The organism is Clostridium aceticum, from assembly GCF_001042715.1.
GTDB classification, from domain to species: Bacteria; Bacillota; Clostridia; order Peptostreptococcales; family Natronincolaceae; genus Andreesenella; species Andreesenella acetica.
Genome location: NZ_CP009687.1, coordinates 692,057 through 807,399, shown reverse-complemented (window position 1 = coordinate 807,399; position 115,343 = coordinate 692,057). Strand labels below are relative to the sequence as shown.

The 115,343-nt window shown below is 35.4% G+C and carries 98 protein-coding genes, 1 riboswitch and 2 other annotated features (2 of these 101 running past the window's edge); of the genes, 23 read left to right on the top strand and 75 right to left on the bottom strand.

Going from position 1 to position 115,343, the window contains the following annotated elements; genetic code table 11:
• The 10 genes from CACET_RS03605 to nuoE all read right to left on the bottom strand — a co-directional run.
• On the bottom strand, nt 1–1,441 hold the 5' portion of the coding sequence (locus CACET_RS03605; protein ID WP_341411749.1) for a glycine betaine uptake BCCT transporter. 44 nt of this gene lie to the left of the window's left edge; only the first 1,441 of its 1,485 coding nucleotides appear in the window; its start codon is at nt 1,439–1,441; the stop codon falls past the left edge of the window.
• Between the two features lie 48 nt (nt 1,442–1,489).
• Nucleotides 1,490–2,809, bottom strand: a complete 1,320-nt coding sequence (gene grdH / locus CACET_RS03595; protein WP_082058274.1) for a betaine reductase selenoprotein B — start codon at nt 2,807–2,809, stop codon at nt 1,490–1,492.
• A 13-nt stretch (nt 2,810–2,822) separates the two neighbouring features.
• Nucleotides 2,823–4,148 carry a glycine/sarcosine/betaine reductase component B subunit gene (locus CACET_RS03590; protein WP_044825736.1) on the bottom strand — a complete coding sequence of 442 codons (1,326 nt, stop codon included), beginning with the start codon at nt 4,146–4,148 and terminating at the stop codon, nt 2,823–2,825.
• Nucleotides 4,149–4,492: 344 nt separating this feature from the next.
• On the bottom strand, nt 4,493–5,680 hold the full coding sequence (gene grdD, locus CACET_RS03585; RefSeq protein ID WP_048407525.1) for a glycine/sarcosine/betaine reductase complex component C subunit alpha: 1,188 nt from the start codon (nt 5,678–5,680) through the stop codon (nt 4,493–4,495).
• A 12-nt stretch (nt 5,681–5,692) separates the two neighbouring features.
• Nucleotides 5,693–7,231 carry a glycine/sarcosine/betaine reductase complex component C subunit beta gene (grdC, locus tag CACET_RS03580; protein ID WP_048407524.1) on the bottom strand — a complete coding sequence of 513 codons (1,539 nt, stop codon included), beginning with the start codon at nt 7,229–7,231 and terminating at the stop codon, nt 5,693–5,695.
• 86 nt (nt 7,232–7,317) lie between these two features.
• The gene (gene grdA, locus CACET_RS03575; RefSeq protein WP_082058063.1) at nt 7,318–7,791 is read right to left on the bottom strand and encodes a glycine/sarcosine/betaine reductase complex selenoprotein A; all 474 of its coding nucleotides are present in this window, start codon (nt 7,789–7,791) and stop codon (nt 7,318–7,320) included.
• 166 nt (nt 7,792–7,957) lie between these two features.
• Entirely contained in the window at nt 7,958–8,272 is a 315-nt protein-coding gene (gene trxA, locus CACET_RS03570) for a thioredoxin TrxA (protein ID WP_044822936.1), read from the bottom strand.
• Nucleotides 8,273–8,611: 339 nt separating this feature from the next.
• Nucleotides 8,612–12,196 carry an NAD(P)-binding protein gene (locus CACET_RS03565; RefSeq protein ID WP_044822937.1) on the bottom strand — a complete coding sequence of 1,195 codons (3,585 nt, stop codon included), beginning with the start codon at nt 12,194–12,196 and terminating at the stop codon, nt 8,612–8,614.
• 20 nt (nt 12,197–12,216) lie between these two features.
• Nucleotides 12,217–13,965 (bottom strand): NADH-quinone oxidoreductase subunit NuoF, encoded by a 1,749-nt coding sequence (locus tag CACET_RS03560; protein ID WP_044822938.1) that lies wholly within the window; start codon nt 13,963–13,965, stop codon nt 12,217–12,219.
• Nucleotides 13,966–13,968: 3 nt separating this feature from the next.
• A complete protein-coding gene (nuoE, locus tag CACET_RS03555; protein ID WP_044822939.1) occupies nt 13,969–14,496 on the bottom strand; it encodes an NADH-quinone oxidoreductase subunit NuoE in 528 nt (175 codons plus the stop codon).
• 826 nt (nt 14,497–15,322) lie between these two features.
• Between nuoE and typA the strand changes: the two genes are divergently transcribed.
• A complete protein-coding gene (typA, locus tag CACET_RS03550) occupies nt 15,323–17,143 on the top strand; it encodes a translational GTPase TypA (protein ID WP_044822940.1) in 1,821 nt (606 codons plus the stop codon).
• 46 nt (nt 17,144–17,189) lie between these two features.
• On the opposite strand, the gene asnA is transcribed toward typA, so the two are convergent.
• The 5 genes from asnA to CACET_RS03525 form a co-directional block, all read right to left on the bottom strand.
• The gene (gene asnA / locus CACET_RS03545) at nt 17,190–18,212 is read right to left on the bottom strand and encodes an aspartate--ammonia ligase (protein ID WP_044822941.1); all 1,023 of its coding nucleotides are present in this window, start codon (nt 18,210–18,212) and stop codon (nt 17,190–17,192) included.
• A gap of 53 nt (nt 18,213–18,265) precedes the next feature.
• Nucleotides 18,266–18,521, bottom strand: a binding site (T-box leader).
• Between the two features lie 90 nt (nt 18,522–18,611).
• Entirely contained in the window at nt 18,612–19,583 is a 972-nt protein-coding gene (locus tag CACET_RS03540; protein ID WP_044823257.1) for a threonine ammonia-lyase, read from the bottom strand.
• A 140-nt stretch (nt 19,584–19,723) separates the two neighbouring features.
• Nucleotides 19,724–20,857: a pyridoxal-phosphate-dependent aminotransferase family protein gene (locus tag CACET_RS03535; protein ID WP_044822942.1), complete on the bottom strand. Its 1,134-nt coding sequence runs from the start codon at nt 20,855–20,857 to the stop codon at nt 19,724–19,726.
• A 29-nt stretch (nt 20,858–20,886) separates the two neighbouring features.
• Nucleotides 20,887–21,444: an ECF transporter S component gene (locus CACET_RS03530; RefSeq protein WP_044822943.1), complete on the bottom strand. Its 558-nt coding sequence runs from the start codon at nt 21,442–21,444 to the stop codon at nt 20,887–20,889.
• A gap of 164 nt (nt 21,445–21,608) precedes the next feature.
• Nucleotides 21,609–22,487 (bottom strand): Cof-type HAD-IIB family hydrolase, encoded by an 879-nt coding sequence (locus CACET_RS03525; RefSeq protein WP_044822944.1) that lies wholly within the window; start codon nt 22,485–22,487, stop codon nt 21,609–21,611.
• Between the two features lie 282 nt (nt 22,488–22,769).
• Between CACET_RS03525 and CACET_RS03520 the strand changes: the two genes are divergently transcribed.
• Nucleotides 22,770–23,279, top strand: coding sequence for a ferritin (locus CACET_RS03520; protein WP_044822945.1), 510 nt, complete (start codon nt 22,770–22,772; stop codon nt 23,277–23,279).
• Between the two features lie 68 nt (nt 23,280–23,347).
• Here CACET_RS03520 and CACET_RS19770 read toward each other — a convergent pair whose 3' ends face one another.
• Both CACET_RS19770 and CACET_RS03515 read right to left on the bottom strand, forming a co-directional pair.
• Nucleotides 23,348–23,521, bottom strand: a complete 174-nt coding sequence (locus CACET_RS19770) for a Spo0E family sporulation regulatory protein-aspartic acid phosphatase (protein ID WP_082058064.1) — start codon at nt 23,519–23,521, stop codon at nt 23,348–23,350.
• Nucleotides 23,522–23,640: 119 nt separating this feature from the next.
• Nucleotides 23,641–23,910 carry a GIY-YIG nuclease family protein gene (locus tag CACET_RS03515; protein ID WP_044822946.1) on the bottom strand — a complete coding sequence of 90 codons (270 nt, stop codon included), beginning with the start codon at nt 23,908–23,910 and terminating at the stop codon, nt 23,641–23,643.
• Between the two features lie 222 nt (nt 23,911–24,132).
• Here CACET_RS03515 and CACET_RS03510 point away from each other — a divergent pair, with 222 nt between their 5' ends.
• A complete protein-coding gene (locus tag CACET_RS03510) occupies nt 24,133–25,035 on the top strand; it encodes an alpha/beta hydrolase (RefSeq protein ID WP_044822947.1) in 903 nt (300 codons plus the stop codon).
• A 13-nt stretch (nt 25,036–25,048) separates the two neighbouring features.
• Here CACET_RS03510 and CACET_RS03505 read toward each other — a convergent pair whose 3' ends face one another.
• Nucleotides 25,049–25,858, bottom strand: coding sequence for a DUF2935 domain-containing protein (locus CACET_RS03505; RefSeq protein WP_044822948.1), 810 nt, complete (start codon nt 25,856–25,858; stop codon nt 25,049–25,051).
• Nucleotides 25,859–26,096: 238 nt separating this feature from the next.
• On the opposite strand from CACET_RS03505, the gene CACET_RS03500 reads away from it, so the two are divergent.
• Nucleotides 26,097–27,410: an aspartate kinase gene (locus CACET_RS03500; RefSeq protein ID WP_044822949.1), complete on the top strand. Its 1,314-nt coding sequence runs from the start codon at nt 26,097–26,099 to the stop codon at nt 27,408–27,410.
• Between the two features lie 687 nt (nt 27,411–28,097).
• Here CACET_RS03500 and CACET_RS03490 read toward each other — a convergent pair.
• Genes CACET_RS03490 through CACET_RS03480 form a run of 3 tightly spaced genes read right to left on the bottom strand, consistent with a single transcriptional unit; the run spans nt 28,098 to nt 29,277 of the window.
• Nucleotides 28,098–28,574, bottom strand: a complete 477-nt coding sequence (locus tag CACET_RS03490; protein ID WP_044822951.1) for a hypothetical protein — start codon at nt 28,572–28,574, stop codon at nt 28,098–28,100.
• 50 nt (nt 28,575–28,624) lie between these two features.
• Nucleotides 28,625–28,879 carry a hypothetical protein gene (locus CACET_RS03485; RefSeq protein WP_044822952.1) on the bottom strand — a complete coding sequence of 85 codons (255 nt, stop codon included), beginning with the start codon at nt 28,877–28,879 and terminating at the stop codon, nt 28,625–28,627.
• Between the two features lie 2 nt (nt 28,880–28,881).
• Nucleotides 28,882–29,277 (bottom strand): FMN-binding protein, encoded by a 396-nt coding sequence (locus CACET_RS03480; RefSeq protein ID WP_044822953.1) that lies wholly within the window; start codon nt 29,275–29,277, stop codon nt 28,882–28,884.
• A gap of 183 nt (nt 29,278–29,460) precedes the next feature.
• Here CACET_RS03480 and grxC point away from each other — a divergent pair, with 183 nt between their 5' ends.
• Entirely contained in the window at nt 29,461–29,724 is a 264-nt protein-coding gene (gene grxC, locus CACET_RS03475) for a glutaredoxin 3 (protein WP_341411730.1), read from the top strand.
• Nucleotides 29,725–29,758: 34 nt separating this feature from the next.
• On the opposite strand, the gene CACET_RS03470 is transcribed toward grxC, so the two are convergent.
• The 5 genes from CACET_RS03470 to phnD all read right to left on the bottom strand — a co-directional run bounded on the left by CACET_RS03470 (nt 29,759) and on the right by phnD (nt 32,862).
• Entirely contained in the window at nt 29,759–30,010 is a 252-nt protein-coding gene (locus CACET_RS03470; RefSeq protein ID WP_044822955.1) for a hypothetical protein, read from the bottom strand.
• A gap of 23 nt (nt 30,011–30,033) precedes the next feature.
• On the bottom strand, nt 30,034–30,315 hold the full coding sequence (locus tag CACET_RS03465) for a hypothetical protein (RefSeq protein WP_044822956.1): 282 nt from the start codon (nt 30,313–30,315) through the stop codon (nt 30,034–30,036).
• A gap of 92 nt (nt 30,316–30,407) precedes the next feature.
• Nucleotides 30,408–31,145: a phosphonate ABC transporter ATP-binding protein gene (phnC, locus tag CACET_RS03460; protein WP_044822957.1), complete on the bottom strand. Its 738-nt coding sequence runs from the start codon at nt 31,143–31,145 to the stop codon at nt 30,408–30,410.
• 1 nt (nt 31,146) lies between these two features.
• Nucleotides 31,147–31,953 carry a phosphonate ABC transporter, permease protein PhnE gene (gene phnE, locus CACET_RS03455; RefSeq protein ID WP_052661190.1) on the bottom strand — a complete coding sequence of 269 codons (807 nt, stop codon included), beginning with the start codon at nt 31,951–31,953 and terminating at the stop codon, nt 31,147–31,149.
• Between the two features lie 6 nt (nt 31,954–31,959).
• The gene (gene phnD, locus CACET_RS03450; RefSeq protein WP_044822958.1) at nt 31,960–32,862 is read right to left on the bottom strand and encodes a phosphate/phosphite/phosphonate ABC transporter substrate-binding protein; all 903 of its coding nucleotides are present in this window, start codon (nt 32,860–32,862) and stop codon (nt 31,960–31,962) included.
• A 436-nt stretch (nt 32,863–33,298) separates the two neighbouring features.
• On the opposite strand from phnD, the gene CACET_RS03445 reads away from it, so the two are divergent.
• A complete protein-coding gene (locus CACET_RS03445; protein WP_044822959.1) occupies nt 33,299–33,961 on the top strand; it encodes a hypothetical protein in 663 nt (220 codons plus the stop codon).
• Between the two features lie 13 nt (nt 33,962–33,974).
• Here the strand turns inward: CACET_RS03445 and CACET_RS03440 are convergent, their stop codons facing one another.
• Nucleotides 33,975–35,219 (bottom strand): HlyC/CorC family transporter, encoded by a 1,245-nt coding sequence (locus CACET_RS03440; protein ID WP_044822960.1) that lies wholly within the window; start codon nt 35,217–35,219, stop codon nt 33,975–33,977.
• Nucleotides 35,220–35,446: 227 nt separating this feature from the next.
• Here CACET_RS03440 and CACET_RS03435 point away from each other — a divergent pair, with 227 nt between their 5' ends.
• On the top strand, nt 35,447–36,271 hold the full coding sequence (locus tag CACET_RS03435) for a potassium channel family protein (RefSeq protein WP_044822961.1): 825 nt from the start codon (nt 35,447–35,449) through the stop codon (nt 36,269–36,271).
• 353 nt (nt 36,272–36,624) lie between these two features.
• Here CACET_RS03435 and CACET_RS03430 read toward each other — a convergent pair whose 3' ends face one another.
• The 4 genes from CACET_RS03430 to CACET_RS03415 form a co-directional block, all read right to left on the bottom strand.
• Nucleotides 36,625–37,995, bottom strand: coding sequence for a sensor histidine kinase (locus CACET_RS03430; protein WP_044822962.1), 1,371 nt, complete (start codon nt 37,993–37,995; stop codon nt 36,625–36,627).
• Nucleotides 37,992–38,654 carry a response regulator transcription factor gene (locus CACET_RS03425; protein ID WP_044822963.1) on the bottom strand — a complete coding sequence of 221 codons (663 nt, stop codon included), beginning with the start codon at nt 38,652–38,654 and terminating at the stop codon, nt 37,992–37,994. The genes CACET_RS03430 and CACET_RS03425 overlap by 4 nt, the downstream gene beginning before the upstream one ends.
• A gap of 114 nt (nt 38,655–38,768) precedes the next feature.
• Nucleotides 38,769–39,425: an SHOCT domain-containing protein gene (locus CACET_RS03420; RefSeq protein WP_044822964.1), complete on the bottom strand. Its 657-nt coding sequence runs from the start codon at nt 39,423–39,425 to the stop codon at nt 38,769–38,771.
• Between the two features lie 104 nt (nt 39,426–39,529).
• A complete protein-coding gene (locus CACET_RS03415; protein WP_044822965.1) occupies nt 39,530–40,177 on the bottom strand; it encodes a cyclase family protein in 648 nt (215 codons plus the stop codon).
• 476 nt (nt 40,178–40,653) lie between these two features.
• On the opposite strand from CACET_RS03415, the gene CACET_RS03410 reads away from it, so the two are divergent.
• Nucleotides 40,654–41,253 carry a hypothetical protein gene (locus CACET_RS03410; RefSeq protein WP_044822966.1) on the top strand — a complete coding sequence of 200 codons (600 nt, stop codon included), beginning with the start codon at nt 40,654–40,656 and terminating at the stop codon, nt 41,251–41,253.
• Complete coding sequence (locus CACET_RS03405) at nt 41,254–42,711, top strand: flotillin family protein (protein ID WP_044822967.1); 1,458 nt, start codon at nt 41,254–41,256, stop codon at nt 42,709–42,711.
• A 177-nt stretch (nt 42,712–42,888) separates the two neighbouring features.
• Here CACET_RS03405 and trpB read toward each other — a convergent pair whose 3' ends face one another.
• Nucleotides 42,889–44,070 carry a tryptophan synthase subunit beta gene (gene trpB / locus CACET_RS03400; RefSeq protein WP_044822968.1) on the bottom strand — a complete coding sequence of 394 codons (1,182 nt, stop codon included), beginning with the start codon at nt 44,068–44,070 and terminating at the stop codon, nt 42,889–42,891.
• Between the two features lie 90 nt (nt 44,071–44,160).
• Nucleotides 44,161–44,398, bottom strand: a binding site (T-box leader).
• A gap of 156 nt (nt 44,399–44,554) precedes the next feature.
• A complete protein-coding gene (locus tag CACET_RS03395) occupies nt 44,555–45,904 on the bottom strand; it encodes a hypothetical protein (protein WP_044822969.1) in 1,350 nt (449 codons plus the stop codon).
• A 150-nt stretch (nt 45,905–46,054) separates the two neighbouring features.
• Nucleotides 46,055–46,143: riboswitch (cyclic di-GMP riboswitch) on the bottom strand.
• 248 nt (nt 46,144–46,391) lie between these two features.
• On the opposite strand from CACET_RS03395, the gene CACET_RS03390 reads away from it, so the two are divergent.
• Complete coding sequence (locus CACET_RS03390) at nt 46,392–46,595, top strand: hypothetical protein (RefSeq protein ID WP_044822970.1); 204 nt, start codon at nt 46,392–46,394, stop codon at nt 46,593–46,595.
• Between the two features lie 384 nt (nt 46,596–46,979).
• Here the strand turns inward: CACET_RS03390 and CACET_RS03385 are convergent, their stop codons facing one another.
• Nucleotides 46,980–49,043, bottom strand: a complete 2,064-nt coding sequence (locus CACET_RS03385) for a methyl-accepting chemotaxis protein (RefSeq protein ID WP_052661191.1) — start codon at nt 49,041–49,043, stop codon at nt 46,980–46,982.
• A 342-nt stretch (nt 49,044–49,385) separates the two neighbouring features.
• Here CACET_RS03385 and CACET_RS03380 point away from each other — a divergent pair, with 342 nt between their 5' ends.
• Both CACET_RS03380 and CACET_RS03375 read left to right on the top strand, forming a co-directional pair.
• Nucleotides 49,386–50,165 (top strand): ABC transporter ATP-binding protein, encoded by a 780-nt coding sequence (locus CACET_RS03380; protein WP_242846861.1) that lies wholly within the window; start codon nt 49,386–49,388, stop codon nt 50,163–50,165.
• A complete protein-coding gene (locus tag CACET_RS03375) occupies nt 50,155–50,979 on the top strand; it encodes an ABC transporter permease (protein WP_044822972.1) in 825 nt (274 codons plus the stop codon). Before CACET_RS03380 ends, CACET_RS03375 begins: the two co-directional genes overlap by 11 nt.
• A gap of 118 nt (nt 50,980–51,097) precedes the next feature.
• Here CACET_RS03375 and CACET_RS03370 read toward each other — a convergent pair whose 3' ends face one another.
• From CACET_RS03370 to gltB, 4 genes are all read right to left on the bottom strand, one after another.
• On the bottom strand, nt 51,098–52,081 hold the full coding sequence (locus tag CACET_RS03370) for an aldolase catalytic domain-containing protein (protein ID WP_044822973.1): 984 nt from the start codon (nt 52,079–52,081) through the stop codon (nt 51,098–51,100).
• 223 nt (nt 52,082–52,304) lie between these two features.
• Complete coding sequence (locus CACET_RS03365) at nt 52,305–52,730, bottom strand: ferritin-like domain-containing protein (protein WP_044822974.1); 426 nt, start codon at nt 52,728–52,730, stop codon at nt 52,305–52,307.
• A 34-nt stretch (nt 52,731–52,764) separates the two neighbouring features.
• Complete coding sequence (locus tag CACET_RS03360; protein ID WP_044822975.1) at nt 52,765–53,208, bottom strand: hypothetical protein; 444 nt, start codon at nt 53,206–53,208, stop codon at nt 52,765–52,767.
• Nucleotides 53,209–53,478: 270 nt separating this feature from the next.
• Nucleotides 53,479–58,029, bottom strand: coding sequence for a glutamate synthase large subunit (gene gltB / locus CACET_RS03355; protein WP_242846862.1), 4,551 nt, complete (start codon nt 58,027–58,029; stop codon nt 53,479–53,481).
• Nucleotides 58,030–58,470: 441 nt separating this feature from the next.
• Between gltB and CACET_RS03350 the strand changes: the two genes are divergently transcribed.
• Complete coding sequence (locus CACET_RS03350; protein ID WP_044822977.1) at nt 58,471–59,547, top strand: threonine aldolase family protein; 1,077 nt, start codon at nt 58,471–58,473, stop codon at nt 59,545–59,547.
• Nucleotides 59,548–59,602: 55 nt separating this feature from the next.
• Here CACET_RS03350 and CACET_RS03345 read toward each other — a convergent pair whose 3' ends face one another.
• The 8 genes from CACET_RS03345 to CACET_RS03310 all read right to left on the bottom strand — a co-directional run bounded on the left by CACET_RS03345 (nt 59,603) and on the right by CACET_RS03310 (nt 67,577).
• A complete protein-coding gene (locus CACET_RS03345; protein WP_044822978.1) occupies nt 59,603–61,033 on the bottom strand; it encodes a sensor histidine kinase in 1,431 nt (476 codons plus the stop codon).
• Nucleotides 61,026–61,703: a response regulator transcription factor gene (locus tag CACET_RS03340; RefSeq protein ID WP_044822979.1), complete on the bottom strand. Its 678-nt coding sequence runs from the start codon at nt 61,701–61,703 to the stop codon at nt 61,026–61,028. Before CACET_RS03340 ends, CACET_RS03345 begins: the two co-directional genes overlap by 8 nt.
• A 147-nt stretch (nt 61,704–61,850) precedes the next feature.
• Nucleotides 61,851–62,330, bottom strand: coding sequence for a DUF4342 domain-containing protein (locus CACET_RS03335; RefSeq protein ID WP_044822980.1), 480 nt, complete (start codon nt 62,328–62,330; stop codon nt 61,851–61,853).
• Between the two features lie 85 nt (nt 62,331–62,415).
• On the bottom strand, nt 62,416–64,389 hold the full coding sequence (locus CACET_RS03330) for a DUF4153 domain-containing protein (RefSeq protein ID WP_052661192.1): 1,974 nt from the start codon (nt 64,387–64,389) through the stop codon (nt 62,416–62,418).
• Between the two features lie 23 nt (nt 64,390–64,412).
• Nucleotides 64,413–64,625, bottom strand: coding sequence for a helix-turn-helix domain-containing protein (locus tag CACET_RS03325; RefSeq protein ID WP_044822981.1), 213 nt, complete (start codon nt 64,623–64,625; stop codon nt 64,413–64,415).
• A gap of 11 nt (nt 64,626–64,636) precedes the next feature.
• A complete protein-coding gene (locus CACET_RS03320; protein ID WP_044822982.1) occupies nt 64,637–65,131 on the bottom strand; it encodes a DUF2975 domain-containing protein in 495 nt (164 codons plus the stop codon).
• A 405-nt stretch (nt 65,132–65,536) separates the two neighbouring features.
• Nucleotides 65,537–66,280 (bottom strand): TIGR03915 family putative DNA repair protein, encoded by a 744-nt coding sequence (locus CACET_RS03315; RefSeq protein WP_044822983.1) that lies wholly within the window; start codon nt 66,278–66,280, stop codon nt 65,537–65,539.
• 31 nt (nt 66,281–66,311) lie between these two features.
• Complete coding sequence (locus CACET_RS03310; RefSeq protein WP_044822984.1) at nt 66,312–67,577, bottom strand: putative DNA modification/repair radical SAM protein; 1,266 nt, start codon at nt 67,575–67,577, stop codon at nt 66,312–66,314.
• A 361-nt stretch (nt 67,578–67,938) separates the two neighbouring features.
• On the opposite strand from CACET_RS03310, the gene CACET_RS03305 reads away from it, so the two are divergent.
• From CACET_RS03305 to CACET_RS03275, 7 genes are all read left to right on the top strand, one after another.
• Nucleotides 67,939–69,072: a sensor histidine kinase gene (locus tag CACET_RS03305; RefSeq protein ID WP_044822985.1), complete on the top strand. Its 1,134-nt coding sequence runs from the start codon at nt 67,939–67,941 to the stop codon at nt 69,070–69,072.
• A gap of 10 nt (nt 69,073–69,082) precedes the next feature.
• Entirely contained in the window at nt 69,083–69,856 is a 774-nt protein-coding gene (locus CACET_RS03300; protein WP_044822986.1) for a response regulator, read from the top strand.
• A gap of 411 nt (nt 69,857–70,267) precedes the next feature.
• Nucleotides 70,268–70,897, top strand: a complete 630-nt coding sequence (locus CACET_RS03295; RefSeq protein WP_044822987.1) for a hypothetical protein — start codon at nt 70,268–70,270, stop codon at nt 70,895–70,897.
• A gap of 195 nt (nt 70,898–71,092) precedes the next feature.
• A complete protein-coding gene (locus tag CACET_RS03290; RefSeq protein ID WP_044822988.1) occupies nt 71,093–73,105 on the top strand; it encodes a methyl-accepting chemotaxis protein in 2,013 nt (670 codons plus the stop codon).
• 298 nt (nt 73,106–73,403) lie between these two features.
• Nucleotides 73,404–74,351: a helix-turn-helix transcriptional regulator gene (locus CACET_RS03285; protein ID WP_242849927.1), complete on the top strand. Its 948-nt coding sequence runs from the start codon at nt 73,404–73,406 to the stop codon at nt 74,349–74,351.
• 66 nt (nt 74,352–74,417) lie between these two features.
• Nucleotides 74,418–74,879 (top strand): GyrI-like domain-containing protein, encoded by a 462-nt coding sequence (locus tag CACET_RS03280; RefSeq protein ID WP_044822990.1) that lies wholly within the window; start codon nt 74,418–74,420, stop codon nt 74,877–74,879.
• Nucleotides 74,880–75,067: 188 nt separating this feature from the next.
• Nucleotides 75,068–76,648: a glycoside hydrolase family 26 protein gene (locus tag CACET_RS03275; RefSeq protein WP_044822991.1), complete on the top strand. Its 1,581-nt coding sequence runs from the start codon at nt 75,068–75,070 to the stop codon at nt 76,646–76,648.
• A 67-nt stretch (nt 76,649–76,715) separates the two neighbouring features.
• Here the strand turns inward: CACET_RS03275 and carB are convergent, their stop codons facing one another.
• The 27 genes from carB to CACET_RS03140 form a co-directional block, all read right to left on the bottom strand.
• The gene (carB, locus tag CACET_RS03270) at nt 76,716–79,910 is read right to left on the bottom strand and encodes a carbamoyl-phosphate synthase large subunit (RefSeq protein ID WP_044822992.1); all 3,195 of its coding nucleotides are present in this window, start codon (nt 79,908–79,910) and stop codon (nt 76,716–76,718) included.
• A gap of 12 nt (nt 79,911–79,922) precedes the next feature.
• Nucleotides 79,923–81,005 carry a glutamine-hydrolyzing carbamoyl-phosphate synthase small subunit gene (carA, locus tag CACET_RS03265; protein ID WP_044822993.1) on the bottom strand — a complete coding sequence of 361 codons (1,083 nt, stop codon included), beginning with the start codon at nt 81,003–81,005 and terminating at the stop codon, nt 79,923–79,925.
• Nucleotides 81,002–82,201 carry an aspartate aminotransferase family protein gene (locus tag CACET_RS03260; protein WP_044822994.1) on the bottom strand — a complete coding sequence of 400 codons (1,200 nt, stop codon included), beginning with the start codon at nt 82,199–82,201 and terminating at the stop codon, nt 81,002–81,004. The genes carA and CACET_RS03260 overlap by 4 nt, the downstream gene beginning before the upstream one ends.
• A 14-nt stretch (nt 82,202–82,215) precedes the next feature.
• The gene (gene argB / locus CACET_RS03255; protein WP_044822995.1) at nt 82,216–83,070 is read right to left on the bottom strand and encodes an acetylglutamate kinase; all 855 of its coding nucleotides are present in this window, start codon (nt 83,068–83,070) and stop codon (nt 82,216–82,218) included.
• 13 nt (nt 83,071–83,083) lie between these two features.
• The gene (gene argJ, locus CACET_RS03250) at nt 83,084–84,310 is read right to left on the bottom strand and encodes a bifunctional glutamate N-acetyltransferase/amino-acid acetyltransferase ArgJ (RefSeq protein WP_242846863.1); all 1,227 of its coding nucleotides are present in this window, start codon (nt 84,308–84,310) and stop codon (nt 83,084–83,086) included.
• Between the two features lie 14 nt (nt 84,311–84,324).
• Nucleotides 84,325–85,365 (bottom strand): N-acetyl-gamma-glutamyl-phosphate reductase, encoded by a 1,041-nt coding sequence (gene argC / locus CACET_RS03245; protein ID WP_044822997.1) that lies wholly within the window; start codon nt 85,363–85,365, stop codon nt 84,325–84,327.
• A 296-nt stretch (nt 85,366–85,661) separates the two neighbouring features.
• Entirely contained in the window at nt 85,662–86,069 is a 408-nt protein-coding gene (locus tag CACET_RS03240) for a hypothetical protein (RefSeq protein ID WP_044822998.1), read from the bottom strand.
• 39 nt (nt 86,070–86,108) lie between these two features.
• On the bottom strand, nt 86,109–86,549 hold the full coding sequence (locus tag CACET_RS03235) for a YtxH domain-containing protein (protein WP_044822999.1): 441 nt from the start codon (nt 86,547–86,549) through the stop codon (nt 86,109–86,111).
• A 147-nt stretch (nt 86,550–86,696) separates the two neighbouring features.
• Nucleotides 86,697–88,658 (bottom strand): type I glutamate--ammonia ligase, encoded by a 1,962-nt coding sequence (locus CACET_RS03230; RefSeq protein ID WP_044823000.1) that lies wholly within the window; start codon nt 88,656–88,658, stop codon nt 86,697–86,699.
• Nucleotides 88,659–88,973: 315 nt separating this feature from the next.
• Nucleotides 88,974–89,621, bottom strand: a complete 648-nt coding sequence (locus CACET_RS20355; RefSeq protein WP_052661193.1) for a transporter associated domain-containing protein — start codon at nt 89,619–89,621, stop codon at nt 88,974–88,976.
• Nucleotides 89,622–89,962: 341 nt separating this feature from the next.
• Entirely contained in the window at nt 89,963–90,727 is a 765-nt protein-coding gene (locus CACET_RS03220) for an HpcH/HpaI aldolase family protein (protein ID WP_044823001.1), read from the bottom strand.
• Between the two features lie 28 nt (nt 90,728–90,755).
• Nucleotides 90,756–91,904: a galactonate dehydratase gene (gene dgoD, locus CACET_RS03215; RefSeq protein WP_044823002.1), complete on the bottom strand. Its 1,149-nt coding sequence runs from the start codon at nt 91,902–91,904 to the stop codon at nt 90,756–90,758.
• A gap of 60 nt (nt 91,905–91,964) precedes the next feature.
• Complete coding sequence (gene ilvD / locus CACET_RS03210; RefSeq protein ID WP_044823003.1) at nt 91,965–93,683, bottom strand: dihydroxy-acid dehydratase; 1,719 nt, start codon at nt 93,681–93,683, stop codon at nt 91,965–91,967.
• A gap of 194 nt (nt 93,684–93,877) precedes the next feature.
• On the bottom strand, nt 93,878–95,155 hold the full coding sequence (locus tag CACET_RS03205) for a TRAP transporter large permease (RefSeq protein ID WP_201774892.1): 1,278 nt from the start codon (nt 95,153–95,155) through the stop codon (nt 93,878–93,880).
• Between the two features lie 3 nt (nt 95,156–95,158).
• Nucleotides 95,159–95,689 (bottom strand): TRAP transporter small permease, encoded by a 531-nt coding sequence (locus tag CACET_RS03200; protein WP_044823004.1) that lies wholly within the window; start codon nt 95,687–95,689, stop codon nt 95,159–95,161.
• A 153-nt stretch (nt 95,690–95,842) separates the two neighbouring features.
• A complete protein-coding gene (locus CACET_RS03195; RefSeq protein WP_052661194.1) occupies nt 95,843–96,892 on the bottom strand; it encodes a TRAP transporter substrate-binding protein in 1,050 nt (349 codons plus the stop codon).
• 71 nt (nt 96,893–96,963) lie between these two features.
• A complete protein-coding gene (locus tag CACET_RS03190) occupies nt 96,964–98,055 on the bottom strand; it encodes an iron-containing alcohol dehydrogenase family protein (RefSeq protein WP_044823005.1) in 1,092 nt (363 codons plus the stop codon).
• Nucleotides 98,056–98,077: 22 nt separating this feature from the next.
• Nucleotides 98,078–98,788, bottom strand: a complete 711-nt coding sequence (locus CACET_RS03185) for a FadR/GntR family transcriptional regulator (protein ID WP_044823006.1) — start codon at nt 98,786–98,788, stop codon at nt 98,078–98,080.
• 573 nt (nt 98,789–99,361) lie between these two features.
• Nucleotides 99,362–99,745, bottom strand: coding sequence for a VOC family protein (locus CACET_RS19355; protein WP_052661195.1), 384 nt, complete (start codon nt 99,743–99,745; stop codon nt 99,362–99,364).
• 156 nt (nt 99,746–99,901) lie between these two features.
• Entirely contained in the window at nt 99,902–100,903 is a 1,002-nt protein-coding gene (locus CACET_RS03175) for a sugar kinase (protein ID WP_341411677.1), read from the bottom strand.
• Nucleotides 100,851–101,873: a sugar kinase gene (locus CACET_RS03170; protein ID WP_341411675.1), complete on the bottom strand. Its 1,023-nt coding sequence runs from the start codon at nt 101,871–101,873 to the stop codon at nt 100,851–100,853. Before CACET_RS03170 ends, CACET_RS03175 begins: the two co-directional genes overlap by 53 nt.
• Nucleotides 101,874–101,884: 11 nt before the next feature.
• On the bottom strand, nt 101,885–102,532 hold the full coding sequence (locus tag CACET_RS03165) for a bifunctional 4-hydroxy-2-oxoglutarate aldolase/2-dehydro-3-deoxy-phosphogluconate aldolase (protein WP_044823009.1): 648 nt from the start codon (nt 102,530–102,532) through the stop codon (nt 101,885–101,887).
• Nucleotides 102,533–102,744: 212 nt separating this feature from the next.
• On the bottom strand, nt 102,745–103,506 hold the full coding sequence (locus CACET_RS03160) for an IclR family transcriptional regulator (RefSeq protein WP_044823010.1): 762 nt from the start codon (nt 103,504–103,506) through the stop codon (nt 102,745–102,747).
• Between the two features lie 54 nt (nt 103,507–103,560).
• A complete protein-coding gene (locus CACET_RS03155) occupies nt 103,561–103,824 on the bottom strand; it encodes an HPr family phosphocarrier protein (protein WP_044823011.1) in 264 nt (87 codons plus the stop codon).
• Nucleotides 103,825–103,849: 25 nt separating this feature from the next.
• On the bottom strand, nt 103,850–105,070 hold the full coding sequence (locus tag CACET_RS03150) for a fused response regulator/phosphatase (RefSeq protein WP_044823012.1): 1,221 nt from the start codon (nt 105,068–105,070) through the stop codon (nt 103,850–103,852).
• A gap of 74 nt (nt 105,071–105,144) precedes the next feature.
• Nucleotides 105,145–106,215, bottom strand: coding sequence for an HD-GYP domain-containing protein (locus CACET_RS19350; RefSeq protein ID WP_052661196.1), 1,071 nt, complete (start codon nt 106,213–106,215; stop codon nt 105,145–105,147).
• Between the two features lie 29 nt (nt 106,216–106,244).
• Nucleotides 106,245–106,964: an MgtC/SapB family protein gene (locus tag CACET_RS03140; protein WP_044823013.1), complete on the bottom strand. Its 720-nt coding sequence runs from the start codon at nt 106,962–106,964 to the stop codon at nt 106,245–106,247.
• 244 nt (nt 106,965–107,208) lie between these two features.
• Between CACET_RS03140 and CACET_RS03135 the strand changes: the two genes are divergently transcribed.
• From CACET_RS03135 to CACET_RS03125, 3 genes are all read left to right on the top strand, one after another.
• The gene (locus tag CACET_RS03135; protein WP_044823014.1) at nt 107,209–108,840 is read left to right on the top strand and encodes an MBL fold metallo-hydrolase RNA specificity domain-containing protein; all 1,632 of its coding nucleotides are present in this window, start codon (nt 107,209–107,211) and stop codon (nt 108,838–108,840) included.
• Nucleotides 108,841–109,025: 185 nt separating this feature from the next.
• On the top strand, nt 109,026–109,373 hold the full coding sequence (locus tag CACET_RS03130) for a P-II family nitrogen regulator (protein ID WP_044823015.1): 348 nt from the start codon (nt 109,026–109,028) through the stop codon (nt 109,371–109,373).
• A 53-nt stretch (nt 109,374–109,426) separates the two neighbouring features.
• The gene (locus tag CACET_RS03125; protein ID WP_044823016.1) at nt 109,427–110,686 is read left to right on the top strand and encodes an ammonium transporter; all 1,260 of its coding nucleotides are present in this window, start codon (nt 109,427–109,429) and stop codon (nt 110,684–110,686) included.
• Between the two features lie 81 nt (nt 110,687–110,767).
• On the opposite strand, the gene CACET_RS03120 is transcribed toward CACET_RS03125, so the two are convergent.
• Nucleotides 110,768–113,518, bottom strand: coding sequence for an ATP-binding protein (locus CACET_RS03120; protein WP_044823017.1), 2,751 nt, complete (start codon nt 113,516–113,518; stop codon nt 110,768–110,770).
• An 822-nt stretch (nt 113,519–114,340) separates the two neighbouring features.
• Nucleotides 114,341–115,343, bottom strand: the final stretch of a protein-coding gene (locus CACET_RS03115) for a homocysteine S-methyltransferase family protein (RefSeq protein ID WP_082058067.1). It continues 1,400 nt past the right edge of the window; 1,003 of the gene's 2,403 nt are visible here — the last part of the coding sequence; its start codon lies beyond the right edge, outside the window — the gene reads right to left on this strand; its stop codon occupies nt 114,341–114,343.

The following is a 115,343-nucleotide window of genomic DNA, read 5'->3' as shown; positions in this document are numbered from 1 at the left end:
CCATGGAAAGAATCATTACAATAACAAAGGGGAATGCTGCTGCGATAGAACCTATCTGTAGTGTAGTAAGACCACCAGCCAGCAGTAAAGATACCGCCAATAAAGACTGTACTAATCCCCATATAATCTTCTTTGAATTGCTTGGATTTAAATCTCCATTTGAAGACATCATGCCTAATACAAAGGTTGCTGAATTTGCTGATGTAATAAAGAAGGTACATAGCAAGAATACTGCAACAAGAGAAATAATACTGCCTAATGGGTAGTGTTTCATTACTACAAATAGTGCTGTCTCTGTAGTTTGTATTGCTTCTGATGCTACATCCATTCCTAAGTTCATTCCTAGCGTTCCAAAGGTAGCAAACCATACAAAGGATGCTAAAGATGGTGCTACGATTACACCTATAACAAACTCTCTAATCGTTCTTCCTTTTGAAATACGAGCTATAAATGTACCTACGAAGGGTGCCCAGGCAATCCACCAAGCCCAGTAGAATACTGTCCAACCTCCAGTCCAGCTGTTGTCTCCGAAGGCTTCAATACGAAAACTGTCTCGAATAAAATCTGTGATATATAGTCCTGTTCCATTAAGGAATATGTTAATCATTTTAACGGTAGGCCCTACAATAATAGATAGCCCTAGTATGGCAATAGCTGCAATAAGATTAATGTCTGATAAAAGTTTAATTCCTTTTTCAATTCCTGTTACCGCCGTCCATATATAGACAAATGTTACGACAGCAATAATAATGACATTTACTAAAGTAGTGTTGGGTATACCAAATAAGAAGTTTAATCCACCATTAATTTGCAGTGTTCCTAAGCCCAGTGAAGTAGCCACCCCTGCAATGGTTGCAAATATCGCTAAAATATCTATCGTTTTCCCTATTGGCCCATTGATTCTTTCCTCTCCTAATAGTGGAATAAATACACTACTAATTAAACCTGGCTTGTTTTTTCTAAATTGAAAATAAGCGAGTGCTAGTCCAAAGATACTGTAGTTGGCCCATGGATGAAAGCCCCAGTGTAGGAAAGAAGTCTTCATGGAAAAGTTTGCTGCTTCAGCTGTTCCTCCTGTTAGACCAAAAGGTGGGTTCACAAAGTGGTTTAATGGCTCTGCTACTCCCCAGAATACCAGTCCGATCCCCATACCTGCTCCAAATAACATAGCAAACCACGAGGTATTGCTGTATTCTGGCACGGAATCATCTGGACCTAGTTTGATCTTTCCATACTTACTGAAGGCTAAAAATCCAGCAAAGGCTACAAATGATAGCATTGATAACAAGTACATCCAGCTAAAGCTTCCAACAACAAATTCATAAAATCCATTTGCTGTGCTTTCAAAGTTTTCTGGGGAAAATATTCCCCAGAAAACGATGGCAAACACAACCACCAGCGAGATATGAAACACCGTATTATTTTTTTTCATTTCTTGCATATGGTTAGCTCCTTTTATCATAGAGTGTATTCAGTTTTTTTAGTTTTTTTAGATTTTCACTTTAAATACTGTTTGTTCTTGAATATCGGTTTCTAGTGATTCTAAAGCAACCCCTACTCTATGATAACGTAGTTTCCATTGCTCTTCTTTTGTTGTTTCTGGATGACCCAAAGGATATGGAATAGAAATGGTTGGTACCATTCTATTGGCTCCAACAGTTTTAGCAACTGGAATTAGATTTGCCATTTGTACAATGGTGATACCTGCTTTTTCAATTTCTTTTACCATCGTTGCACCGCAACGTGTACAGGTACCTCATGTGGAGGTCATGATAACAGCATCCACACCAGCTGCTCTAAGATCCTCTACAATTTCTCTACCCATTCTTGCTGCTTCTCCCTGAGTTGTTCCTGTTCCAACGGTTGTATAGAAATAGTTATGAACAGAACCAATTTTTCCTTCTTTTTCATAAGCTCTTAATGCATCTAGTGGAACGATTACATTAGGGTCTGCATCCGCTGCTGCTGGGTCGAATCCTGCATGGATGGTTTTAAATACTCCTGCTTCTAATCTTTCCATACCAGTTACATCGTATTTACCCCATCTTGTAGCTGAAGCTGACTGGATTCTATCAGGATTTTCTACCGGTACAATTCCACCAGTTGTCGCTATAGCAATTTTAGCATTTTTTAAGTCTTTAATAGATTCTGCAATAGCTACTAAGTCAGATGGAGGAATTGGAAGCTCTGTTTGGAAAGGTTCCCCATTAATCTTTTTAAGTAACATGTCTATAACTCTTTCAGTAGCTGGCACTGCAGGGTTTAACCATTTTTGATGTCTTTCCCCTCTGCCATAATACCCTTCTTCTTCAGCAGATAAAAGTTCTTCTCCTGTTAAGATCTTCTTGCCAAAATCCGCCATTGCTTTTACATCTTTTCTCATGGCTGCCGCACTGGCACCACCTTTGAAGATATACATTTCCTTTTTAAACATCTCGACGCCAGGGTTTTCATCATTCATAGAACTAACTACTGGTACGCCAAATTTTTCCTTAACAGCTTTAGAAATATGTCCGCATGCACTTCCATATCTTCCTGCTCTAAAGGCTGGCCCTGAAAAGAAGATGTCGAATTCCTTATCCGCTAAAAATCCTAATATGGCTTCAACTGCCTCTTCTTGTCTAGAACCCATAAAGTTGTCTCCACAAATAATGGTATGGGTTATTTCTGCAATATCACCTAATTGTTTGTCTAACTCCATTGCAGGTCCTACTAATCCTTCTCTTATTTCAGGAGCATGATCTGCTAGTTCTTCCCCACCAATTTGTCCAAAGAATTGATTTAAATATAAGATTGCCTTCTTTTTCATTTTTAGCACCTCCTTAATATTCTACCATTGTTTTTGTAGACCATCCTGCCACACGGTCCCCACAGAACATTGCATTGTTTTCCATAATAATTGATCCATCTTCTCTAACAGATGATCCTAAGATTTCATCATCTGACCATCCTCCAGACAAACCATCTCTAGCTAATGCTTGTAGCTCACCAATAACAGTTTCCATAGGCGGTAACTCTATTAATTCAGAAACATTTCCACAAGAAACAATAGCATTGGCTTTTTCGTCTAAAGTCACCAGTGGTTGGGAAGCCCCATCTCTACCAGTACATTCATTTGTAAGTCCTATCGTCTTCACACCTGCATTTTCTAATGCCACGATGCATGCAATAAAGTCTGCATCTGGATTACCATAACCTTCTTCTGCTACAACAGCTGCATCAGCACCTAAGGATTTTGCCATTTGTGCTACAAACTGTGCTGCTCTTTCTTTTTGTTCTAAAGCAACATTTAAGTTAGACATAATCACACCTAAGAAGTTAATGGTTTTTCCATGTTCTTGATATAAACGCTTAATCATTGGATAATTTTGAAAATCATAAGTAGACCATTTTGAAGAGCAAGGCATAAAAGATCCTGAAATCATAGCACCGTCTAATACTTCGTTAGGATGCATAAAAGTTGGTACCATGTGGTTGCAGTCCCAGCCATATACCAAGTCATTGTAGCCCATTTCCTCCATTTGAGACTGAGGTTGTAGTACTAATGCAACACTTGGTAAAGCCTGTACTTCTTCAGAACGCTTTGTGATTGGTGCTAATTCATAGGTTTCCACTTCTTCCGGTTGCAATTCAGCAACACAGCTGCCTATATATTCTGCTAATCTCATCCCTGCCCATCTTAAAGCACGGTTTTTCTTCTGTTGTTCACGTTTTTCGAAATCTTCGTCAGTATCAGCTACAAGACAGATGTTTTGTAATTGAGAAAAAAGTGTATATTTTGCTCCTTCTCCACTCATATCAATTAACCCATCTTGGAATCCACCCCAATGCTTTCCTACTACCAATACACTGCAATTTTTCAAAGCAAGGGTTTGTCCATCTCCTGATTGCATTAAGTCTCCTGTTACTCCAGGAAATACTGGACCTCCACCTACTCTGTGTCTTGGCTCAATAGCTTCCTTTACTGGTACGATTCTTACTTTGTCTCCAGGCTTTGTAATGATGATATCTGCTTCTGTAATATGCTCATCTTCTCTAACAACTGCTAATGCCTCTTCCTTATTAATAGTCAGTGTTCCATTAGCATAAGCTGTTTTTTCACCAAAGATAACATCTTTTACATAGAAATTTCCAATCTCTAATTTCATAAATTTACACACTCCCTTCAATTTATTATATATTGTTTTAAAAAACTTGTATTTTTATGTGGCTAGTCATAACATCGAAAACGTTTTTCTTTGTTAATTTACTAACTAAAGTCATTATATCATCAATTGGTCTATTTTACAATCATGTTTATTTTATAATTGAATTTATTTTTCGGTGTTTTTTTCAACGCTTTATGAAGATTTTTAAGTAACCCCCACAACTTTTCGTGTTCAAGCTAAACACCAAGAACTCCTATAAATCTTCCATCTCATCTTGCTCAAAACTCTTACGGAAGTAAATACAAAACATCATACCGCTTGGTAAGTATGATGTTTTGCTAAAATTAACAGTCGCTTTTTTCCTTTGCCACAAAGCCCGTTTCCTGAAGCAGTGCTATTGCATCATTTACCTTTGCTTCATTTACCATTAAGATGGGTCCTGTACAGCCCATACCGCTTTCTGCATAAATCCCTTTTTTCCATAGGGCCTTTACTGCGTCTTCTAGGTCCATAATATCAATTCCTGATATGGAACCTGTTACGACTTCTTTTGGTGGTGCTGTTACTTCTTCCTCTGTTTCTTTTGCTTTTTTGTTGTCTTTTGTTAGGCTTTTTAATATTTCATCTAGCTTTGCCTTCTTGGCTGCTTGGAATTCTTCTTTGGCTACTTCTTTTAGGTTGCCCTTTACTAGTTCTGCTGCATATTGAAGGGCATTGGCGACTACTGGTACGCCGGAGGCTCTTGATAGGATCAGGATGGTTCTTTCTTGTCCTTCTCCTATTCCTGGACCATAACCATAGCCGATGGATTCGTAGTCTCCTCCTGTTGTAAAGGCGGAGAATACTTTCATTAATACGTTACCGCTTAGGGTGTCTTGTACCATGATGTCTGGTGTTCCTGCTAATAGGTCGTTACCTCTCATGATACAGCCTCCGTCACTTCGCATGGATTCTGTCAGGTTGATGGCATAACCGTTGGATTTTAGTTCTTTTAGGGCTTTTTCTACTTGTCTTGCTCCGTCTACGTTTAGAATCCCTACGGTTGGGTTTTTAATGCCGTTTGCCTTTGCTGCTATGATGCCGTAAAGGGCATTTTTTACCATGGCTTCTGTTCTATGGGGTGAGGATGTACCGGTGGTGGTGGCGATAAACATTTCTTTGCCTTTTCCGGGTGTAATCACCTTGCCTACTGTGGATACGCCTATAGGGAAGTTGTAGTGCATGGTTACGCAGCCGTCTATTTCGCCACTGTCCAGTAGTTCTTCCATTTTTTTGTGGGCTTCTTCTTCTGTGTTGGCTTCGTATTGTACTAGATGGCTTTCTACTTTAGGGCCTATTAAAACTATTTGATAGCCTGTTGAGGATTTTGCTGCCATTTGGGCTGCTTTTACTAGGTTTTCTACCCCATGTTCACTGCCTAAAGTGGTTAAGCCTACTCTGATTTTTTTTCCAAATTCGCCGGTTTCTATGGCATCGGCTATATTGTTGAATACTTTGCCGATCATTTGTTTTACTGCTTTGTTTTCTGACATTGTATTCACTCCTTATTCTCCTAATAAGTGTGTGGCGAAGTTTCTCATGGCTTCTGCTATCATATTTTTTACTTCGCCTTCTGATACGCCTACTGTCGCCTCACCTTGCCCGTTGTTTTGTTCCATTACTATGGAAACCCCGTCAAATTGGTTGGTCATTCTTCCTAGGAATAAGCTACCTTTTCCTACGATCATTGCTCGGTTGATTTCTTTGTTTAGGAAGGCTTCTCTGGCATGGCCTATATAGGGTACACCGCTTGGGATATGTCCTTGGGTTGGTGCCCACCCTGGCATACCGTGTTTGTCGCCAAAGGTTGCTACTTCTTTTCTGTCTAGTTCTCCTCGTTTTACTCCTAGGGCTGCGATCATTTTGTAGTTGGCTTCTGGTACGTCTCCTGCTCCTGCTGGTTTGGTGACGTCTGGGTTTTGCATTTCTACGGAGTATTTGTCGATATCGGTAATTTTTAAGCCCCCACGGTCTAGTGGTGCTGTGATTAATGAGGTAATTACTGCCTGTGGTGAGGAGCCTGTTCCTACGGTGTGTCTTCCTAGTAGGTCTGTTCTTAGGATTGGGTTGATGCCATCGTTTTTACTTACGAGTACGGCAAAGCCTCCTATGATGTCTTCTAGGATTGGCATGTCTTTTTTTACATGGTCTTTTCCGTTCATGCCTAGTTTTGCTGTTGCTCCACCGGCTACGATGACTACGTTCTCAAAGACTCCTGCTTTTACTAGGGCTGCTGCTTCGATTAGTGCATGGGTTGGTGCTGCACAGAAGCCTCTTGTATCTGAACCGGTAGCGTTTACTGCTTCTGCCATTTCTGCTATGGATTTTGCAAAGTTTCCGCCGCCTCTTTGGTTCATGTCGCCGCAGGCTTCTTCTGAACATTCTATGACATAGTCTATTGTGCTTGCTTCGATGTTGTTTTTGTCTAATAGATGTAGGAAGGCTAGTACACCTGATGCCTTTGCTACTAGGTTTTCGTACATGATGTGGGCGTTTAGGTTGGTGTCTAGTTCATGGGCTCTTTTTACGCAGCCTATTAATTGATCTTCATGGTAGATGGCTTCTGCATGAAATTCTTTAATGGCTTTGTTAATTTCTTCTATGTCATTGCCTTCTTTTAGCTTCGCTATTAGGCTTTCCTTCATAAGGGGATGTTTTTTTAGTTCTTCTCTTACTTTTGTTGTAAAGTTTTTTTCTAGCATTACTAGGTCAAAGGCGTCTACGATCTTTAGTAAAGCGATGAATTCTGCCTGTGGCATAATTTCGCCGAATTTGCCGTAACGGTCAGCTCCCTCAACTGCTTTATCATACCATGGCATGTCATAGTTTTTTAGTTCTTCTGGTTTTAGTTTTCCAATGTATACTTGGTTCGGTGGGTAGTTGACTACCGCTTCATAGCTTCTTAGATGATTAGGTAGTTTTTGTAGGTACTCAGAATTAGGATTAGATTGTTTTTCTGTTGTTTGTGTTGTTCCGTTGTGCATGATCATATCTGGTGTATGCATTAAAACATAGGATGATCCTTTTACTACTGCATAGGACATTATTCGCACCTCCGTGGTATTTTTTTAAAATTGATATATTCAAATAGATGGGTGTAGTCTATACACCCATCTACGATCTTCTGTTTTTAGTTAAATTTGCAAAATTGTTCTCTAATAGAAGACATTTCTTCTATAATTTCATCAACATTTAATACCATTTCCATCATACCAACTTGCTCATCATAAACCTCAGCATCTACTTCGTCTTTGAATTGTGGCTCAACTACATGAAATACTCTAAGCCCTAACTGGACTCCTGCCAATGGACCCGCAAAGGTTGGATCACCTGCTGTTACAGTTTCAGCAGCAAGACCTGCTGCTTCTGCTTCCGCAGCTCCTAAAAGCACTACCATATTTTCTGCTCCGTGCTTTTCAGTTAAATCCTTTACTCTTTGTTGATTTTCTAAGTCCATTGCTCCTGCAGCGGTTCAGACAAAACATTCGGTAGATGAGAACACTACTTCTGCGCCTGTACCCTTTAGACATTCTTCGATGGCTGGACCAGGAATACCATCACGGTCACCAACGATGATGACTTTTTTTCCATCATAGAAACCCATTTTCAACATCCTTTCTTTGTTTAAATTATACTTCAATAAGAAAATACCACTTTTAGATTTAACATTGATTACCTAATTAATTTAAGCTATGCAACGAATATATTTACCATTTATCTATTTACAAACTGTGATTATTATAGGGGAAGCATCACTTTATGTAACTATATTATGCATACTTTTTAATCATTGTCTCAATGTTTTCTACTGTAGCTTCTTCTTTTGTAACCTCATCTATTTTTTTACCATCTTTATACACAGCTATTGTAGGAAGTCCCAATACTTTTTCCTTAATAGCTAATCTTCTTGCTTTAGTAGTGTCCATTTTACAAAACTTCATACCATTGTACTTTTCTGCTAGTTCCATTACAGACGGCATTAATGCCTTACAAGGTTCACAGCTCTCGCTCCAGTAATCTACAAGAACATAACCTTCAGCCTCTAATACTTCTGCTTGAAAAGTATCTTTATCTACTGCCAACATCTTTTCACCCCCTCTTACATCGTTTTCATCGCTTATTAAATTTAAAACCTCTTTGGTCTTTTATCTACCAAGGTTAAAATTTCATGCTTTGCGATGAGTTTCAAAAGCCATCCTAGCCTTTGTTAATATTCTATCATGGCTTAGCTCTTTTGTAAACATGTTTATTATATAATCTTATTTAATATTTGCAAGGGTTAACTTAATATAATTATTTTCAAATTTCTCTCCAACTATCATTCTTAACAAAAAAAAGAAAACACCATACCTTAAGCATGGTGTTTTTCTGTTGAATCACTTAATAAATAACTTAGTTTTTTTCCTCAAGAAGTTTTTAGGTTTTTAAACTATTTTTTGTTCTTCTAATAAGGCTACAAACTTATTGGTAAGACTATTTGTATTCCTATTTTCTTCAAACAATAGTCCATCTGCAACAATTTGTAATTTAGCTTTTTTATCTTCAAAGTTAAATCCATCAGCATAAAGAATCGGACTACCATTTACAGGCCATAGGCTGCTGGCCTTTTCTAAAGCTTTATGAATATCAAGGTATTCTGCCTTATTTCTTGCAATTTCTTGTAAAATTTCCTTAGGATGATTATAGTATTCAAAGTTTTTACTTAATGTATTGGCTAATTTGATAATAATCTCCCAATTTTCATAATCTGCAACAGAAGGAATCCCTTGATTTAACTTTTGTATTCTTCTTTCAGAGTTTGTAAAGGTTCCTTTGGACTCTGCAAAACTTACTCCTGGCAATACTACATCCGCTTTTTCAGCTGTTGCTGTTAGATGTGTGTCTTGAACCATTAAGAACTCCAGTGCTTTTAGGTCAATATGAGGTACATCTTCTCCAAATACTAACAGCCCTTTAATTTCTTTAGCTTCAATGCCCTTTACAATTTCCGCTGTATTCTTACCAATACCCATGTCACTAAGACCTTGGCTGTTGCTGTTTGGCTTAAGCTGAATCATTCCACTTCTAGGTTTACCAATGTGTCCTGAAATTACTGCCATGTTTGCTAGAAGTTTCGCTGCGTCTGCTGTGATCTGATTTTGTTCAAATACGATCATAGCCTGTTTAGCATTGCCATATACAGCTGCTATTTCTCTTGCAGCTTCACTAACTTCAGTACCTTCTAGGTCTGCCTTTAATTCTTCAAAACCTGATACTAGCTGTGTTTTTGGAGAATTTACATTTTCAATTAAGGCTTTCGTAATTTCTTTTAAGAATCCAAGGTTGTTGGAAGGACTTACCTTTATCTGTGCCCATTCATCTGCTTGAGATTCAAAAGAATTGATTACAACTAGCTTGGCTCCATTTTCTACTGCCTTTTTCACTTTAAGCCCAGCAATTGTATGGTTCTTTATAATATCTGAACCAACCAGTAAAATCGTTTCTGTTGAAAGCAGTTCATCAAATGCATTTGTAGAAGCATCGTAACCTACTACATCTTCAATACCACCGTGAACTTTATTGAAACTAAATAAGTGATCTGTTTTTAATACTTCTTTTCCAAACTTAGAAATTAAATAAATTTCTTCATTGGTGTATCGATCAGAAACAGAAAGTGCTAAAGAATGACTACCATGTAGCAGAGTAAGGGCCTGTGCTTTTTTAGCCGTGAAAATAAAGGCCTCTTCCCAAGATACTTCTTGCAGCTTTCCTTCTTTTCTAATCAGTGGCTTTGTTAAACGCTTGCCTTTTTGTGCAATATCAAAGCCAAATCTACCCTTCACACACAATAATCCATCAGTAACATCATTTTCCCTATTTGGTAAGGATCTAACCAGCATGTCTCCCTTAATGTTAAGGTCAATGTTACATCCCACACTACAATGCGAACAAACTGTATGGGTTGTTTGTGTCTCAACTGGTACAGATTTCTCTATACTTAATCTCTCCTGTAGTGCTCCCGTTGGACATACGCTAATACATTGACCACAGGATATACAACCAGTTTTCTTTAGTGGTAAATCAAAGGCTGGCTCAATAATGGTATCGAAACCTCTGTTCATCAAGCCTATAGCAGAAAGTCCCATTACTTCATCACAAACTCTGGAACAAAGTCCACATAAAATACATTTATCAGGATTTCTTAGAATAAATGGATGGTCATCCTCTTCCTGACGATGGTGTACTTCACCTGCTACTCTCTCTGGTGCTACATCATATTGATTTGCATATTGAATTAATTTACATTCAAACACATCATGACATCCACACTCAAGACAACGGTTTGCATCCCTCTTAGCATCTTCTTCCGTATATCCAGCTACAATCTCCTCAAAGTTTGTTTTCCTAAACTCTGGAGAAAGATGTGGCATAAAAGGTCTATGCTCCTTCACTCTATCTTCAAAATCAGCTTCTGTTAGCCCTTCATTCTTTACAAGGTAAGGCTCTTTGTAAGGTACAACTTCGCCCTCTAAATATCTGCATATTACTTCTGCTGCTTTTTTCCCATCAGCAATAGCCTCTATAGCTATAGATGGACCATTGTTTGTTCCATCTCCCCCGGCAAATACCCCCGGTAAGTTTGTAAGGAAGCTGTTTTCATCAGCATAAATAGTACCCCAGTTTGTCAGTTGTACATCTTCAAATCCTTGAATATCTACCGCCTGTCCTATGGAAGCAATAACAGAATCTACTTCTATGATTTCTTCCTCTCCTTCAATAGGTACAGGTCTTCTTCTACCCTTTGCATCAGGCTCTCCTAATTGCATCTTTTGAAGCCTTATTTTAGATACTTTTCCGTTTTCTCCAACAATCTCAATTGGATTTACAAGAAACTTAAAGGTGATGCCTTCCTCTTCTGCTTCTTCTACCTCTACATCCTCCGCCGGCATTTCCACCTTTGTTCTACGATAGATAGCATATACCTCTTTAGCACCTAATCTCATAGCTGTTCTACAGGCATCCATCGCAGTATTTCCGCCACCTACTACGGCTATTCTGTTTCCTGTTTTGATAGGCTCATTGATGGCAAATTTTGTTAAAAATTCGATACCACCAATAACACCCTCTAAATCTTCTCCAGGACAGTTTAACTTCGTACTTTGCCATGCTCCTATTGAAAGATATACTGAATCAAAGGTTTCTCTAAGATGGTCTAGTTTTATATCTGCACCAATTTTTATCCCTGTCAGCATTTTTACGCCCATTTTTTCAATGATAGCAATTTCTTTGTTCAGCACTTCTTTTGGAAGACGGTATTGAGGAATACCATAACGCAGCATGCCTCCTAGCTCTGGCATAGCCTCATAAATAACAACTTTATGCCCTTCTTTTGCTAAGTAGTAAGCAGCAGTAAGACCACTAGGTCCTCCTCCTACTACAGCAATTCTTTTACCGGTAGCTGGTTTTATCTCTGGCATAAATTCTTCTTCATCTCTAAGGTCAATATCTGCCACAAATCTCTTTAACCACATAATAGATACAGGCTCATCCACTAATTTTCTTCTACATGCATCTTCACAAGGATGAGGACATACCCTACCAACACTAGCAGGTAGTGGTAATTGTTCTTTGATTAGTTTTACTGCTTCTTTATATTGGCCATTGGCAATTAAACCTACATAACCTTGGCAATCGGTTTTAGCTGGACAAGCTGTTACGCAAGGAGGACGACAATCCCCTACATGGTCAGATAATAGAAGCTCTAATGCCATTTTTCTAGAACCTTTTATTTTTGGTGTATTGGTCTGAACCACCATCCCATCGCTAGCTTCAGTAGCACAGGATCTTAGTAATTTTGGAACACCTGCTACTTCAACAACACAAAGTCCACAGGACCCATAGGCCTTTACTCTTTCATCATGACAAAGGGTAGGAATATCTATTCCATTTGCCTTGGCTATTTCTAGAACTGTTTGGCCTTTGTATCCCATAACTTCTTTTCCATTTATGTTAAGTCTTAATTTCGTCATATATTTTCCCCCCTATCCTGCTACTGTATTTCTACTGCGCCAAATTTGCAGACTTCTTCACACTTACCACACTTAACGCACTTCTCTTGAATAATATTGTGGACTTCTTTTCTTTCTCCAATAATTGCATCAGCTGGACAATTTCTTGCACAAAGTCCACATCCGATGCAGTTTTCTAATATGGTAAAAGTCAGTAAGTTAGAACATTGTTTCGCAGGACACTTTTTATCATAGATGTGTTTTTCGTATTCTTCTCTAAAATACTGAATCGTACTTAAAACAGGATTTGGTGCAGTCTGACCTAACCCACATAAAGATCCTTCTTTGATCTTTATTCCTAGTTCCTCTAAAAGTTCAATATCTCCGTCTTTTCCTTCACCTTCACAAAGACGCGTTAATATTTCTAACATTCTTTTTGTTCCAATTCTACAATGAATACACTTTCCACAGGACTCTTTACGAGTAAAATCTAAGAAGAATCGTGCCATATCTACCATACAGGTAGTTTCATCCATAACTACCATTCCTCCAGAACCCATGATAGCTCCTGTTTTCATGATAGAATCGTAGTCTACTGGTGTATCCAAAAGATAATGAGGAATACATCCTCCAGAGGGTCCGCCCATTTGCACAGCCTTAAAGGTCTTATCATTGATAATTCCTCCGCCTATATCAAAAATAACTTCCTTTAGAGGAATACCCATTGGTACTTCTACTAGACCACCTTTTTTGATTTTTCCTGTTAAGGCAAAAACTTTTGTTCCCTTGCTTTGTTCTGTTCCCATAGCAGCAAAGGCCTTTCCTCCATTAGCTAATATCCAAGGTACATTTGCTAAAGTTTCTACGTTATTGATATTAGAAGGTTTGTCCCAGTAACCTTTTTGTGCAGGGAATGGTGGTTTTAATCTTGGCATCCCTCTTTCCCCTTCTAATGAAGCAATCAAAGCAGTTTCTTCACCACATACGAAGGCTCCAGCTCCCGCCTTAATTCTCATATCAAACTGAAAACGTTTTTCACCAAAAATATTTTTGCCCAAATAACCTCTTTCCCTTGCCTGCTCTATCGCCTTCTTTAGGCGTACAATTGCAAGGGGGTACTCAGCTCTTACGTAGATTACACCCTCAGTGGCTCCCATCGCATAACCACCTATTAACATACCTTCAATAATACTATGGGGATCTCCCTCTAGGATACTTCTATCCATAAAGGCTCCAGGGTCACCCTCATCGGCATTACAAATAATGTATTTTGTATTCCCTGGGGACTGTTGTGCAGCGTTCCATTTAAACCAAGTAGGAAATCCTGCTCCACCTCTACCTCTAAGTCCTGAAACTTTTATTTCTTCAATAACTTCTTGAGGTGTTTTGTTTGTAATACACTCCTCTGCAGCCTTGTATCCACCTCTATCAATATACTCATCTATATTTTCTGGATTCATCATTCCGCAGTTTCTCAGAGCAATTCTCTGTTGTTTTTCTAAAATACGCTGGTCGTTTTCTGAAATGTTATATTTTTCTACCGTACTATTTGTTGTACTAGCTTCAATAATTTCTTCTACCATTTCTGGTGTTACCATGACATAGGTAGTCTTTTTTCCCTCATCATTGATTACATCTATGATAGGCTCTAAATAACACATACCTATACAACCAGTTAATGTTAGCTGTGCTTCTAAATTTCTTTTTTTCAGTTCGCCTTCTATTGCTGCATAGACCTTGTTTGCTCCAGCAGCAATACCACAGCTCCCTTGTCCCACAATAATTTTCATTAACTAAGCTCCTTTCTCTGCGTTATTCTTGATGTCTCTCAAAATGTTTTTTGTCATTTCTGGTGTAAGCTTACCATAAGTTTCTCCATTAATCATCATTACAGGAGATAAACTACAACAACCAAGACATGCCACATTGTTTAGCGTAAATAAATTATCTGTAGTTGTTTCTCCTTCTTTTATGTTTAATTCTTCACAAATAGCCTGCTCTATTAGCTTCGAGCCATTTACATGACAGGCAGTACCTTGACATAACATAATCAGGTGTTTCCCTATTGGCTTCAGTCGGAACTGGGTATAGAATGTAGCTACGCCATGAATTTTAGTAGGTTTAATACCAGTTTCCTGAGCAATATAGTTTAATGCCTCCATTGGTAGGTAGTTGTACACCTCTTGTACCTCCTGAAGTATACTAATTAAACTACCCTCCACACCTTTATATTTTTTAACGATTGACTGAAGACCTTGAAAGTCAAACTGGGTATTTTGTAAATTTGTTTCAATAGACTGACTACCTCCACAACATCCCATTTACTTACACTCCTTTCTATCCTATTGAGATAAATACTCGTTTTGTCATTATACAGCTAACCCCTCATACAAATTTTACAACATTTACGGCATGAAGTAAATCACTCGATATTTGATTGTTAAATAATTATCAATTTTTTATCTCTTGCTAAAACTTTTAATATTTTTGGATTTTTTTCAATTGTTATTATTATATCATGTTTTTGTTCTTTTTCAAGAATTTATTTTAATTTTTATGAATTTTTTTAATTAAACTTAAAAATAAGCCAGTTATTTTTGTAATATTTACCTTTCTAACTAACGGGTATATAATTTTATATACGGTTAATTTTAAAACATGTTTAATATTGATATTTATTTAACAATTTCTTTTTCCTCATGTACTTCTTTTATTCTCCCACCCTTTAGATAAAGTTTTCTCACATTTCTCTTTACTAAAGGAAGTTTACTTGCTATTTATGTAATAGAAAACGCTAAACTTGTCAATAAAACAATAACATACTATATAGCTTTTATCAAATACTATACTCATGCTCTACTTTCATAGGTATAGATAAACAACATCAGTACTTAATTTTGATATACTAAGGGCTACATTTGCAGCCCACGGTTTTGGGGCGAAACCGTAGACCGTGTATATCAAAATTAAAGTTTGAACTTGCTTATCTATAGGCTTCACTTAAAAAAAGTGCATATTTAACATATAATAATTGTAGGAAGCCGCTGTTTATGATAAAATCTTCTTTGTGGTTTTATATTTGCCTTAAGATAGATAAATTTCCTATAATTTATAATAAATTTTAAAGAAAGAAGTTGAGAAGAATACATGCAAAGACAAGATATTAGAAATGTTGCCATCATTGCCCACGTTGATCATGGGAAAACAACTTTGGTAGATCAAATGTTAAAACAAAGCGGTACCTTTCGTGAAAATGAAGTAGTAGCAGAAAGAGTTATGGATTCTAACTCTTTAGAAAAAGAAAGAGGTATCACTATTTTATCCAAAAACACTGCAGTTTCTTATAATGAAGTAAAAATTAATATTATTGATACTCCGGGACATGCAGATTTTGGTGGTGAAGTAGAACGGATTATGAAGATGGTAGATGGTGTACTATTATTGGTAGATGCCTTTGAAGGACCTATGCCACAAACTCGTTTTGTTCTTCAGAAAGCTTTAAAAGAAGGTTTCACACCTATCGTTGTTGTTAATAAAATTGACCGTCCGGAGGCTAGAGCTGAAGAAGTTATCGATGAAGTTTTAGACTTGTTTATCGATTTAGGTGCTAGTGATGCTCAATTAGATTTTCCAGTTATTTATGCTTCTGCTAAAGCTGGCTATGCACATGTAGCGTTAGATGAAAAAGGTGTTAATCTAGTTCCTTTATTTGAAATAATATCAGAATATATTCCCTGTCCTGAAGGTGATGCTGAAGATGGCCTTCAATTGCTAATTTCTTCTATAGACTACGATAAATATATTGGTAGAATCGGTATAGGAAAAATAGTTCGTGGTAAAATCACAAAGGGTCAAACTGCTGTTCTTGCAACTACAAATGGAGACTTTGTTAATGTGAAAGTAAGCAATCTCTATAACTTTCAAGGGTTAAATCGTGTAGAACTAGAAAATGCAACAGTAGGAGAGCTTGTAGCCATATCGGGTATACCTGATATTAATATAGGAGATACGATTTGTTCTATGGATAAAGTAGAGCCTCTACCCTTTATGAAAATCGATGCTCCTACAATTTCTATGAACTTCATGGTAAATGATAGTCCCTTTGCAGGTCGTGAAGGAACCTTTGTAACCAGCAGGCATCTTAAGGATCGCCTTGAAAAAGAAGTGTTATCGAATGTGGCTATGCGTATGGAGGAAATATCAGCAGATTCCTTTAGAGTATTAGGAAGAGGAGAGCTCCACCTTTCTATTCTTATTGAAACCATGCGTCGAGAAGGTTATGAATTTGCTGTTTCTAAGCCTCAAGTTATTCTCAAAAAAACTGAAGAAGGTCTCATGGAACCAATGGAAAAACTATTTGTAGAAGCTCCTGAAGAAAGTGCCAGTTCAGTTATCGAAAAAATTGGACAGCGAAAAGGAGAAATGTTAAATATGGTTCCAACGGGGACAGGTATGATGAAGCTAGAGTTTAGAATTCCTGCCCGTGGTTTAATCGGTTATCGTTCAGAATTTTTAACAGATACAAAGGGTTATGGTATTTTTCATCACTTGTTTGATGGTTATGATCATCATAGAGGAGATATACGGGTACGAACCAGAGGCTCTCTTATTGCTTTTGAAAGTGGTCCTGCTGTTGCCTATGGGATTTATCACGCTCAAGAAAGAGGAAGAATTTTTATACACCCTGGCACAGAGGTTTATGAAGGCATGTTGGTTGGAGAGAGCTCCCGTTTAGAAGATATTGCAGTAAATGTTTGTAAGAAAAAACAATTAACAAACATCAGGTCCTCAGGTGCTGATGATGCCCTTAAACTTGTACCTCCAGTGGTTTTCTCCCTTGAACAATCCTTAGAGTTTATTGCAGACGATGAGTTAGTAGAAGTAACACCAAAGAGCATACGTCTACGCAAGAGAATCTTAGATAAATTGACCCGTGAAAGAACACAACGTAGAAATCAAAACTTATAGTGAATCAAAAAAAGACTCGATAAAGAGTCTTTTTTTCATTATAAGTTTATAGCAGGTGAATATCTGCAGCTTCACAGGCTTCAATCATGTCCTCAGACCATATTGCTGCCTGCACTTCTCCAATATGAGCTTTTCTTAAGAAGAACATACATATTCTTGATTGTCCTATGCCTCCCCCAATGGTATAAGGCAGTTTTTTATTTAAGATTAACTGATGATAGTTTAATTCTTTTCGTTCCTCGCACTCCGCTAGCTTTAGCTGTCTTTCTAAAGCTTCTTCATCTACACGAATACCCATTGAAGATAACTCCAAAGCCATTTCTAAGACAGGGTACCAAAATAAAATATCTCCGTTCAGATGCCAATCATCATAGTCAGGAGAACGTCCATCATGCTTCATACCTGACCTTAGGGTGTCGCCAATTTCCATGATAAAAACGGCTCCTTTTTCTTTTGTAATAGCATTTTCTCTTTCCTTCCCCGTAAAGTCTGGATACATATCCTCTAATTGCTGTGTTGTAATAAAGGTAATTTCTTCTGGGAGGAAAGTCTCAAATTCCGGGTAGCAAGCAGCTAAGTATTTTTCTGTATCTTTAAATACCTTGTAAATACTTTTTACAACCATCTTCAATGTATCAATATTTCTGTCTTCCTTGCCTATGATTTTTTCCCAATCCCATTGATCTACATAAACAGAATGGAGATTATCAAGATCTTCATCACGACGTATAGCGTTCATATCAGTATATAAACCTTCACCCACATTGAAATCATATCGGTATAAAGCCATTCGCTTCCATTTCGCTAAAGAATGAACAATTTCTACTTTTTTGCCATGGATTCCCTTTACATCGAAGGCAACAGGACGTTCAACACCGTTTAGATTATCATTCAAGCCGGTTTCTGGGCGGACAAATAAAGGTGCTGATACCCTAGTCAAACTTAATGCTTCTGCTAATTTTGTTTCAAAATAATCTTTAATTTTTTTAATAGCAACCGCTGTTTCACGAACATTTAAATTAGATTTATATCCCTTAGGTATAATTAATAATTCCTGTACATCCTTCATAAAAAAACCCCCTAGAATTAAATTTTTTCAAAATAAAAAGTCCTTCATCCTTATATAAGGACGAAGGACATAATTGTCTCCGCGGTACCACCTTGGTTAGCTAAATACTCTAGCTCTCTTATCAGTACGGAAAAAAATTCGATACTGTCCAATAGATAACGGTTTGGTTCCGCCTAAGCCTACTCTACACAAGGTATTTCGATTAGGGACTCAGAGATGTTCTTCAATACAGGCTTCATGTTGGTCTTCCACCGCCACCAACTCGCTATAATTACTTCCTATACCTACTCTTCTCTTCATAGTCTTTTTTAATATTTATACTTGCAATTTTCATTCATTATAATCCATATTTTTTACCCTGTCAATGCTTTTAAAAAAATTCCTTTTAAAGGTAATCTGCTATAACGCCTCACTTACAGTGTCAACAAATATTTCTTCTGCTAATTGAAAATTTATATTACCACCAGATATAATAATAGCCGTATTTTTGCCTTTAAATAAGTGCTGTTTCGTCATATAAGCAGCATACCCTATAGCCCCCGAAGGTTCTGCCACAACTTTTTCTTTATACATCAAATCCAAAACCGCTTTTCTTATCGACGCTTCCTCCACTAGAAGAATATCATCAATACAATTCCCTGCCATATGATAAGGAATCTCTCCAACACCACCCACCAAGGCTTCACATATGGAAGCTTTGGTAGGAAATTCTATGTAGCATACCTTGTTTTTTAGAGATTGTACCATAGCAGGACAAGCAGCGGTTTGTACCCCGATTACCTTGATGGAGGGCTTGATGGCTTTGGCGGCTATACCTATGCCAGTAATCATTCCTCCTCCACCTATAGGCACAAGAATTGTGTCTATCTCTGGACTCTTCTCTAAAATTTCCATGGCAATTGTACCCTGTCCTGCAATTACCTCTCTATCTGAAGATGAATCGATAAAAGTCAGCTGTCTTTCCTTAGCATAGTTCATAGCAATTTTATAGGTTTCATCATAATTTTGCCCCTGTAGTTGAATCTCTGCACCATAATATTTAATTTTTTCTATTTTAACTTCAGGGGTAGTAACAGGTACAAATACCGTAGCCTTCATATCCTTTAACAAGCTTGTACCATAGCTTACCCCAGCCCCATGATTTCCAGAAGAAACCGTCATAACACCCCTTCGCCTTTCTTCCGGTGTCAAGCTAATGAGTTTATTCAAAGCACCTCTTATCTTAAAACTCTTTAGTTTTTGTTGACATTCTAGTTTTAAAAAAACATTTCGCTCCTTTGTGCTTAAGTTCATGGAAAAATCCAGTGGTGTTTCCCATATATATTTTCTAATACGTTTCCTTGCGTCTAAGATATCTTGAAAGTTTACCACCACCCGATTCCTCCCTTTGTTCTTTAGCTTTATTATACAAAATAACCGAAATGCCATAAAAAGTCAAGAAGACTAGGGTAGACAAAACAGTAGATCATAAAAAACTTTAAATAAAAGTGCCAATAAGTTAGCTGATTCAACTATACATATTCTACAAACAGTTTATGTAATTCACCCCTTAGTGGGATATTATACTTTCTAAATACTTGGTCCAATGCCTTTAATGTGCTGTATACTTTTTCTTCATAGCAATTTTCTCCCATATGTCCAATCCTAATCACCCGATCCTTTAAGAAGTCAAAGGCACCAGCAATCATGATCCCATGATTTTTCAACATATCCTCGTAAACCTGGCGAAATGTAATCCCTTCCGGCACCATGAAGGTTGTAACAGTATTAGAAAAGCCCTCCTTTGCATATAGTTGTATTCCTGCATCCTTTAAGCTTTTTCTGAGGGCTTCAGCAATTTTTCTATGTCTTTCTAATGCTTCTTTATCCTCTAGCAGCATGTCTACTGCTGCTCTTATGGCATATAGATCACTAACAGGCTGAGTATAAGGAAACCACTGATCTTCATACCAATTTTTCCAGATAGCCAGATTACAGTAATATCCTATGATAGGCGTCCTTCTATTTGAAATGGCCCCCCATGCTTCTTCACTAATACTTAAAAAGGTCAAGCCAGGAGGTGCTGATAGAACCTTTTGTGATCCTCCCAACACCATATCAATCTTCCACGCATCTGTATTTAGTGTTTCTCCTCCTACAGAAGAAACAGCATCCACTACAGTGATGATGCCATACTTTTTCAACATAGGGCAAATAACCTCTATTGGATTTGTAATGCCAGATGGTGTCTCACAATGCACTAGGGTTGCTAATTTAAAATCATGATTTTCCTCTAAAAATTTTTCTAGTTTATCCACATCAATGGCACTTTCATAATCTGATTGAAAGAATTGTACTTCACCACCATACATTTTAGCAAAATCTCCAAACCCTTTGCCGAAGATGCCATTATCAATTACCAATACTTTATCACCATCCTCTATTAAGGAGGCACATGCAGCTTCCAAGCCTAATATGCCTTCTCCACTGAGGATTAGTACATCATTTTTAGTATTTAATAATTTTTTTATTTGGTGACAGGTTTCCTTATAAAATTCATAAAAATCCAGATCTAAATCAGGATTTGTAATTTCTCTAGATAAAGCTCTCCTTACTTCTTCACTGACATAAGTAGGTCCTGGTGTCATAATCAAAGGGGTTTTCATCCTATTACACACTCCTATTCAAGCTAATTTTATACTATTTTAGACTTCTTCAAAGTAGCCGCCATCGGTAACCCAATAATAGCCCCTAACACAATTTGAACAATATCTCCTGGTATTGAACCAATGGGTACAATCCAGTTACCATAAAGGATTACTTCTGTGATATAATAACCAACCAACATCCAAATCCCGCCAACCACAACAGCAATTAGGTTCCATATGGTGTTATTGCCTTTTTTCCCACCTGCATGAGAAATTGTACCCATCAAGTAACCCATCACGCCTCTAATGACAAAAGTAAAAGGTGCCCATGCCATCCATCCTGCTACAACATCAAATAATCCCATACCAAAAGCTCCTGCTATAGCACCCTTTTTACTACCAAAAGCAATAGCGATCATAAATAACATCGTATTGCCTAAATGAATCAAACCTCCGTTACTCTGAATAGGTAATCTAATATTAATAAACTTTGTTGCTATAAATACTAGTGCTACCAATAATCCCGTAAACACTAAATCCTTTGTTTTATTGCTTTGACTTAGTACGGTATCCCTTCCCTTGTTTACAGCTGCTTTTTCTTCCATCATCCTTCCTCCCCACTACAAGTATAATGACAAAATCTTTTTTATCATTATATAATAGATTCATTTTAGATACAATTTGTTTTTTATAGGTACATTTCCTTTGATTCTGGGGTTTTAAGAGTAATTGTATCTATAAATTTCTAAAAGGGGAGGTTTTTCTATGATTATGCTGTTGTACCTTCTTTTTCTATAACATGCTTCACTAGGTGAGCTATTCCATGTTCTTCATTAGTTGTCGTAACCCAGTCGGCGGCTTCTATAACCTCTTTTTCGCCATTTTTCATAGCTACACCTAAACCTGCATATTGAATCATGGAAAGATCATTCAGATTGTCTCCTACTGCTATGATTTCCTCTTTCTTTATATTTATTACTTCAGCAATCTTTTCTAAAGCCTTTCCTTTGGTGGCTTCTGCATCTAACACTTCTACATTATTCCAACCAGAGCTGGTAATATCTATATCTTTAATGCTCTTGATTTTTTGTATTTTCTTTTTTAAGTTTTGTAGTTCTTCTTTATCTTCTGAAAGAATAAAAATACTGGCAGCTCTTCCCCCTTGGCTAACAAAAGTAGAGAACTTAACTTTTTTATGATTTCCTCTGCATAGTACAATCCAAGGTGCTAATAAAGTTGCCTTCCAATAGGAGGTTTCCGTTTGCAATATAAACTTCTTAATAAAATGAATTCTATCTCTCCTGCTTTTTATAAAGGTATATTTTTCATCCGATACATGATAATATACTTTCTCTTCTTCCAGAAGTTTGATGGTTTCATCTAAGGCCTGGGATTTCATATAGACTACTGAGATAATTTTGCCTTCTTTGTTTCTAATAACAGCACCATTGTTTGTAACAACCCAACAATCAAAACCTAGTTTATCTAAATAAGGCTTTACCGTAACATAAGGTCTTCCAGTACAAATGACGATTTCTATACCTGCTTCCTTTGCTTTTTTCAAAGCCTCTATATTTTCCTTAGACAAGACCTTGTTATCCATCAGCAAAGTTCCGTCCATATCTGTTGCTAATAATTTATAAGCCATGATTCTCCTCCTTAATTCTTCTTGTCCCTATTATATCTTTTTTGGCGTAGGAAAAAAACCGTTGAAAACCATCAAAACTTATATTAACCGAGGAAAAGTTTAGACAAAAAATGAAATTAATGTTTATTTTATATAATTTGGTGTAAATAATAAATAAGTCCTTTACAAGATGTTTACAATAAAAAATGTATGTATTGGTAAATATTATTGTTATTCTTACAACAATCTTTTATAATATTTTATAAGAGCAATAAAATTTTCAAAAATTTAGGAGGGTTATTTATGATATCAGAAAACTTAGCAAAAGAATTTAATCTTCAAGTAAAATATGAGTTTGCCTCTGCTAACTATTATTTGGCTATGGCGGCTTACTGTAAAGATTTAGATCTAGACGGTTTCGCAAACTTCTTTATTGTACAAGCTGAAGAAGAGAGATTCCACGCTATGAAGTTCTTTAATTTCATCAGTGAATTAGGTGGTCGTACTTTAGTTTATGGTTTTGAAGATCCTAAAAATGATTTTGCTTCTGTATTAGAAGTATTTACAGATGCCTTAAAACACGAGGAATTTGTTACCAGTAGAATTAACCATTTGATGGACCTAGCTGTACAGGAAAAAAATTATGCTTGTGTTAGCTTCTTAAACTGGTTTATTGATGAGCAAGTAGAGGAAGAAGCTACTATGACTGGCATTATTAACAAACTTAAGCGAATTGGAGAAAATGATCATGCCATCTATATGTTAGATAGCGAATTAGCCCAAAGAACCTTCACTCCTCCAGCTGGTGAATAATAGAAATTAAAAACTCCTTAGAAAAAATCCTCCTTTTGAGGATTTTTTCTAAGGATATCAAAGTATTTCTACGCTTTTCTTTTTTTCTCATCACATATATGTGACTTAATCTCTCTAACTATCAAGGTATCTAGTTTCTGACTTGTTTTTATAATGTCGCTTGTTACCTTTCCTCCAGTAGCACTTAAGGCATCATTTAGTTTTTTTCTTAATCTTTCTAACTCACTTTTATTCCTCTTCATCAACCTATTCCCTTTCAATTTTTATGGTCCTCACAAAACATATGTTCGTATGCTTATTGTATCATATTTATACCCTTCTGTGAACATCTTCTTACAAAATTTAGAATTTTTTTATAGGGCTATGGTATCTGCAGGCAGTTGGTTTGTTGGAAGGATTTTACTAGATCTTCCTTCTCTTGTCGCTTAAGTCGTCTTAAACTAGCTTCTCTTTTTTGTGCATCGCTGCGATTACTGTAGATTTCCCAATACACCAGCTTTACAGGGCCTCTTCCCCTTGTATATCGGGCACCTTTTCCTTCATTATGAACCTTTAATCTTTTATACAAATCTGTGGTCCATCCAGTATAAAAGGTTTCATCAGCACATCGCAACATATAAGTATAGGGCATTATTTTTCCTCCTAAGACATGTATCATTGTAGTTGTTATTTTTATTTTTTTATTATAATATCATAGATATTAACTTAAGCTAATTATTTCCAAAACCCCTCCCAATTTGTCACCCTGAGCATAGCGAAGGATCTTGAAATGACAAAGCATGACTTAAGTTAACACTAATGATTATAACATTTTATTTATGAGTTTATGTAAAAATCTAAGGAGGTTTTATTATTGATTTTTCTGTTATCTGTTTTAACTATTCTTCTGCTGCTGATTATAGGCATTAGTTTTTATCTATCTACCATTGTTCTTTATCCCAAGACCCTCTCTCCAGAAGAAACCTATCATGCGGAAGTAGAGGCTGGTAGAATAAATGAAGCTACTTTTCAAGGTTTACATAAAGAAGAAGTTGTTATAAAGTCTCCCTATGGATATAATCTCTACGGTCTTTACTTTCCTAGGGAAGGATCTAAAAAAACCATCATCTTGTGCCATGGTATCACCTATACTCTCTACGGATGTGTTAAGTATATGGCGTTGTACTTAAAAAGAGACTTCAATGTTTTACTTTATGACCATAGAAACCATGGAAAAAGCGGTGGGAGCACTACCACCTATGGTTTTTATGAAAAGTATGATCTAAAAGCTTGGATCGACTGGGTTTTTCAAAGGCATGGTGATTACTGTAAAATAGGTGTCCACGGAGAATCTATGGGAGCTGCTATATTATTACAACATGCTGAGATAGATACTAGGGTGTCTTTTTATGTTGCAGACTGTCCCTACGCTAGCCTTTTTGATATCTTAAAGTATCGCCTAAAAAAAGAATATCATTTGCCTCCCTTCCCTTTTCTACAGATTGCTAATTTTTTTTATAGGTTAAAAACAAAAAGCTCCTTCCATGCTGTTTGCCCTATAAAGGCTATTAAAGAAGTAGATACGCCTATTTTTTTTGTTCATGGTGCTGAAGATAGCTACATTCCCAGTAGCATGACAACAGCTATGTACCATACAAAAAAAGGAGCTAAAAAACTTTATTTAGCTCCTAATGCTGGTCATGTTAAAGCCTACTGGCATAACCAAGAGGAATACGATACATTATTACATGACTTTTTTACGGAAATTGGCTTATAACGCCAATAGAAAATCATCCTTCGGTTCTAGGCTTTGTAGGGTCACAATCAGGCATCCTTACATTCGATGCTTCAGCTAATTTTATAAGATAGTAACATTCTTCCCTAGCCATGTGATCTAACATGAGAGCACTTAAAGTGCCCAGAACCTTGTTGCCTAACTCCATCTCCTCCAGTTCTCTTAAAAACACTTTAAATAATTGAATTTCACCCTCTACCTGTAGATTAAATCGGTCAAAGGCAGGGAATGTCTCAAGACAGGTCCGCATGTACCCTGCCATTTCTACAGCCTTTATGTAAAACTCTTCGAAACGCTGTGTAAAGAGTTGACTTTGCTCTGTCAACCTTTTCTCTACCATATCTAAATCACCAGCAATGCCAGCGGCATGGCCAGCGGCATCTAGAAGCCACACAAGATGATTATGAATGGCAGTAGATACAGGTATTTGACTTGTCATCAGATACGCTAATACTCTCAAATATTCTTCTACTTCATTTACCATATGATTAATAAAAGTAGGAGGTAAACCTAACTCTATGTCCCCAATTAAGTGCTGACGTATTAAGTCCAGCTTAAACAGTCGGATTTCATGAGCATAATGATAGGCTTGATTCGTAAGAGCCATTACTTCCGTATCCTTCAGTGGTTTTCTAGCTTCCTCCAATAGTTTATCAAAAATACAAATAAAACGATTGGCCTGTTCTATTTCCTTTGTTTCCTTGGGTGATAGATTATCAAATATAAATCGTGCATGATCTCCTAATACTTGGAGCCAAAATCGGTGCTCAAATAAAGCTACTTCTTGAAAGTTTGCTTCCTTCAATATCTCAACCTCCTTATAGAAAACTATATACACTAAATTATATGTTATGTTATAGTCCATTAGACGTTTCCCAAAGGATTGTATGCATTAAGATAGTTTTATATTTTTGTCTTTCCTTCATTGACATTTGTCCACCATATGCTTATAATAGTAAAATAGCGTCTAAAAAATATCAATCATATGACATAGAATGTCAGTGAACAACAAAAAGTTCAAAGTTTTAAAGGGGGTAAATAATATGGATATAAAAGTAGCTAAATTTGGTGGAACTTCACTGGCGGATGCTGGTCAATTTCGAAAAGTGCAAAATATTATTCAGTGGGATGAAACAAGAAGGTATGTGATACCTTCAGCACCGGGAAAAAGATATAAGGAAGATACCAAAGTTACAGATCTTCTTTATTTGTGTCATGCACAACTTCAACATCAAGTGAATTTTGATGATACTTTTAATAAGATATGCGATCGTTACTTAGAAATTGTGACGGACTTAGAGCTTTCACTAGATCTTAAGCCTTATCTTATAGAGATAAAAAGTACTATGGAAAAAGGTGCATCATTAGATTACATAGCTAGTCGTGGAGAGTATCTGAATGCCATCATTTTATCTAGTTTGTTAGATTACGAATTTATTGATGCTGGAGAAGTTATCTGTTTCGATAAAGATCATTCCTTAAACTTAGAATTAACAGAAAAGAAGCTACAGGAACGTTTATCTATAAGTGAAAGGGCCGTCATACCAGGTTTTTATGGTTCTCTTCCTAGTGGTGATGTGAAAATTTTTTCAAGAGGTGGATCAGATATAACGGGAGCTCTAGTAGCAAGAGCTGTTAGTGCCTGTGTCTATGAAAACTGGACAGATGTAGCAGGCTTATTAATGACAGACCCTAATATAGTAAAAGATCCAAAACCTATTCAAGAGATTACTTACCGTGAGTTGAGGGAGCTTTCCTATATGGGGGCCTCCGTCCTGCACGAGGAAACAATTTTCCCAGTGTTAGATGCTGGTATTCCCATTAATATTAGAAATACTAACGCCCCTGAATGTCCTGGTACAATGATTGTCAGTTATGCAGATCCTGTAGCCCACTCCAGTATAATTACAGGGATTGCAGGAAAAAAAGACTTTACTGTTATTTCTTTAGAGAAAAATCGTATGAATGCAGAGGTAGGTTTTGTTAGAAAGCTTCTTACCGTATTTGAAAATAATAATATCTCCTTCGAGCATCTGCCTAGTGGTATTGATACCGTATCCGTAGTTGTTACTGACTGCCAGTTAGAAAACAAACTGGATAAATTATTAGATGAAATCCAACAGCAATGTGATCCTGATTTAATAGAAGTTCATCCTAATATGGCCCTAATTGCAACTGTGGGGCATGGTATGGCCTATACCCCTGGGATTTCTGCCAAACTTTTCACTGCTCTATCTAATGAGGATATTAATGTTCGCATGATCGATCAAGGATCTAGTGAGATTAATATTATTGTAGGTGTTGAAAATGATGATTTTGAGAGATCTGTAGAGGCAATCTATCGTGCATTTGTGTAAACTAGAAAAAAGCCGCCAATTGCGGCTTTTTTAGTTTTGCGTTAAAGCGTAAGCGTACAATTGACGGATACCTTTACCTGATTTTATTTCGATTCTTATGAACTTTTGATTATTAAAGCAAAGAAAAAAACTACCAAATAAATAATACAAATAATAAGAGGTATAGAAAAAAATTTATTAAATTTAGACTTTAATGGTATTAGTTTTTCTCCTATATAATCCCCGGTTAATGCAATAGGTATATATAACATCAATGTAGGAGCACTATATAGCATCTGGTAATAAAAATTATAAAACTGGTTGTTGTATCCAGAATAATAACTAATGATAGACAGATATATAAAGTATCCTGTTATAGTATATCTGACTATCGACTTTTCAAAATAATATCTGTATATCATACAAGTGAATATCAAGTACGGTATAAATATAAATACAAAAGTAATCAATCTAAGATCATCAAGTTCTAATTGGGAGTTATAAATATAAGCAAAAAAATAATGATTCAACACAAAAAAAAGTGCTGAGATAATTACTATTATAACTTTATTTATTGTATTAAGATTTGATAATTTCATAATTAACCTCCGAAATGTTATTGTCAAATCATTTGGGAAAACTATATATGTTATGGAATATCCCATAACATATATAGTTGAATAATTGTTCTAAACTATCTTTGGGTCATTACACTTGCCTGCATTGAAGGGCTGTAAGAAACAGGATGATAGTCAAACCAAGTGCTGTTGAAATGTTCCATGCACCTTCTGGCCCTAACAATCTAACTCCATTGTATTCATAGCAATACTCTACTACAGCATCACATCTCATTCTCGTAATCGTTTGAGGATGAATAGTGCCACTACTTGTTGTAGTACTCATGACAGGAGCAGCTGTATAGCCAATTCTCAAATTAGTTAAATCATGTACCGTATAAAATATATCATAATATACGAAATTATCACCTACCGGCTGATAATATTGTCCCATAAATGTCCGTCTATTTCCATTTCTGTCTCTTAAAAAAGTATCATAACTTACATAGTCAACTGTTTGTCCAGGTCCGCCTATATGAATGACATAGTTTCCTGGTGTTTGTGATCCGCTGGCATGTCCCACTAATCCAGCATGCCATTCAACCCTAACTCCCCCTAGTAATTCCACTCCATCTCTATAGATAGCATTGCCTAATTGTGTTGGTAAGGATTGAGGAGCTATTTCCTGAATGTCAATTTCTTGATATTCGGGTTATATGCTTGCTCACTTGTTGCAGTTGGATTAGAAATTATGTTTTCTACATTTTCTTTAGCTTTTCTAGGATATACTTCACTCATCAATCGTATTGATACAGCTTGTTCACCATCATTACCTTCTAGTAAGAGAGTCTCAAGCAAACCTATAGGGATTATTTCTTTATTTTTTATGGTAAGCAAAGAAGGTACCGTTAAATCACTATTAACCTTAACCATGTTTAATAAAGCACTATCGTTAAAGCATTTTCTATGGCTTTTAAAATTACTTTACTGCTGGAAGTTGCCCCAGTGATAAAATCTATATTGGTAGATTGCATTTCTAAAACCTTATCTATCAGCACTTCTGCTGCTTTTCCTCTGCCATGGTTATGTTCTAACTGAATAGCTACTATTTTATGGTCTTCCACCTCCACTATTACTTTAGCAGAAACCAGGATCCCATTTGTAAATCCTTCATAAACTCCATCTGAAACTTGTGTTAAATCTATCCCCTCAATCTCAATAGCTTTAATGGCATTTCTATAGGGCCGAAGCCTACTATATTCCAAAGCAAAAAATATACTCCCAATGATTATGAATAATCCCATTGCAAAAATAATGGTTTTTCTTTTCATTATACGCACCTCTCCTTATTATACCTCTATGTTGATTTTGCTAAAATCAGTTAGTGTTTATTATTTAAATCTTTCTACATAAATATTTTTATTCCTTCTATAGTTATACTTTTATTTATATAGAAATTGGGTATGATAACTATACCAATTATCATCATTATAAAAAGAAAGGTGGTATGAATAATGGATGTTACACTTTACACTAAGGATTACTGCCCCTATTGCAAAAGAGCTGTATCACTTTTGCAAAGTAAAAATGTGGCCTTTAACGAAATTGATGTTACCCATGATGAAACAATTTTTCAGGAGATCAAGGCAAAAACTGGATGGGACACTGTACCTCAAATTTTTATTGATGGAGAATTTATCGGGGGTTGTGATGACTTGTATGCTTTAGAGCAGCGAGGAGTTCTAGATGATAAATTAGGAATAAAAAAGAAGCATTGAATACATCAATGCTTCTTTTTTAGTGTTTTTTTCGCTATTCTTCTACAACTTCTATTTTGCCTCCAGCCTGTTCAATAGCAGCTGTTAAAGTTGAAAAAAGATTACTTCCTCCTAAAATAGGAATTCTCAAAATTAAACAAACTCCGCCAGGGGAGGTAATTTCTATAAGGTTAAGCAAATTAATTACTGCTCCTGGTGGAATATTGATTCTAATCAATGTTCCTGGCAATTGTGGGCAACGTGTTGGTGTTGGTCTAACTAAATTGTTTGTTTCTGGTGTTCTCATCATTCTCCCTCCTCTTTTTTATACTACTCTTCTATAATCTCTACTTGGCCGCCAGCTTGCTCAATAGCAGCTGTTACAGCAGAAAAAGTTTTGCCTATGCTTCCTCCTAAAGCGGGAATTCTTATGATCAAGCAAATTCCACTAGGTGAAGTAAGCTCTATAAGGTTAAGCAAATTAATCACTGCTCCTGCTGGAATATGAATTCTAAACAATGTTCCCGGTAGTTGTGGACAAGGCGTTGGTATTGGCTTAGGTGTTGGTTTTGGTCTGCAATTTGATTGTGGCGTTCTTGGTACTAATGTCATCATTCTCCCTCCTCTCTCTATTTTCACTATAAGTTATGCAGGAGACAACAAAAGGTGATAGCCTATACAAAAAAAAACGACCAAAAGGTCGTTTATCTATAAATTCGATTAATTTCAACTTCATCAAGGGCACTAGGAGGCCCATCAAAAACAATACTTCCATTATTTAATCCTATAATTCTTGTAGAAAAAGTTTTAGCCAACTCTACTGAATGGAGATTAATCATCATAGTAATTTTTCTATTTTCGTTAATTTCTTTTAGCAATAACATAATCTCTTTAGCCGTAACAGGATCTAAACTAGATACTGGTTCATCACCTAGAATAATTTTAGGCTGTTGAATAAGGGCCCTAGCAATCCCTACCCTCTGTTGCTGACCTCCACTTAATGTTTTTATAGGTCTCTCAGCAAAGGATAATAAACCCACCTTTTGTAATGCCTCATTGGCTTTTTCTACATCCTCTTTAGGAAATTGTTTTAAAAGAATCTGCAGCGGTGATAAATAGCCAAACCTGCCGACCAACACATTTGTTAATACCTTCATCCTAGGAATAAGATTGTAGTGTTGAAAAATCATTGCCAAATTCCTTCTATAGAGTCTTAAGGCTTCTCCCCTTAACTTTGTTATTTCCTGTCCTTCGAAATAAATCTCTCCTTCTGTAGGATCAATTAATCTATTGAGGCAACGAATAAAAGTAGATTTACCAGAACCACTTAGGCCTAGGATGCTAATAAATTCTCCTTGATCAATATGGAGGTTTACATGATCTAGGGCAAAAGTTTCTTTTTTATTATAATGCTTTTTCAAATCTTTAATGATAAGCTGCATACTATATCACCTTTCTCCTGAGGATGCCCCCAATATAGTCGATGATGATTACCATAGCCATAATAACCAAACAGTCCACCGCAACTTTATTATACTGAAACATTTTAAAGTGAATACTTAAAAGTTGGCCTACACCACCAGCCCCTACTAAACCTAAGACAAGGGAAGCTCTAACACTCACCTCTAAGCGATAAAAAGCATTGGATAGAATATGGGGGATTACCTGAGGAACAATACCGTACAGCACCATTATTTGTTTTTTAGCTCCTGTTGCTGTAACAGCTTCCTGAGGACCTATATCAGCAGATTCAATGATTTCTGAAAAGAGTTTTCCCATTACACCTATATTATGAAGAGCCAGTGCCAACACTCCTGCGAAGGGTCCAAGGCTTACAGTAGGAACAAAAATCAGTGCAAATACGATTTCAGGAATAGAACGCAAAAAGCTTAGAAAAGTTCTCAAAAGACTATAAATACTCCAGTGGGGTGAAGTGTTTTTTGCACCTAAAAAACCAAGAGGAACTGCCAAGAGAAATGCTGTTGCGGTGCCCATGATAGCTATTTGTATAGTAATAATCGACTCCTTCAAGGCCAAGGGTAAAACGCTCCAGTCAGGGTTAAGAAAACTTCTTTTTATGAAGTCCAAGGTATTACCAAAATCCCTGAATAACAAAGGGTTAAAGTTGGTTCCATTGGCACTCCAAACAATGAGTGCAAGAAGGCCTATCCACAGATAGACCTTTTTGCTTTGTATACTAGGAGGAAATTTTAAGTTTTTATTGCTTTTTACTGTGATTTCCTTCAACATTTTATACTACAACCTTCCGTCAGCTTTTGCCGCTTGCCTTACTGGTTCATAATCTTTGTCTTCAGCTAGTGCAAATCCACTGGCTCCAAATACATCTAGTATTTCTTGATCTTCTACTGTTAAAAATGCATTTCTTAAAGCTTCTTTTAATTCATCCGAAGTTCCTCTTTTTACAGCCCATGGGTATTGAAATAATGGCTCTGATTGCCATATAATTTTAAACTGTTCTCCATCGATGACACCATTTCTTTTCATTACTTCAAAGATAGCGCTGTCAACCGCTCCTACTTCCACCTTTTTTTCCTGCACTGCTAAAGCAGCCGCATCATGACCACCTGTATAGAAAATTTCTTTAAAGTCTGTATCCATTTGATCTCTAAAAACACCTTTTTCCTTTAACTCTAAGGTAGGGATAAGAGAGCCTGACGTTGAGTTGACGTCACCAAAGGCAAACTGTAAATTGCCTACATTCTCTATAACATCCTCTAAGCTATCAAGAGGAGAATCTACATGAGTCACCATATAAGAATAGTAATAAGGCTCTCCATTTACTAATAGAGTCATAATAGCTTCTGCTCCACCGGTTTCATTAGCAATGATATAGGTCAAAGGACCGAAATAGGCCATATCCACTTGACCATAGTTCATAGCCTCTACTACACCGTTATAATCAGGATAAACCTCTATTTCAACTTCTGTACCTAGTTTTTCAGACAAATGAACACCTAGTTTATCCATAGCTCCCCTCATATCACCTTGATTTTGAGTAGGAATTGCACCAATAACCATTTTTTCTGGAATAAAACCTTCCTCTTGCTCCTCCACATTTGTAGGGGCACTATTATTGCTACAGCCTAGTAAAGAAAATACAAGTAGTCCTGCTAAGATAAGTAAAAATATTTTTTTCATTTTATAGCTCCTCTCTAAATTACACGATTATATTATAAACATCTTTCAAATTACAAGCTTTATTTTATAGAAGTATAATGCAAAAATCAACTAAATAATGTCTATATTTTAATGTTTGATGATGCAGATCAGACCTATAGAATTTTTAAATACAAAATCATTAGCGTTAACCTAAACCATAGTTTGTCATCCTGAGGGGAGCAAAGCCAGAAGCTACACCCCTAGCCTATAATTTGGCAAAGCTAAACTGCTATTGCAGTAGATAAAGTGTGGTATAATACAGTTAAAGATCCCGCCCATGCTAAGATGAAGCCTATAGTCTAAAAGCAAGGTCAGTATAAAATCGTTAGTATAATAAAGCCCATGGTCCTGTGCCTTGCCTACAAACATGTTGGCAAATAAAAATTTATAAACGTATCGACAAGGAGTGAATTGCATGAAGAAAAAATTATTGATTTTTTTCATTTCTTTTTTAGTGATTATTGCAGGTCTTGGCGTGTGGGGCTACAGTTATTTTTTCGGTGCAGACGACTCATTAAGATCCCAACTACAACAAGAACTTAGCGAAGGTTTTTTTGATTTTGGAAGTTTGGACTTCTATGACGTAGAGAATGGTTTAGAGAATGATTTAAAAGGTGATTTAGAAGATGGATTAAAAAGTGATATAGAAAATAATTCAGAGGATCATTCATTAATCGAGGATAATAATTCAAATAACCCCGCTGCACAATCTGAAGAGAAAAAAGTTGTCACAGTAGAAACTATATTAAATAAGTATCAAATCAAATTTGAAAGATTAGAGGCTTTGGTAGTAGAAAGGGCCAATAGTTTGTATAGAAAGGCCTATGAAGAATATATGGCAGAAAAATCACAAGGTCCACTAAATCAAGCACTGGTGGTTAGAAAGTATCTTCAAGCTGCCAATATGTTAGAAGACTCTATGAAGGTTGCACTACAAGACATTCTAAAAGAGATGGAAGCTGAACTTCGAGCAAATCAATTGCCTACAGATGTGGTTCAAGAAACGGAAACCTTCTACATGAATATGATTAGAGAAAGAAGAACTGCGTTGATGAAAAGGTTGGAAGAGGCTTTATAAAAAATAAGGATTTTCAAGTGAAAATCCTTATTTTTTTAATCTTATTTCCTTCTATATCCTCTACCACCAATTTTATATGATTAAAATTAATGGTTTCACCCAGTTTAGGAAATCTTCCTAGCTCACCTATAATAAATCCTCCAATAGAGTCAAAATCCTCTGATTCTATGGCAGTACCGATCATTTCATTCACCAGTTCGATTTTGGTATTTCCTTTAACCCTATATTCATTTTGTCGAATAACCTCGATTTCCTTTTCATATTCATCGTACTCATCTTGAATGTCTCCGACGATTTCTTCAATTAAGTCCTCTAATGTCACAATCCCCGCAGTTCCTCCATATTCATCTAGTGCAATAGCAATATGCACTTTGTTTTTTTTCATTTCTTTAAATAAATCGGCAATTTTCTTATACTCAAAAGTATAATACGGCTTTCTAATATATTCTTTGATATTAAAATTGTCTTGTAAATTATCTACAAAAAGTAAATCCCTTACATTTATTATCCCTACGATATTATCAATTCCTTCTTCATAAATAGGATAGCGAGAAAATTTTTCGTTTTTTATGATTTCAATAACTTCTTCATAGGTGTCTTCTATATCTATTGCGATAATATCGGTTCTTTGAACCATTACATCTCTTATTTGTTGATCACCAAATTCAAAAACATTATAAATCATTTCTTTTTCGTGGACTTCTAAAACCCCTTCTTCTTGACTAACATTGACAACAGTTCTCAATTCATCTTCAGTAATGAAGGGGCGAACCTTATTTGTATTAGCACCTAGTATTTTCATTAATCTGCCAGTAATGAAGGTAAAGACGATCACAATAGGATGAAGTAAAACAATTACAAGCGCTATAGGTTTTATGATCCTTAAGGATATTTTTTCAGCGTTTTGAGCAGCAAGAGATTTAGGAGTTATTTCTGCAAATACCAATACCAATACCGTCATAGCGATGGTAGCAATCAAAACCCCCTTATCACCATAGAAATCAATAGCTATAGCTGTTGCCAAGGCAGAAGCACCTATATTTACGATATTATTTCCTACAAGAATTGTACCTAGGAGTTTATTAGGCTCTGCTATATATTTATTAATTAAGTCTGCCCCTTTAATGTTTTCCTCTACCATATGACGTACTCTGATCCTACTTAGTGCCATTAGTGCTGTTTCAGAAGTTGAAAAAAAAGCAGATAAGATTAACAGTATGAATAGTATTAATGTTTGTCCTATATTATGTATATCCAAATGCCTTCACATCCTTTAGGTACTTTTGGTTATAATCTTTATTTTATGGAATCTTTTATATTTTATAATGAAATGTTTTATAGAAGTTCTTCCCTGTAGCAATAAAATTTATGGGTTTGGGAACGCTAATACTAGTTTTCATTGAAATTTAAACTTATTTTGTGTGTTACATAATACATCTATGAACTTTAAGGCATACATTTATACCACACCTGAGGAGTAAAAAAATGGATATATTAAAAAGAGTTCTTGTTTTGTTAGTAATCTACGTAGTTATTGTCATTTTAAATATATTGTCCTTCGCTTATTTATATATAGAACACGATTCCCTCGTTGATACAAATGGTATCATTACACATTCTCAAAACTATAAAAAACCTTCCTTAAGCGATGCCATTTATTTTAGCGGCGTTACCTATCTCACTATTGGCTATGGAGATATTACCGCTGTCAATAAAGTAGGGAAACTACTTACAGTGCTTCAAGGTTTTTCAGGAGTACTGATCAATTCTTTATTTACTGGTATGTTCTTGTACTATTTAGTGAAAAGACCTAAAAATATTATTATCACCAATAAAGTATATATAAAGTATGAAGAGGATGAAGATAAGTTTTATTTGTCTGTAAGAGTGGGCAACAAAGGAAGGGCTTTAGTAAATGTTAATAGAGTGTTAGAGGTGTTTGTTTATGAAGATAATATTAGGAAAAGAAAGCTCCATTTATCTCAAGAATATTATTATTTTGAAAAACTCTTATACTGGAATATTGACTTACAAGAAGAAAAAAATCTTCAACTTCTCAACTATTTGAAATCAAGCCTTTTTGACAATGAAAGCGTTCTAATAAGAATTTCAGTTATAGGTACCGATGTAGAAGCTGGAGAACTGGTCTTTATATCTAGGCATTATACAGGACGTTGCATCCAGTTTATCAGAAATTATGTGGATCTCTATCAGTGGCAACATCATAGAAGAAGCAATATTAATTGGAGGGATTTCCATAAAACCTTTTGTTTAGAGGAGGAAAAAATTGAAAAGTTTAAAGATCTATAGCCTTATCTATTCAGTCGTAAAATTAATATCTATAGATGTGCGCTTCTAAAGTTAAATTTTAATATACACGGTCTACGGTTTCGCCTCAAAACCGCAGGCTGCAAATGTAGCCCTTAGTATATTTAAATTTAGGGGCGCACATCTATAAAAATTAAGCTCTATTCTATTAAAGATAGATGTTGCTATTGAAAAAGTTCTGAGGGTTGCAGTCAGTGTCATCCTGAGCAATAGCGAAGGATCCTATAATCAGCGCTATCAATCAATATCCTTCAACTCCTTCAGGATGACAAAGCCTCCATCAGTTGTTACTATCAATTATCTAACCAAAAATCAACAGTAGTATTTAACAAAGCCTACACAAAAGGAATTTCTACATAAAAGGATACCCCTTTTTCTTCATTTTTTGCCCAAATTCTTCCACCATGCAGAGAAACAATACGGTGACTAATGGCTAAACCAAGCCCAAATTCTCCCTTGTTTCCTTTATGGAATTTGTTAAAAAGAATATCTAATGTATCACCTTCAATATTGGGTCCATCATTCCAAATACAAAGAAGAGCCATCTTTTCTTCATTTTCCTCTGATTTGCTCAGAGAGATACGTATTTGATGCCTAGCATACCGTATTTGATTATCCAATAAATTTTCTAGTACCACACGCCATTGTTCAAGATCTCCCTCAACTTGTATAGGTGATAAATCCATAGACCAATCCAATTGTCTTTGTTTCCATCGAAATCTTTCTACAACATCCATGATTAATTGGTACATATCCATCCTTCCCCAAGAGGGTTTATGGGTAGTTAAATAATCAAGCTTTGTTAGATAAAGGAGACTATGAATTCGTTTTTCCAACCTTTCGCCTTCCTCTTCAATGACTTGCAGGCTATTTGTTAAATCCCCTTTAGGATAAATCCCATCTCCAATTGCCTGAACATAACTGCGTATAATCATTACTGGTGTCTTTAATTCATGGGATGTGTGTTGTAAAAAAGACTGTTGTGCCTCATCTTGGCGAACTAATTGATTCCTTAACTGTTCTATGGATTGCCCTAATCTACCAATCTCATCCTGTCTCTGCAGCTGAATGGTTTCATACCAGTCACGATTTGTCAGCTTCTTAACCCGCTTTTCTAAGATTACTAGAGGGTTAGATAAGTATCTTGCAAGCCAAAGAGAAGGTATCCAACTAAGCAAAAATACCAAACTCATAATCAATATCAATCTTGTAAATAGCGTCTGTACCAAGTCCTCACGATAAGCATCCCACATGTAAGACACAAGAAAAAACTCATGGCCCAGCAATTCTCCTCTACTTATTACATAAAAGACTTTCCTATCATCAATTTCTCCACTATAGCGCTGCCGTTCTGCTCCTTGATTCTTTGCCTCTAGCCTTACTTTATTTATAAATTTCATTGGAAGCCTTGGAACAATAATATCTTGGTTTTCATTTAATATAATAAAATGATTCACGGTACGTATATCTTGTAGCGAATGTTGTCTTTCTCTGGGCAAAAAATCAGCTTCCCAATCTTGAGAAGGAGCTTCTCTATTGAGACGATTTAACGTCATGTTTTGAGCACTTTCAATGGTTGCATATACTTCTTTTGTGAAAAAGTCCCTCAATGTCCATGGGAATAAAGCCGTTAATAAAATACAGATGGCCAGCATAATGCCCGCAAAAACCAGCCAAATTTGCAAAGATAAGGGTAGATTCTTCATGATTTAACCATCCTATATCCATAACCGTACATGGTTTCTATACTCAAAGATGGCATCTTTTTTCTCAGCCGTCTAATAAGATCATCTACTACACGATCACTTCCAAAATAATTATCTCCCCAAATATTTATAAGAATCTGTTCCCTGGAAAAAGCCAGTCCCTGATTTTTTATAAAAAGAATGAGAAGGTCAAACTCCTTGGAAGTTAAGTCAATCATCGTATCCCCTAATTTAGCACTTCTGCTTGCTTCATCAATGTTATAAGGAGGAATTATTTGAACTGATGTGCTACTAGAGTGTATCCGTTCCAACAATTTGCGGGTGCGAATCACTAGCTCCCTTGGAAGAAATGGTTTAGGTAAATAGTCGTCACTTCCCAACTCTAAACCTACTACCCGATCTATATCAGCATCTCTTGCAGAGATAAAAATAACAGGTGTTTGAAGATTTTTCGCCTTAATTTCTCGGATAAGTTGATAACCATCTATATCAGGAAGCATAATATCTAATACCCACAGATCCGGCGGCTGTTCAATGGCTTGTCTTGCTGCCTCTCCTGTTGAAAAAGAAGAAACCCTCCAGCCTTCCTTCTGTAGGTAAGAGGTTAAAACTAAATTTAAATTATGATCATCCTCTACTAAATAGATTTGAAATGACAAATCCTACACCTCCTTATTTTAAATTATGCCAAAAAAGACGTGCCTTAACACGTCTTCTTAACTATATTTTCATCCTTGCAGAGAGGTAGTTCGTTACTACTTTATTCTCTAAAATTAAAGATTCTCTACCTTTAACTGTCTTGCTTCTTCATTACCAAATTTTCTTTCCCTAAGCTGAAGTCTTTCCGGCATCACAGCCTTCATTTCCTCATGAAGTTCTTCTTTAGTAATTTCGCCACTTTCCAGCTTATCCCTAAATTCTTGTAGTTTTGCCTTTACCTCTTCAGACAGCTCCTTTTGACCATCAAAACCTCTTACTCTAAACTGAAATCCTTCTGGTAGTATTTCCTTCATTTTTTCTTGAAATACTTCTTTCGTAATTTCGTCATCTTGTAGCTTCTCTCTAAGTTCTTGCAGTTTTATTTTTATTTCTTCTGGAAGTTCCTCTTGCTTGACGAAGGCTTTTTCTCTAAACCTACGTCCTTCTGGCATTGCTTCCTTCATCTCTTTTAGAAATTCTTCTTTTGTAATTTCTCCTTTTTCGAACTTCTCTTTAAGTTCCTGACACTTCTCTTTAATTTCCTCTGTAAGTTCTAGGTTTTTACCTGATCCCTCTCCCCTAAATCCTATGGATTTAGTAATAGCTATTGGAGACTTATCCATATCCTTTAAGTTTTCCTCAGCATCTGCATTATTGTTTGCAAAGACTCCTACTGGTACTAAAAGTGCTACAGCCAGTGTCGCAGGTATAATTTTCTTTTTCCAATCCATAAAAATTCTCCTTCCCATTGATTTTTTACTTAAATACCTCTCCATCAATAGTATGGAGAAAAAATATGGCATCAGTATCAAAGAATTATGGGAAATTGTAAAATTTATATACTCTCATACTCTATTGCTATTGCCCTAACTGGAGAACCATCAGCGTCTTTAGTTTTTAATGGCATACAGGAAAAAACAAACTCTTCTTTATAGACAGCATCTAAATTCGTTATATTTTCTATAATTACCATGTTTTTTTCAAACAAGATATGATGCACAGGAAAAGTTGTAGATTCAATATGGTCTACTGAAATAGCATCTATACCTATTCCCCTTAAATCAAGAGTTGTAAGCCATTTTGTAGCCTTTTCTGTCAATACAGGAAAACCGTGAAAGTAGTTCTCGCTTCCCCAATATTTACTCCATCCAGTTTTTAAAATAAGAAAATTGCTTCTTAATATTTTATTTTCGTAGACTTCTAAATCCTTTACATCCACCTCAGCAATATTGGTATTTGCAAAATCAATAATCAGAGCTTTACCTATAAAATAATCTATATTGTATTGATCTAAGGTAAGTCCATTTTTTTCCATATGAGCTGGGGCATCCATGTGGGTACCTGTATGGGAATACAGAGTCATCTTTACTTCTGCAAAGCCATCCTTCTCTAGCGTGTTTGCCTGCTGAAAAACAGGAGGTTCTGTACCAGGAAAAACTGGCATTTCTGGGTGCATTGTATGGGATAAGTCAATCACTTTCATTTTACCCTCCTTCAGTACTACTTAATATTTTTTCTCTATTACTTATTCTACATTAGATTAAAATTCCCTCTGTGAAATAATATCTCCATAGGATTGAAAATCATCCTGTAGCTTATAAGGATTTACTTTTATACTTTGCAATTTCTATGGTTGAGCTTTTAGTATATTATCATCAATAGATATACGCCTGTAATTTCGAATTTTTGCCTTACATTATGCAACTATTTCTACTTAGTTGCATAAAAATATAAGTATGCTTAAAGAACTTTCTTCATTGTACTTTTTATGACTAGCACTGAAAAATACACGAGTTATAGTAAAAGCACTTCTTAGACAAATTGAATCTTTTTTCTACATCCTCCGATATTCTACTCAATCAAGAAATTCAGAGAGAAATATGTTCATTTTAAAAGGTTTTTAGGAAGAAGTGTCGAAGTTGGTTAGGTAGGAAATATTTAAGAAAGGGGGTAAACTAGTTGATAGCTTGGCTTTCAGAAGTACTTGTTTTGGAGCAGATTTATTGGTATTTAGCTATTCCCTTTACAGTCTTATTTATTATACAGTTAGTAGCTACCTTTTTAGGTCTCGGTGATGGAGATGGCATAGAGGGTGTTGAAGAGGGATTAGATTTAGACAGCGATCTAGAGTTTGAATCATCGCTAAATTTATTCACCATTAGAAACTTTATTACTTTTTTTACTGTCTTTGGTTGGTCAGGAATCACTTTTTCAAATGCAGGAATGGGTACATTTTCCACTTTACTGCTCTCTACTATACTTGGCATTATAGTAATGCTTATTGTATCAGTCCTTTTTTACTTCACAATGAAACTAACTCACAATGGTAATATGCAAATAGAATACGCTAAAGGAGCTACTTGTCAAGTATATATACGTATTCCTGCAAAAAGGAATGGTACAGGTAAGGTAAGTATTACCTTACAAGATACTTTTAGGGAATTGGATGCTATGACAGATGAAGAAGAGGCTATTCCTACAGGTACTGTTGTTCAAGTGAAGGATGTATTAAGCAATAGCATTTTATTAGTTGAAAAAATAACTAGGGGGGATGAATAAATGGGTCAGGCTTATGGTGTGATACTTGTAACCGTTATTGTTGTTATTATTTTTGGTACCATCGCAGCACTTTTTGCTAGATATAAAAAATGTCCATCGGACAAAGTTTTAGTTGTGTATGGTAAAGTTGGGAAAGGAGAGGCAGGCAACAATTCTTCAAAGTGTATTCATGGGGGAGCTGCTTTTATATGGCCAGTCATTCAACACTATGAATTTTTAGACCTTACACCAATATCCATAGAAGTAAATCTTCAAAAGGCTCTTAGTAAGCAAAATATTAGGGTAGATGTTCCTTCAAGATTTACCGTTGGTGTTTCCACTGAACCAGGAGTGATGCAGAATGCAGCAGAAAGGTTACTAGGATTAAAGCTGGCGGAAATACAAGAACTAGCCAAAGATATTATATTTGGTCAGTTGAGACTAGTAATCGCTACAATGGATATCGAAGAAATCAATACCGACAGAGATAAGTTTCTAGAGGCGGTATCTAGTAATGTTGAAACCGAATTAAAGAAAATCGGTTTAAGACTGATTAATGTAAACGTAACGGATATTAATGATGAATCAGGCTATATAGATGCTTTAGGTAAAGAAGCTGCCGCAAAAGCTGTCAATGATGCCAAAAAAAGTGTTGCAGAAAAAGATAGAGATGGTGCCATTGGTGAAGCTAAAGCCCACAGGGATCAAAGGGTACAGGTTGCGGAAGCCAATGCTACTGCAGTAGAGGGTGAAAATAGGTCTAAGATCACCGTTGCAAACTCCGAGGCAGAAAGAAGAGAGAAAGCAGCAGAGGCGGAAAGAAAAGCTACAGCTGCTGAAAAGATTCAAGCTGCAAAAGCTTTGGAAGAAGCCTATTTTGCTGAGGAAGAGGCTGAAAAAGCCAGGGCAAAAAGAGAAAAGGCCACGAAAGAAGCAGATGTTATTGTTCGTGCCGAAATTGAAAAACAAAAGCTTGAAATTGAAGCAGAGGCTCAAGCAGAGGAATTTAGAAGAAAAGCTAGAGGGGAAGCTGATGCTATCTTTGCCAAAATGGATGCAGAAGCTAGAGGTACCAAGGAAATGCTTGTAAAACAAGCAGAAGGTTTTAGTAAAATCGTAGAAGCTGCGGGAGGAGACGCTGAAAAAGCAGTAACATTGATGATTGTAGATAAACTGCCAGAATTAATCAAAATTCAGGTAGAAGCTATCAAAGGAATCAACATCGATAAGGTTACTGTATGGGATAATACTGGAGGAAAAGAAGGGGGAAAAACAGCTACGGCAAACTTTTTATCTGGTATGATGCAATCTCTTCCACCACTTCAAGATGTATTCAACAGCGCAGGACTTCAGCTGCCAGAGTATCTACTTAAAAAACAGAGTACCCCTCAGTCAGTATCTCTTTCCAAAGATCATAAAGAAGAGGACTATGTAGATATTGAAGAAGAGGACTTAAAACCCCAGGAAGCTGAAAGTTAGGATTTATGGTTATAAATTATTAAAGTTAATTTAAGTTGATGAGATAATACAGAAGAACCCCAATAATAGGCTACTCTTGGGGTTCTTTCGTATTATTTAGCTTTATCTAATTTCTTTCTTTTAGAGTTAATAAGTATTAGCGTAGGTAGGCTTTTCAATGGCTCTGATCGAAAAAACTTACTTCTTTTCTATCATTTCTTTTACCTGCTTAACATCCTTGTCTCCCCTACCAGATAAATTGACAATGATAATTTTATTAGGTGCTAATGTCTCTGCCAACTTAACTGTATAAGCAATGGCGTGAGCACTTTCAATAGCTGGAATGATTCCTTCTGTTTTAGATAGTAGAAAAAAAGCTTCCAATGCTTCATCATCTGTAACAGCTACATATTCTCCTCTACCTATTGACTTGTAGTAACTATGCTCCGGTCCCACACCTGGGTAGTCTAAACCTGCCGCTATAGAATGTACTGGCAGAGGTTCGCCATTTTCGTCCTGCAGCGTATAGCACTTAAACCCGTGAATGACACCAACTGTTCCTTTCGAAATGGAAGCAGCATGTTCTTCTGTCTCTAACCCTTTCCCAGCAGGTTCTACACCAATGATTTTTACTTCTTCATCTTTTACAAATGGATGAAATAAACCGATAGCATTACTGCCTCCCCCGACACAAGCCACTAAATAATCTGGAAGTTTTCCCTCTGCCTCCAGTATTTGTCTTCTGGCTTCTATACCAATAATACTTTGAAATTCCCGCACCATAGTAGGATAAGGATGAGGGCCTACCGCTGATCCCAATAAATAGAAAGTATCGTCAGCGTTAGTGACAAAATCTTCTAAAGCTGCATCAACAGCATCTTTTAAAGTAGCTGTGCCACTGGTTACTGGCACAACTTTTGCACCTAACATCTCCATTCTAAAGACATTTAACTCTTGTCTTTTTGTATCAATTTCCCCCATATATATAGTACAATCCAATCCCATCAAAGCACATACTGTAGCTGTTGCCACACCATGCTGCCCAGCTCCTGTTTCTGCGATAATTCTTTTCTTATTCATTTTTTTTGCTAATAATGCCTGTCCGATGGCATTATTAATTTTGTGTGCCCCTGTGTGGTTTAGATCTTCACGCTTTAGATATATTTTAGCGCCTCCCACCTTCTGGGTTAATCCTTCAGCATAGTAGAGAGGGTTTTCTCTACCTATATACTGTTTTTGATAATATTGTAATTCCTGTAGAAATTCTGGATCTTCAATATATTGATAAAATTTTTCTGCTACCTCTGATAAAACATTTTTTAATGCTTCAGGAACAAATGCCCCACCAAATTCACCAAAATATCCATTCATCTTTTCCATGTTAAATATCCTCCTCTTATTTTTCACAAAGTATTTATTCTTATAGAAAGCATTGCAAATAAAAAGTCCTCTATACATTCTTTAGAATGTATAGAGGACGAATCATCGCGGTGCCACCTCAATTGGTCATAAATTAAACCCACTTTTTCAGATACAGGTATCATAGCCGATATCCTATCTCTATAACGGGAGAAACCCGGGTCACCTACTAAATCCTTCAGTTCCCACTCATAAGCCCATTCACTACGCTTTCCAATGCCGGACTCCCACCAACGCCGGCTCTCTGTGATCTTCTAGCATAATTACTCCTCTTACTCAACGTTTTGCTACATATTAAGTATATTATTAATATAATAATAAGAAAACCATTCCTTGTCAAGTCTTTTTTAGAAGTGTCCTGTAGTTTGATGTAAACTTTTTACAAATTCTTTCCTTTTATTTATTATGCATTATGTTTTTGTTCTTACAGTGTACTGATATATGTTTATTTATAAGAATTAATTTTTATATCATCAATCCAAACTGTAGCATCTGTATTAAACAACGTCAATTTTATTTTATTGTATTCTCCATCAGGCACATCGAAGTAAATCATTTCCCATACTCCTGCTACCTTAGGTCTATGATAAATAAACTTCTCAGATATTAAATGACTGTTATTATAGCCTTTAAAGTTCAGTCTGATTTCTTCTAAAGTATCTGCCATAATCCACAAAGAAAAAGTAGTGTTTTTATATAGATTTACATGATTCAAGTAAATGCTCTTAGATACATCATATGTGCTGTTTATAAATTTCAAAGAATATTCTCCACTTCGAAATATACTTTTATCCACTTTAATAAAGTCGGGATTTAAATTGGATATTTTATATTCTTCAAGCCTCTCTGAACTATGACTGCCCTCAGCAAAAGGATTCTGACCTTCACTATTGCCTTCATCTCCATGATCCACAGTATTGTCATCACTGTCTTCCGAATCATAATATATTTCTACTTTATTATCAACGGATGTAAACTTATCGCCTCCTACCAGTACTAATACCACAATAATTAGTCCAGCCAACAAGATACCCACACTTACCTTTTTAAGCGTATATCCTTGTTTTTCTTTTCGTGATCTTCCAGCATATTTATGATCTTGTTGGGGAAGTTCTTCTGCTTCTTCATCCTCTTTATGATTTGTGCTAGTATTATCCAACTGGTTAAAGGCCTTTAATATTCCACTTAAACTTTCATATTGATGTGTAGCATATTGTAAACTATTTATAAGTTCTAATACTTTGCTTAAGTCTTGAGACTGTTTATTATTTGATGAGGTATTTGAAAAGATAATTGTATTAAGGACACTGCCCACAAGCTTACTTACTCTTTGAAAATTATCTTCTCTACTTATTGAGTTCTTACCTATAATCAACAAATCATTCAATGCTATATTTCCGTCTTTTATAATGACCTGAGCCTCTTCTATTAACATTCCTTTAATATCATTTGGAAGGTCCTCGTACATGGCTATTTTTTTTAGATATTGATAAGCTAAGTCTAAACGTTCTTTTATGCTGACTACATTTTGATCCATATATTCTGTTAAATATATTGCCTTATTAAATCTAGTAACAAGAACAATTGCTTCATCTAGGTCTTCAAAGTAAATCAAGTTATCTAAGCACTGAAGTTGTTTCTTTGTCTCTTCCTGTAAAAATCTTTCATCATTTACAATATTGATTACAACAAACTCCTCCGCATTTTTCTTAGAAGCACCAATAAAAATTTTTTGCATATCAGTGCTGCTAAACATTTCGTGGATATCAAATTCATGAATATAGCTGCTGCCCATTAATAAAACCTACCTTGTTTGTGAATTTACTCTATCTAAATCAGTGTATCTATTTTTAAAGTTGCTTATATTCTTTATCAAAAATATTCTTCATGAAAGCAAAAAAACTTTCTCTTAGGTCCCAATAAACGGTTACAATACTATAACCTGTTTAGCAGCCTGGCAATCATAGAAAAGTGTTTTCCCTTAGTCTCATTGCTTTGTATCCTTGCCTTTCAACTAGTTTGCTATTATCTAAAATCATATCATGAATTGGTACTTTCTTCAAGAAAGTTGCTGTTTTTCCAACCTCATAGGCTATATTTTATTGAAAAAGTTTCAATTTTAAAATACGATAATGGGAATATTTCTACTTAATTATAGAAGAATTTTGAAAAAAAATGTACAAATTTGTCAAAAAAAGAGGTATAATGTAAAAATATAGTACTTGGGTACTATATTTAGCTTATAAATAATTTCTTTTTAATTCGTATGAGGGGGAATTGGAATGGTGCTGAGTTTAGTACAAAATAACCTAGAAAAGGAAGTCTTAAGAGAAATAAAAGAGATACAAGATCTAAAAAGAAAAATAAACGAAGTAAAGCAGACTAAAATCTGTGAAGAAAGCAGCCTGCTGCTACAAATTTTTGATATGGAACTAAGTAAGAAAATTGAAAATTATACCTATTGCCAAAATATTATTATATCATAGGCGTTAACTTAACACAGTTATTACCAAAATTTTCTCGAACTGTCATCCTGAGGGTAGCGAAGGATCTTGGGATAACGAAGGCCGCCAAATTATGGTTTAAGTTAACGCTAATGAATATTATATAACGTTATACTTGTTATCACATTGAAAATACATATAAACAGCCCTCTATAGCACAAGACCACTGAAAAACTATAGTTTTTTGTTTGTCATTCTGAAACAAAGTTGAAGAATCTTATGTTTTCAATATAATTAAGATCCTTCACTAACGCTCAGGATGACAAAAATAACTTTTTCAGTGGTCTCCTATACCACAGGGCTGTTTTTTTAAAACTCATGGATATTTCAAGAAAGATCTAAAGCTTTACAAAAGTAACTATGGGCTTAGTACTTGAATCTATAAATACTGTTCTGCATTTCCTCTGATAGCTTTGATAAGGCTTCACTGGCACTGGCGATTTGTTGCATAGAAGCAGTTTGTTCTTCTACTGCTGCAGAAGCTTCTTCTGTACCAGCTGCATTTTCCTCTGAGATCGCTGATAAATTTTCAATAATCTCTATCATCTCATTCTTTTTGTTTTCCATTTCTTTACTTGATTGATTAATAGCCATTATGATTTTGTTAATCTTTTCAATTGCACTATTAATTCCCTGAAACTTTGCATGTGTCGACGCAACACTATTTGTTTGGGATATAACGATATTTTCAGTATTTACCATCATATCAACAGCGTATTCTGTCTTATCTACCAACTCTTGAATAATTGTAGTAATTTCTTCTGTAAATCTATTAGATTGCTCTGCTAGCTTTCTTATTTCCTCTGCTACCACTGCAAATCCCCTCCCAGCTTCTCCAGCACGAGCTGCTTCTATGGCTGCATTTAACGCCAACAGGTTTGTCTGTTCTGCAATACTCCTAATCATTTCACTGGCAGTTCCTATTTTTTCAGCACTTTCGTTTGTATTCATAATAATTTGATGTACTTCTTTTGTTGCATGATTACTGAGTTTTGTCTTTTCCACTAAATCTTTTAGAATATCAAAGCCTTCGTCTTTTAACCTATTTACTTCTTCGGTAGAGATATTTAACTCTTTGATGTCTAGATGACTATTCTCAATTAATTTACCTAGTTTATTAATATATATTGCTCCTTTTTCTGTATCCTTCGCCTGCTCATTCGCCCCTTTTGCTATCTCTTCAATGGTTTTAGCTACCTCATCTGCTGCAAGTGCAGATTGTTGGCTAGTGGCAGTCAACTCTTGTGAAGAAGCAGCTACATGGTGAGAAGTATCAGAAACATGTCTGATTAAATCAACAAAGCTATTTTGCATCGTTGTTAGGGCTTTTGCAATCCTTCCTATCTCATCTTCTCTTTTTAAATACTTTATTGTTGCATCTTTTTCATCACAAGTTAAATCATAGTTAGACAGTTTTTCAATATCCTTTGATAGATCGATCATTGGTTTAGAGATAGATCTGCTTATCATCACCGTAGCTAAGATACCAAGAATTAAAATAAGGAGGCTGGTTAATAAAATTCCTCTTTTAAGGTTTAGTAGTGATAAAGCAGCTTCCTCTTGAGAAATAGTTAATACAATGTCCCATCCTGTTTCAGGTATTTTCGCAAAGTAAGCGTAGTATGTACCCTCTTTATCTTCAAACTGGAACTTCCCCTCCATTTGCTCTAAAATCACTTCACTTTCTGCAGCAAAACTAGGGTTTTCATCTTGGAAAATGGAAACCTCCATACTCTTCTTAGCATCATCTGTTACAATATATACCCCTGTAGCATCGATAAGATGTGCTCTACCAGTATAGCCCACTTTAACATTATCGATAATCTCATACAATACATTTAAATCCATGTCACTAGTCACAACGCCTTGAATCTCATTATTTTTATTATAGAAGGGGGCAGCAGCAGTAATCATAATGATTCCTGATAGCTCATCATAATAGGGTGTTGTCCATGCCACATCATTTACAACCTCCTTGGCCATAGTGTACCAGTCCCAGCTAACATAATCATATGCTTCTGTAGCATATTCTTCGGTAAAAATCACATTGTTATTATCTTTATAGGCATAGGGTCCAAAATACTTTATTGTTTCACGGTATTGATAGGGTTCATACCACACACCTGTGCCCAAAGTCTGCTCATTAACTAAAGGATAATTTGTTAAAAGCTCAATATACTCTTCCCTTGTTAAGCTGTTGCCTATAGCTGCAATGGTTTTTGACAGGCCATAAACTGTTTTTTTATGAGCAGTTAAGTAGTTTTCTATTTCATAAACCGTCTCTGCCATTTGATGTTGTAACTTACTTTCTATTTCTTCCTCAACAATACTTTTAGCAATCCTATAAGTCACCATACCAAACAATCCACAAATGATACTTATGATAATGCCAAAGGATATGATTGACTTACCAGTTAAACTCTTAAACACTTTTGCTTCCTCCTTGTCTTTTCTCAAATCTCTTTACTAAAGTAAATCTTCATTGCTTATGAACAAATAATTAACACACTAACCTAAAGGATACCTTTCTATGTCATCTATGTTTTTTTATATATAACACTCTACTACCCTCTTTTATATAAGCATCAACTACTTTAACAACATAACAATACTTTTTACCCTGCACTACTTTTTCTACATTTTCTTGTAAAATACCTCCTTAATTAAGAAAAAGAATAGTTTGTTCCCTTTTCAGTAACACAATTTCTCTTCTGTCATACTATAATAACATGACATTTATTATTATGGTTTATTTTTAAAGGAGGGATGGTTGTGGAAGAAACTAAATTCATAGAGATAAAAAATATTTTAAAAACTTACCATACGCTAGATGGTGAGACAAAGGCTTTGGATCATCTTTCTTTTGATGTTGATAGAGGAGAAATTATTACCATTGTAGGACCTAGTGGTTGCGGTAAATCCACCATATTATCAATTATTGCGGGACTAGTCAAGCCTAGCTCTGGAGAAGTTTTTATAAATGGTCAGCAAACAGAGGGGCCTAATAGAAGTATTGGATATATGTTTCAAAGTGATCACTTATTTCAATGGCGCACAATTATGGAAAATGTATTAATTGGATTGGAGATCCAAAATAAAGTAAATCAGGAGAGTATTGAAAGGGTTACAAAGCTGTTAGATACTTACGGTTTAAAGGATTTCAAAAACCATTATCCTAATCAATTATCTGGTGGAATGCGCCAAAGAGTTGCTCTTATTCGAACCCTTGCTATTGAACCAGAGTTACTATTGTTAGACGAACCCTTTTCTGCTCTAGATTATCAGAGTCGTTTAGCGGTTAGTGATGATATTGCAGGGATTTTAAAGAGGGAGAAAAAAACCGCTATTATGGTCACACATGACATAGCAGAAGCCATATCCATGGCAAATAGAGTTTTAGTACTTTCTAAACGACCTGCCAGCATCAAAAGTATCCACGAAATTAAATTAACCTGCAGTGCTGAGCGTACCCCCTTAAAGTGTCGTGAAGCTCCGGAATTTAGACATTACTTTAATGAAATATGGAAGGAGTTAGATGTGTATGTCAAATAATAAAACTTTTGGAAATACTTTGCACTCCTCCAGTCATATGGAATATCTTAAAGCCCTTAAGCAGCATCGCTTAAAAATTAAGTTGTCTCAAGTATGTGTTTTATTAGGTTTTCTACTATTATGGGAAGTCGCCGCTACCCTAAATTGGATTGATTCTTTTTTCACCAGTAAACCTTCTGAAGTTTTTAAATTGATTATTAACCTATCACGAGACGGCTCACTTTTTAAACATACAGCTATCTCTGTTTTTGAAGTTGTCATGGGTTTTGTTATAGGTACTATTTTAGGAACAATTGCTGCCATTATGTTATGGTGGTCAGATTTTGCAGCTAAAGTACTAGACCCTTATCTGGTGGTCTTAAATGCTTTACCTAAAATTGCTCTGGGACCTATTATTATCATATGGGCTGGAGCCGGCATGCGGGGTATCATCGTAACTGCCCTAGCAATTTCTCTCGTTGTAACGATTTTAGCCACCTACAATGGTTTTAAAGAAGTAGATGAAGAAAAAATAAAAATGCTTATGACCTTCGGTGCTACAAAATTTCAAATACTACAAAAGGTTGTTTTTCCTGCCAGTATCCCTACTATGCTAAATACCATGAAAATTAATATTGGTATGTCCTGGGTAGGAGTAATCGTTGGAGAGTTTCTTGTTTCTAAGGCTGGATTAGGTTACTTAATTGTCTATGGCGGTCAAGTATTTAGATTAGATATCGTGATGGCGGGAGTTATTGTTTTGGCAATTGCTACAGCTTTAATGTATCAGCTTATCGTATGGCTGGAAGCTAAGTTTTTAAGAGGAAGACAATAATCCCTTTAGTAAATAAAAAAATCCAACAAAAACACTAAATTATCGTGTGCTTTGTTGGATTTTTTGTTGTCTTAATAGATCTCGGTAACTTTCTATAGTATTTGGCTTTCCATTCTCTTCAAGGTTGCATATCTAACAAAGTATTGTGAAGTTTCACAAAGTCTCTTTCATCATTTTTTATGAACTCTATTGCTGTTCTAGGATGTTCATTTAGTTGGCCCACCAGCATATAGGGAATATCATATCCCCAGTTCATCTCTAAATGAAGCGGCTTTACGTACTTTTCAATTAGTTTAAGCAGCGGAACAATGTTGTATTTTGGATTTTTCAAGAACCCCATCAATAATTCCAAAGGGCAGTTTCCAGCTCCTCTCCCTAAACCATAAACGGTGGCATCTAGATAACTTGTACCCATGATTAAAGATTCAATGGTATTGGCGTAGGCCAATTGCTGATTATTATGGGCGTGTATACCCACCTTTTTCCCCACTTGTTCTGTTATATTTAAATATTTTTTTACCAACCTATGAATTTGTTCTGAATAATAAGTACCAAAACTATCCACTAAGTAGATTACATCCACGTTAGTATTTGCAAAAATATCAAGTGCTTCGTCTAAATCAGTTTCTGATACCTTTGAAATAGCCATTAAATTAATCGTTGTTTCATATCCTTTACTATGCGCATCTTCAATTAATTCAATAGCAGCTGGAATTTGATGAATATAGGCTGCAACTCGCACCATATCCACGACGCTGTCTTCTCTTGGGCGAATATTTTCTTTAAAAGTTCTTCCTATATCTGCCATCACTGCTAATTTAAGCGGTGTTTCATTACTGCCTACAACACTTCTAAGGTCTTCTTCTAGACAAAAGTTCCAAGGACCAAACTCTTTAGTAGACATTACCTTCGGAGAAGCAATTTTTCCTATTTCCATGTAATCTACACCAATTTCTACACAAGTATCATAAACAGCACGAACAAAGTCTTCTCCAAATTGATAATTGTTAATCAATCCGCCATCTCGAATGGTACAGTCTAAAACTTTAATATCAGGTCGATATGTAATCCATGTTCCCTTTTTCTCTTTGATTAGTGACATTGTGTTTTCCTTCCCTCTTGTATAAGTATATTGCTACTATTCTATCATAGAAATTCTATTAGCGTAAAGGTATATATTCATTTGTCTACCAACTTTTTCGTATTATTACCCGTAAGCTTTAAGCATATGCACAGTCAAAGAGAAAGATAGGAAGTAAGGCAAGGAAAACCAAGGACAGAACCTTGTACGTAGATAACCATACAAAGCCCTGTCCCTGTTTATATTATTTATAACGGTTTAAGATTCCCTCCAACATTCTAGCATGCCTTGCCTCGTCTTTTGCGGATTCATTGAAGTAATCCCTTATTGTATCTAGCCCTAATGCCGCAGCCTTATCTGCAGCTTGTTTTTTACCTTCATTTGCAAAGATTTCTCCTTCCAGCATCTGTCTGATATTATCAAACAAATCTTCTTGAATCATGCTGTTAAATTCAGCAAATCTTGCCGCATGTTCTGCTTCCTCCCATGCAATGGTTTTTAGAACTTCAGCAATTTCAGGATATCCTTGACACTGAGCTAACCTAGCCATAGCGAGATAAACCCCTACTTCGCTAGTTTCACCGGTAAAGTTTTGCTTTACAATTCTTTCTAGCTCTGTTCCTTTTGTTTCACCGATTACATTTTCTACTGTTAAACTTTTCTTCTCCATTCTTTCTCCTCCTATATTTTAAAGTTTCAAATTGTTATGAAGCACTTTTTTTACACTGAAAAGCTTGGAATATTTTGTCTGCTATTTCTTCATTAACGTTTTTAATATCTCCTAAATAAAATAATGTACTTCCTTTATAATCCTGGGCTTCTCCTAACAGTATAATTTCTAAGGCACTTCTTACAATATTAATAATACATTCCTCATCATGATAGAGATTGCAATTTTTACACTGATTCAAAAGAAAACCAATGGTGTCTACAATCATTTCATCATCGTAAATTTTTGTATCATTATAAGGTATTTCCTCCATACCACCATCTATAAATTCATTATGTTGCTTTAGAGAAGTTGTAAGGCTTTTTTTGCAATACCCGATTAAACAAGTATCTTTTTCACAAGAACTGCATTGTTCTTCACCTAAGCAACATTTAGTAACTTCCTTAATCAAATGTTCAAAATTAATAGTAATACTCATCTTCTTTTCCCCCTTGTATATTCTACTAACTAAAAAATACTAACTCTATATGAAAAACTCAGTTGTTTTATTTTTAAGACATATCTCAATAAAATTAACATCAGCATCTTGATTCTATGTAACAATCCCAATTACTGTATACCCTCACTATTGTACATAAAACACTTTTTTCATATAAAAACATCCTTCTTCATAGTAAAGTAAGGATGCTTTTATAGCAATGGTTTTCTTACAAACCTTTATAAAGCAGCAATTACCTAAGCTGCGTAGTTATATTGTAGCTGCTTGCAGTAAAGTATGCTCTTTATTTTTGAGGATATCTCTATATAAGGGTGAACTAACTTTCACAAATTGTTTCCCATAGATCTCCCAATGATCTAATATCTCTTTTGCTCTAGAACTATTGGTATAGTTCAAATGATTTTCTATCATACTTTTCACTAAAGCTATGTCTTGTGTATCCTGTAGCACTTCCACATCAACAATTTCTTGATTTACTTTCTCTTCTAAATCATTTTCATCTATTATATAAGCAGTACCTCCACTCATCCCTGCTCCAAAGTTTCTACCGACACTGCCTAATACAACAACTACACCCCCCGTCATATATTGACATCCATGATTTCCAATTCCCTCTACAACTGCTAATGCACCACTATTTCTAACAGCAAACCTTCCCCCTACAGCACCACTAATATATACTTCACCAGAGGTAGCTCCATAGAGAAGTGTGTTGCCGGCGATAATATTCTCTCTAGTATCAAAGGTGGCTTCCTTAGCAGGGGTTACGATAATCTTACCTCCGGATAGTCCTTTTCCTAGATAATCATTGGCATCTCCCTCTAATCTTAGCGTAATTCCTTTAGCACAAAAAGCACCGAAACTCTGACCAGCAGAACCCTTAAAGGTGTACTGAATGGTATCTTCTGGCAATCCCTTTTCACCAAATTGTTTTGCAATAACCCCACTTAACATAGTACCAATAGTCCGATCCGTATTTGTAATCTTAAAGGTTTTTTGTACTTTTTTCTGGCTATCTAATGCTTGTGCTGCTGTTTTTATCAGCTGTCGATCTAATACATCCTCTATTTTATGTTCTTGAGGCACCGTACATCTTCCAATAATCCTAGAAGGCAGCTCTGGTCTGTATAAGATAGATGCAAGATCCAGATTTTTTATCTTGCTCTCTTTAAGCTCTTTTGCCTCCAGCAAATCTACCCTGCCTATCATATCGTCAATGGCTCTAAAACCTAGTTCTGCCATAATTTCTCTTATTTCCTGAGCGATAAAGGTGAAATAATTTATTGTATATTGAGGATTTCCTTTAAACCTTTCTCTTAAATTTTTTTCTTGGGTAGCAATGCCCACAGGACACTTGTTCAGGTTACAACGTCTACACATAATACATCCGTTGACAATTAAAGCTGCTGTAGAAAATCCATACTCCTCTGCTCCTAATAAAGCCGCAATAACCACATCTCTTCCAGTACTCATCTTACCATCTACCTGTAGGGTAATACGACTTCTAAGGTTATTAAGAAGTAAGGTTTGTTGTGTTTCCGCTAAGCCCAGCTCCCAAGGAAGCCCTGCATATTTCATAGAACTAATAGGAGCTGCCCCTGTCCCCCCATCATGCCCACTAATGGTAATAATTTCTCCATGCCCCTTTGCTACACCAGCTGCAACAGTTCCGATACCAGTGCTGGCGGCTAACTTTATGTTAATACGTGCCTTAGGATTAGCATTTTTTAAGTCATAGATCAACTGTGCTAAATCTTCTATTGAATAAATGTCATGATGTGGCGGAGGAGAAATCAAATCAATACCCGGCAGAGAATGTCGCACTTTGGCAATTTCATCTGTTACTTTGTTACCAGGTAAATGTCCTCCTTCACCAGGCTTTGCGCCTTGAGCCATTTTAATCTGAATCTCATCACAATTTACTAAATAGTCGATGGTTACACCAAACCTTCCTGATGCAATCTGTTTCACTGCACTTTTTCTAATATTGCCATTGATATCAGAGAAATAACGCTTGGCATCTTCCCCCCCTTCACCACTATTGCTTTTGCCCCCAATTGCATTCATAGCAATCGCTAGAGCTTCATGACATTCTTTACTGATGGAACCAAAAGATATAGCCCCGGTTGTGAAGCGCTTTACAATATTATCAATTGACTCCACTTCTTGAATAGCTATACTTTTTCCCCTTTTAAACTTTAGTAAGCCTCTTAGAGTAGCTGTAGCTTCTTTACTATTGTTAATATTCTCAGCGTATTCTTTGTACATCTCGTAGTTGTTGTTTTTGCAAGCCATTTGCAGCTGTTTTACCCTTTTAGGGGTAAACATATGATATTCCCCTTCAGGTCTCCATACAAACTCTCCACCCTCATCCAGCTTCTTATCTCCTGTTTGAAACATATCATTTGCACTGGTATGTCGTGTAATAACTTCTTGGGCTATACCATCTAAGTCTAAGCCAGATAGTTTAGAAGGCGTTCCTGCAAAATATTCCTCCACTACATTTTGGTGCAGACCCAGCACTTCAAAAATTTGTGCTCCATGATAACTTTGCAAGGTAGATATTCCCATTTTTGAAATAACTTTTAATAACCCTTGAGCAATAGCATAACGATAATTCTCATAACCTTCTTCTACCTCAATATCCTTTAGCATCTGTTTATTATTTATCATATGTCGTATGGATTCAAAAGCCAAGTAGGGATTGATGGCTTTTGCTCCATAGCCTACTAACAATGCCATATGCATTACATCTCTTGCATCACCACATTCAATAATAATATCTGCCTGTGTCCTCAGCTTCTCTCTTATTAAGTGATGATGTACTGCGCCTAATGCCAATAAACTCGGAATAGGTGCATTGTATAAATCTATATTGGTATCACTTAAAACCAAAATATTATATCCTCTTTTTATATTTTCAACAGCCCTTTTGCATAAATTATCCAGTGCTGTTTTAAGTCCAGATTCTCCACTATCTATAGGGAAGGTCATAGGTAATGTAATAGCCTTAAAATCCTCTGTATATACATGGCGTAATTTTTCAAGTTCTGCATTGGTCAAGATCGGTTGTTCTAATTCTATAAAAGGCTGTTTCTTTTCGATCTCTATTTCATCTATGAATTGCCCATGCTGCCCAATATATTGTAAAAGAGACATCACCATCTTTTCTCTAATAGGATCAATAGGAGGATTGGTAACTTGAGCAAATTTTTGTTTGAAGTAATTAAATAAAAGCTGAGGTCGCTTTGATAAAATTGCCAAAGGCATATCTATACCCATAGCACTTATTGGCTCTTCTTTATTTTTAGCCATAACACTAAGAACATCTTTAATCTCTTCCTCTGTATAACCAAATATCTTTTGATTCTGCAGCAAAACTTCTTTATTCATTTTTCTTACTTCATTAGAAGGTTCAAAGTCTTCCAAAGTCAGCTTATTTTTCTCTATCCATTCCCCATAGTTTTCTTGGGTACATATCTCTTTTTTGATTTCTTCATCTAGAAGAATATTTCTTTTCTTTGTGTCAATCACAATCATTTCACTGGGTTGTAGACTGCCCTTCTTTACCACATTGTCTGGTTCTACTTCTATTACACCGGTTTCTGAAGCCATAATGACCAAATCATTTTTGGTAATAGTATAACGAATAGGACGCAAGCCATTCCTGTCTACTGTCGCGCCGATTTTATGACCGTCTGTAAAAACAAGCGCCGCTGGTCCATCCCATGATTCCATGATTCTAGCATGGTATTCATAAAAACCTCTCTTATCCTTATCCATTTTGGCATCCCTCTGCCATGCTTCTGGTATTAACATCATCATGACATGCTCTATCGGATGACCGTTGGCAACAAACATCTCAACAGTGTTGTCCAGACTCGATGAGTCACTGCCTTCAGCCTCAATCACTGGTAACACCTTCTTAAAATCTTCTCCAAATACTTGTGAGCGCATAACGCCTTCTCTTGCATGCATCCAGTTGATATTTCCTCGTATCGTGTTAATTTCCCCATTATGAGCAATGTATCTATAGGGATGTGCCAGTTTCCATGAGGGAAAAGTATTGGTACTATAGCGCTCATGCACTACTGCGATAGCCGTTTCTACCAATTTACTCTGTAAATCGATATAAAAATCCTCTAATTTATAACCTAAAATTTGTCCCTTATATACGATGGTCTCCGATGATAAACTACAAATGTAAAAAGCATCCGTATAGGGACGTTTCATGGCGTTTATTGTATTTTGTATACATTTACGGACAATCAACAGCTTTCTCTTGAATACCTCTAAGGTTTGGTTTCCCCTTGCAATCATGACTTGACTCACAACAGGTCGTGTTGCTCTAGCAGATTCACCACATTCCTTCTCGTTGACAGGTACTTCACGCCATCCTATAAGCTCTTGACCCTCTTCTCTTAAAATTTTTTCACAAAGACCTTCACAAAAAAGTCTTGCATTAGGTTCTCTTGGTAAAAACACCATCCCTACTGCGTAATCTCCAGGCTTAGGCAGCTGTATCCCTAATTTATGGGTTTCTTCCTTTAGAAACTCATGAGGAATTTGTATGAGTATCCCTGCACCATCTCCAGTACTGGGGTCTGCCCCCACGGCTCCTCTATGCTTTAGCTTCTTTAAAATTTGTAAGCCCTTAACTAAAATATCATTGCTCTTTTTTCCTTTGGCATTAACAATAAACCCTACACCACAATTATCTTTTTCCATCATAGGATCGTATAAACCTTGCTTTACAGGCAATCCATATTGTCCCATTCCAGCTCCCTCGCTTTCTTTCATCTGATACCAATCTATTTTGTTCGAAATATTTTGAACATTTATCCTTTGCCTGTTAAAATTATTTTCCAGGAAATTTAGAAGTTCATAGAATAAGTTTAAGTTTATTTTTAAAAATTTTCAAATAATTTAAAAAAAACTTTATCATGTTTTTGTAAGATATGCAATGTTTTTTAAAAGTTATTTTATTTTTGGAAGTTATTTTTACAAAATTTCTAAGGAAACTACAGCATACCAAAGTTAAATTTTCTCTACCCCTACTGAAGGAAAAAGGTGAAGTCGGAAAGAATAGATAGAGATAGCAGAGTCATAAGGACGGCAGGCTGCGTGAGAATTGTCACCACACACCAATAAGGTTAGTTTTTACTCAGTGTGACGTAAGGGATGTAACATACCTATTACAATTTATATATAAAATAATGATAGTTTATGGAGGAGAGAATTATGTCAGATTCTACAGAAAAAAATTCTTTGAACAACTACTTGGAAACACAAGAATTCTACAGCTTTAGGAATGATTATAGTGAAGGGGCACACCCTAATATTCTAAATGCACTGCTGCAAACAAATTTCAAGCAGCAAAACGGTTATGGGACAGATGATTACTCTCAAAAAGCAATCGAACTGCTACGTCATAAGCTTCAGAATGCAAATGCAGATATACATTTTGTCTCTGGAGGTACGCAGGCTAACTTAGTGGTCATATCTTCTATATTAAGACCTTATGAGTCAGTAATAGCAGCAAATACAGGGCATATTCATGTTCATGAAACAGGAGCCGTCGAAGCTACTGGTCATAAGATCAATGTTGTTGATAGCAAAGACGGCAAGCTTACACCTAAAAATATACAGAGGGTATTGGAAGAACATACGGATGAGCATATGGTTAAGCCAAGAATGGTTTTCATCTCAAACTCAACAGAAATAGGTACCATCTATAAAAAGAAGGAACTAGAAGAACTCTTTTGCTTTTGCAAATCAAATGGTCTACTATTATATTTAGATGGTGCTCGGCTAGCCTCAGCTCTGTCTTCCCAAGAAAGTGATTTGAGTTTGCCAGACTTATCAAAACTAGTGGATGTTTTTTATATTGGAGGAACTAAAAATGGAGCATTGCTAGGAGAAGCCATTGTTATTAATAATGATGCATTAAAATTAAATTTTAGGTTTCATTTAAAGCAAAAAGGAGCATTACTGGCTAAGGGAAGATTACTAGGACTGCAATTTATTGAACTGTTTAAAGAAAATTTATATTTCAATTTAGCTAAACATGCTAATCTAATGGCATTTAAATTAAGTGAAACTATCGAAGGACTGGGTTATAAGTTTTTAACTCACTCTTCAACAAATCAAATTTTTCCCATACTCCCAAATAAAGTTATAGAGCAGCTAAGCAAAAAATATTTGTTTTATATTTGGTCTAAAATAGATGGTGAAATGTCTGCGATTCGACTTGTGACCTCTTGGGCAACTGAGGAGTACGCAGTGGATAGTTTTATAAAGGACCTTGAATCCTTCTAATGAACAGCAGCTTGAATCAATCCGTCTTTGAAGCTAGAATTTTTTTGTCATCATGCTATTCTGCGTACGGTAGCATGATGACAAACTTAGTACCTAAGCCTGAGTTACTTTTTACTTCAATTTTTCCATCATGGCTGTCTACAATCCACTTTGCAATAGATAGTCCTAAACCTTGTCCTCCGCTAGATTTTGTTCTAGACTTATCTCCACAGTAGAATCGCTCAAATATATGAGGAATGTCTTCTTTAGCTATGCCTATACCAGTATCCTCTACCTCGATAACAATAAAATTTTTCCACACTCTTTGATAAATAGAAATCTTCCCTCCCTCTGGGGTAAATTTCATACTATTATCTATTAATATCCTCAATAATTGCTTAATAGATTTTCTGTCTCCATGAAAAATACAGTCTTCCTTTATATCCCAATGAAATTCATGTTTTGTATCGATCAGTTTCGCATCCTTCACTACCTCAAGAATTAACTCTTTTATTTGAAATTCTGCTTTTTCCAGTTTTTGAAGATTTTTATCTGTTCTTGCTAAAAACAGTAGTTTTTCAATTAAGTCCTTCATGTTTTCTGATTCACTTTTTATTGCCTCAATAGCCTCTTGCAATACTTCTTTGTCTTCCTTCCCCCATCTATCTAATAAATTAGCATATCCTTGAAGAACAGAAATAGGAGTTCTTAGTTCATGAGAGGCATCAGAAACAAATTGATTTTGTTGTTGATAGGAAGCTTCAATACGATCCAGCATCTCATTAAAAGTTTCTGCTAAATCCTTTAACTCATCTTGAGAATCGCCCACATCCAATCTTGTATCTAACTCATGGATAGAAATATGCTTCACTGTTTTCGTCATTTTTTCAATAGGTTTTAGCATTCTTCTACTGGCTTTTGAACCGAAGACAAGAGTGATAAGAATAGCAATTCCCTGCATCATAAATAGAGCAATAAATAGGACCTTCATATATAGATCCTCTGACTTTAAATATTTTGTTCCCCTTATGGTATATTCTTCGTTGCCCATCATGATTGTTTCCTTCACGATTAATGGTCGTGCAAAAAACACAGTATCCTCTACTATCATAGTACCGTCAGTAGAAAATAACTGTTTCCCCTCGCTATTTAAAACCGTTATATCCATGTTTTCTCTTACTGCTGCCTCCTGTAAATAGTTCTCATAGGAACCATTTTGAATTTCCAAAATCTCGAAGATATTTCCTAAGCTCCCTTTTAAATTTTTGTTTGCTTGCTGTTTTAGAAAATAGCTAGAAATCCCTAGAACACTAGCACTAATGAAGAATAGTAGCAAAGAAAAGATAAAAGCATAGACAACAGTGATCTTGAAGGTAATAGAAAAACGAAATAGTTTCTTCACCCTTTTAAATCCATAGCTAACTCCTCGAAGCAGTAACTTTATCATTTGAAAAAGCAATACAAAAACCTTTTTTATTATGGTTAGTGCCTGTTGAAGTTTATTCATTTTTTAAAAGATATCCCACCCCTCTGATGGTATGAATAAGTTTGTCATTGTATTTTTCATCGATTTTACCTCTTAAATATCGAATATACACATCCACTACATTGGTATCTCCTAGATAATCATATCCCCAAACCTTTTGCAATATCTTTTCCCTCGTTAAAACGATATTTTTATTTTCCATTAAGTAAAGCAATAAATCAAACTCTCGTTTTGTTAGCTCAATGACATGTCCATCATAAGTAACCAAATGCTTTTCTATATCTATCTGGAGTTTGCCTAACCTCAAACCTTCGAAAGATTCAGTAGTCACCCTATTTCTTTTTAATACAGTCCTAATCCGTGCCAATAATTCCTCAATAGCAAAGGGTTTTGTCATATAATCATCTGCTCCAAGATCAAGTCCCATCACTTTATCTGTCGTTTGATCTTTTGCCGTCAACATGATAACGGGTACGTCCGAAGTGATGCGAATTCTACGACAGACCTCCATCCCACTCAAACCCGGCAGCATAATGTCCAGTAAAATCAAGTGTACTTCTTCCTTTAAAGCTTTTTCTAGTCCTTCTCTGCCATCATAGGCTTTTAATACCTCATATCCTTCGTACTTTAATTCTAACTCAAGAAAACGTGCAATTTTCACTTCATCTTCAATAATCAATATCTTTTGCATCTACCTTCACCTACTTTTTTAAAAAATAAAATCAGAATTGATCATACTTTATTTATCTCGGAAAAATTTTTACTTCCACTCCTCTTTCATTATATATGATATTGATAGGATAAAGTATAGCCTACATGTTAAGATGTAGGCTATCTGCTAAATTTTTTCTTTTTCTATAGTTTCTTTCGTTGTTTGATTTACCATAGCGTTTACAGTAGAGGATACTTTGTCAAGAACCACATTGACTTTCATATCTTCTCCATCTTTTTTCTTTATCCTTATTTTATGATTTGTAAGAAATGCTAAAGGTAGACCCGCCAGCGGAATGACAGGAGCAATAATGCTGGCAATTACCGTTACTGTCATAGATAGATTTAAAATATTGTTATCCTTCTTACTAACAATTAGTCTTGTATCGTTGCCTTTTTTTATCGTACTTTTTGCAAAGTTGCTGATACCTTTAAGCATGGTTTCTGCTTCGCAGTTTTTTTCAGGTTTCGTTTTATTTGCCTTCTCTAAAAAAATCAAAGCTTCCACTAAATCGCCATTACTTTCCTCTAATGCTTTTTTTGCTTCCTCATAGCTGACATTTGCTCTTTTTCTTAATAAATCAACGGTTTCTAAATCAATACTCATAGCTTATATCCCTCCATTATTCTTTTTCTACACTTATTATAAAAGATGAAGATTAGAAGATCCTTAGGAAAAGATTAAAATTTGATTAGAAATTACTCCTTAATAACTTGCTTTTATAATAATTAAATCCGTACCAATGCACATCATTTTTGTCTAATCTTTCTTTTTCATCTTGTATATGATCCTTTATGTTATTTCTAATAAAGGGGTCTTCCACCTCTAAAAGCTTTGCCATCTGTGGTATTGCATCATAGGATAATTGTTTAATATAATTTATATCTATGATACCCGTTTCCTCATACCTCAAGATATTTCCCTTTGCTATGAGTCCGTCTACATTAATGAAATTTAGTCCTATATAAACTACCAATGTAGCGATAACTGCATATTGAAAGATAGGAGTTTTATTGATCCATATTCCTAATAACAGGATTATTAGCAGAATACCAATTAAAAACATAAATGCCTGAACAAATATTCTCAGCCTAGTAAAACCAAAAGCCTTCTCATATAAATACATTTTGTAGTTTGCAGAAACTACCATATTTAAGGTAAATAAAATTAAAAGACTATAAGAGAAGTTAGCTATTGTGTTGACTTTTTTGTAATCTTTCTTTGTTAGATTTATACTTAATAGCAATATGCTAAAGTTGATAAGGGTCACTAAAACAAGTTCAAAAAATCCTTTTCTAGCATATTCAGCATAGGAAAGTCCCTCCGGCAAAGCCTGTAACCCTCCCCCATATAAGTAAGAAAATTGTATAATCGTAAACAGTAAATAAGCAATATTTATAACAAATATAATTGTTATTATGGTTACTGGTTCCCATGAAGCTTTTATTAGAGAAGTACCTTTACTTTTATAAGATATCTCATCGTATTTAAAACTCCATAGAAAGCCAAATAGATACAGTGTAATTATACTGATAACAAAAGTATGTCTTAGCATACTCATGGTATTTAGTTTGCTAAATAGCCTAGCAATGTTATCAATATAGTATTTAAACATCATATCAGCAGAAGTCAGTAATAGGAGTACCACCACCAATAAGGGTATAGATATCAAAAGTCCTCTTATAATATTTTTCTGGTTTGGATTTTCTTTTAATTTTTTTCTGTCTCTTTTTATCTCTTTACCAAAAATGAAAAATCTTGGAAGAATACCATGTACTTTAACAAAAACCCTATCTAAAACATTTCTCCCAAAGCTTAAGTTTATTTCCTTTACGTTTTCATATCTTATGGTTATTAAATAACTTGCTATTAAAAAAGGAATAGCTATCACATTGATGGTCTTTAGTACATCATTGTTATATATCCCGAAACTTAAGGATAAAAGAATAATAGGTATTAAAAAGATAAAGCCTAGCTTTTTATTTAATCGCCTAGGTTGATTCATCCCACATATTGATACAATAAGAATCGCCATACTAAAAATTAATCCTGATATTCCTATAGGTGCCCCTACAAAAAAGTAGTCAAATAAGATCCCCAAACCTAGTGCCATCGCCATAACGATGCCTTTATTTGCCAGGCTTTCTTCAGCGTCAGTTTTGTTTCTTTTATTTTCTACATACAACTTTTTTAAATAGGCTTTCCCTCTTGGATGGTTAAAGTAGGTATTTTTAATGATGTCTATCCATGGGGCTTCATACTCCTTTTTAATAGCTTCTTTTAATAAAAGCTTTATGTAACTTATTTCAAGTTCTCTAAAAGCCCATAGATCACTTAACTCTATCCAGCTTAATGCCATCGGCTTAAAATAGTTTCTAAAACAGTTCACCTTTTCTAGAGAATTTTCTAAATCTATCTCTTCCTCCTGCACATCAACAACAAATGTTTTTGTACCTTTATTTATCTCTTCTTCAAACTGGAAGGCGATCCCCTGCTTTAAGTTTAATTGTTCCTCTAATACTCTTTGCATAGCCTCTATTTCCTTCTCGCTGTCCTTCACCTCTCCCCAAATAAAAAAATGCTCCATTCTACCAACTTGATTCATCCCCTCTACTGTTAGAACTTTGCCATTTTTTATAATGATTCCCTGTACTTTTTTAGCCATTATCCCTCCCCCTTTAAATAAAATTAATCTTCATCAGAAACATATTCCAATATATCTCCAGGCTGACAGTTTAACTCTCTGCATATAGCTTCTAGTGTATTAAATCTTATAGCCTTTGCCTTATTATTTTTCAATATTGAAAGGTTTGCATTTGTTATACCAACCCGTTCTGCTAATTCCTGCAATGAAATTTTTCTCTTAGCCATCATAACATCTAAATTTACAATTATACCCATAATATTCACCCTTATATTGTTAAGTCGTTTTCTTCCTTAAATTGAACCGCCATTTTAAAAACTTTTTCCAATACTAAAATAAACAATCCCGCAAAAAAGAATATAAAAAACTCAAAATCTGTATGAATCCCCTTTGCATCTATGTAAATGATCTGAAGGTCTTTGTAATTAGGATTAATAAAAAAATTTATAAAATAACAGACAGCTATAATGAAACTTCCTATCCATATGTTTTTTAAACTCTTGACATTCTCCCAAACAAAAGGATCTCTGGTTACAAGTGTCTTTGTTATTTTCCTCAGACTATAAACAATAGCGATCAATGATGTGCTGCCAATGAGAAATAAGAAATAGACAAAAGTCATGATTGATGTAGCTTCTTTAAATGCACCTGTAAATAATGTGTTTTTAGATACTGATACAAATAAAACTACTCCTATTAATAGTAAAACATCTAATACTATTTTGAGAAAACTTGATAAAGATTTTTTTCCGTAATATTTCATGATCTAACCTCCTATATGAGTACTTTATACCTATGCATTTACAAATCTATAATATCATTATATTTTTTATTATTCAATATATTTTTATCGAAAAACAATAATTTTTTATTCTTTAAAAATATATGATGCCATTTGTCTTTTTCCATTTTGTAGCATTTTTACTGAATTTTAATAGAAAAATAATTAGTATTAACTCAAGCCATGATTTATCATCCTGAGGATATGAAAGCAAATAGAATTAAGCAAATTCTTCGTTATTTCAAGATCCTTCGCTATGCTCAGGATGGCAATTTGAGAGGGCTTTAAAAAATAATTAGCTTGTGTTATAGAAAAATTAAAAAGAATAGGTTTATAAGAATATTAGATGCTTTTTTTCGTCTAATCTCCTTTTAAACCTATTCTTTCTTATTTTCCTTTTAGTTCTATTAAGTGTTTCCAGTAACGTTTTGGCATATAAGCTTTTTGTAGTTTAGGGTTTTTTCTGTTTTTAATAGCTATCGCCTTAAAATATTTTCTCCATAAATCCTGATACTGCATTTCTTCTTCATCCAAAGCTATCTCTCCCTGTAGCTTCCCCTCCGTCATCATCCATTTTTCTTTATTATAAAAAGCTGCTAAACCCCTCTTGATATCGTGGATGATCCAGTTTTGATCCGCCATCCTTCTAGCAAAATGAGGTGCCAACAAAGCAGTGATATTATGATCTGGTTCTATTTCAGCATAGTAGACATCGCTCTCTAGTTTTTGGAACCTAAGGAGCCCCGTCATCCGATGGGCTTCCTTACTAACCTTCTGACTTAGCTTATGGAGATCTAAGACACGATCCTCCCCGTGACAATCATCTATTTTGGCACCAATTCTCCATCCCAGCCTTAGATATTGATATACCTTTGTAGCAGCTTCCTCCTCCTCTGATAAAAAGGCATAAAATACATTTTTTAAGGCTCTATAGGATATCTTATCTTTAATAGCGTTGTAAACCTTCTCCGCTTTGTCTTTGTCAGTAATAATAGGTATTAAAGAAACAAAAATATTCTCTTGTAGCGTATCCTCCCTCACAATTCTTTCAGGTTTTTCAGGAAGGTAATACGCCTCGTAGATGGCCGTCAGCATACCTTCGAAACTTCCATCATAAACAAAATAATGCATCTTATACTCTCCCTTACTATTTTCTCAGACTTTACTGCAACATAGAAAATAGAGATAACTGTTGCCCTTCCTCCTTTATAGGTTGAAGATTTCTCGGCAAATCTCCTATAAGTGCTTGCCGTAATAGATTTTCCTTGAAATCAAACGCCCCATAATACTTTCCATTGCAGGTGATAAAGTACTTAGCCCTTTTCAATACCACACCTATTTTCTTTAAATCATCATAACTAAGAGAATGCATTCTTCTAGCGGCAGCAATGCGCATAGCAGATTTTACCCCTACACCAGGGATCCTTAGCAACATTTCATAGGGGGTTCGATTAATTTCCATAGGGAACAAATGAAGATTTTTCAAGGCCCAATTGCACTTTGGATCTAAGAATACGTCAAAGTTAGGTGCCTCCTCTTGTAGCAATTCTTTTGAAGTAAATCCATAGAATCTTAAAAGCCAATCTGCTTGATATAGCCGATGCTCCCGTAATAATGGCGGATTAGCAATCACCGGCAACTTAGGATCACTGGATACTGGAACATAAGCGGAATAATAAACTCTCTTTAGTCCAAAAGTATTATATAAGCCCTCTGATAGTCTTAAGATATTTAAATCTGCATCTGGCGTAGCCCCTATAATCAACTGGGTACTTTGACCTGCTGGCACAAAGGTTTCTGCCTTTTTATAAAGCTTCTTTTCCTCCACTTTTTGAATAATTTGGGATGAGATAAACCCCATTGGCTTGATGATGGCTTCCTTTTTCTTCTGTGGGGCCAGCAGTTTGAGACCTGCATTAGAAGGAAGCTCTATATTAACACTCATTCTATCCACCAGTTGTCCAGCCTCATGGATTAAAGCCATATCCGCTCCAGGTATGGCCTTCATATGAATATATCCATGAAAGCAATGTTCTTTGCGAAGTAATCTAGCAGTTTTTACCATCAGTTCCATTGTATAATCAGGACTCTTATGTACTGCTGCCGATAAGAACAAGCCTTCTATGTAATTTCTTCGGTAAAAATTAATCGTAAGCTCTGCCACCTCTTCAGCAGTAAAGGAGGCCCTTGGAACATCGTTGCTGCTTCTATTGACACAATAGGCACAGTCGTAGACACATTCGTTGGTTAAAAGAATCTTCAATAGAGATATACATCTACCGTCATCCGCCCAACTATGACAGATACCCGCCATATGTCCATTGCCCAGACCTTTGCCTGTGTTTTTTCTATTACTACCACTAGAGGAACACGAAACGTCATACTTTGCCGCATCCGCTAAAATCTCTAACTTTTCTAATAGATTCACGTCTTCCCACACTCCATTATCAGTGAATATTTGGCTTAGAAGTATTTCAAATATTTTCTAAATTCATTCTATCTCAATAGATAAAATTTGTCAAACATACGTTCGTATAGATGCAATAAAAAAATAGAGAAAAATTGTTTTACAAAAGTTCCCTTAGAAATTTAATTTTTTGGACAATCCTATAAAAATCTAGTAAACTAGAAATAGACAAGCTTCTGCATTCTTTACAATTGACTTATAGAAATTTTTATACTACCACTTTATCCCTACCTATAAGTTCTATATTTCATCAAGGTGTCAAGTTTGGATATGCAGAAAATATTATATAACTTTTAGTTAAGCTAAGTTAGGAGGGAGCCATTTGAATCAAGGCTTTGAATTACAGCATATTAATCTCAATCAAAGTTTAGCTGACTCCATAAACCAATCTTTAAATTTCATGCTGGAGATAGAGGGCAGAGTAGCAAAGAACAAACTTGAATGCTACATAAATAGTATAAACGATCATTACTGTAAGTATTTAAATATTGAAAAAAACCAAGTTCTAGGTAAGAAGATTTCTAGTATCAAAGATGACTTTACAAATATATACTATACAATCATGGGATATTTTTTTCAAAACCCTACCAAAGATCATATTCATATTTATTTAAAGAAAAATAACCAGCATTTCCAGATCGCTGACGTAGAAGCACTCAACGATGAAAACTGTGAACTTTGGCAGATTACAGCCTATTCCTTTAGACAGAGCACGAATCATTTCAAAGTATTTATTTGTACTAAGGATACTAGTAAAGAATTATACCGAGTGAGAGAAAAATATAGTGTAGAAGATATAAAAAACTATTATGACAAAATTATCAACTTGTCAGATATGGTTTCAAATTTATCTCATGCTTGGAGGCAGCCTCTTAACGCCTTGAATTTCTCCATTATTAATCTTATCGATGAAATTCATAGTGAGGAAAGAGACCTCGTCCTATTAGAAGAGTACTATAAGGAAATCTGGGAAATCATAAATAATCTATCTAAAAAAATAGAAAACTTCAAAGCTTTTTTTGAAGTAGATTATGAAAAAGAAGTCTTCAATGTGGAGAAATATCTTGATCTGGTTTTTGAAGTTATGGAGGAAAAAATCAGCAAGGAACACATACAAATCGATGTAACTATCCAGGAAAAAATTGATAAGTATGGATCTCCTAAAGAATTTGTACAGATCATGTATTGTATTTTCTTTGATATTATAGAATGCTGTAAAGATAGATTAGATAGCAACAACAGAAAACTAATTATTGCTATCTATAGAAATAAAGACAATGTCTGCTTCGATATCAAAGTTGTCTATAACAAAGAGGAACACAAGCACTTTCAATTGCAGTTAGCTCATTTATCTATGTTTAATAATATACTGTGTAAAAAGATGAAAGGTTCTATTGATCTAATCAATACTAAGAAAGAAAATAAAGTATCAATCAGTTTTCCTTTAGATATATAGGAGGGGTACTATGGAAGAAATCAATGCATTATCACAGATAAAGGTCCTTTATGTAGAAGATGAAGCCATTACTAGGAATCAAGTTTATAGATTCTTAAAAAAAAGGGTTGGCAAAGTAATTGCTGCTGAAAATGGCGAAGATGGTATCAACAAATTTCTTGAATTTCAACCAGACATTATTATAACAGATTTAATTATGCCAGATATAAATGGTATAGAAATGATGAAAAAGCTAAGGACCGATGGTTTTCGATGTCCTTTTATCATTACATCTGCCTTATCAGATACAAAAACAATCCTGGAAACGGTAGATTTAAAGATAGAAAAGTACCTAATTAAGCCTATTGATGCAGATGTATTGATGAATAATTTAACAGAAATAGCTACTGAAATTTTAGAAAAAAGAGGAAATCTACTGGTCATAAACCATGATCTCATTCTAACAGAAGATATGAAAACCCAGTTGGAACTTGAAATTAGAAACTTGTATTCAAAATATCTAAAAAAAGTGACTGGAAAAGGCGCACAACTTATCAATGTTTTTATTAAAGGAAAAGAGATCGAAATTGTTTTAAAGGAAACCCTTACTGTTTTAGAAGAAAGCTTTCTAGCTATAGGTCAGCACTATAAAAATGTAGAGTTTCTTAGGAAAGCAATTTATGAAAATACCATAAGTGAGGTTGAACAACAGATTAGTGTTTTAATCAAAAGAAAAGTAACCATAAAAAAAATTGACGTCTATCCAAAGGAAAGGTTTGAACGGATATTATTTCAGGTTTTATAAAATACATAATACATGAATAAGATACTATTTGACAAAATATAGTATTTATGTTACATTATATATACTTGTATATATATGTATATTTTTCTTAATAAATAAAGCGGATATCCTTTGGTATAAGCCGTCTTTATATTAAGGTTTGTACAGCAGTGTTTCCTTTCAGCAGTTGGAAGACTACCTGCCCTCTATACAAGTAATTCTCTATCTACCTGTAGCGTGGATTTTTATCATTTATTCACAAAAAAATTACATATTCTTATAGTTATGGAGTAACTATCTAAATCAAATATAGTATTTGTAATTTAAGTAGTCCATAATAAAAGGTTTGAAAGAACCTTTTATTATGGACTTTTTTGTTTTTATTTAAACTGACTTGTTAAATATAATATCTACTTGGGGAGGAAGAAAAAAATGCCTTATACAAAATGGACAGTTTCAGAAATACAATTTTTACAAAAGTACTATGGCGTTAAACAGATATGTGAAATATCAGAAGAACTACAGCGAACCCCCGATTCTATCGTTAAAAAAGCAAAACGCTTAAACTTGACTACCCCTATGAAGAAGTGGTCTGTAAAGGAAGAGGAGTATTTAATAGAGAAGTGGGGATTGCATTCTATAAAGACAATAGCAAAAACATTAAATAGAAGTCACGCTTCTATTAAAAAGAAAGCTTTTGAGTTGCAGTTAGGTCCTTCAAGAATTGGTAACGGAGAATTTTTAACCACAGGCGATATCGGCTATTTATTGAACAAAGATCCTAATCTAATCTATAGATGGGTTAGAGATGGTTATATAAAGGGACGAAGGTTTGGAGAAAAGAAAGTATTTCAAATTAGACCAAAGCATTTTGTTTTATTTTTAAAGGAACACCCTGAAAAATGGAATGCACTACAGGCTAGAATAGATTTAATAAAAGGTTATCTTCATACATCTTTTAATCTTCCTGATTGGTTTGAAAATAAGCTTTACTCTGATAGAAGTGTGTTCATGAGTAGAAGATTGGCCGGCAGTGAAAGTTATTATAGTAAATACAGCTAAAACTCATAGAAAGAAAGGAGCGTTTTTATGATAATCGTTCTAAAGTATTATTAGAGAGTGGTACAAATGAATTAGAAATCGTAGAATTCAAAATTGCTGGCAACCATACCAATTCGTCTCACCACTTACAGAAGCAGGAGACTTCTTGGCAACTTAGGTTGAAAAATTGAATAAATTTTGAAAGGATGAAAAAACATGCAGAAATCTTTAAGAAGTAAATTAATTTTAATTTTTGGTTTTATATTCACTATTTCTTTTTTTATCGTAACCTACATATCTATTTACAATTCTTCTGAATTTTTACGTCAGGAAGCAGTACAGGGGCTTTCTGCGGCTTTAGATGGAAATTCCACCACTATAAAAGCTAAAATAGACCAAGAGCTTATGTTTATAGAAACCCTTTCAAACAGAAGGATTATTGATGACGATACTCCTTGGGAGGAAAAGGTAGCTATTTTGCAAAAGGAAGCTGAAAGAGCTGGATACCAAGCTATATCAATAGCAGATTTAGATGGAAATTTTACACGGTTTGATATAGAAAAAACTTCAGGAGATGTCTTTGATCGAAGTTATTTTCAAGAAGCGAAATTGGGGAAAAGTGTAGTGTCAGATATTTTAATTAGTCGTGCCACCCATGAACCGGTCATGATAGCAGCAACACCCATAAAAAGAAATAATGAAATAATAGGGGTATTGTATGGTGTTCGAAGCCAAGAGGAAATCAATAAAATAATCAGTGATTTTTCCTATGGTAAGACAAGTTCTGCTTATATTATTAATCGTCAGGGGCAAATCATGGCCAATGAAGATTTGCAAAAAGTCTTAGATGAAACAAATATGCTGGAGGATGCGAGAAATAACCCAGAGACATTTCAATTACAACAACTTCTGGAAAATGAAATTCTTTTAGGGAATATAGGTATAGGGGAATTTACATTAGAAGGTAAAGAAAAGATATCTGCTTATAGACCTATTGAAGGCAGCGATTGGATTCTTATAGTATCTATCGATAAGGATGAGGTTTTCCACAATGTTAATAATTTAAGAAGCCTTCTTGTAACTATTGGACTTATCGTTATAGTTCTATCCTCTGTTGGTATATATATTGCAAGCGTCTATGTCACAAAACCTATTACAGCTGTAACTCAAATCATAGAAAAGCTATCGAATTATGATTTAAGCTCTGATAAAAATGAAAAAATGTATAAGTACTTGAATAGAAAAGATGAAATAGGAAAAATGGCTAATTCGTTGGTTTTTATGAGGAATAGTTTTATTGATTTAATCCAAAAAATAAACGATACTTCTCATCAATTAGCCGCCTCTTCAGAAGAACTGACTTGTACTATTCAACAGTCTGCCTTAGCATCCGATGAAGTAGCAAATGCTATAGAAGAAATTGCAAAAGGCGTTACACAGCAAGCTATGGATACTAGCAACGGCAGCACCTATATTGGTGATTTTGGAACTTTGATAGACAAGAACCGAGACTGCATGAATAAGCTCAATGCCCTTACTGCTACAGTCAATCAATTGAAGGATGAAGGCTTTAGCATGCTAGCACTTTTAACTGAAAGAACAAAAGAAAGTAACGAAGCATCAAATCAAATTAACGAAGTTATTGTTGCTACCAACGACAACGTAGAAAAAATAGAAGAGGCAAGCTTAATGATTAAAAGTATAGCAGACCAAACAAATCTATTAGCCCTCAATGCAGCTATAGAGGCAGCCAGAGCTGGGGAAAGTGGAAGAGGTTTTGCCGTTGTTGCTGAAGAAATTAGAAAATTAGCAGAAGAATCCAATAATTTTGCCAGTGATATTACTAGTATCATTCATGATTTATTGTTAAAAACCGAAAATGCAGTAACTAGAATGACTAGTGTAGGTAAAATATTTAATGATCAAAAAGAAAGTGTAGAAAAAACCAGTGAAAAATTTGATGGTATTGCTAATGCCATCGACCAAGTCAAAAAAACGTTAGTAGACCTCAATGCATCAGATCATGAAATGAATAAGAAAAAAGAAGAAATCATAACAATCATCACTAGCCTTGCGGCGATTTCTCAGGAAAATGCAGCCAGTACTGAAGAGGTTTCTGCATCAGTGGAGGAACAAACAGCATCAATGATTGAAATTGCAAACGCAAGCGAGGAATTGGCAGAAGTAGCACTAGATATGCAAAATAGTGTATCCAAGTTTAAATACTAGGAATTAAGTATCAACATACTCTTTCCAAAACTTATGTATCCTTCTTGTTTTGCTTTTAATATAGATCATTTAAAAGTACATGAACTTGTTTCAATAAATTGAAACATCGTCAAATCAGGTGGAGAGTCTAGTCCACCTGATTTGAAAAGCCCACCTACGCTAATACCTAGAGGTGGAGGTCTAACCCTCAAAGAAATGGTTTCAAAAAGTATAAATAACTCGACTTGTGGGATTTAGTGAACAAGGAATTATGGTATAATATGGATAAAGTCATTTAAACAGAATATACCTAAATTCAATGGTGGTGATTGGTTTGAAAATTGATAGATTAATGGCTATTTTAGTAACACTACTTAGGAGAGAGCGTGTTCAAGCAAAAGAATTAGCTGAAATGTTTGAGGTTTCTGTTAGGACAATACTGCGAGATATAGATGCCTTAAATTCAGCAGGAATACCTATTGTCACTTATCAAGGTGCAAATGGAGGAATTGGGATTGTAGAAGGTTATCGCTTAGATAGAAATCTTCTTACTGGAGAAGAGATGGTTACTATTCTTACGGCTTTAAAAAGCTTAACTGCCAACTTTTCTAACTCAAAACATGAAACTTTAATGGAAAAGTTCAAAAACACCCTCTCAACTTCTCAGTTCCAATTTCTTGATTATAAAACAAATCAATTTTTTATTGATATCTCTCCCTGGAGAGAAGATAAACATTCTAAGAAAAAGAAGCAGGATCTTTATCAGGCAATAGAGCAATGTAGAGAAGTCACCTTTTTATATACTGATTCTAAAGGAATAAAAACAAATCGAAGTATAGAACCCTACTCTCTTGTTTTTAAAGGACAGCAATGGTATTTATATGGATGGTGTCTTAAAAGAGAGGCATTTCGTCTTTTTAAACTGTCAAGAATGAAGAACATAGAGATCTCTCTTAAGGTTTTTACACCTAAAGAAGTTTCCTTAGAGGAACTTCCCTGGCATGAAAAGTGGCTTCAACCAGACCAGATGCTAGAATTGCAACTACTTTTTGATACAAGCCTGGAAAATATTATCCATGAATGGTTTGAAGATGCCATTACAGAATATATTGAAGATGGAATAATAGTCAAGACATCTTTACCCGAAAACAAATGGCTTTATGGCTTCCTGTTAAGTTTTGGAAGCTCTGTAGAAGTTATAAGTCCTCCTCATATCCGAAATGTTCTTGCAGAGATGGCAGAAGGAATTTATAAAAAATATTCTTAGAAACATGACCTACAGTTGTCATGTTTAGGATGGTAAAATGGAAAAAAATGAAGGAGGAAATTTTTTATGAATTACAAATTTGAATTAACAGAGCAACAAGCTCAGCCTGTGCTTTCTATGCGAACTAGAACCGCTGTTGAAAACTTGCCCCAGGAGTTAGGAAAGGCCTATGAGGCAATTACTCAGTATCTTAATGAAATAGGAGAAAAACCATCACCAGAGGCTGCCTTCGCCGCATATTACAACATGGACATGCAGGACTTAGATGTAGAGATGGGTTTTCCTGTTGCTAAATCACTTGAAGGAAAAGGAGAAATTCAGGCTAGTGAAATTCCTGCAGGAAAACAGGTGTCTTATTTATACAAAGGCCCCTATCATCAAACGGAGCCGGTTTATACTGCTATGATGGAATGGGTCAATAAGAATGGTTATACACCCACAGGCACAGCCTATGAGTTTTATTATAACTCCCCTATGGATGTACCAGAAAGTGAGCTTTTGACCAAAATTGTATTTCCATTAAAATAGAAAAATATATTATTTAATTAAAAATTTATAATCTCAGGACTTAGAAACATTCTAAGTCCTATTTTTTTGTAAAACTATGATAGAAACTAAAGGAATTTAAGGAAATATGTCTAATTATATGTAGACTAGGAAATTTAAACTAACTTTTTAATTTTAGCAAAAACTTCAACTACAAGGGAGAGAAGACAATGAAAAAAAGGACAATTGCTTTTTTAATGGTATTTGCTTTTTACATCTCAACAGTAAATCTTAATGTATATGGATACACTGATCCAAACATTTATATTAAAAATGCTCAGCAAGTAGAGACGTCAGACTTCAGTCTACAAGATGATTTCAAGGTCATTCAGCCCATCAATGGCTCCTACAATCAATATATTGATTATCCTTATGGATACTCTCTACACTATCCAAATCACATGTGGGTAGATACAACCCTATCAGCGGTTAGAACAGTGATTGCTGATACGGATACTCGGATTGAAATATACTATGATAACTTTAAAGGTACCATCCATACAGCAGATCGGTATATTAACTACAGCAATCTATTCAAACTCAATAAAAAAGATCATACTATCACAAAAGATGAAAACCTTCGTGTCAATGGCTTAAGAACACATTTGCTTAAATGGCATAGAGATAAAATCTCCAACCTGCCAAATGATAAAAATTACTATGTTAACGCTAAGATCGTTAAAAATCAACATGAGGTTTACACTATTTTTATTAAATCTTCTAAGCCCATAGAAGATTATATGACCATCATTAACAGTTTTCGTTTAGTTGAAAAAAGAGGAACAGCTAAAGTTCATACTACTTATAAAACTACAGAAAAAAATCTTAATGAGGCAACAAGAAATTTTTATAATCAATACTTTTTAAAAAGCGACTCTCTAAAATGGGGAATTTTTGAATGGACGGCGGCTAGCAACTATAATTTTTTAAATGACCTGGAAAAAAGACTAGATTATACTTTTGAATTTATAGTACGCTATCAAACCCTAGACACCAACTTTCCTATGGAAGAAATGCTGATGGCTTATAATAATGATAAGTATGTGGAGCTGACCCTACAGACAAAGCATACTCACCATAGTGATACGGACAACCCTAGTATTACCTATGACTTATTAAATGGAAAGTATGATGAATTTTTAAATCAATATGCTAGAGATATGAAAGAATTTGGTCATCCTGTATTATTTAGATTGAATAATGAAATGAATGGTGATTGGTGTATTTATTCCAGCTATTTTACTTCAAACGATACAGAATTATTCAAAGCAGTTTGGCATTATATTTATAATATCTTTGAAAAGAACGGTGTAGATAATGCCCTATGGGTGTGGAATCCTCATGATATTTCCTTCCCAGGATTTCAGTGGAACCATTACTTAACCTATTATCCAGGAGATCAATATGTAGATATCATAGGTTTGACAGGATATAACCCTGGAACCCATTTTAAAGGGGAATCATGGAAAAGTTTTCATGAAATCTATCCTAGCCTTTACGAAGAATATACCTCCCTTTTTCAACAACCTTTTATGATAACAGAGTTTGGCTCTAGTTCCATAGGGGGAGACAAGATAGGTTGGATTAAGGACATGTTTGATACCATAGATCAATTTGAAAATATTAAAGTTGCTATTTGGTGGAATGGTATTGATTATGATCACGAAGGAAATCCAGGAAGAATCTATCGCCTTGACGAGAGTGATGAAATGATAGAAGTTTTTAGAAATGGTCTGAAAAAATATAAATAACTGTATTTAAATAAAGCAGTATATTAGGTATAAATTCATACCAATATACTGCTTTTACCATGATTTACTAAACAATTCTTATAACACCATATAAATATTTTTTATAATATGCCAAAGCATCAATAAATTGCTGTGCAGTATCTAAGGAAGTGAAGGAAGGTATATTCTGTTCTATAGATCTTCTTCTTAGCTTAAAGCCTTCTCCCTCCATGTCAGTGCCTTCTGTAGGAGTATTAATGGTCATTACGATATTATCTGACTTAAAGGACTGCATAAGCTCCTCATAGGACTTTAAAACTTTTGTTACTGGGATATGATTCTCCTCATAAAAGACAGCAGTGCTTTCTGTGGCAAAGATACCAAAGCCCATTGCAGCTAATTTTCCTACTAAAGGCAGTGATTCTTCCTTATCACGATCTGCTATAGATAGTAGTACACATCCCTCCATAGCAAGATTCATTCCTGTTGCTTCAAAAGCCTTTAATATAGCTTCTTCATAGGTTTTTCCTATTCCCATAACTTCACCAGTGGACTTCATTTCAGGTCCTAAGGATATATCTACATTTGCTAATTTCTCTAAGCAAAATACTGGAGCCTTTACCACAACATAAGGAGGGTTTTCTCCTACACCAGAAGGATAACCCAATTCCTTCAAGGTTTTTCCCATCATCATTTCAACAGCAAGTGCCACCATAGGAACTTTCGTCACTTTGGATACGATAGGTATGGTTCTGGAAGCCCTAGGATTGGCTTCTAGCACCAATACTTTTTCATCCTTTACTACATACTGAATATTGATTAGCCCCTTTACTTTTAAAGCTTTAGCAATAGCCATTGTATAGTCAACAATATCCTTAATTACTTTGTCACTTAAGTTCTGTGCTGGATAGACACTCATACTATCCCCTGAATGTACCCCTGCCTTTTCTATATGCTCCATAATGGCAGGAATAAAAATCTCCTCACCATCACTGATACCATCAATCTCTACTTCCTTGCCTTCGATATACTGATCAATAAAAATTGCAAGTTCTTTTTCTATCCCTTTAATCATCGTTACGTAGTTTACCATTTCTTCCCGACTTCTAACAATTTTCATTGATTGGCCTCCGATGACATAAGAGGGTCGAACCATAAGAGGAAAACCTAGATTTTCAGCAATGCTTAATGCTTCTTCTAAACTCTTAGCTGTAGAACCTTCAGCTTGGGGAATATTTAACTTCTGCAAAAGATAAGAAAACTTTTCACGATCCTCCGCTATATCTATAGCTTCAGGATTGGTACCAATGATTTTTATTCCTTTTTTGTATAAGGGTTCTACTAAATTGATGGCGGTTTGTCCGCCAAACTGTACGACTACCCCTTCTATACCTTCTTTTTGGGCTATGTGCAAAATATCTTCTGTCGTCAATGGTTCAAAATATAACTTATCCGATGTATCAAAGTCTGTACTAACTGTTTCAGGATTATTATTGACGATGATGGTTTCTAGTCCTAAATCCCTTAAAGCCCAAGCACCATGTACACAGCAGTAGTCAAATTCAATCCCTTGCCCAATTCTAATGGGCCCAGATCCTAAGACCATGACCTTCTTTTTATCATTGATTATGGCTTCACATTCTTCTTCATAGGTAGAATAATAATAAGGCGTTGAGGATTCAAACTCTCCCGCACAAGTATCCACCAACTTATATACTGGTATTAAACCTCGTCCTTTTCTATATTCCATAATCGCGTCTTCTGTCATTTCCAATATTTTTGCAATATGTGCATCGCTCATACCCATTTGCTTTGCCGCTTTGATTGTTTCGTCATCCATGCCTACTTTTTTTAATGTCTTTTCCATATCTATAATATTCTGTATTTTAGTGAGGAACCATACATCGATTTTTGTTAATTCATAAATCTCTTCTACAGTATAACCATTTCTAAAGGCATGAAAGATGGTAAAGAGTCTTTGATCATTAGGAATATGAAGCTTTTCTGAAAAGTCTTTCTTAACAGAATTAGGCGTTAGTAATTCTTCAATTCCCACATAAAACAGCTTCTTATAGCTGCCCTCTAGACTGCGAATAGCTTTTAGAAGAGCCCCTTCAAAGGTTCTGTCGATGGCCATTACCTCTCCAGTAGCCTTCATCTGGGTACCTAATTGGCGATTGGCGGTATGGAATTTGTCAAAGGGCCATTGAGGAATTTTTACTACCACATAGTCTAAAGCTGGCTCAAAACATGCTGTAGTTTTTCCTGTTACAGGATTTTTAATTTCATCTAAAGTTAAACCTACTGCAATTTTAGCAGCAATTTTAGCAATCGCATAGCCTGTTGCCTTTGAGGCCAAAGCACTGGATCGACTTACCCTTGGGTTTACTTCAATTACCACATATTCTGTGCTATCTGGATTTAAGGCAAACTGAATATTGCAGCCTCCTTCTATCTTTAACTCTCTTATAATATCTATTGATGCAGTTCTAAGCAGTTGATACTCTTCATTTCTTAAGGTTTGGGAGGGTGCCACTACAATACTATCTCCTGTATGAATACCTACTGGATCAAAGTTTTCCATGTTGCAAACAGTAATACAATTATCATTTTTGTCTCTGATGACTTCATATTCAATTTCCTTCCAATTGGCCACACTTCTTTCAATCAATACCTGCCCCACCATACTAAGCCGTAATCCCTTCGTGCCAATTTCTAATAACTCCTCCTGATTATTTGCTATACCTCCCCCTGTACCTCCTAAGGTATAAGCAGGTCGAATAATCAGTGGATAGCCTACCGCTTCCCCAAAGGCTAAAACTTCTTCTATATTTTTAGCAATAGTACTGGCGGGAATAGGCTGACCCAACTTTTCCATGGTTTCCTTAAAGAGTTTTCTGTCCTCTGCCCGTCTTATAGCTTCTATGGAGGTTCCCAGAAGTTTGACATTATACTTATACAGCACACCTTTTTCATAAAGCTCCACAGCTAGATTCAGTCCCGTCTGCCCCCCTAGTGTAGGCAGTATGCCATCTGGCCTTTCTTGATCAATGATTCGTTCTAATGCCTTTACGTTTAGAGGTTCTATATAGACGATATCCGCTATATTTTCATCTGTCATGATGGTGGCTGGATTACTATTTACCAATACAACCTCTATGCCCTCTTCCTTCAAAGACTTACAAGCCTGCGTTCCGGCATAATCGAATTCTGCCGCCTGCCCAATAATGATAGGCCCAGATCCAATCACCATTACCTTGCTAATGTTCTTATGCTTTGTCATCCTCAACCCTCCTTATACTGCTTCTTTACTATGTTGGACATTGTATACAAACTGTTGAAATAAATATTTGGATTCCATAGGTCCTGGTGAAGCCTCAGGATGATATTGCACACTGAATACTGGCAAATATTTATGTTGAATCCCCTCTATCGTACCATCATTTAAATTTCTATGGGTAATGACTAATTCTTTTTGGTTTACGGTTTTTTCATCTACTACATAGCCATGATTTTGTGAAGTAATATAGACCTTATTGGTGATGAGGTCCTTCACAGGATGATTTCCCCCTCTATGACCATACTTTAATTTATAAGTATCCGCTCCAAAAGCCAATGATAAGAGCTGATGTCCCATACATATACCAAACATCGGCTTATGATGAAGAAGCTTTTTTATGTTTTCCACTGCTGGCATCAAGGTTTGAGGATTTCCCGGTCCGTTGGATAAAAAGACACCATCTACCCCCAGTTTCATGATTTCCTCTGCCTTGGTTTGATAAGGCAGCACAGTGATATGACAATCATAGGATTTTAGTATTCTAAGGATATTTAGTTTTACACCAAAATCCAATAAAGCTATTTTAGGACCATTGCCTGCTAGAATATAAGGTTTTTCTGTGGATACATCTCCAGTATAATTCTTAGTTGTAATATCCATTTCCTGCATCTTTTCCATTTGCTCTTGTTTATGGTCTAAGCTTATTGTAATAATCCCCTTCATGGTTCCTTTTTCTCTTAGATGCTTTACTAATTTTCGTGTATCTACCCCTTCAATGCCCATGATGTTGTGGTATTTTAAGTAGTCATCTAGACAGTTTTCACTCTTCCAATTGCTGGGGGTTTTACACAATTCTCTAACAACTAATCCTTTTATGGTTGGTTGGTTTGATTCTATATCTTCACTATTGATACCGTAGTTGCCAATCATAGGATAGGTCATCACTAATATCTGTCCGTTGTAGGAATTATCTGTGAAAATTTCTTGATAGCCTGCCATTGCAGTATTAAAAACTACTTCTCCTGTATCCTCTTGAAGACTTCCAAAAACCTTACCTTCAAATACCATGCCATCTTCTAAAATCAAATAGCCTTTCATTGTTCTTCCCCCATTTCATGGAAAATCTCAGCCAATATATCTACCGTCTTTTGAATCTCCTCTTCTTCTGCAACAAGCGGTGGAAGGAAACGTAAAACCTTGCCGGCAGTGCAGTTCATTAAAAGCCCTTCATCAAAAGCCTTCTCTACAATAGGAGCTCCTTCTATTTCTAATTCTAGTCCTACCATAAATCCTTTGCCCTTCACTTTCTTTGCCCAAGGGTACTTTATTACAAATTCCTCTAATTTTTCAGCAAAATACTTTCCTTTAGCTTCTACCTTTTCCCAAAGCTTTTCTTCTATAATGAATTTCATAGTTGCTAAAGCAACTGCACTGGCTAAAGGATTTCCTCCAAAAGTCGTACCGTGATCTCCGGGATTAAAGGCTTCTGCCAATTTATCCTTCGCTACGATTGCTCCAATAGGAACCCCACTGCCTAAAGCTTTTGCTAAGGTCATAATATCTGGTTCAATACCATAGTTTTCATGGGCAAATAACTTGCCAGTTCTTGCTATGCCACATTGCACTTCGTCAAAGATCAGTACAAGGTCTTTTTCTTCACATAATGCCTTTACTTCCTTAATAAAGGCTACCTCCGAAGCAGTGACACCACCTTCACCTTGAATTGGTTCCATGATAATTCCACAAGTATTTTCATTAATCATACTTTTCAGGCAATTTATGTCGTTAAAATTTGAAAATTTAAATCCTGTTGGTATCGGTCCATAGCCTTCTTGATACTTTTTATTATGGGTAACACTTAATGTGCCAAGGGTTCTTCCGTGGAAAGAAGAAGTCATGGCAATGATCTCATTTCTATTTTCTCCGTACTTCTTATAAGCATATTTTCTAGCCAATTTGATAGCTGCTTCGTTTGCCTCTGCCCCACTATTACAGAAAAAAGCTTTATCTCCAAAAGAGTTTTCTACTAGAAGCTTTGCTAGCTCTACTTGCTCCTTAATCCAGTAAATATTCGATACATGAATCAACTTTTCTGCTTGCTGCTGAATTGCCTTTGTCACTACAGGGTGGTTGTGGCCTAGGCCGCAAGCGCCTAGTCCACCGATCATATCTAAATATTTTTGTCCTTCCGTATCCCTTAAGTAACAACCATTTCCCTCTACAAAAGCTACTGGTACACGCTTATAAGTATTCATTATATATTGATTTCCCTCTTGAACAATTGTTTCTATCATTGCCATTCCCTCCTTTAGTTTGTAATCATCGTTCCGATTCCCTCATTTGTAAAGATCTCTAGTAAAATAGAGTGGGGTTTTCTTCCGTCGATGATATGTGCTCTTTCTACACCATTGGTTACTGCATCAAAACAACACTGCACCTTTGGTATCATGCCACCGCTTATAATTTCACTTTCAATATATCTTCTTATTTCCTTGGTTTTAATATGAGATATAATAGAGTTGCTATCATTTTGATCCCTCATCACGCCTTTTACATCTGTAATCAGCATTAGCTTTTTTGCACCTAGGGCTGCTGCAACTCTCCCTGCCACTTCGTCAGCATTAATATTATAAGTTTCCCCTTGACTTCCACAACCAATGGGAGAGATTACAGGAACGTAACCATTATCTGTTATAGTATTGATTAGACTAATATCAATATTTTCTATCTCCCCCACTAAACCTAGCTTAGGGTTTCTTTGTTTTGCTAAAATCATGTTTCCATCTTTGCCACTGATACCTATTGCCTTTACACCATTACCATTGATTAGAGAAACAATTTGGCGGTTAATTTTTCCTAATAGAATCATTTCCGTAATATCCATAGTCTCTTGGTCTGTTACCCTAAGACCGTCTACAAACTGAGGTTCTTTTCCAAGTTTTTGCATCATCTCAGTTATTTCAGGTCCTCCTCCATGAACAACCACCGGATTCATTCCTACATACTTCATTAGTACAATATCCTTTATTACCGTTTGTTTTAATTCGTTGTTAATCATAGCATTGCCACCGTATTTTATAACAACCGTTTGGTTGTGAAAGGCTTTAATATATGGTAAACTCTCTATTAAAATATCTGCTTTCTGACATGGCGATAACTTCATTTCTTTTTTCCCCCTAAGTTCTATAAGCTCCGTTGATCTTTACATAGTCATAGGATAGGTCACAGCCCCAACCTTTTGCACTTTCTGTTCCTGTTTTTAGATCAACCATAATTTTTAGTTTCTTGCTTTTCAAAAGCTTCTCCATTACTTCTTCACTAAAGCCAGTTCCCTGACCGTTTTCTACAATTTTTATCATCTTGTCTTTGTTGCCTAAAAAAACCTCTATTTCATTTACTTCAAATTCTGCACCTGAATAACCTATGCTGCATAGAATTCGTCCCCAGTTACCGTCCTCACCAAAGAAAGCAGTCTTTACTAGATTCGAGCTTAAAATACTCTTTGCCACCGTCTGTGCCTCTTTAAAGGATCTACTATTGATGACTTCTACTTCTATGAACTTTGTCGCCCCTTCTCCATCCTGTACAATCTTTTTCGCTAAATATTCATTTACATAATAAAAGGCTTCTATAAATTTTTGTGCTTCAGGATGCTCTTGATTTAATGCTGTGTTTTTTGCCATTCCATTAGCCATAACACAAACCATGTCATTGGTGCTGGTATCACCGTCTACTGTAATCATATTGTAGGTCTTATCTGAGGTTGTTTTCAGTAATTCCTGTAGGAATTCCCCTTCTACTTTTGCATCTGTAGTTATAAAGGAAAGCATGGTTGCCATATTAGGGTGGATCATTCCAGAACCCTTAGCTATGCCACCTATCGTCACCTTTTTACCATCTATTTCTACCTCTACTGCAATCTTTTTGTCTATCGTATCCGTAGTAAGAATTGCCTCTGCCGCTGCTTCTCCCCCATCAGGACTTAAAGCCTTTGCTGCCTTTTTGATCCCTGGCAGGATTGTATCCATTGGTAAAGGAACGCCTATAATTCCAGTAGAAGCTACTATAACATGGCTAGGATCTATATGCAGTGCCTCTGCTGTAACTTTTGTCATCTTTAATGCATTTTCATAGCCTTCTTCTCCTGTACAGGCATTGGCATTACCACTGTTTACAATAACGGCTTGTATTTTTCCTGCTTTTATATTTTCCTTTGAAACCAGTACAGGTGCTGCACAAACTTTATTGGTGGTAAAAACCCCTGCTGCCTCTGCTAAAACATCGCTGGCGATTAATGTCATATCCTTTTTCTTTTTCTTAATCCCTATATGCACCCCACTGGCTTGAAAACCCTTAGGTGAAGTAATATCTCCATTAAATACTTCAAAATTTTTCACTGTCATCTCCTCCATTTCTCTTATGGCCATATAGGCGGCTGTTGTAATCCTTTTTCTTGAGGCAATCCAAACATTAGATTCATGTTTTGAACCGCCTGCCCAGCAGCCCCTTTTACTAAATTATCTATTACACTGACAATAATAATATTGTTTGTTCTAGGGTCTACCTTTAAACCAATATCACAGTAATTAGAAGCATACACTGCTTTTGTCTGAGGATATTCATTGTCCTCTAACAGCCTTATAAAAGGTTGATGTTGATAATAGGTTTTATAAATCTCTTTTACTTCTTGTTGACTCACTGTCTTTTTATTCGGTGCATAAATCGTACTTAAAATCCCCCTAGTCATAGGAATTAAGTGAGGAGTAAATTGTACTGTTACCTCTTCACCAGCCGCTATAGACAGTTCTTGTTCTATCTCAGGAGTGTGCCGATGGGTACCTATACCATAAGCTTTTAGATTCTCATTACACTGGGCAAACAAGTTCCCATCTCCCGGTGTCCGACCTGCCCCTGAAACTCCTGATTTTGCATCAATAATGATGGCATCTGTAGAAATTATTTTTTCCTTCAGTAAGGGATATAAAGGAAGTAAAATGCTGGTAGGATAACAGCCTGGGTTTGATACTAAATCTGCTTTAGCAATTTCATGGCTATATATTTCACTCAATCCATATACCGCTTTCTCTAGTTCTTTTACTGCTTCATGCTCTACACCGTACCACTTTTCATAAGTTGCAACGCTTTTTATTCTAAAGTCTGCTGAAAGATCTACAACCTTTTTTTTCTTTTCCACAATCTTTTTTACTGCTTTTTGACTTAAACCATGAGGTAAAGCACAGAATAATAAATCTATATTCTCCAAGTCCTCTTCTAGGTTAATAGAAGTACACTGATCCTCCACAATATCTTTGAAGTTACTGTAAACCTTACTATAGGCCATAGAAGCATAGCTCCTAGAATCTAAAAACATAATTTCTACTTCCGAATGTTGTGAAAGCAACCTTGTAAGTTCTGCTCCAACATATCCTGTTGCTCCTAGAATTCCAACTTTAATCATATTGTCACCTCTTATTCTCTGTATTTATATCATTATATTTATAATAATCAAGGAATATTTATTCATTTTTATTAATTATACATAACTTCTTATAAATATTCAATTGTTTTTTATCTTTTTTCATAAAAAAAACGCAAGTCATTTTTGACCTACGTTTTCCTATTATATTTATTTCTCATTAGCGTTAACTTAAACCATAATTTGTCATCCTTCATTACTCCTAGATCCTTCGCTACCTTCAGGACGACAGCTAGAGAGAATTTTGGTAATAACTGTATTAGGTTAACACCTATGACTTATTTCTTAAACCAGCTTTTTTTCTTTTTTCTAGGAAACACCTCTCCTATCAATGAAAGAATTTGAAAAATATCTCGAATAGGTTCTAGAATATCTTCATTAATCCCCTGAGCTGCAGAAGCTGTGTATTCTACTGTTTCCTCTATATTTCTTACAACCCCCTGAAAATTTTTCACTTCTTCATTTACAACACCACTAATTTCTTCTATATTATGAAGAACCTTCGGTATCCTCTCCAGGGTCTCGTCGATATTTTCTTCATTTTGTGTTAAGATTTCTTTTACTTGCTTTAAAGTCTCATAAATCTTATAGAGCAAAATAAAAAGAATTATTAGTAATGCAATGCCTAGTAGAGCAAACAAAAAGTTAAATAACTGCCCTAGGGTAATGGTAATGGTTGAATCCATTTTTTTCCCACCTTGTCTCTTGTATTTTCTTTATAGTTGCTATGCTTCTTCCTTCACCAATCCAAGTTCTTCTTCCATATCTAGTTCTTCTTCCTCGACTGTATTAGGTTCATCATAAGGTTTTATTTTTTCCTTTAGTGTAGAAAAAGTTTGGTGAATTACTTCTTTTTTATCTTCGTAAAGTTCTATGATTTTTTCTTTGCCTTCTTCTAAGTTTACTTCTAGTTTTTCCTTTCCTTCCGCTATATTGGTTTCAAGGCTTTCTTTTATTTTTTCTAATTCTTCCTTCGTTTTTCTTCTAGTATTTTCTCCAGTATCTGGTGCTAAAAATATACCAGCTAGTCCTCCAAAAAATGCCCCTAATGCCATCCCCTTCTTCATAGTCCTTTTCTTTTCTTCTCTTTTTTCCTTAGCCGCTGCTTTAGGGTCTAGAAGTAATTTTAAACTTTTCATTTTGTTTTGTACATTTTTTAAATCCATATTCTCCACTCCTTATTTTAATATAGTTAAATTACATAAATTTGGATATTGTCTTCATTATACCCCAAAAAAATGGTAAAAAACAGTGTTTTTGCCAATAAAAAAATCTTGTCCTGATGACAAGATTTTTTTATCTAAAAGAATTTATTACATTCTATAGTGCTCATAATACCCATTTACTTCCTCTAAAAGATTTCTTCTATAGATAACATATAACTGTTTTAGGCAGCTGACTTTTTCCATCATTTCTAACTGTAAATTTGATACTAAATCAAAATCCTTGTCTTCAACCGCCTCCCTAATCTGGGTAAACAGCGACTTTCTTTCTAAACTATCCTTCATTAAATAGTTTCTAAGGGCATTCATTTTTTCCCAATTTACTACATCTAAATCTGTAACATTATCAGCACCATGCAACTTTTTACAGTTTCTTACCAGTGCCATGTTATCTACAATAATTCTTCCTGTCAGTTCCTTAACCCATTGATCTAAAATAGATATTCTATAGGAATTAACAATCTCTTCACTAAACACTTCTCCTTCAAACAATACTTTCTTTTTGTCCGGATAGTTTTCAAGTCCCTTTAAGTTTTCCCATACGGTAGCTGGCGGCTTAGCAAACAGGTGGTTTCTTTCTTCTTCTGTAAAATCTTCAAAAACATCCTCTTCGCTGCGATAAGCTCTATCCTTCTCTAAGTAAAGTTTTTCTTCCCCAGCTTTTTTAGAAAACTCTGCTTGCAATTGATGATCATCCATTTTGCTTTCTGCTGCAGCTTCAATACCATCTAACATAGCTTGATAGGAAGCAGCAATACATAAGTATGCATTGGTTGTTGGATTAGGTGCTCTTAATTCGAATCTAGTGGCTAAAGAATTATTGGTATCCCTCACTAATCCTACTAATACAGTACGGTTTCTAGAAGGCGTTTCTGGGGTATGACCTACAGATCCTACAATGCATATCGGTGCCTCGAAACCAGGTTTTAATCGATTAAATGCATCATTGGTGGAGGTTACAAATGGATTTACTACTTCGTAATTTTTCAATAATCCCATCAAAGCTCCCCAGCCTATTGAATTTATATAACTGGCATGCATATCCTTCGGTGCAAATAGGTTGATGTATTTACCATTTTTCAGTTTTAATCCTGCCCCCATATGGGTATGCTTACCACTTCCTGCCACCCCTTCAATGGGCTTGGCTAGAAAGGTTACTTCTAAACCATGATTTTCAAATATTTCTTCTATCAGCTCTCTAATAAAAAGTTCATTATCAGCACACTGTAGTGCTGTACTATACTTCCAGTCTATCTCCAACTGCTCCATAACATGATTTAGTTTTCCAGTAACCCCGATCTTCGCTGTAATGCCTCCTACTTCTTTATGACCCATCTCTGGCACAAATCCGTATTTATCCATTAACATGATGGTTTCCTCTAAAGCAGTTCTTACACTGCCTTTTGTTCTCTTCCAGTACTGCTCCTTTAGCATCTGAGAAGTAGACAGTTTTTCTTCATCTGCATAGTCCTCAGGAGTCTTTACCCAAAACTCTAGTTCTGTAGCTGTAGTCAATGCTACTTCCGCCACCTCATCAGGTGAGTCAATATTTAGTTCCTTTAATAGATGAGGATGTTTCTTTAGAAGTTTTTGTACTTGTACTGCAAAATAGTCTGCTGTTCTTTTTAGGACAGATCTAGAATCTACTCGCTTACCGTCATGCTCCAAAAATGCTGGTATTCTTAAAGTACCTATAGGTAGTCCATTGCCTTCATATAAATGGTCATAATTATAATCTACAAACCAGTTTACATCAAGGTCCGGAATTAAATCAACCTTAGCGTTGTTAAGGGTAGCAATCCCCTGAAGCATAACACTAGAACCATCTGTTTGAACCCCTACACTTAAAAACTCTTCCATATCTTCTAGAAACAAAGAGACCGGAATCTTCTCATCAGTATCATTTCCTCCTAAGTCCACTGCCACCACAGATACAAATTGAATATTAGGATGTGCCTCTAGAACCTTTGTTAAAACTTCTTTATTATGGGTCCAACTAGGTAATGAATAAATAATTGCTTCTTCTAATAGTTCTTCTACCTTCTTCTGCATAACCATACCTCCTCCTTCTTTTGTGCGAATAATTTTAGTTTAAACTTTATTTTCATTCGTACTATGACGAAGTCTAAAAACAATATTTGAATTTTAGTATACATTATACATGAACAATGTGGATTTGTAAATAAAAAACTTTACTTGGATTTTAATATTTATACATTTTATTTCATATTTTCCCATTTGTTAAAGGAGTTTTTTAAGTATTTCCCTCTATGTCTATCATTACCTTTTTTCTCTCAGCTTACTCCAGTTATAAGTATTCATTTTATACAAAATAATCAGGGACTTAGCAAACTAAGTCCCCACCCATTATCCTTTTTGTTTTTGCATTTCTTTGTTTTCCTTTAGCAGTACTTTTTCAATAAGTCCATCCTTCATTTTTACAATTTTAATTATAATATTTCCAGCCTCATATTCTGCTCCCTCTTCCACAGGTGTAGCACTTTCCTCTGAAAGGTTACACACTAAACCACCAATGGTATTGCCTTTATTTTCAGGAATATGCAACCCTGTATCAAAATTTACATCATGAACATATTCCCCCGCCGAAATTACTCTTCCTTCTTCATTTACAAATTTTTTATTTGTCATTAAGTATTTACGTATCAAAAATACTCCTGCTATAGCAATTGTCCCCAGCACTAAATCCAACATAGTCTCACTATAAATCAACATTTTCCTTGCAATAGCAAATAAAATCAGTTCCAGTATAGCACTTGTAGAGTGTGATAATAACATAAGCACTAACTCTATACCTACTACTAATAATAACGTAAAACCAAGAAACTTTTTAAATACTTCATAGGTATGACCAATGTCTGTATGGAGGATATAACCTATATACTTTACAATATCCACCAAACCAATAATAATGCCGATCGTTAAACCTAATGCCAACAACACCTCTAAACCCAGTACACTTTTTGTCAAATATTTCTTGAAATCGTGGCTTTTCATGCTTTATCATGCATCTCCTTTTAAAATAAGTATTCAGTATACAGAAATTATACACCTGAATAGCATGATCAGCAATATCGCAATTTATTAGCTCTTGCTAAAATTTTTTAAATGGAACAAAGTCTTCCTTTGGAAGATTTAAAGGATGCCTTTGTTGAAACTAGTAACGGAAATTATAACTTATCCACAACTTATAAAGTTTATACTTTCCTATTGGTTATACAAAAGCAAATACAATACAAGATTTTTCACTGTTAAAAATCCTTCATTTTTATTTAGCATGGAACTTGAAGGATTTTCAACAGTCTTTATATTTTAGTTTTTTATAATCTATTTTTTTGTTACTTCGTCTTCATTTGCTGGACTACCTCTCTACACTTTTCATAAAGAATACCTACATCCACAGAATAAGAGATGTACTGAACACCTAGTTCCATCCACTTAGCTGCCGCATCTGTGTGATCAACAAAGGTTCCTACAGCTATATTTTTTTCCTTTGCCTTCTTTGCTACTTCCTTCATCTTCTCTACCACTTTAGGATGGTCTACTTGCCCTGGTAAACCTAGGGATTGAGACAAATCGTAGGGTCCTAGGAAAATAACATCAATACCCTTTACAGTTAGAATCTCGTCAATATTGGTTACCCCTTCTTCTCCCTCAATATGGATAATCACCATAGTTTCTTTGTTAGCCTTTTGAAAGTACTCCTGTTTTTCTATAGCAGTGTATTTGGCCGCCCTCACATATCTGCAAACTCCTCTTTCACCTATAGGAGCAAACTTTGCTGCCTTCACCACATCTTCCGCATCTTTTTTGCAACAGATTTGAGGTACTTGTACAGCAGCTGCCCCTATATCTAAAGCCCTAGAAATCATCACCGGGTCTTTATCAGACACCCTAATTACTGGTGATATACCTGTCAATTCTGCAGCTCTAACCATCTCTTCTGCTTGAAGGACATTTAAAGGACCATGTTCACAGTCAATAATAACATAGTCAAAACCAGCTAAGCCCATAATTTCCACCACTGCTGGACTGGGTAGCTTCATAAAGGGTCCCAACACAGATTGTCCTTGCGTTAGTTTTTGTTGTATTAAATTACCCATATGTCTTCCTCCTAATAAGTTGATTCAACTACCATTCAGCAACACTACCATCTTTATGTCTCCAAACAGGGTTCTTCCAGTTATGACCTTCTCTAGCTGCTTGTCTTACCTTCGCTTCGTCGATCTCTATTCCTAGTCCTGGTCCCTTTGGCATCTCCACATAGCCCTTATCGTATTTAAACACAGTTTTGTCCTTTAGATAATCTAATATGTCGTTGCCTTGGTTATAATGGATACCTAAGCTTTGTTCCTGAATAAAAGCATTATGACTGCAGGCATCTACCTGGAGACAAGATGCTAAGGCTATAGGACCTAGTGGGCAATGGGGAGCTAAAGCAACATCATAAGCTTCTGCCATAGTGGCAATTTTTCTACATTCTGTAATACCACCTGCATGGGAAAGATCTGGTTGTATAATATCTACATAACCCTCAGATAAAATATGTTTAAAGTCCCAACGGCTATACATTCTCTCTCCTGTTGCAATTGGTGTAGAAGTATGATTTGCAATTTCCCTTAAGGCTTCTAGATTTTCAGTTAACACTGGTTCTTCAATAAACATGAGTTGATAAGGTTCTAATGCTTTTGCTAGAACTTTGGCCATTGGTTTATGGACTCTGCCATGAAAATCTACGCCAATACCAAAGCTTTTTCCTACCACCTTTCTAATGGCAGCTACTCTTTCTACAACTTCATCTATTTTATCGTAGGAATCAATATACTGAAGCTCTTCAGTCCCATTCATTTTAATAGCAGTAAAACCCTGTTGTTTTTTTTCTAGTGCAGCCTGCGCCACATCACTAGGTCTGTCTCCACCGATCCAAGAGTAGACCTTGATTTTATCTCTACAAGCCCCCCCTAGCAAATCATAAACAGGTGCATTATAAAACTTTCCTTTTATATCCCATAATGCCTGATCAATACCAGAGATAGCACTCATCAAGATAGGACCCCCTCTATAGAAGCCTGCTCTATACAGGACTTGCCAATGGTCTTCAATCTTTAAAGGGTCCTTTCCTATAAGGTATTCGCTCAATTCCTCCACCGCAGCCTTTACCGTATGGGCTCTACCTTCTATAACAGGCTCCCCCCACCCAGTAATTCCTTCATCAGTTTCTATCTTTAGAAACAACCACCTTGGTGGAACTTGAAATAATTCAAACTTTGTTATCTTCATGATAAATCCTCCTTATATATATATAGGAAGTAGCCTATACAAAGATAGGCTACTAATTGGCTATTCCATATAAGCACCCTTCATTGGAGAAACAGCTAATTTGCTATAAATCCCTAAAATTCCGCTTTTTTGTTTCAGCACTGGTTTTTGCCAATGTTTTTTTCTTTCCGCTAATATCGTATTCATTTCTTCTTTACTTTTTTCTTCACCCTTCACACCAACAATCTCTATGAGTCTATTAGGGATATCAATTCTTATTAAATCCCCTTCCTCCACCAGTGCTATAGGTCCCCCTTCAACCGCCTCTGGAGAAACATGTCCAATAGCAGGTCCTCTCGTAGCACCAGAGTATCTACCATCAGTGATTAGGGCAATTGAAGATACTAGCTCAGGGTCTGAAACGATAGCTTCTGTTGTATAAAACATTTCTGGCATACCAGAACCCTTAGGTCCCTCATATCTGATAAACACTGCATCCCCAGGTTTAATTGTTTTGTTTACCACCGCTTCGAAGGCATCTTCCTCTGAATCAAATGGTCTAGCACTTAACGTTGCCTGTAGCATTTCTTTTGCTACAGCAGAATGTTTTACCACTGCTCCCTCAGGGGCTAAATTCCCCTTTAATATAGCAACAGCACCCTCTTTTTGGATAGGATTACTTATACACCTAATTATTTCTTCACGCTTTAAGCCGAAACCTTCTAGGTACTTTTCACTTCTTTCAAAGAAACCGCTTTCTCTTAGATCTTTTAGATTTTCTCCCAAAGTCTTACCGGTTATTGTTATTACGTCTAAGTGTAGGAAATCTTTAATTTCTTCCATTACTGCTGGTAATCCTCCTGCATACCAGAAGTATTCTGCTGGGAAGGTACCACTTGGGCGAATATTTACGAGGTAAGGAACTTTTCTATGAATATCGTCAAATAGTTGTGGATCTAAATCGATTCCCACCTCATGGGCTATCGTTGGTAAATGAAGTAAAGTATTGGTTGATCCAGCAATAGCAGCATGCACCATAATAGCATTTTCAAAGGCCTTCATCGTTAAAATATCAGAAGGTTTTAGGTCTTGCTTTATAAGTTCTAATAACTGTGCCCCTGCTTTTTTAGCAACTTCCTGCATTTCTTCGATGGTAGCCGGCATTAAGGAAGTTCCTGGTAAAGCCAGTCCCAAAGCTTCTGCCATTACCTGCATCGTAGCAGCAGTTCCCATAAAGGCACAGGCACCACAGGTAGGACAAGCTGTATGCTGTTTTTCTTTAAAAGCAGCTTCTGTCATTTCTCCACGTTTCAATAGAGCACTATATGTCCCTATCTGCTCTAATGTCAACATATTAGGTCCTGCCTTCATTACCCCTCCTGTCACAACAATTGAAGGCATATTAAGACGTGCCACTGCCTTCAAATGGGCAGGTACTCCTTTATCACAACTGCATATAAACAAGCCTCCATCAAAAGGTGTAGCAGTAGCTTGTATTTCAATCATGCTTGCAATCACTTCTCTTGAAAGCAGTGAATAGTTCATACCATCATGCCCTTGAGCAATACCGTCGCAAATGTCTGTTGTTGTATACTTGGCGGCTTTTGCCCCTAAAAGACTCAGTTTTTCTTCTGCCGCAAAAACTAATTTATTTAAATGAACGCTTCCAGGGTGACTGTCTCCCCAAGTGCTTTGCAGAAAAACCTGAGGTTTTTCCAAATCATCAGCTGTCCATCCCATTCCCATTTTGAGGGAGTCCATTTCCACTGCAACATTTCTCATTTTTTGACTTTTCAGCATCTCTAGCCCTCCTTTAATTCTATAAACTAAAAAGTTTATATATATATATGCTTTTAGCGTTAATATAAAGGGTCTACAGTTTTATATTCGTTAGAAAACATATCTAAAGACTACAAAGCAGACCTTAATATATTAAAGTGCAAGTATACTGTCTCAGATCTATACAAGCACTGATATTTTCTAAAACAAGTCTATTACCTCAGTGTATTTGGAATCCATAGAACCAATTGAGGGAATAGAATAATTAACAATAAAATTGCTACTTGTGTTGCTAAGAAAGGAAGCATAGCCTTGGTAATCTTTTCTAATGAAATCTTAGCAATACCACAGGAGATATAAAGTATTGTACCAACCGGCGGAGTTACCAGACCAATTCCTAAGTTAATTACCATCATAACACCAAAAAATACGGGGTCAATCCCTACGGCTGTAGCTACTGGTAATAAAACCGGCGTTAAGATCAACAATGCTGGTGTCAAGTCCATAACACTTCCTACTAAAAGCAAGAAGAAGTTAATAATCAATAATACAATCAATGGATTGTCCGAAATCGATAAAATTGTAGTAGCAATACTTTGTGGTATTCTTACAACTGTTAATAACCAGGCAACAACCATAGCTGTTCCTGCTACTAACATAACAATTCCAGTTGTCTTTCCAGTATCAATTAAAATTCTTGGTAAGTCCCTGACACTCATTTCTTTATAGACAAAAAGAGAAACAATAAGTGCGTATACTACTGATACAACCGCTGCTTCAGTAGGGGTGAAGTATCCAGAAATGATACCACCTATAATAATTACCGGTAGAAACACTGCCCAAATCGATTCCTTTAAAGCCTTAAATACTCTTACAATAGAGAATTTATCCCCTTTAGGATAGTTTCTCTTTTTTGATATGATAAAAGTCAATGTCAATAGAGAAAAACCTATTAAAATCCCAGGAATGATTCCGCCTAAAAACATTCTTACTACAGAGGTACCACCAATTAGACCAAATAAAATCATAGGAATACTAGGAGGGATAACGATACCCATAGTAGCTGAAGAAGCTGTTACAGCAGCAGAAAAATCAGCATCATAGCCATCTTCCTTCATAGCAGGAATCAAAAGCCCACCAATAGCAGCTGTATCCGCTACAGAAGAACCAGAAATACCTCCAAAAAACATACTGGCTACTATGTTTACTAACCCTAGACCCCCAGTGATGTGGCCTACCAATGAATTAGATAAATTTATAATCCGTTTTGCAATCCCGCCGGAGTTCATAATTTCTCCAGCCAACATGAAAAAAGGTACTGCCAGTAGAGGAAAACTATCTATACCACCTACCATTTTTTGCACCAAAATATCATATCCAAAGTTTTGGATTCCCATCATAACCAGTGCTGCCAAGCCCAAGCAGAAGGCTACAGGAACGCCAATTAATAAAAACCCAAAGAGTGCTACTAAAAAGATGATAAGCATATCCATTGTTTATTCCTCCTTTACCTTTTTCTTTGTAAAATGCTCTACTAATCCAACAATACTATTTAATAAGTTCTCGATAGCAATCAAAATCATAGCATATCCTGCCACTACTACTGGCATATACTTAATATTCGTTGGTAACCCTAGTGCAGGTGTTCTGGCATTTCTGATGGTATATACAATTCTATGACCGCCTAAAATCATTGCCCTTGTAACAAATATAATTAAAATCCATGAAATAATTTCAAAAATTAATTGCTGATGAGGTTTTAAGCGGGTTACTACTATATCTAACCCTAAATGCTCTTTATAATATAAACCTAACACTGCACCATTAAAAACCATCCAAACAAACATAATTCTAGATAATTCCTCTGACCATGCAATAGACGCATTTAAGTAGTTACGACTAATTACAGAATAAAAAACGATGCCTACCATTACAGCTAATCCTAGGGCAATCATTATTTTGAATAAATAGCTGATGTATCTGTTAAGTGTTGATAAGCCCTTTGGAATACGCTTTAACATTTCCATGATTCCTTGCCTCCTTTATACTCTGAACAATTATTGATTTCCCTAGGGGACTGTCTTTTCTTTTTCTATCAAAAAGGAGTTTAAATATGTTATTTAAACTCCTTTTTAAATTTTCTATACAGTTTTTGAGCCTATATGACTTGATTTTTTAGACTATCTATTTGATAAACGCTCAATTTCTGCTAATACTTCTTCTACGTACTCTGCTCCAATTTCATTTCTAAATTTCTCTACAGTAGAGCTTGTAGCTTCTTGGAAAGCTCTTTGTTGCTCTGGTGTTAATTCTGTTACAGTCATTCCTGCTTCTCTTAATCCTTCAGTTAACTCTTCTGTGTACTCACGGCTGATTCTTCTTTGTTCGTCTCTAGCCACTAAAGCACCATCTTCTACAACTTCTTGTAGGTCTGCTGGTAGTCCATCCCAGAATATTTTACTCATTAATAATACGAAAGGACTGTAAACATGACCTGTTAATGTTGTATATTTTTGTACTTCTGGATAGTTTTGTAGATAAATTGTTGGTACTGGGTTTTCTTGTCCATCTACAACCCCTTGTTGCATTGCTGTAAATAACTCACCAAAAGGCATTGGTGTTGGATTTGCTCCTAAAGCTCTAAAGAAATCTAAGTGTACTTGGTTTTCCATTGTTCTGATTTTTAAACCATTCATATCAGCAGGTGTTTGTACTTCTCTTACATTGTTGGTTAAATGACGGTATCCATTTTCCCAATAAGCTAAACCTACTAATCCATGCTCTTCTAAACCATCTAATAATTCTTGTCCAAGAGGTCCATCAACAAAATCTGAAGCAACTTCTTCAGTTGGGAATAAGAATGGTAAGTCGAAGATCATAAATCTTTTGTCGATAGAAGTGATAGGTGCAGAGGAAGGACATGTAACTTCTTGGCTTCCTAACTGTAAAGCTTCCATCATTTGAATATCGTCTCCTAATTGACTACTATGGAATAACTGAACTTCAATTCTTCCGTTACTTTCTCTTTCTACATACTCTTTAAAAACTTCTAAACCTTTGAACTGTGGATGTTGATCATTAAGACCAATTCCTGCACGAATTACATACTTTTCTTGGTCTCCACCAGCACCACCTTGTGAATCCCCTGATGGAGCACTGCTGCATCCAACCATTGCTACAATCAATGATAAGACTAGCATTACTACAACTAACTTTTTCATTTTTTTCATGAATTTTTCCCCCTCATGATTTTAGTTTTTATTATATAATGACTTTATACTATTTCATAGCATAAAGAACACTAACACTTAGGTGCTAAGCTTTTTTCTTCAAGCTTTTGCATCGCTTCAAACAACATATCTTTCGTTACAACATACGGTGTTTTTTTCATATCTGGAGCATTTACTGCTTTTTCTAAGACATTCTCTAAATAGTTTCTATCATTCTTTACATCAATATGTTCTAAACAGGTTGGTAATTTCACCTCTTTATAGAAGGACAGAAGCTTCTCTAGCTCCTTTTCCTGATGATCTACTGCCAGCAGTACTAAAACTCCATAAGCCACAACCTCACCATGAAGATGATGCTTTTCTATCTCTTCTAATAAGGTAAATCCATAAAATAAGCCATGAGCGATGGCTCCGTTATTTTCATCCCCCACCAGCATAGCTACAATTCCAGTGCTTATAATATTATTTAGAATGATTTGCTCTAACTCATAGGAAGCTATTTTATTTTCACTATCCAACAATGCCTTTTTTCCATACTCAATTAGTGGTTCTACACACATGATACTAATGGATTTACCCATGGTTGCACTGTGGGATAATTTTTTGCTTCTTGTGGTAATACCTACTTCATAGTACTTTGCTATAGTATCTCCAATACCTGCCCAAAGATACTTTGTAGGAGCATCTGCAATAACCCCGCTATCCATGAAAATATGCACAGGCGGCTGACTTAGTTGAAATAACGCTTCGAAATCTCCCTTTTCTGTATACACGATAGATAAGGGAGTGGTAGCTGCACAGGTTGCGGCAATGGTTGGTATTGTAAAAGACAGAAGATCTGCTTTTTCAGCAGCAGCTTTTGCAGTATCAATTGCTTTGCCGCCACCTACCCCTACAATCATGTCTGCTTTTTCTGCTTTAGCCTTTTCTGCAATACTATCGATATTAGCAAAGGTACACTCTCCACCGTACCAAAGGAAATCGATAACATCTATATTGTTGTTTGCAAAAGATGCCTTCAACTGTTGGGTAGTTTTTTCTAATGCAGTTTTTCCTCCTACTACCAATACACGTTTTCCATAGTCTTTTAATACACTTCCTACTGTAGGTAAAACGTTTTCTTGGATGGCATAATTCGGAAACTTCACTGTTAAGTTCTTCATACACTCACCTCTTCTTATATATTTAAATGTTTTTTTTCATTTCCTTTTCCTTCATAACAATAGCTAAAATGTCGTTTTTAGTCCTTTGTACATGCCTTTTCATATAAAGTGCTGCTAGTTCAGAATCTCTTTCCTTGATGGCATCTAATATTTTTTTATGTTCTCTAACACCTCGCTCTGGACCCAAGCATCGGTTAATTTCATTCTGCTGAAATTTCCAAATATCTGTCAAAATACTGTTGACTTTGATAATTAAAGAATTTTTACTGGCTTTTGCAATTTCCATATGAAATTGATAATCAGCATTTGCAAAATCCTCAGATGTATCATTGTTGTCATACATGATTTGGTAACATTCTTCCAATACTTTAATGGTATGATCGTCACATCTTTCCGCACAAAGTCTAGCAGTGTCTGCTTCTATCACTTCTCTAAACTCTAGTACATCTAACAAGTTGTCTTTATCAAGCAAAATCATAGGTACAAGACTGTTTAAATAGATGGAGGGCGAAAGCTCATTTACAAAGGTTCCTTCCCCTTGTCTTTTGGTGAGAATGTTTAAAGCCACCATTTTTTCAATAGCCTCTCGCACAGACATCCTACTGACTCCTAGATCTTGAGATAGCTGATTTTCTGATGCTATCTTCATCCCACTTGTCCATTCCTTATTATAAATCTTTTCTTCGATGGCTCTGTATACGATTTCACTAGTATTAATTTTTTTCTTTTCCAAGTTTTTCACTTCCTCCGCAACTTGTCGGACAACATATGATTTAGTTTGATTATATATAAGAGTTTTATCCTTGTCAATGATTTTTTTGTTTTTTTAAAACTGCTTTTTTACCCTGCAAACCGTAAATTTCAAAGATATTATTTATTTTTTTAATAATTTGCAATTTTGTAACTTGTATTATAAGTTGTATACAAAGTTCTTTTTTAATAGTTTTTTTTCTTCATCGATTCCTACTTGTCATACCTTTCCCTTTTAAATACTGGTTGGATACACTTAGTATACAAAAAACAAAAGAACCTACTTTGTATATTTACGAAGCAAGTCCTTTTATCGTGATAAATTTAAATACACTTAAACATATTTTTCTTAATGCCCTCACTGTGTGTTATTCACACTAAAATAACATACAATGCACTGGACAACAAAAAAACATTTGCGTATAGTTATTAACTCAACTTATGTAGTTTCTCTAATAATTTTTACTACTATTATTAAATTATTGCACAATCCAAACTATTATTTAAATATTAGACAGACAAAATCTTGGTTTGTCGCCTTAAGAAAAATACACGATTAATATAAACTTTCAGGTCTTTGAATGAAGTGAATAATGTTTCCCTCAACATCTTTAAAAAAGGCTGTCTTAATTCCCTTTGGACTCACCTTTAATTCTTCAATAATTTCTACATTATGCTTTAATAGATTTTCGTACTCTTTCTCTATATTATCTGTTCCAAAGGATAAATGTCTTATTCCTTGATTTTTATTGCCCACAGCTTCAGTAGTGTGATCTGCTGGATAAATCTCCAACATACTATTGTCTTCCATCAATAAAAAATAAGTGGGTTTTTCTTTTTTATTATCATAAACAATTTTAAGATTGAATAGTTTTATATACCAGTCCTTCAAAGCTTCTGTATCTTTAGCACAAATTCCAACATGCTCTAGTGTCAACATACACATCATTCTCCTTTTGTTTTTATTTTTCTTTTAAAACATACTACAACAGCTTATTTACATGCATGTAAATAAGCTGTTGTTCTTCCTCTATATTTAAAGGGGAGGGTAAAATATAGGGTCTATTTGTTTTGGGGTTATTTGTTTTGGGGTTACTTATCTATCTATATATTCTTCGGTGCCCATAAATCTCTGTACCTGTTGGAGGGTTGGAAATCCTTCCATATCTCCTCTAACTAGGGTTGCCATGGCACCAACAGCATTGGCTAATTGTCCGCATCCTCTTAAACTAAAGTTCTGCAATACACCTGATAAAAATCCAGCGGCAAAACCATCTCCTGCCCCTACAGTATCTTCAGGCTTTTCAACAATATAGCCAGTAACAAATTCATCTTCCTCTTGCTTTGCAAGATAACACCCTTCTTTTCCTAGCTTGACAGCTACAATTTTGCAGCCCATATCTAGAAATTCTCTGGCAATTTCTTTAGGATCTTCTGTCCCTAGCAGCAATCTTCCTTCGTCTTGACCTGGAAAAATGATATCTGCCAGTTTTGCCATCTCTAATAAGGTGGGTCTTGCCTCCTCTATACGCCATAATTTCAACCGAATATTTGGATCGAAGGATACCAATACATTATTCGCTTTAGCAAATTCTACTGCTTTAAAAACTGTTTCTCTAGCACTTGGGGATAGTGCCAAAGTTATACCTGTAACATGTAGAATCTTAGAGGATTTAATATAGTCAAAGTCCAAATCTTTTATTACCATATTACTAGCAGCTGAGTTTTTTCTATAATAGTACACATTCGGATTAACGTGAGCAAATCTTTCCTTAAAAAGCAGTCCTGTATTGTTATGGGGATCAGTAACAACTCTAGAAACATCTACACCTTCACCACGAATGATTGCTTTTATATAGCGTCCAAACTCATCATCACCTATTTTGGAAAACCATCCTACATGATGACCTAGTCTAGCAAGGGCAATAGCTACATTAGACTCCGCACCTGCTATAGATTTATTAAAATTATGAACATATCTTAATGGTCCAGTAGTGTCTGGATTAAATAGAACCATAGATTCTCCAAAGGTTACAATTTCCATATTATCTTTGAACTCGTCCTGATGCATCACCTTTTGCCAAAGTTTCCACTTCATCTTTAGCAACTAGGTTGAAGTCTCCAGGAATTGTATGCTTTAATGCAGAGGCAGCAACAGCAAATTCTAATGCCTCTTGTAATGACATTTCTGTGATCAATCCATAGATTAATCCACTTGCAAAAGAGTCTCCTCCTCCAACTCTATCTACAATTCTTACATCATATTTTCTAGATAAGTAAGATTTTTCACCATCATATAATAATGCTGACCAACCATTATCTGAAGCAGAGTAACTTTCTCTTAATGTAGAAGCAACATATTTAAAACCAAATCTTTCGATTAACTTTTTCGCTACTTCCTCATAAGCCGTATGATCAATTTCACCTTGTGTAATATCAGTATGAGCAGCCTTAATGCCAAATACCATTTCTGCATCTTCTTCATTACCAATGCATACATCAACATATTGCATTAAGCCAGACATTACTTCGTTAGCTTTTGCTGGTGTCCAAAGCTTCTTTCTAAAGTTTAAGTCAACAGAAACAGTTACACCCATTTCTTTTGCTGCTTTACATGCTTCTAGTGTAACGGCAGCTGCCTTATCACTTAAAGCAGGTGTTATACCTGTAAAGTGGAACCAGTCTATACCATTAAAGATTTCCTTCCAATTAAAATCTGAAGCATCAGCTTCAGCTATTGCCGCATGTGCTCGATCATAGATGACTTTAGATGGTCTTTGAGAAGCTCCTGTTTCTAAGAAATAAATGCCCAGTCGATCTCCACCTCTTGCAATATAACTGGTATCTACACCAAATCTTCTCAAAGCGTTAATAGCACTTTGACCTATTTCATGCTTAGGTACTTTTGTTACAAATTTAGCGTCTAAACCATAGTTTGCTAAAGATACACAAACATTTGCTTCTCCACCACCATAATTTACATCAAAGCTATCAGATTGTACAAACCTTTCATAGCCTGGGGTAGACAATCTTAACATGATTTCTCCAAGAGTTACTACCTTTTTCATCATCATCCCTCCTATTTTCCTCTAGCTTCTTTTATTTTTTCTACAAATTGTTTAGCAATATCAGTAATTTGTTGATAATCTCCAGTTTTAGCTCCACCTGTCAGTTCTCCACCTACACCTACTGCTACGCAACCATTTTTAATCCACTCACCCACATTGTCCAAACTCACGCCACCGGTAGGCATCAGCACTGATTGTGGCAGTGGTCCCTTGATAGCTTTAATTACGCTAGGACCGTATACACTTCCTGGAAACACCTTAATTACATCAGCTCCAGCCTCCATAGCCTTAACGATTTCTGTAATGGTCATACAACCAGGCATATATGGCACTTGATAGCGATTGCAAAGTTTTGCTGTTTCTAAATCAAAAGATGGACTAACAATATACTCTGCTCCAGCCAAAATAGCAATTCTAGCTGTTTCGCTATCTAGCACAGTGCCAGCTCCCACGATTAGTTGATCTTTCGTAAACTTCTCTTTTAGCGCCGTTATTACTTTGTCTGCCGCTGGTACAGTAAAAGTAACTTCAATAGCTGGAATACCACCTTCTATACAAGCATTAGCAATTTTTTCTGCTATTTCACCAGTCTCTGCTCTGACAACGGCAACAATGCCTGCTTCTGTAATTCTATTTAATGTTTCTATTTTAGGTATCATTCGTTACCCTCCTAACCTTCTATATTGTTTCATAATGCAAACTATAGTTTCATTATACGAAATTAATTTCCTGATATCAAAAGACTTAAACTGTCGTTTCACTTATTTATTATGGATTATCTTCCTATATTTCATTCTTTCTTTTTATTATATAGAAATACTAAATTTTTACTTACTTTACGCTTTTATAGCTAAAAAAAAGTTGGGTTACACTATTGTCTGTAACCCAACTCTTTGGAAATTTTCATGCTATATTCTAATATATAGTTTTTAAAGTTTTGTATTGCTTGTTTCGTCACTCGAATAGTGGGTCCCGATACACTTATAGCACCGCATACTTCTCCGTTATGAGCAAAAATAGGACTGCCGATACATCGAATGCCCAGCTCATTTTCTTCTTCATCTAAAGCATAGCCCAGTTCTCGGATTTTTGTTAGATTTTTTTTCATTTCCTGCAAATCTGTAATGGTGTATTGCGTAAATCTTTTAATCTCACTATCCTGCCAAATTCCCTCTACTTCCTCCTCCGATAAATAAGCCATGATAGCCTTTCCTACGGATGTACAATACATAGGGCTTCTGGTTCCTATACGAGAATGCATTCTTATCTTATTGTCAGACTCTACTTTATCTATATAAACAATTTCCGTACCTTCTCTTACAACCAAATGAACAACTTCATTGGTAACTTCCTTTAATTGTTGTAAATAAGGCTTTGCTACAGATAAGATATCCATCTTATCTATAAGTTTGTTGCCTAGTTCTAGAAGCTTCAGTGTCAATCTATACTTATTTGTATTTGGATTTTGCTCTACATATCCTTTATAAATCAAAGTTACTAGAAGTCTATGGACAGTACTTTTATGGAGGTCTATTTTTGAACTGATTTCTGTAATTCCTACGCCTTCTTCATAGTCCGATAATACTTCTAATATAGACAATGCTCTATCTACAGATTGTACTGTTTCCTTCATTTCTACACTTCCTTTTCTACTTCCTCATGTTGTATAAGCATTTTGCTAGATGATTTACTTTTCTCCTGGGTTTTCTATTAAATGGGCTAAGGCCTTAAGAGCCTTTTCTGCATCAGAGCCCTCTGCCTTTAGCAACACTTCTTCCCCCTGCCGTAAAAGCATGCTCATAATATTCATGATGCTTTTACAATTATATTCATTGCCATCCTTTATAACATAGCTTTCAGCTTTAAATTTCGTAGCCTCTCTTACTAGTAAACTAGCAGCACGGGCATTTAATCCTGTTTCACTTTTTACTGTTATCTTTTTTTCTAACATTCTTCCTTACCTTCCCTTCAAATATTTATAGAAATTTTATCCATTTCATTTCTAATACAGATAAATCGTCCTTTAATTTTTCCTGTGCTTTGGCTAATTGATTTAAATTGTAAGTTAAATAATGATTAGGATAACTGTGTTGTATCTCGTTTTGCAGGTATTCCATAAGCCCATCGTACTCCAATGTTTTTCCGTTTTCTGCCTTCAATTCCAATAGTCCATCTGTATAGATAATTAAGTGATCTCCTGACTCTAAATAGATAGTTTTTTCTTCATAGCCCTCTGTAAACTCAAAGCCCACTGGCGTTCCATATCCGTCTAATTCCGTCACTTCACCGTCATCTCTCACTAATATAGGAGAAGGATGGGCAGCCCTAACGTATTTTAGTACTCCTGTTTTTACGTTTAGAACCATGTAGAAAATAGTAAAGTACTGATGATATTTTGTAAAAGGAAATCTCTTATTTAAATAATTTATAACTTCTAATGGTGAAATGATTTCGTAATAAGGAGGTCGATCAATTTTTTTCTTTAAAGGTGACCCTCTATCCACATCTAAAATAAGAAATTCTGATAAAGCTACTGCCAACATAGAGGAAGCTACCCCATGACCCATTACATCAATCACATAAAGCCCCATATGGTCTTCATCCAGCATAAAAACATCAAATGTATCTCCCCCTACCTTACCTGAAGGTTGAAAGTGCCAGAAAAAAGAACAGTTTGGTATGTTACCAAGGGACTTTGGAATAAGTGCCTCCTGGATTTTTGAAGCCATGGTTAAATTATTTTCAAGCTCCACTTTCTGCTTGTTTATGATAGCTAAACTTTCCTTCAGTGCCTTTTTCGTCTTATTATGCTTTTGTTGTAAACTTGATAGCTTTAAATTATTCTTTACTTTTAACATGAATTCTTTTTCGTCAAAAGGTTCCTGTATATAATCATTAATACCATATTCAATCCATTGAAGTTTTTGGTAGAAAGCCTTGCCCCTTAGAACTGCCATCAAAGGGATCTCCGAGGTCCTATCATCTTCTTTTAAAAGCTTGCATACTTCTAAATATGCACCCTCTTGCCCTTGTATATCCATAATGATGATATGAGGCATAAGACTTAGTACCTCTACAATTATATTGGAGGCTATAGATCTTTCTATTACTTCATGTCCATATCTTCTAAGTATTTTTTTTATGTCCCAATGATCGTCTGTTTCCTCGTGTAATATTAACGCTTTTCCATATCCCATCTTATATCACAACCCTTACTTCCTTGATATATTTTATTATAGTTTAACGCTTATTTCATAAATTGTGAAATTTTTTACTCTAATACCTCTTTAATAAATATTGTTAATTCTACCAATAAATCTCTAATTTTATTCGTATTAATAATTTTGATCACTGGCCGCTGAGGGAAACTATTATTAATACTGATCACAATACCTTCTTCTCCTGTATTTAACAATACTTTTGCTCCTAATGGATATGTAGCTATATTATGAACAAACCTTCTAACTAGTTCTTGGTCTAAATGAGTTCCCACAACTGTCATCAAATATTCAGTGGCTTTGTGGGGTAACATCGGTTTTTTATAAACCCGCTGTGCTGTTATTGCATCATAAATATCACATATGGCTGTCATCTTTGAAAACAAGTGAAGATTTTCCCACCCCACTCCTTGAGGATAACCTCCTTTATCCATCCTTTCATGATGCTCCTTTGCTACCCTAGCAATAGATTCTTCATATCCTAAATGATTTTTTAAAATTTCATATCCATAGATTGTATGTTTTTTCATAACTTCCATTTCTTCCGGTAAGAGTTTTTCGGGTTTTAACAAGACATGGTCTGGAATTTTCATTTTTCCTATATCATGCAAAATCCCAGCCGTAGCTGCATTTACTAACTGCATAGGATCTAAACTTAAGCTTTTTCCAAATAGTATCATAAAAATAGATACATCTATAGAATGAAGATAGGTATAGATGTCCTTACTTCTAATCCCTTGAATACTCATATAAACTTGTTGATTGGTAGCTATGTTGGATACTAGGCTTTTAGCAATATCTGTAACCATTTTTTTATCTAATCGATCGCTGGTTTTAAAGGTCTCAAACTCTCTGCTCAGTTGATAAAAAGTTTGCTTATATACTTGTTTTGTTTCTTGTATCTGCTTTACCACCACTTCATCCAAATACGCCATGCTGTCTTCTAAATTATCAAATGGAGAAGAGTTTCCTATCAAAAAAATAATGTTATTTTTTTGTAGCTTTTTTTTTAATTCCTCTGTGACTCTTGTTCCTTTCTTTACTAAAATCACACCTTTATCATTACACAAATCACAATTAATGGGTGTTCCATTTTCTATCTCTGATAAATATATTTTCTCCATTTTACATACTCCCCTTTTACAGGACAAATTTACAGAATTTTATTATTAAAAATCACCTGAATATTATCCCATATCACACTCTCTAATCCCTTGATTTGTTTTAAGTAGCAATATAATTCCATACGGTTTAATTTTACAGGTACTCTGATATAAAAAGTAAGGTGAATATTATATTCATGGTCATGATCTTCTTGAACAAAATCGTTTTCTATCACAATATTCTTTATACTAATATGGAATCTTCCCAAAGCCGTACCAATTTCCCCTATAAAACCTGGACGGCCAATACCCTTGATCCTTAGCTCAGAATAACGTTTTAGCCTTGCTATTCGTTTTTCTACCACACCTAAGCTAGCCAGAGAAAACAAAGCTATCATTGTAGTAATAGCTGCCCCTAAATAAAATCCAGCTCCCATCGCTAGTCCAATACCCCCACTGATCCAAATGCTGGCAGCAGTAGTAAGTCCCCTTACATTTGTGCCTTCCCGCATAATGGTTCCAGCTCCTAGAAATCCTATACCACTTACTACTTGGGCAGCTAATCTAGCAGGTTCCCCGCCTCTTCCTTCAGGGCCAAAACCAACGAAACCATAAATAGACAGCACCATAATTAAACAGGAGCCTACTGTCACTAGGATATGGGTACGAAACCCTGCGGGTCTATTGTTTACTTCTCTCTCAAGCCCTATTAATCCTCCTAAAATTGCCGCTGAAACTAATCTAAAAATTAAATCTATATCTGAAATCATCTGCTCACTCCTATAAGTTAATGGCTTATTCAATACTTTTCTTCATTATACCTTATAGTATCGTTTTCTTATTGGATATATTACTATATTTTCATCTAATTATAGCATAATATAAGGAAGTAGGTATACTTAATAGAATTTATCCTATAATAAACTTTCTATTCCTTAAATATATTTTGAGAGCATAAGATATAACTGGGTATATATTTTAAAAACCAAACATTATAAATGGAGGAAGATACTTATGCAAATACAATTTTTAGGTGCTGCCAAAGTGGTTACTGGTTCCAATATTTTAATTTCTGCAGGAAAGTATAAGATTTTGCTGGACTGTGGTTTGTTTCAAGGGACCAAAGATCTAGAATCCTTAAACTTTCAAGATTTTCAGTTTAACCCTGCTGAAATCGATTATCTTCTTTTGAGCCATGCCCATATCGATCATAGCGGTAGGATACCAAAGTTAGTAAAAGAAGGATTCCGTGGAAAAATCATTTGCACTAAAGCCACAAAAGACTTGGCAGAAATCATGCTGGTAGATAGTGGTCATATTCAAGAATCTGATGCAGAATGGGAAAACAGAAAAGCAAAACGAGCTGGGAAACCTCTTGTACAGCCCTTGTATACAGCCCAGGAGGCTACGAATAGTTTAAGGTACTTTGAAGCAGCCCTTTATCATCAAAAGATTACCCTCAACGATAGTATTTCAATACGCTTTCAAGATGCAGGTCATATATTGGGTTCCTCCATTATAGAATTATGGATTACTGAAAAGGATGACACTGTCAAAATTGTTTTTTCTGGAGACATTGGTATGAAAAACAAGCCTTTAATTCGTGACCCTGATTTAATAGAAAGTGCGGATTATCTTATTTTAGAATCTACCTACGGCAACCGTCTCCATGAAAACATAGAGCAACGCATGGAAAAACTGATGGAAGTCATTAATGCTACTATACTACGAGGAGGTACAGTAATTATCCCCTCCTTTGCTGTCGGAAGAACGCAGGAGCTAATTTATGAGTTAAATAAGTACTATGAATATACAGAGGATTTAGAAACCTTTCTCAGAGCACCTATTTATCTCGATAGCCCTATGGCGGTCTCTGCTACAGAGATTTTTAAGAGGAATGCCTACTGTTTTGATGAAGAAGCAAAAAAGTTGATACTAAGCGGTGATAATCCCCTAGAGTTTGATAATCTTTATTTTGTACGGGATCATAATGAATCTATGAGGCTAAATGATGCTAACTATCCTAAAGTAATTATCTCCGCCAGTGGTATGTGCACTGCTGGTAGAGTACGACACCATCTAAAACATAACCTATGGAAAGCGAAAAATAGCGTTATCTTTGTTGGGTATCAAGCTGCCGGTACATTGGGGAGAATTCTCCAGGATGGGGTAAAAAAAGTAAAACTATTTGGAGAAGAAATAGCTGTCTTGGCAGAAATTCATAGTATAGAAGGATTTTCTGGACACGGGGATCAATCCGACTTACTAAATTGGCTTGGCGGTTTTAAGAAAAAGCCCCAAAAGATCTTCTTAGTGCATGGAGAAGAAGAGGCTTCTACTACACTGGCACAAAAGATAAAAAACAAGTATGGCATTTCTACCATCATTCCTAACATGGGTTATAGCTTTCAAATAGAAAATGATGTACTAAAGGCCCATTCCGGCGAGATATTAGAACCTATTCAGAGAAGAGAAAATATAAAGAAAGAGCTTCAACTGGTATATGACCAATTTGAAAGTTTAGTTTCAAAAACAAATCGCTTTATAGACGATGATGTATTAAAGAAAGACTATGATCAATTGAAAAACAAGCTATTGGAACTACAGAAGGAACTTTTGGATATCAGTATCATGCTTGGTAATTAGTTATTTTTTAAAAAATTCTGAAAAGTTTTAAAAAAGGTATTGCTATTTTTAGAATATATTGTATAATGTATTATAACAAACAAATATTTTTTATGGGCAAGGGCGTCCTCTACAAAGGTAGTAAAATTTATTCCTTTTGTAGCGGGCGTTTTTTTATTGCTACAATTTATTGGGAGGTGAAGTAAATGAGTAAAATAGTAAAAATCGAAATCATTACACGTCAAAGCAAGTTTGAAGAATTAAAAAAAGCTTTGAATGACATCGGGATTTCAGGCATGACGGTAACACAGGTGCTGGGCTTTGGTCTACAAAAAGGGAAAACAGAATATTATCGAGGCACAGAATATAGTGTGGACTTATTACCTAAAGTAAAGGTTGAAGTTGTTGCTAGTGAAGAGTTGGCAGATTCAGTGATTGATTCAGCAAAGAAGATTTGTAGTACTGGCGGCATTGGAGATGGCAAGATTTTTGTTATACCTGTTGATAAGGTAATACGTATTCGAACAGGCGAAGAGGCTGAAGAGGCATTATAAATTATGAAATACTATTTTAATTGAAATGATTACGACAAAGGAGTTGATTAGATATGAACAATGAATTTATCTTTGCTATAGATACCATATGGGTATTAGTTGCTTCTGCCTTAGTATTTTTTATGCAAGCTGGTTTTGCTATGGTGGAAACTGGTTTTACAAGAGCAAAAAATGCAGGAAATATTATCATGAAAAACCTCATGGACTTTTGTATAGGTTCTCTAGTTTATTGGTGTATTGGTTTTAGTATTATGTTTGGTTTAAGTAACGGTGGTTTTATTGGAAACCTTAGTCTCTTTTCCAATATGAGTATAGCTCACTTGGAATTGACTATCCCTAAAGAAGCTTTTCTGATTTTTCAAACAGTTTTTTGTGCTACTGCTGCAACTATTGTGTCAGGAGCAATGGCAGAAAGAACAAAATTTAGCTCTTATTTAGTTTATAGTTTCTTTATAAGCTTGATTGTTTATCCTGTAGTAGGTCATTGGATTTGGGGTGGCGGCTGGTTAAGTGAATTAGGTTTTATGGACTTTGCGGGTTCTACTGTTGTTCACTCTGTTGGTGGATGGTCTGCTTTAGTAGGAGCTTGGGTGATTGGACCTCGTATTGGGAAATATAACAGCCAAGGTAAACCACAGGCTATTCCAGGTCATAGTTTAACCCTAGGAGCCTTAGGTGTCTTCATTCTATGGTTAGGATGGTTTGGCTTTAATCCTGGTTCTACTTTATCTGGTATGGACTATAATGGTATATCTCATATTTTTATTACAACAAACTTAGCTGCTGCTGCATCTACAGTCGTAGCTATGATGATTACTTGGGTTCGCTATGGTAAACCTGATGTTAGTATGACCCTCAATGGTTCTTTAGCAGGATTGGTAGGAATTACAGCAGGTACTGATGTTGTTAGTCCTATGGGAGCCGTTGCCATCGGTATTATTGCCGGTATAGCAATTGTTTATGGGGTTGAATTTGTAGATAAAGTATTAAAAATTGACGACCCCGTTGGAGCCGTAGGGGTTCATGGGATTTGTGGTTCTATCGGAACCATTGCTGTAGGATTGTTTGCTGTAGAAGGTGGTTTATTTTATGGAGGCGGTGTCAGTTTGTTATTAGTCCAATTAACTGGCGTAGCAGCAGTAGCTTTATGGACCTGTTCAACTACCTTTATCCTATTTAAAGTTATAAAGAGCACAATAGGTCTTCGCGTACCAGCAGACGAGGAATTAAAAGGCTTAGATATTGAAGAACATGGTATCGAAAGCTATGCAGACTTCCAACCAAAATCGATCCCTAATATATCTAATATATAAGCAATATCTTGACAAAGGAAGAGGAGCACCAGACCCTCTTCCTTTGTCTTACCATGAAATTGTGGAATATCGTTTTATATTTTAAGGGATATTTTCTAACTCTAGATAAGCACTTTCTGTTAATTGAATTTCTTTTTCATTACTTAAATTTTCCTCCTCTATATGCTTTGGAAAAAGCAGTATAAATTCACTGCCAGCACCTTCTTTACTATGTACTTCTACCTTTCCTCCCATAAACTCCATAAGCTTTTTTACTAGAGAAAGACCAATACCAGTTCCCCCATTCTCCCTTTTATTGATATTCTCTGAAATATAAAAACGATCGAAGATTTTATCGATTTCCTCTTGTGGTATGCCTATGCCCGTATCCTTTACTCCTACCTTCATATATTTTTCTTCTTCCTTAATATATACTTGAATCCTGCCATTTTCTTCTGTAAATTTAAAGGCATTGGACAGCAAGTTCAATAAAATTCGTTCATATTTTTCAATATCTAAGGAGATTGTCTTTGTATTACAATCATATAAAAAGTCAATTTTAATACCCTTTTTTTCTCCAATAGGCAAGATTGATTCTACTATAAAGTCCGTATAGGTTACTATATTGGTGTTAGTAAGATTTAGTTTCATAAATCCTGCTTCCGCTCTGGTAATATCTAAAAAGTTATTAACCAATCTTAGTAGCCTGTAGGTATTTTTTTCTACTCTTGAAATAAGTTTCCTTGTCCCATCATTGAACTGTTTTGCATAATGTTCACTTTTGAACATCTGCACAGCAGAGTGTATAATAGCAATGGGAGAACGTAGCTCATGAGAAATAGTTGCAAAATAATCCTCCTTGGATTTTGTTAATAGTTCTGTTTCCTCCTGTAGTTTTACCTGAGGTGTCACATCCATTCCCACCACTACGATTTGCTTTTTTTCATCTACCTTGTTAGAGAGGGTGGTACACACTACCTGATAGTGCCGTGTACCTCCTTTAGCAAGTTGAACCGAAACCATCTTCTCTGTCGCTACTACATCTGTTTCTTTTTGCTCCTCTATACAGTGCAAATACTCAGGAGGCAAAATCTCATAAGTAGTTTTTCCTATTACTTGTTTGTAGGTTAGCATTTTTCCTATAACTTCAGAAAAGATTTCTAATTGCTTACTATTTAAATATTCATACACCCCACTGGGATAGCTTACAACTGCTATAGGAATAGAAATACTATCCATTACACTATTCATAAATTCTTTTTGTTGTTTTATTTTGATTTCCTGTTTTGTTGTCTTGGTAATATCATTTATACCTATCACAGCATAAGATAATTTACCTGCTGCATCAAACACAGGACTTCCACTTAATCGGATATAAGTCATCTTGTTATTCTTATTGATAACAAAGGTTTGGTTTTTTATCTTTTTTCCCGCTAGTACTTCCACCAGTGGATAGTCTTCCACTTCGATAGCACTACCATTTTTATCTATGGTACAAATATTGCATATCTTTTCTTCTACTACTTCACCAAATTTTTTGCGATGATTCTGCCCTTTTGCCTTTAGGCAAGGGAGAATTTCGAAGGATTTTTTATCTATAACACTACATGATTTTTCTTTGGCTGCTTCATCATGAATATTACAGTGGTCCTGCTGCTCCATCTCTAAACAAGGAAGCATTTTAAGGCATGCAGGATTCATCATAATATAATCACCCTCAGGACTTAAAATGGCTATACCGTCAGAAATCGTATTGATAACCGTCTCCAGTTGTTCTGCCTTATGCTCAAAGCTATTCTTCATTTCCTGCAATTCAATATAGTCAGTAACATCTTCAATGATTGCAATCGCCAGCCTTCTATCGTGATGATCACAGTAGGGAATTGAATGAATATTATAATATCTTTCCTCCCCCTGAAGTTTTTTTATCATGGCCCTACATCTATAGATAGGATTTTCTGTAAATACCGATAAAGTTGGATCTTCTTTACTTGTTTTTCTTTTTCCCTCTAAATCGCATACCTGCAACTTTTTATAAATATCTTCTAAACTGTATACCTGATTTTCCTTCATAAATTTCCATGAAGCTTTATTTAGTAAGACATACTTGCCTTTTTCATTCATAATAAAAATCATTTCTTTTGTATGGTTTAATATATAGTTCAATAAGTTTGTCTGGGTTTCGTATAGCTTATTTTGTTTAATACTTTTTTCCTTCAGCTCTTTTATCTCATCTTTATATTTCATAGCAATGATTTCATTTTCTATAGATTTTGCCGTAATGTTTCCTAATGTGCTTAGTAATTTGCTATGTTCACAGGAAGAACTTACCATGCCTAATATATAAAGCAATTCTCTCTGTGAATTTTGTATAGGTATAGCCTCTGTGATATAAGGGTGGTACCTTTCTTGATAGTGCTGACAGTTATTCACAACCACAGCCTTATTGTCAGTCAATGCAAGTCCTATGGCTGTAGTACCCTTCACATCTATTCCCCAATTCGTACCTATTTTCAACCCTAATAATGTCTCTTCTTCTTCAGAAAAAGTATTTATAGAATGAAGTAAATATCCTTGCTTGCTGAGTAATAACACTCCATAGTTTGTCTTGTGTGTGTTTTCCTTGAAGCCTTTGTTAAGTCTATCAAGATGCTTTTTTATAGTTGCTAACTTATATCTATGCAGATGAAGCAGTTTTTCCAGTGCGGAACTACTCATTTCCTGTTCTTCATAGGGTGCTTCACATGAAACATTACAAACTTTTGAAGCTTTCCAACTTTTAGAGATTTCTTCCTCAATCTCCAAGGATAAGATACCTTTTCTTACAAAATCACCCCATAATCTACTATTCATTGCCAGTACCTCGCTTTCTTAAAAGAGGATGTTTCACATAGAAAAAGAATGTTTTTAGGGTCCTTATTATATCAGCATTATATCAGCATATTTTTATGTTTCTTCATTTCCTACATGCTTCTTTACTATATATTCAATCTAATCTTAGGAAAATCCTTCCGTTATTTTACAAATATATCTATATACCTAACTCTCCTTCTAATGGGCAATAAGATTTTTCACTGAAGTGAATTGTTAATCTCGTTCATTTCTAAACCCGCAGGAGGCCGCATTTTGTTAAGGTATAAAATTGTTTATCTATAAATATCCAACCTAATAGTTTAAGTTATCCATTTAATTATTTATAGTAACTCTAATAAATTTATTTGTGCAAATTTTTAGGTATAATTTAAGTTCGTAACTTGGTTATCTATAAATATCCAACCTAACAGCTTAAGTTATACATTTAATTATTTATAGAAATTTCAATGGATTGACCTGTAAAAATTTATAGGTATAATTAAAGTTTCTAACTTGGATATCTATATATAAAAATAGCGCACTCTATAAATAGAGTACGCTATTTTTATCATCTTATCATAAGCATCAGCTTAATACAGTTGTTTCCAAATTTCTGTCGAACTGTCATCCTGAGCCTAGCGAAGGATCTTGGAATAACGAGGAACTTTTTTGTTCCCCTCAGTATGACAAATCCTAGCTTAGGTTAACGCTTATAATCATCTTATTGGACTTGTGGAATTTTTTTAGTTATATCAAAAGGTCAAGTATACTAAGGGACAAGGCTTGGCTTGTTTACAGTGTTATCAAAGTCTAACAACTATCTTAATGAAGTTTTTTTGCTAAGCGTATAGCCTGAATAGCATCTTCTGCATAATGAGCACCAATCGTTTCTGCATAATGTTCTGTTACGACTGCTCCTCCAACCATTACAGGTATAGTCAAAGTTTTCTCCTTTAGTATCTCCATCACTTTCTTCATCTCCTGCATAGTGGTGGTCATCAAAGCACTTAATCCTATAATATCTGCCTTCTCTCTTATGGCAGTTTCTACAATGACCTCCGCATCAACATCTTTTCCTAAATCTATGACACGATATCCATGGTTTTGAAGCATAATAGATACAATATTTTTACCTATATCATGAATGTCTCCCTTTACAGTAGCAATCACAAAAGTACCTATATGATTAACCTTCTCTTGCTGCAATAAAGGTTTTAGATGCTGAAAAACCTTTTGAGCTGCCTCCGCTGCCATTAATAACTGCGGCAAAAAATAAACCTGTTTTTCATAATTTTCTCCCGCCTTTTCCAATGCTGGAGTAACACAACGACTTATTACTTCCTCTGGTGTAGCACCATTTTTCAAAAGTAATTCTACCTGAGGAATAACAGCTTCCCCATCACCCTCTAAAATAATTTCTGTAAGCTGTGTTACTGCATCCACCTTTTCATCTTTAACAGATTCTATCAGTGGTAAATCTTCCATACCTTTACTATCAGACCACTGAATAAAAAACTGGGCATTTTTATCTCTTTCCATCAAAACATCCGCACTTTTAATAATACGCCAATTGCTTGAATGATAAGGGTTAAGAATCGGGATATCTAGTCCTGCCTCTAAGGCCATAGCCAAAAACGTATCATTTAAGTCATTTCTATTGGGTAACCCATGGGAGATGTTTTCAACCCCCAGTAAGGTCTTTACTCCCAACTCCCTCTTAACAAGTTTTATGGCCTTTAAACATTCTAGTGCTAAAGACTGTTGTGCCCCTGCTGTCAATACTAAAGTATCAATGAAGATATCTTCTTTTCTTATTCCCCTATCC

Excerpts from the sequence above, each read along its gene's own strand:
- CACET_RS03590 (WP_044825736.1), bottom strand. The coding sequence starts at position 4,148 with ATGAAATTAGAGATTGGAAATTTCTATGTAAAAGATGTTATCTTTGGT.
- grdD (WP_048407525.1), bottom strand. The coding sequence starts at position 5,680 with ATGTCAGAAAACAAAGCAGTAAAACAAATGATCGGCAAAGTATTCAAC.
- grdC (WP_048407524.1), bottom strand. The coding sequence starts at position 7,231 with ATGTCCTATGCAGTAGTAAAAGGATCATCCTATGTTTTAATGCATACA.
- trxA (WP_044822936.1), bottom strand. The coding sequence starts at position 8,272 with ATGTTGGCAGTAGATAAAGATACTTTTCAAGCAGAAGTATTAGAGGCT.
- CACET_RS03565 (WP_044822937.1), bottom strand. The coding sequence starts at position 12,196 with ATGACGAAATTAAGACTTAACATAAATGGAAAAGAAGTTATGGGATAC.
- CACET_RS03560 (WP_044822938.1), bottom strand. The coding sequence starts at position 13,965 with ATGAAAATTATTGTGGGACAAGGGAGCTGTGGTATTGCTGCTGGAGCA.
- nuoE (WP_044822939.1), bottom strand. The coding sequence starts at position 14,496 with ATGGGATGTTGTGGAGGTAGTCAGTCTATTGAAACAAATTTACAAAAT.
- typA (WP_044822940.1), top strand. The coding sequence starts at position 15,323 with ATGCAAAGACAAGATATTAGAAATGTTGCCATCATTGCCCACGTTGAT.
- asnA (WP_044822941.1), bottom strand. The coding sequence starts at position 18,212 with ATGAAGGATGTACAGGAATTATTAATTATACCTAAGGGATATAAATCT.
- CACET_RS03535 (WP_044822942.1), bottom strand. The coding sequence starts at position 20,857 with ATGAAAACCCCTTTGATTATGACACCAGGACCTACTTATGTCAGTGAA.
- CACET_RS03530 (WP_044822943.1), bottom strand. The coding sequence starts at position 21,444 with ATGGAAGAAAAAGCAGCTGTAAACAAGGGAAGGGATACCGTACTAAGT.
- CACET_RS03525 (WP_044822944.1), bottom strand. The coding sequence starts at position 22,487 with ATGGCTTATAAATTATTAGCAACAGATATGGACGGAACTTTGCTGATG.
- CACET_RS03520 (WP_044822945.1), top strand. The coding sequence starts at position 22,770 with ATGATATCAGAAAACTTAGCAAAAGAATTTAATCTTCAAGTAAAATAT.
- CACET_RS19770 (WP_082058064.1), bottom strand. The coding sequence starts at position 23,521 with ATGAAGAGGAATAAAAGTGAGTTAGAAAGATTAAGAAAAAAACTAAAT.
- CACET_RS03515 (WP_044822946.1), bottom strand. The coding sequence starts at position 23,910 with ATGCCCTATACTTATATGTTGCGATGTGCTGATGAAACCTTTTATACT.
- CACET_RS03500 (WP_044822949.1), top strand. The coding sequence starts at position 26,097 with ATGGATATAAAAGTAGCTAAATTTGGTGGAACTTCACTGGCGGATGCT.
- CACET_RS03485 (WP_044822952.1), bottom strand. The coding sequence starts at position 28,879 with ATGGTTAAGGTTAATAGTGATTTAACGGTACCTTCTTTGCTTACCATA.
- CACET_RS03480 (WP_044822953.1), bottom strand. The coding sequence starts at position 29,277 with ATGAAAAGAAAAACCATTATTTTTGCAATGGGATTATTCATAATCATT.
- grxC (WP_341411730.1), top strand. The coding sequence starts at position 29,461 with ATGGATGTTACACTTTACACTAAGGATTACTGCCCCTATTGCAAAAGA.
- CACET_RS03470 (WP_044822955.1), bottom strand. The coding sequence starts at position 30,010 with ATGAGAACACCAGAAACAAACAATTTAGTTAGACCAACACCAACACGT.
- CACET_RS03465 (WP_044822956.1), bottom strand. The coding sequence starts at position 30,315 with ATGACATTAGTACCAAGAACGCCACAATCAAATTGCAGACCAAAACCA.
- phnC (WP_044822957.1), bottom strand. The coding sequence starts at position 31,145 with ATGCAGCTTATCATTAAAGATTTGAAAAAGCATTATAATAAAAAAGAA.
- phnE (WP_052661190.1), bottom strand. The coding sequence starts at position 31,953 with ATGTTGAAGGAAATCACAGTAAAAAGCAATAAAAACTTAAAATTTCCT.
- phnD (WP_044822958.1), bottom strand. The coding sequence starts at position 32,862 with ATGAAAAAAATATTTTTACTTATCTTAGCAGGACTACTTGTATTTTCT.
- CACET_RS03445 (WP_044822959.1), top strand. The coding sequence starts at position 33,299 with ATGAAGAAAAAATTATTGATTTTTTTCATTTCTTTTTTAGTGATTATT.
- CACET_RS03435 (WP_044822961.1), top strand. The coding sequence starts at position 35,447 with ATGGATATATTAAAAAGAGTTCTTGTTTTGTTAGTAATCTACGTAGTT.
- CACET_RS03430 (WP_044822962.1), bottom strand. The coding sequence starts at position 37,995 with ATGAAGAATCTACCCTTATCTTTGCAAATTTGGCTGGTTTTTGCGGGC.
- CACET_RS03420 (WP_044822964.1), bottom strand. The coding sequence starts at position 39,425 with ATGGATTGGAAAAAGAAAATTATACCTGCGACACTGGCTGTAGCACTT.
- CACET_RS03415 (WP_044822965.1), bottom strand. The coding sequence starts at position 40,177 with ATGAAAGTGATTGACTTATCCCATACAATGCACCCAGAAATGCCAGTT.
- CACET_RS03405 (WP_044822967.1), top strand. The coding sequence starts at position 41,254 with ATGGGTCAGGCTTATGGTGTGATACTTGTAACCGTTATTGTTGTTATT.
- trpB (WP_044822968.1), bottom strand. The coding sequence starts at position 44,070 with ATGGAAAAGATGAATGGATATTTTGGTGAATTTGGTGGGGCATTTGTT.
- CACET_RS03395 (WP_044822969.1), bottom strand. The coding sequence starts at position 45,904 with ATGGGCAGCAGCTATATTCATGAATTTGATATCCACGAAATGTTTAGC.
- CACET_RS03390 (WP_044822970.1), top strand. The coding sequence starts at position 46,392 with ATGGTGCTGAGTTTAGTACAAAATAACCTAGAAAAGGAAGTCTTAAGA.
- CACET_RS03375 (WP_044822972.1), top strand. The coding sequence starts at position 50,155 with ATGTCAAATAATAAAACTTTTGGAAATACTTTGCACTCCTCCAGTCAT.
- CACET_RS03370 (WP_044822973.1), bottom strand. The coding sequence starts at position 52,081 with ATGTCACTAATCAAAGAGAAAAAGGGAACATGGATTACATATCGACCT.
- CACET_RS03365 (WP_044822974.1), bottom strand. The coding sequence starts at position 52,730 with ATGGAGAAGAAAAGTTTAACAGTAGAAAATGTAATCGGTGAAACAAAA.
- CACET_RS03360 (WP_044822975.1), bottom strand. The coding sequence starts at position 53,208 with ATGAGTATTACTATTAATTTTGAACATTTGATTAAGGAAGTTACTAAA.
- gltB (WP_242846862.1), bottom strand. The coding sequence starts at position 58,029 with ATGAAAGAAAGCGAGGGAGCTGGAATGGGACAATATGGATTGCCTGTA.
- CACET_RS03350 (WP_044822977.1), top strand. The coding sequence starts at position 58,471 with ATGTCAGATTCTACAGAAAAAAATTCTTTGAACAACTACTTGGAAACA.
- CACET_RS03345 (WP_044822978.1), bottom strand. The coding sequence starts at position 61,033 with ATGAATAAACTTCAACAGGCACTAACCATAATAAAAAAGGTTTTTGTA.
- CACET_RS03340 (WP_044822979.1), bottom strand. The coding sequence starts at position 61,703 with ATGCAAAAGATATTGATTATTGAAGATGAAGTGAAAATTGCACGTTTT.
- CACET_RS03335 (WP_044822980.1), bottom strand. The coding sequence starts at position 62,330 with ATGAGTATTGATTTAGAAACCGTTGATTTATTAAGAAAAAGAGCAAAT.
- CACET_RS03330 (WP_052661192.1), bottom strand. The coding sequence starts at position 64,389 with ATGGCTAAAAAAGTACAGGGAATCATTATAAAAAATGGCAAAGTTCTA.
- CACET_RS03325 (WP_044822981.1), bottom strand. The coding sequence starts at position 64,625 with ATGGGTATAATTGTAAATTTAGATGTTATGATGGCTAAGAGAAAAATT.
- CACET_RS03320 (WP_044822982.1), bottom strand. The coding sequence starts at position 65,131 with ATGAAATATTACGGAAAAAAATCTTTATCAAGTTTTCTCAAAATAGTA.
- CACET_RS03315 (WP_044822983.1), bottom strand. The coding sequence starts at position 66,280 with ATGCATTATTTTGTTTATGATGGAAGTTTCGAAGGTATGCTGACGGCC.
- CACET_RS03300 (WP_044822986.1), top strand. The coding sequence starts at position 69,083 with ATGGAAGAAATCAATGCATTATCACAGATAAAGGTCCTTTATGTAGAA.
- CACET_RS03295 (WP_044822987.1), top strand. The coding sequence starts at position 70,268 with ATGCCTTATACAAAATGGACAGTTTCAGAAATACAATTTTTACAAAAG.
- CACET_RS03290 (WP_044822988.1), top strand. The coding sequence starts at position 71,093 with ATGCAGAAATCTTTAAGAAGTAAATTAATTTTAATTTTTGGTTTTATA.
- CACET_RS03285 (WP_242849927.1), top strand. The coding sequence starts at position 73,404 with ATGGTGGTGATTGGTTTGAAAATTGATAGATTAATGGCTATTTTAGTA.
- CACET_RS03280 (WP_044822990.1), top strand. The coding sequence starts at position 74,418 with ATGAATTACAAATTTGAATTAACAGAGCAACAAGCTCAGCCTGTGCTT.
- CACET_RS03275 (WP_044822991.1), top strand. The coding sequence starts at position 75,068 with ATGAAAAAAAGGACAATTGCTTTTTTAATGGTATTTGCTTTTTACATC.
- carB (WP_044822992.1), bottom strand. The coding sequence starts at position 79,910 with ATGACAAAGCATAAGAACATTAGCAAGGTAATGGTGATTGGATCTGGG.
- carA (WP_044822993.1), bottom strand. The coding sequence starts at position 81,005 with ATGAAAGGCTATTTGATTTTAGAAGATGGCATGGTATTTGAAGGTAAG.
- CACET_RS03260 (WP_044822994.1), bottom strand. The coding sequence starts at position 82,201 with ATGATAGAAACAATTGTTCAAGAGGGAAATCAATATATAATGAATACT.
- argB (WP_044822995.1), bottom strand. The coding sequence starts at position 83,070 with ATGAAGTTATCGCCATGTCAGAAAGCAGATATTTTAATAGAGAGTTTA.
- argJ (WP_242846863.1), bottom strand. The coding sequence starts at position 84,310 with ATGACAGTGAAAAATTTTGAAGTATTTAATGGAGATATTACTTCACCT.
- argC (WP_044822997.1), bottom strand. The coding sequence starts at position 85,365 with ATGATTAAAGTTGGAATTCTAGGAGCAACAGGATATGTTGGAGCAGAA.
- CACET_RS03240 (WP_044822998.1), bottom strand. The coding sequence starts at position 86,069 with ATGGATTCAACCATTACCATTACCCTAGGGCAGTTATTTAACTTTTTG.
- CACET_RS03235 (WP_044822999.1), bottom strand. The coding sequence starts at position 86,549 with ATGGATTTAAAAAATGTACAAAACAAAATGAAAAGTTTAAAATTACTT.
- CACET_RS03230 (WP_044823000.1), bottom strand. The coding sequence starts at position 88,658 with ATGCAGAAGAAGGTAGAAGAACTATTAGAAGAAGCAATTATTTATTCA.
- CACET_RS20355 (WP_052661193.1), bottom strand. The coding sequence starts at position 89,621 with ATGAAAAGCCACGATTTCAAGAAATATTTGACAAAAAGTGTACTGGGT.
- CACET_RS03220 (WP_044823001.1), bottom strand. The coding sequence starts at position 90,727 with ATGGGTAATTTAATACAACAAAAACTAACGCAAGGACAATCTGTGTTG.
- dgoD (WP_044823002.1), bottom strand. The coding sequence starts at position 91,904 with ATGAAGATAACAAAGTTTGAATTATTTCAAGTTCCACCAAGGTGGTTG.
- ilvD (WP_044823003.1), bottom strand. The coding sequence starts at position 93,683 with ATGCTGAAAAGTCAAAAAATGAGAAATGTTGCAGTGGAAATGGACTCC.
- CACET_RS03205 (WP_201774892.1), bottom strand. The coding sequence starts at position 95,155 with ATGGATATGCTTATCATCTTTTTAGTAGCACTCTTTGGGTTTTTATTA.
- CACET_RS03200 (WP_044823004.1), bottom strand. The coding sequence starts at position 95,689 with ATGGAAATGTTAAAGCGTATTCCAAAGGGCTTATCAACACTTAACAGA.
- CACET_RS03195 (WP_052661194.1), bottom strand. The coding sequence starts at position 96,892 with ATGAAAAAAATGAAAAAGTTAGTTGTAGTAATGCTAGTCTTATCATTG.
- CACET_RS03190 (WP_044823005.1), bottom strand. The coding sequence starts at position 98,055 with ATGAAGAACTTAACAGTGAAGTTTCCGAATTATGCCATCCAAGAAAAC.
- CACET_RS19355 (WP_052661195.1), bottom strand. The coding sequence starts at position 99,745 with ATGTTGACACTAGAGCATGTTGGAATTTGTGCTAAAGATACAGAAGCT.
- CACET_RS03175 (WP_341411677.1), bottom strand. The coding sequence starts at position 100,903 with ATGAAGTGGAAACTTTGGCAAAAGGTGATGCATCAGGACGAGTTCAAA.
- CACET_RS03170 (WP_341411675.1), bottom strand. The coding sequence starts at position 101,873 with ATGAAAAAGGTAGTAACTCTTGGAGAAATCATGTTAAGATTGTCTACC.
- CACET_RS03165 (WP_044823009.1), bottom strand. The coding sequence starts at position 102,532 with ATGATACCTAAAATAGAAACATTAAATAGAATTACAGAAGCAGGCATT.
- CACET_RS03160 (WP_044823010.1), bottom strand. The coding sequence starts at position 103,506 with ATGAAGGAAACAGTACAATCTGTAGATAGAGCATTGTCTATATTAGAA.
- CACET_RS03155 (WP_044823011.1), bottom strand. The coding sequence starts at position 103,824 with ATGTTAGAAAAAAAGATAACAGTAAAAAGTGAAACAGGATTAAATGCC.
- CACET_RS03150 (WP_044823012.1), bottom strand. The coding sequence starts at position 105,070 with ATGGGATATGGAAAAGCGTTAATATTACACGAGGAAACAGACGATCAT.
- CACET_RS19350 (WP_052661196.1), bottom strand. The coding sequence starts at position 106,215 with ATGGAGAAAATATATTTATCAGAGATAGAAAATGGAACACCCATTAAT.
- CACET_RS03140 (WP_044823013.1), bottom strand. The coding sequence starts at position 106,964 with ATGATTTCAGATATAGATTTAATTTTTAGATTAGTTTCAGCGGCAATT.
- CACET_RS03135 (WP_044823014.1), top strand. The coding sequence starts at position 107,209 with ATGCAAATACAATTTTTAGGTGCTGCCAAAGTGGTTACTGGTTCCAAT.
- CACET_RS03130 (WP_044823015.1), top strand. The coding sequence starts at position 109,026 with ATGAGTAAAATAGTAAAAATCGAAATCATTACACGTCAAAGCAAGTTT.
- CACET_RS03125 (WP_044823016.1), top strand. The coding sequence starts at position 109,427 with ATGAACAATGAATTTATCTTTGCTATAGATACCATATGGGTATTAGTT.
- CACET_RS03120 (WP_044823017.1), bottom strand. The coding sequence starts at position 113,518 with ATGAATAGTAGATTATGGGGTGATTTTGTAAGAAAAGGTATCTTATCC.